The sequence below is a fragment of the Terriglobia bacterium genome (assembly GCA_020073495.1).
GTDB lineage: Bacteria > Acidobacteriota > Terriglobia > Terriglobales > Acidobacteriaceae > JAIQFD01.
Window position 1 is genome coordinate 57,672 of sequence record JAIQFD010000004.1, and the last position, 112,329, is coordinate 170,000.

Sequence of the window (112,329 nt, forward strand, 5' to 3'; positions counted from 1 at the left end):
GCCATGGCCGACTACCTGACCATCGAAGAGGTCAAGGGGAGGATCGCCGGGCTGAAGGTCGCGTATATCGGGGACGGCAACAACGTGGCGCACTCGCTGATGTTCGCGGGAGCGCAACTGGGCGCGCACGTGTGGATCGCGACGCCGCCGGGGTACGAGCCCAGCGCCGACGCAGTGAAGTGGGCGCTGGTGCGCGGGGTGCAGACTGGAGCCACGTGCGCGCTCACGCACGACCCCGCCGAAGCGGCACAAAACGCCGACGTCATCTACACCGACGTGTGGACCAGCATGGGCCAGGAGTCGGAAACGGAGATCCGGCGCTACGTTTTCTCGGGGTATCGCGTGGATGCGGCCCTGTTCGCGCGCGCCAAGCACGACGCCATCTTCATGCACTGCCTGCCTGCCCACCGCGGCGACGAGGTGACCGACGACGTCATCGACTCACTGCACTCGGTGGTCTTCCAGCAGGCGGAGAACCGCCTGCACGCGCAGAAGGCGATCCTGTTCGAGCTGATGAAGGACATTTCTGTGGAATCGCCGCGAGAAGCGCAGAAAACGCCGGCCTTGGAGCTGGTGAAGTGACGAGGACGAACCCGTGCCCAAGACAATGCTGATCGCGGTCGGCGGCAACTCCCTGATCCGTGCCGGGGAAAAGGGGACCGACGGCGAGCAGTTGGCGAACACGCGGCGGACCGCGGCGGCCATCCTCGGACTCATCCGCGACGGCTACCACCTGGTGATCACGCACGGCAACGGCCCGCAGGTCGGGGCCGACTTGCTGCGGTCGGAGCGCGCCTCCGACCAGGTACCGAGCCACACCCTCGACGTCTGCGGGGCGGCCACGCAGGGCGAGATCGGCTACCTGTTGTGCCAGTCGCTCGACGATGAACTGGCGGCGGCGGGCCTGCACGTGCCGGTGGTGAGCGTGGTGACGCAAACGGTGGTCTCGCGAGACGATCCCGCCATGCAGCACCCCAGCAAACCCATCGGGCCTTTCTACTCGCGCTCCGACGCCGAGGAGAAAAAGCGGCAGTTCGGCTGGGCCATCGTGGAGGACGCGGCGCGCGGCTACCGCCGCGTGGTGCCATCGCCGGAGCCCATCGAGATCGTCGAGCAGGAGGTCATCCGCGGCCTGGTGAACGCCGGCGTGCTGGTGGTGGCCTGCGGCGGCGGCGGCATCCCCGTGGTGCGGGAGAACGGCAAGCTGCTGGGGGTGGAGGCGGTGATCGACAAAGACCGCGCCTCGGCGCTGCTGGCCTCGGAACTGGGCGTGGACATCTTCGCCATCTCCACCGACACCGATTTCGTCTATCTCGACTACAAGAAGCCAACCCAGCGGCCGATCACGGTCGCTACGGCGGCCGAGATGGAGGCCCACCACAAGGAAGGCCATTTTCCGCCCGGCAACATGGGCCCCAAGATCGAGTCGGTACTGCGCTTCCTGCGCGACGGGGGCAAGGAAGCGGTCATCACCTCGTACGAACATCTCTACGAGGCGGTGGCCGGACGCACCGGCACCCGCATCGTCCCCGGAACCCGAGCCGTTACCCGAGAAGAACGGGAGCACGAGATCTCAACGATCGGCAGGTGAGCCATGCAGACTGACACCATCCCGCGGAGCACGACAAACGGAGGCAGCGGACAGGACACGACGCGGCTGAAGCACGTCGTCGAGTCGCAGCAGTTCACCGTGCCGCTGCTGATGGAGCTGTTCGACCGCTCGCGCGGCATGGAGCATGTGGTGGAGCGCGGGGGCACGCTGGACTACCAGAACAGGATCATGGCCACCCTGTTCTATGAGCCCTCGACGCGCACCCGCTTCTCCTTCGAGGCGGCCATGCACCGGCTGGGCGGGCGCGTGCTCTCCACGGAGCACGCGCGCGCGTTCTCGTCGGAGATGGAGGGAGAGCAGGTCGAGGACTCGATCCGCATCATCGGCGGATACTCCGACGTGATCGTCATCCGGCATCACACGGAAGGCGGGGCAAAGCGGGCTTCGGAGGTCTCGCCGGTGCCGGTGATCAACGCCGGCGACGGCGAGGGCGGGCAGCATCCCACGCAGGCGCTGCTCGACCTGTACACCATCTACCGCGAGCGCCCGCTGGACGGGCTCAGCGTGGCCTTCATCGGTGAGCTCGACAAGGGACGGACCGCGCGTTCGCTGGCGTACTTGCTGGCAAAGTTCGAGCGGGTGAAGATCTATTTCGTCGCTCCCGCGGAATTACAGATGAAACAGGACATCCTGGAGTACCTCGACCGCCACGGTGTCCGATACGAGCTGGCGTCTCAAATCGACGGCATCGTGGGCGAAGTGGATGTCGTGTACCAGACGCGCATCCGTCCCGAGCGCGTGGCCGATGTGCAGGCACTGCGCCGCTTCGCCATCGATTCCAGCGTCCTGCCAAGAATGAAGCGGAACGCGATGATCCTGCACCCCCTGCCCCGCACCGTCGAGCTCGACAAGACCGTCGATAGCGACCCGCGCGCACTCTATTTCCGCCAGGCAACGAATGGGCTATACGTGCGCATGGCGCTGCTGACCATGCTGTTGGACAGGTAACCGTAGTCATAAGGGAGAACATGCCGCCCACGATCGAAAGTACCCGCACCCAGGAACTCATCGAACTGGAAAACACCTACGGCGCCCACAACTACCACCCGCTGGACGTGGTGATCGAGCGGGCCGAGGGCGTCTGGGTCTATGACGTCGAAGGCAAGCGCTACCTGGATTGCCTGGCATCGTACTCGGCGGTCAACCAGGGACACTGCCATCCCAAGATCCTGCAGACGCTGGTGGAACAGGCGCGGAAGGTCACGTTGACCTCGCGCGCCTTCCGCAACGACCAGTTGCCAATGCTCTACAAGGAGCTGCACGAGCTGACCGGCTACGACATGGCGCTGCCCATGAACTCGGGCGCCGAGGCGGTCGAAACCGCGATCAAGACGGCGCGCAAGTGGGGCTACAAGGTGAAAGGCATCCCCGACGGCAAGGCGGAGGTCGTGGTCTGCGCCAACAACTTCCACGGCCGCACCATCACCGCGGTCAGCTTCTCGACGGACGCGCAGTACCGCGACGGCTTCGGGCCGTTCACACCGGGCTTCAAGGTCATCCCCTTCGGCGACAGCAAGGCGCTGCGCGACGCCATCACGCCCCACACCTGCGCCTTCCTGGTGGAGCCCATCCAGGGCGAGGCCGGGATCCTCATTCCGCCGGCCGGCTTCCTGCGCGAGGCCGAGGCCATCTGCCGCGTGAACCGCGTGCTGCTGATGTGCGACGAGATCCAGTCGGGCCTGGGACGCACCGGCAAATTGTTCGCCTACATGCACGAGGGGATCAAACCCGACATCCTCATCGTCGGCAAGGCGCTGGCGGGCGGGTTCTATCCGGTCTCGGCGGTGCTGGCGTCGAAGGAGGTTCTGGGGGTGTACAAGCCGGGCGACCACGGCTCGACCTTCGGCGGCAACCCGCTGGGCTGCGCTGTCGCGCGCACCGCGCTGCGCGTGCTCGTCGAAGAGGAGATGGTGGAACGCTCGGCGCAACTGGGCGCGTACTTTCTCGACCGGCTGAAGTCGCTGCGCAGCCCCGAACTGAAGGAGGTGCGCGGCCGCGGGCTCTGGATCGGCATCGAGATGACAGGCAAGGCCCGGCCGTACTGCGAGGCCCTGAAGGAAGAAGGCATCCTGTGCAAGGAGACGCATGACCACGTCATCCGCATCGCGCCGCCGCTGGTCATCACCCGCGAGGAGATCGACTGGGCGTTCGAGCGGATCCGCAAGGTCATCGAGAAACATTGATGTGTGAGCGGCGACACTGCGGCTCCGGCCAGTTTGTGAAATAGTTGGCGGTGGGGATGGGCTGTGCGCCCTTCCTCTTGCCGACCGAGGAGGTCCCCCATGCTCGCTACCAAGCCCTTGAGCGAAATTCCGGCTACTGACATCCGGCTGGTGCGCGACTCCCTGGCCGCACTGGAATGTCCCAACCACGGCGACAGTGTGTGGGGGGCCCCATTCGACCAGTTGACCGGCGCAGGCTACGCGCTGCTGGCCGCCGAGCGCCACGGCTACTCCCATCGCGACCAGCGCCGCTTCCAGTTCCAGCCGCACATCCGGCAGCAGATCGCCTCCTGGATCGCGGGCTACTCCTTCCCGCAGCACGTCTCCGACCACGAAGCCAACGACGAGCTGATCTCCGGCTTCTACTTCAATTCCGCCGTGCAGAGGCTGGTGTGGACGTCGGAGCGTCTGATCGCGCTGTTCGCCGCCCTCCCTTGCCCCTGCGGGCGCAAGCCGGAGACGGTGGCGGAGGGCTCGAAGCCCATGTTCCACGACTTCTGGAAGGGCGCGTCGAAGCGGGTGGACCATATCGCATTCGAACATCGCCACGACCTGCAGCAGTTCGGGTTGGTAGTGCTGCAGATGGCGCCAGACCGCCACCAGCGCGAGATTGACTTCAATCCCGAGATGGTGCTGTCCATGCTCCGCTTCGCGGTGAAACACCGCAAACCCACGCTGCACGTCTGCGAGCGCCGGCCGGACAACCACGAGCGCCTGACGTGGTCCGCTGCCGCACCGGGATTGCAGATGAAGTCCGCGTGCGAAGCCTTCGCCCTGCTGTGCCTCGCCTACAACGAACTGGTGCAGTGGCATCCGGACGCGCGGCAGGGCACGCTGGTGGGGCTGGGCGAGGCAGCGTAACCGCGAGCACTCACCCATCAAACCTCACCTCCTGACCTTTCGCGGGTGAGCGCTGAATGCTGAGGGGTGCTGCGGCAGTCCTGGCTTTCCACGGAAATTCTTGCGTCCTTGCACCGTGCCCGTGCATCCTGTATATTAACTAACTAGATAGTTAATTACATATGCCGACGCAACAACGCAGGAACGGGAAGAGCCGCGACGCCGGGCAGACGCGCGAGGCGATCCTGAAGGCCGCGACCGCCGAGTTCTCACGCGAGGGCGTGGCCGGCGCGCGCACGGACGAGATCGCCCGCGCGGCCGGCGTCAACAAGGCACTCCTCTATTACTACTTCCACGACAAGGAGTCGCTGTACGGGGCGGTGCTCGACCACGCATTCGGCACCATCTATCCGCGGCTGGCGGGCATCCTCGATTCCGATCTGTCCTGCCGGGAAAAAATCCTGGGATATGCCGGGACGCATTTTGACGCCTTGGCGCAAAACCCCGCGTTCTGCCGCCTGGTGCACAACGAAATGGTGCGCACCGGGCGAGGCGGCTCTCCCCATGTGGCAAGAATGGGCAAGCGTTACCTGGCGCGGCTGGCGACGCGATTGCAGGAAGTATTGCGCAAAGGCGCGGCGGACGGGGCCTTCCGCTCCGTCGACCCCCTCCAATTCTCGGTGTCCATCGCGGCCCTCAATGTTTTCTATTTCGTGGCCGCACCCATGTTCCGCGCCATCACGGGCGTGGAGCCGTTCACGCCGGAGCGCATCGCCGCCCGGCGGGCCGCCGTTCTCGACCAGATCGCGCACGCGCTGTTCGTCCCCGTCAAAGGGAGTACCAGGACGCGGCCCCGTGGCCAGAGGAAAGTGAAGAGTGTATGAACCAACGCAACCGGATCTTCGCGCTGCTGGGCGTCCTGCTGGTGATCGCCGCGCTCTACTACTGGTTCTCGGCGCCGCACTCCAACGACATCGTGCTCATCGGGACGGTGGACGCCAACCAGGTAGCTGTGAGCTCCAAGATCCTGGGCCGGATCGAGAAGCTGAACGTGGACGAAGGCAGCCAGGTGCAGGCCGGCGACGTGATTGCCGTGCTCGACACGGCCGAACTCGAAGCACAGCAGCGAGCCGCCAAGGAGGCGGTCTCGAGCATGGAGTCGAAGGTGGCGGAGACGCGCCACAGCGAAGTGCAGACGCAGGGTGAATCGCGCAGCGGCCTGGCGAACGTGCAGGCGCGGCTTCAGGCCGCGCGAGCGTCCTTGCGCCAGGCGGAAGCGCAACTGGTGAAGGTCGAGACGGACAATCGGCGTACCGTCGCCCTGGCCGAACAGGGCGTCGCCTCGAAGCAGGACCTCGACCGGTCGAACGCCGACCTGACCGCGCAACGAGCGGCGGTCGCGTCGCTGCGGGACCAGGTGCGCGCGGCGCAGGCCGATGTGGCTACCGCGCAGGCGCGCCTGCACCTGATCGAAGTGGCGCGGAGCACCGTGGTCTCCACCGAGGCGCAGACCAAGCAGGCCCAGGCGCAACTCAACGAAGCGGAGACGCGGCTGGGATACACCAGCGTGCTCGCTCCGATCTCCGGCACGGTTTCCGTGCGGGTAGCACGCCAGGGAGAAGTGGTGAACCCCGGCGAGCCCATCGTCACCATCGTGGACCTGAGCGACACCTGGGTGCGCGCCTACATGCCCGAGACCGAGGCGACCAACATCGGCATCGGCGAGATGGTGCGCGTGAAGCTTCCTTCCGGCGACATCGTGAAGGGCAAGGTGATCCTGAAAGGCGCGGAAGCGGATTTCGCCACCCAGCGCGACGTCGGCCGCAGCAAGCGCGACATCAAGACGGTCGGGCTCAAGATCAGCGTGCCCAACCCGAACCGATCACTGGTGCCCGGAATGACGGCGGATGTGCTCATCTCCCCCGATCAATTGAAGGCCCACACGCGCACGGAAGCGGAGGCGCAGTCGAAATGAGCAGCGCTCCCAGGGGACCGATCCAGGCCAGGCCGCTCAACGGCGACCAGCCGGCCATCGAGGTCGAGCACATCGTGAAGAAGTTCGGCGACTTCACGGCGGTGGACGACGTCTCGTTCCAGGTCGGCGAGGGAGAAGTATTCGGCCTGCTGGGCCCGAACGGAGCCGGCAAGAGCACGCTGATCCGCATGATGACCACGCTCATCCCCATCACCTCGGGGCGAGCCTGCGTCGGCGGGCACGACGCGGCCCGCGATCCGGACGGCGTGCGGCATTCGATCGGCGTCATCCCCCAGGCCATGACCAGCGACCTGGACCTGAGCGTGTACGAGAACCTGTCCATCTTCGCCAAGCTCTACGGCGTGCCCGCGGAGCAGCGGGCAAGCGTAATCGATGATCTGCTCGCCATGGTGGACCTCACCAAGTGGCGCGACGCCGACGTGAAGACGCTCAGCGGCGGCATGCGGCGGCGGGCGGAGATCGCGCGCGGGCTGGTGCACAGCCCCAGCATCTTCGTCCTCGACGAGCCCACGACCGGCCTGGATCCCGTGTCGCGCGTGGCGGTGTGGGAGATGATCACCAATCTCCGGAAAAAGCGGAACCTCACCATGCTGATCACGACGCATTACATGGATGAAGCCGACCGGCTGTGCGACCGCATCGCCATCGTGGATCACGGGAAACTGGTGGCGCTGGACACGCCCATGGCCCTGAAGCAGTCGGTGCCGGGAAGCACCGTGATCGAAGCCCAATTCACGAACGCGCCGCAGGACTGGCCGCAGCAGCTTCAGCGCCTGCCCGGCGTGCGCGCCGTCCAGCCCGAGGCGGCCGACATGTACCGCGTGCTCACCGACGACGGCTCGAAGACCACCACGGCGATGGTGGAGAGCGCCGTGCGCGAGAGCGTCGAGGTGAAGTCGCTCTCCGTGCAGGGCACCACGCTGGACGACGTATTCGTGCACTACACCGGGCGAGCGCTGCGCGACGAGACGAAGCGCGCCTTCGCCTACATCCCGCCGCCGCTGCAGCGATAGGAGATCGTCATGAACCGCATGCTGGCCATCGTGGAGCGCGAACTGCGGAAATTCTTCCGCTCGCCCGCGCTCATGCTTGTCGCCATGGTCTTTCCCCTGGTGCAGCTGGTGATCCTGGGCAACGCCTTCGGGGGCAAGGTGCGCAACACCACGCTGGCGGTGGTGGACCAGGACCACGGCCCGCAGGCGCTGCGCGTCATCGAGATGCTGCGCGCCGTCCACGCCAACGCCAACACTTTCACGCCCGTGATCTACGACAACCAGCAGCACGCCGTGGAGGACGTGCGCAACGCCAAGGTCGAGGGAGCGATCGTGATCCCCCCGGAGTTCTCCCGCAGGGTGTACGAGAAGACCCGCCCCCAGATCGGCCTGGTGGTGGACAACACCGACGCCTTCATCAGCTCGGCCTACGTCGAGAAGCTGCAGGGGCTGGTCCAGGCGCTGAACACGCCCGACGTGCAGCCCGTGATGGTGCAGCAGGTGGCCCTCAGCGTGGTCGAGCTGTACCCTTACATCGAGTACATGAAGTACCTGCTGCCCGGTTCCATCACGCTGGCCATGTTCGTGGCGGTGATGATCGGCGGCGGAATCGTGTACATCGACGACAAGGCGCGCGGTGTGCACGAAGGGTACCTGGTAACGCCCATCACCAAACTGGAGTTGGTGATGGGGCTGAACCTGGCCGGAGCGTTGAAGGCGATCGGCTCCGGCATCGTCATCACCGTGATCGGGTCTCTGCTCTCCGGCATGGGGACGACCTTCCATCCCGTGCGGCTGCTGTGGCTGCTGCTGATGATCGTGCTCACCTCCACCGCCTTCATCTGCATGATGTCCATGATCATGGCGCGGGTGGACGACCCGCTGGTGCCGCGCGCCATCTTCGGCATCCTGAACACGCTGCTGTTCTTCCCCAGCGGCGCCATCTACCCGGTGGCGGCGTTTCCGGCATGGCTGCGCGCCATTGCTACCATCGATCCCTTCACCTACGCAGTGCACGGGTTCAAGGCGCTGCTGCTGAAGGAGGCCGGGCTGGCAGCGATCTGGCCGGACCTGCTGTATCTGTCGGTGTTCACCGCCGTGACCCTGGGGGCAACGACGGCGCTGTTCAAGCGGACGCTGTAAAGATTGGCATGGATGCCGAACCGGGAACTTGTCCCGGATAGGCACATCCACGCTGCCTCCTTTCCCGCAACTCTCGTGTTTGCAACGGGTACGCTGCCCACCGGCTGGTATTCCGCGTGCTTTTCCAGGGCTGGCGGTACGTCCGCGAGGAGGCAGCCATGAACCTCGACGGCTTGCAATCGGCGCGCACCGAACAACTGCACGGCCAGATCAAGAAGCTGGCGGGGCGCGACATCCAGCTTTGGTCGGTGGGCATGGTGATCATGCTGATCTTCGCCGCCGGGTTCCTGGTGGTGACGTTGCCTCACCTGGTCTGGACGCCGGGCGAGCACACCTTCGAGCCGGCGCAGCTGGTACAGCTGGTGATCGGGCTGTTCATGCTGGTGCTGATCTTCTCCGCCTACGTCTTCGATCAGAAGCGCACGCAGCACCGCACGCACGAGGAGCTGATCCGGGAGATCGTGTTCAACGAGAGGCTGGAAAGTTTTTCGCTGGTGGACCCGCTGACCCAGAGCTTCAATCGCCGCTACCTGGACCAGATCCTGCCCAAGGAGATCAACCGCGCGAACCGGCGGGGCACCAGCCTGACCTTCCTGCTGCTGGAGGTGGATGGCTGGTCGCTCATCGGGCGCAAGTTCGGGGAGCTGGTCGCAGACCAGTTGCTGATCGACGTCGCGCAGGTGCTGAAGTCCACCTTCCGCGGTTCCGACACCGTGCTCCGCTACGACGCCGCCAAGTTCCTGGTGTTACTGCCCGAGACCAACGAGCCGCAGGCCAACTTCGCCCTCACCCGCCTGCTCAACCGCGTGGACACATGGAACGTGGAGACGCAGGCCCCGTACGAGATGGCGTTCAACGGCGGGATGGCCTCCTACGCCAGCGGCACAGACGTGCCCGCCCTGCTACAGAAGCTGGAGCGCAATGTGCAGTTCCACAGCCAGGACGAGCCGATGAAAGCCGCGTCCTGAACAGCGCAAAACGCGCAGCGAACGGCGTGTGACGCATGCCGAACGGCGAGTGCGTCACGACACATCCTCTTGTGATTACGGTCACAGCACGCCCCTGCCCCACCGTCTAACGTGGATGCCCTCGCATGGGCATCAATATTGGCTTGGACATCGGCGCAGTAAGTCTGAAGCTTGCGGCCATCGGCGCAGCTTCAGATGCGCCTCTGCTGGGGCCCCTCGGCGGTAACGCCGAGGGGTTTTTCCCAGCTTTGTTCCCCGGCGACGACCCTCTGTCGGGCCGGCCGGTGGTGCTGTCCCGGTACCGCCGCATCCAGGGCAGTCCCATCCAGTCCACCTTCGACCTGCTCAAGGAGTTCTACGAGCACGTGCCGGAGCAGAACGTGGAGGGCATCCGCGTCACCGGTTCGGGCAGCCAGCTCATCGCCAAGATCCTCGGCATCTATTTCGAGAACGAGTTCCGCGCGGTGGCCAAGGGCGTGCGCGTCTTCTACCCGCAGGTGCGCACCGTTTTCGAGATGGGCGGCGAGACCTCGAAGTACATCCGGCTGGAGCCCGCGGCGAAGTCGAAGTATCTCGGCATCGTGGATTACTCCTCGAGCGGCGACTGCGCCGCCGGGACCGGTTCGTTCATCGACCAGCAGGCGTCGAGGTTGCTGTACTCGGTGGAAGAAGTCGGCGAGGCGGCATGCCAGGCGAGCTGCGCGGCGCGCATCGCCGGACGCTGCTCGGTCTTCGCCAAGTCGGACATGATCCACGCCCAGCAGAAGGGATATTCGACCGACCAGATCCTGCGCGGGCTTTGCGACGCGGTGGCGCGGAATTTCAAGTCGGCGATCGTGAAGGGCCGTGAAGTGGCGCCTCCGGTCGCGTTCATCGGCGCGGTGGGCCTGAACGCCGGCGTGCGCAACGCTCTGCGCGACGCCTTCAAGCTCAACGACGAGCAGTTCTTCGTCCCCGAGCTGCATGCATGGCTGGGCGCGCTGGGGGCCGCTCTATTCGAGAGCGAGGAACTACGCAAGCGTTCCTTCAAGCGCATCCACCAGCTCAAGCAGCACGCGGCCGTGAAGCAGCAGTTCGCCTGCACCGATCCCCTCTCCATGGAACGGGTCGCGCTCCTGCGCCACCGCGTGAGGGACGTGGAACTGCCGGCGCCGGGGCAAAAGGTCGAAGCCTACCTCGGTATCGACATCGGCTCGGTCAGCACCAATCTGGTGGTCACCGACGCCAACGGAAACTTGCTGAAAGAGATCTACCTGCGCACCCAGGGCCGCCCCATCGAGGTGGTGAACGCCGGCATGCGCGAGATCGAAGCCGAGCTGGGAGACCGTCTCGACATCCGCGGCGTGGGCACCACGGGATCCGGCCGCGAGCTGATCGGCGAACTGGTCGGCGCCGATACCGTCAACGACGAGATCACCGCCCACAAGACCGGAGCGGTCCACGTCGCCAAGACGCTGGGCACGAAGATGGTGGACACGATCTTCGAGATCGGCGGCCAGGACTCCAAGTTCATCCGCATCAACAATGGCATCGTCGTGGATTTCACGATGAACGAGGCTTGCGCGGCGGGCACAGGCTCGTTCCTGGAAGAGCAGGCGGAGAAGCTAGGCATCTGCATCAAGGACGAGTTCGCGCGGCTGGCGCTCGAGTCAGAGAGCCCGGCGCGCCTGGGCGAGCGCTGCACCGTTTTCATGGAGCGCGATGTCACCGGGCTGCTGCTGAAAGGCGCTGAGGTCGGTGACCTATGCGCAGGCCTGGCGTACTCGGTCGCGCTCAACTACCTGAACCGCGTGGTGCGCGAGCGCAAGATCGGGGACGTCATCTTCTTCCAGGGCGGGACGGCCTACAACGACTCGGTCGCGGCCGCCTTCTCCCAGATCCTGGGCAAAGAGATCATCGTGCCGCCGCACAACGGCGTGATCGGCGCTATCGGCATGGCGCTGATCGCACAGGAAGTGATGCGCGTGCGCGGCGGCGCCAGCAAGTTCCGCGGCTACAGCCTGCACAAGGTGGATTTCACCAGCCGCGAGTTCGTCTGCCAGGCCTGCTCCAACCTGTGCGACATGAAGGAATTCACCATCGAGGGGCAGCGCACCTACTGGGGCGACAAGTGCTCCGACAAGTTCCGCAAGCGAGCCAAGACCGACCGTGTCCCTGTCCTCGAGGACCTGCTGGAGTACCGCGACAAGCTGCTGGAAGAGACGCTTCGTCCGCCCCTGGGACGCGGCAAGAAGATCGGCATCCCGCGCACCATGTTTTATTACGATCGCTTCCCCTTCTGGAGCACCTACCTCCAGGAGTTGGGATTCGATGTCTTGCTCTCGCCGCCGACCGACAGCCAGATCACGCGCATTGGCGACGAGCTCTCCATCGCGCAACCCTGCTTCCCCATCAAGGTGGCGCACGGACACGTCCGGGAGCTGCTCGAGAACGGTGTGGACTACGTGTTGGTCCCCAACGTGGTGAACGCGGAAACGCCGACCTCGGAAGAATCGCACCTGTGCCCGTGGAACCAGACGCTGCCTTTCGTGGTCCGCGTCGTGCCGCAACTGGAGCAGCACCGCGACAAGCTGCTCGCCCCCACCGTGCACTTCCGCTACGGCCGCAAGCACGCGGGAAAAGAGATCTCCGCCTACTTCAGCGAGCGCCTGGGGGTCTCGCGGCGGGCCAGCGACCGCGCCGTGACCGCCGCCTTCGCCGCGCAGGGCGCGTTCGACCAAGCGGTGCAGGAGGCCGGTGCGCAGGCCATCGCGCGTTTGCGCCAGACCGGCGAGCCCGCGCTGGTTCTGCTGGGACGCCCCTACAACATCTACGACCGCAGCGTGAACTGCGACATCCCGCGCAAGCTGCGTGCGCTCTATGGCGTGAACGTGCTGCCTATGGATTTCCTGCCCGTGGATACGGAAGACATCACCGAAGTGAACCCGAACATGTACTGGAACTCGGGGCGGCGCATCCTGGCGGCAGCGAGCATCACGCGGCGGCTGCCGAACCTGCACCTGGTTTACATCTCGAATTTCAAGTGCGGCCCCGATTCGTACATCAAGTCGTTCCTCGACAGCGCAGCCGGGAAGCCCTCCCTCGTACTCCAGTTCGACGGGCACTCCAACGACGCCGGCTTCATCACCCGCTGCGAAGCCTATCTCGACAGCAAAGGATTCCTGCGATGCTAGGCCACCGCCATGTGACCGTGAAGATCAAGCCTGACCACCCGCTGGCGGGCAAGACTGTGTACGTCCCGGCCATGGCGCAGGGGAGCGTCGACGCATTCTGTGCCGTATTCCGCTGGCTGGGCATCGATGCGCATCCGACTCCGCCCTCGGATGAGCGCACCCGCGAACTGGGCGGCAAGTACACGAATGGCGACGAGTGCTACCCCGCCAAGGTGACGATGGGAGACTTCGTGCGCATCATGGAGAAGCCGGCTTTTGACTCGTCGAAGACGGTGTTTTTCATGGCCACCGCCACGGGCCCCTGCCGCTTCGGCCAGTACGCGCCCTACCTGCGCAAGATGCTGCGAGACGGCGGACTGGGCGAGATCCAGATCTTCTCTCCCACCAGCGAGAACGGCTACGCGGGCATCGGGGAGGTGGCGGGAAAGTTCGTGCGTGGAGCATGGCGGGCACTGGTCGCTGGCGACATCCTGCGCAAGCTGCTGCTCAAGACCCGGCCCTACGAACTCGTACCCGGCGCCGCCGATGCGGCGTTTGAGGAATCGTTGCAGGACGTCTGCAAGACCATCGAGATAAGCTGCGCCGATCCCGCCTGCCAATTGGAGCAACTGGTGGCGGCCATGGCGCGAACTCGGGATTGCTTTCGACGTGTCGCAGTGCACCCGGATCCCGACATCCCGCTGATCGGCGTGGTGGGCGAGATCTTCTGCCGCCTGAACAACTTCAGCAACGACGACCTGGTGCGCAAGATGGAAGGCTACGGCGCGCAGGCCTGGCTGAGCGATATCGCCGAATGGATCGGCTACACCAACTGGGAGGTCGAGCGGAAGCTGAGGCTCCGCGGCAAGGGCTTTTCCAGAGGCATGCTGGCCTCGAAGATCCGCAAGCACTTTCAGCATGCCGACGAGGAAGCTCTGCTGCATCCGTTCAAGGAAGATTTCGCCGGGTTGGAGGAGCCCAGCACCGATGAGGTGCTGGCGCTCGCCGAGCCGTACCTGCCGCCCCACGGGGTGCTGGGCGAGATGGTGCTGAGCGTGGGCAAGGCCGCATGGCTGGCGAAAAACGGCGCCGACGGGATCGTCGACATCAGCCCGTTCACCTGCATGAACGGCATCGTCAGCGAATCCATCTATCCCAAGCTGAGCAAGGACCACGGCGGGATCCCCATCCGCAACTTCTACTTCGACGGCACGCAGTCGGACCTCGACCGCGATCTGGGGATCTACATGGAGCTAGTGCGCTCCTACCGCGAGAAGAAGCCGTGGGCGAGGCCGAAGGCCCTGCAATTCGCGCAGGCCGTCACCGCCTGAAGCCCGCCTAAGCCTGAGCGACCAGCAGCGTGCGCCGCAGCCGAGTGGCGATCGCGCCCAGCAGCACCGCGATCACCGCGCCCTGGGTCGCGACCCCGGTCATCATCCCGGCCGCCGCCGCCGCCCGTTCCTTGTCCTCGAACAGGAACAATGGCGTGAGCACCCGCGCCGCGAACATGCCTTCTTTCTGTGAGACGCTGAATGCGACCGTCAACACGATGGCCGCTGCGAAATAATAGAGCATCAGCAGCAGCACGCCTTTGGTGACCGGGCTCTTCATGCGCGTCAGCTTGCACCACTGGAGGAAGAGCACGTCGCGCATGGCGAAGGCGAGAAGCAGCAGCGCGCCGACCGCGGCATGCGGCAGATCGAACCCCGAGGCGGATCCTGCGCCTCCGACGGCCACCGCCTGCACCACCAGCATGGCGAATCCCATGGCGGCTGTGACCACCATCCAGGGCCAGGGCAGACCGTCTTCCGAGAGGTAGCCTTCCGTTCCGGCCACACGTTGCCGCTCCCAGATCTTCAGCCGCTCCGGCGGCGAGAGCGTCGCCAGCCCGACCAGCGCGGTCGTGGACCCGGTGAGCAGCAGTCCCATGACCGTGATCATGGACGCCCCGTCGCTTTGGCGCAGCACCTGGTGAAGATCGAGGAAGGCGTAGAAGAGGATGTTGATGTAGAACGCGAAGCCGATCGCCTGCCAGCGCGAAAGCAGGCGGATCTCTTCGATGTCCCTTTTGAAGTTGCGGACGATCATCAGGACGAACCAGGCGCCCAGAGAAAAATAAAGCGCGAGCGTCACGATGGCATAGGGTAACTGCACACCGAAGACCGGCACAGCGCCGGTACGAGTGAACGACGTTCGCTCACCAAGGGCCCAGAGGATCGCGGGGAACGGACTCAAGCAAGCGAAACCGGGAAAAGCGCCTCCGTTGTCATAAACCATGCCCATCACTACGAATGGGTAGAGGATGAACAGCAGGAGCACGCCGGCGCCGCGGTTCATCTTTTCCACCAGCATGGAGAGCCAGATGCCGAAGAGTCCGACCAGCAACGCCAGGCAGACGACCAGCAGGGTGGTCAACAGGAGACCTTCCATTGAAAATCCAGCCGCCACACCGACTGGAATGATCACGACCAGCGCGCAGGCGTAGATGACATAAGCGAGTACCGGCGAGCCCAGGAGCTTGCCGACGAGCAATTCACCCGCGCTCAGGCGGGTGGTCCGCAGGAAATCGAAGGTCTTCAGCTCGCGCTCTCCGGCGACCGCCTGGCTTCCGACGGAGAGGCACCAGAGCACAAGCAGCCCTGAGGCGATCGAGACGATGAAGCCGAAGAACCCGCGATACAGCTCGCGTGCGGGATCGCTCCGGTTGAAGATCCCCATGCCGATGAGGGCGATGACGATGTAGGTGATGACGACAGCCGAAAGCACGCGGGCCGGGCGCAGCTCCGCGCGCACATGGCGGATGAACTCCGGATTTTGCCAGAAGCGCAGCATCACATCACCTCGTTGTGCGAGAGCTTCACGTACAGGTCCTCGACCGTCTGCTTGACCTCACCGAAAGAGGTCACGCGCACTCCGGCGCCGACCAGGGCCGCCAGCACGTCCGAGAGTTCTTCCTCCGCACCGGAATACTTGAAGACGCCGTCGTACTCGCGCACCAGAACGTCGGAGACGTTGGGCAGCGACCGGAGCTTCGCTTCAGCGTTCGAGCGGCCGTCGCGCGCCCAGGCCAGCCGCACCACGCGCACCGGGCTGGCGGCGGCGACGATCTCGTCGATGCGCCCGCTGCGCACCATGTTCCCTTTCTCCATCAGGCCGATGGAGGTGCAGAAGCCCTCGAGCTCGGTCAGGATGTGCGACGAGATGAGGATCGTGGCGCCGGCGTCGCGCAGCGAAAGCAGCACGTTCCGCAGGTCGAGGCGCGCCTTGGGGTCGAGACCGGAGGCGGGCTCGTCCAGCAAGAGGACCTTCGGCCGGTGGATGATGGCGCGCCCGATGCCCAGGCGTTGTTTCATGCCGCGCGACAGGCCCTTGATGAACGTGTCGCGTTTCACTTCCAGGCCGACCTGCGCGATCACTTCGTCGATTCGTCCGGGGATCACCTCGGCCGGCAGCTTGTAGGCGTGCGCGAAATAGTCGAGGTACTCCCAGACCTTCAAGTCCTCGTACACGGAGAAGAAATCCGAGAGGTAGCCGATGAAGGCCTGCGCTTGCTCGGGCGCGCTGTGCACGTCGATGCCGTTGACGAACACCTTGCCGCTGGTGGGAGAAAGCAGCCCGCAGGCCATGCGGATGGTGGTGGTCTTGCCCGCGCCGTTGGGCCCGATCAGGCCGTAGACCTCGCCCTCCGGGATCTCGACCTCGAGATCGTGCACGGCGACCAGCGTGTCGTACTCCTTGCGGAGTTTCGCAAAACGGATCATGCGTCCGCTCTCCTGGTGTGCAAAGCCCGGATGTATCGTGAATAGATACGCAAGTAAAGGGAAATCAGTTCCCACTCACCGTAAGCTCAAGGCCGCCTTCCTCTCGCGATGATAGTCGGCGAGCTTCTGGTTGGCGCTGGCGATGGTCTGGAGTTCGTCGGCGACCCGCTCCAGGTGTTTCCCAGGGATGGCCAGGTATAGCTCGTCCTCACCGAGATCGGTGTACACGCGGTTGCCGATGCAGGCCGAGCTGACCACCGCTCCCTGCGCCAGCGCAGCGGGCAGCGAGGCGCACGTGGGTCGGCCCAGCATTGACGTGCCCGTGCCCACGCCGGCGCGCAGGGCCGCTTCCTGCAGCAGCATCAGCCGCCCGGGCCGTCCGACGAAGAGTACGACGTCGGGCGCGACCGGAGCGTCTCCCAGTGGCGCGTAGATCACCGCGCCCGGCGCCTGCGCCAGGCGCTGGATACCGGCAACCTCCTCCGGCTTGATGTAGCCGATGGAGGCCATCAGGTTGATGGTGTCGGGCAGTTCCTGCGCGCGCTCCGGCGGCAGCGGGATGCTGTGCGTGTGGCAGCCGACGGCGCAGTTGTAGTGGTGCGCGTGCTCGGTGTAGAAGGTGCGTCCCTCGGCGGCGAACTTCCAAAAGGTGCAGCCCGACGGGGCCATGGCCTCGTAGCGCGGCACGCCTGCCGGCGGCTTCGCGGCGAAGGTGATCGCCACCGGCCGCTTTTCAAGTTGGACAACACTCGTGATCCGGCTCTCGATCGTGCGGTAATCCATGGGGCTCATCCTCGGAAGTGATGATACGGAGATGCATCGCGGTGCAGCAAATCTACAGCTTCAGGACTGCCGCGCCTCTGACCCGGCTGTGTTTCATGGCGGCAATGGCCTGGTTGGCGTCATCCAGGGGGAAGAGCTCGATCTCCGTGCGCACGGGGACTTCAGCGGCGAGCGTGAGGAACTCGCGGGCGTCCTGGCGGGTGCTGTTGGCGACGGAGCGCAGGACGCGCTCGTGGTAAAGGTCGGCGTAATCGATTTGCGGGATTGCCGACATGGTGATGCCGGCGCAGGCTACGGTCCCGCCCTTGCGCACCGCGCGCAGCGCCAGCGGCACAATCGGTCCTGCGGGCGCGAAGACGATGGCACAGTCGAGCTTCACCGGCGGCTGCTCTTCGGCGCTGCCCGTCCACGCCGCGCCCAACCGTTTCGCCAACTCGGCGTGTGCCGGCGTTCGCGTGAAGACGTAGCACTCGTTGCCCAGGTGCCGCGCGAATTGGAGCACGATGTGCGCCGAGGCCCCGAAACCATATAGCCCGAGCCGCTCGCCCCTTTTCGCATCGCTCAAGCGGTAGGAGCGGTATCCGATGATCCCGGCGCAGAGCAGCGGCGCAGCGTGCTCATCGGAGAACGAGGCCGGGAGCGGGTACGCGTAATCCTCGGGCGCTACCACGTATTCCGCGTAGCCGCCGTCCACGTCCCATCCCGTGAACTTGGCGCGCTCGCATAGATTCTCGTGATTCCGGCGGCAATAGCCGCACTCCCCGCAGGTCCAGTGCAGCCAGGGGATACCGACGCGTTCGCCCGCCTTGAACGTCTTCGCGCCCTGCCCCAGCGCGTCCACTACGCCTACGATCTGATGTCCAGGGATTACGGGCTGTTTGTGCAGCGGCAGGTCGCCTTCGACGATGTGCAGGTCCGTGTGACAGACGGCGCAGACTGACACACGGACGCGGACCTCCCCACGCCCAGGCGTGGGGACGGGAACGTCGCGCAGCGAGAGCGGCCCCTGCTCCGGCTCCCCCTGCCGCTCCAGCACCATTGCGCGCATGTCAGCTATTTAAGCCCTGACAACCGCTGACCGACAACTGATAACTCACACAAGAGTGGCCCTGGCGCGTGGAAGCGGGCCTCCTCCGCCGCTTCCAACCTTTCGGGCTCTTTCGCCAGGGCCAAGCTTGTGCGGGACAGCCGAGGCGGCTGTCCCATTCAGTTTTCGTTACACTCCGACCGCCGCCTTGATGCCGAATTGCTCCGGCACCTTGCGCAGGTCGTTTCCCAGGTAGAGCTGCCGCGGACGCGCGATCTTCTGCTCCTTGTCGGTCAGCATCTCCTGCCAGTGGGCGAGCCAGCCCGAGACGCGCGGGATGGCGAACAGCACGGTGAACATCTCCGGCTTGAAGCCCATGGCTTCGTAGATGATGCCCGAATAGAAGTCCACGTTCGGGTACAGCTTGCGCTTGATGAAGTACTCGTCCTCAAGGGCGATCTTCTCCAGCTCGAGCGCGATCTCCAGCTTCGGGTTCTTGCCGGTGACCTCGAAGACCTGCTCGGCGATCTGCTTGATGATGCGGGCGCGCGGATCGTAGTTCTTGTAGACCCTGTGCCCGAAGCCCATCAGCAGGCCGTGGCCTTCCTTCACCTTCTTGATGTAATCGGGGATGTTGGCCTTGGTGCCGATCACGTCCAGCATCTTAAGGACTTCCTCGTTGGCGCCGCCGTGGAGCGGGCCGGCGAGAGCGGCGGCGGCGCCGGCGGTCGCAAGGTAAGGATCAGGATGCGAGCTGCCGACGGCGCGCATGGCGTTGGCAGAACAGTTCTGCTCGTGGTCCGCGTGCAGGATGAACAGGATGTCCAGCGCCCTTGCCAGCACCGGGTTGGCAACGTACTTCGGCTCCACCATCTTCCACAACATGTTCATGAAGTTCTCGGTGTAGCTGAGGTCGTTGTCCGGGTAGACGTAGGGAAAGCCGAGACTGTGGCGGTACGCGTAGGCCGCCATGGTTGGGACCTTGGCGATCAGGCGGACGATCTGATGGCGCCGGATCTCGGGATCGGCGATGTTCTTGGCCTCGGGATAAACGGTCGAGAGCGCCGCCAGGGTGCTGACCAGGATCTCCATGGGATGGGCGTCGTGGCGGAACCGGCCCATGAACTCCTTGGTGGTCTCGTGGACCATGGTGTGGTGCTTGATCTCGTCCACCCAGGCGCGCTTCTGCTGTTCGGTGGGCAGTTCGCCGTGGATCAGCAGGTAGGCGACCTCCAGGAAAGTGCAGTGCTCCGCCAGTTGCTCGATGGGATACCCGCGGTAGCGCAGGATGCCCTTGTCCCCGTCGATGAAGGTGATGGAGCTCTTGCAGGAGGCGGTGTTCATGAAAGCGGGGTCATAACTCATCAGCCCGAAGTCGTCCGGACTGGTCTTGATCTGGCGCAGATCCATGGCTTTGATCGCGCCGTGCTCGACCGGGACCTTGTAGGTCTGGTTGGTCCGGTTATCAACAATGGTGAGGGTGTTCTCTGGCATAGGTGATTCCTCCGGGAGGGCGGCGCCTCCGTCGCAAAATAGAAAGGCAGAAGGACCCGTAAGAAAGAAGACGTCCGGCTCAAGCGCCGGTAGAAGACGACCGGAATGCCGGGACCGCCCGCAGAGGCGGCCTCGGCCATGCTGCCCGCAAAGGAGGCGCCGGCGCACAGGACGCCGGTGGGGCAGCAAAGGGCCATACTGCTTAGCGGGCGCATCGTACGGCGGCAAGGGGAACGAGTCGGTGAGCCCGGTCACAGCACCATGTGCGCTGCCCGCCCGAGGGTGTATGGTGGGGCGAATCATTTTCGGCCCCCGCCACATCCAACAGGACTTCTAGCGAGAACGATGGCGCACCTCTTCGAAGCTCTTCGCATCCGCGACGTGCAATTCCGCAACCGAATATTCGTGTCTCCCATGTGCGAGTACTCCAGCCAGGACGGCTTCGCCAACGATTGGCACTTTGTCCACCTGGGCAGCCGGGCCGTCGGTGGCGCCGCCCTGGTCATGACTGAGGCTTCGGCGGTCACGCCAGAGGGACGCATCAGCCCCGCGGACCTCGGGATCTGGAAGGATGCACACGTCGATTTCCTGGCCCGCATCTTCCGCTTCATCGCGCAGCAGGGGGCCGTGCCGGGCATGCAACTGGCCCACGCCGGCTGGAAAGCCTCGACCGCCGAGCCCTGGAAGGGCGGGGGGACGGTTTCCCCGGCCGAAGGAGGATGGAGGCCGATCTTCAGCGCCAGCGCGGTGCCGTTCACCGAGGGCTACCAGGTGCCGGTCGCACTTGACGAAAGCGGCATCGCCCGCATCGCCCGTGCATTCGGCGACGCCGCGCGCCGCGCACTGGCTGCGGGGGCACGGGTGCTGGAGATCCACTCCGCCCACGGATATCTGCTGCACAGCTTCCTCTCCCCCATCTCCAACCGCCGGAATGACGGCTACGGCGGCTCGTTCGAAAACCGCATCCGATTCCTGCTCGAAACTGTTACGTGTGTCCGTGAAGCCTGGCCGGAGAAGTACCCGCTGTTCGTGCGCATCTCCGCCAGCGACTGGTCGGAGCGCGGCTGGACCATCGACGAATCCGTTGCCCTCGCCCGCCGCCTCAAAGGACTGGCCGTGGACCTGATCGACTGCTCCAGCGGCGGAGTGCTGGCCAAAGCCGCGATCCCGGTGGGCGCCGGATACCAGGTGCCATTCGCCGAGCGTATCCGCCGCGATGCGGGCATCATGACCGGTGCGGTAGGCATGATCACCACGGCGCAGCAGGCGGACGCGATCGTCCGCGGCGGCCAGGCTGACGCCGTCTTCCTCGCGCGCGAACTGCTGCGCGATCCCTATTTCCCGTTGCGCGCCGCAGCCGAACTGCACCAGGACATCACCTGGCCCAACCAGTATTTGCGTGCCAAACGCACCCATTAAGGAGGTCTATTCATGCTTCCAGCCAGCTTCAAACTTCCACGCCGCGCTCTGGGGAAAACGGGCGCAACGGTCTCTGCCCTCGGCCTCGGATGCATGGGGATGTCGGAGTTCTACGGCGCCCGCAACGACGAGGAGTCCGTCGCCACCATCCACCGCGCGCTCGACCTGGGCATGGACTTCCTCGACACCGCCGACGTCTACGGCATGGGCCACAACGAGGAGCTGGTCGGCCGCGCCCTCAAGGGCCGCCGCGAGAGGGCAATCCTCGCCACCAAGTTTGGCAATGTCCGCAGCGCGGACGGCGGCTGGGTCGGGGTGGATGGCAGCCCCGAGTACGTCAAGAAGCAATGCGACTCGTCGCTGAAGCGGCTGCAGGTGGAAGTCATCGACCTTTATTACCAGCACCGGGTAGACGACAAGGTCCCCATCGAGGAGACGGTAGGAGCGATGGCCGACCTGGTAAACGCCGGCAAGGTGCGCTTCCTCGGCCTCTCCGAGGCTGCCGCCGGCACCGTCCGCCGTGCCCACAAGGTCCATCCCATCGCCGCGCTCCAGACCGAATACTCGCTGTGGACGCGCGATCCCGAGGGCGAGATCCTCGACACTTGCCGCGAGCTGGGCATCACCTTCGTCGCCTATAGTCCCCTGGGCCGGGGCTTTCTTACGGCCAAGTTCAAGGCGCAGTCGGACCTGCCGGAAAATGATTACCGCCGCAACGCTCCCCGCTTCCAGGACGAGAACTTGCGCCGCAACGTGGAATTGGCGAACCGGGTGGAAGAGATCGCCCGCGAAGCCCGCTGCACGCCGGCGCAACTTGCTCTGGCGTGGCTGCACTCTCGCGGCGACGATATTGTGCCCATCCCGGGCACCAAGCGACGCGAGCGTCTGGAAGAAAACGCCGCCGCTGTGAACATCACGCTGGATAGGAAGTTGATGGTCCGTCTGGAACAGGCATTCCCGCGGGGTGCTGCCGCGGGCGAACGCTATCCGGAGCCGGCTATGAGGCGGGTGAATCTGTAAGCGGAACGCTCACTTTTGTGCTTTCAGGGTCGCCAGCACTTCCGGGTGGCCGTTTTCCGTTGCTAGATCGGCGGCAAGCTTGCCGTTTTCGGCCTTCTTCGTGATGTCGGCGCCTCTGCTCACCAGGTACTCGACCAGATCGCGGTTGCCCTGTCTCGCCGCTTCGTGCAGGGCGGTCCAGCCGCCCTGCTGGGAGGCATTGACGTCGGCGCCGTACTCCACCAGCCACTCGACGGTGCGCTGCTTGCGCGCTGCGACCGCGCTGTGCAGCGGCATCACCGACATGGCGTTGCGCGAGCGCGCGTTCGCATCGGCGCCATACCGCAGCAGCATTTCCGCGATGTTCGGGTGCCCGAAGAAACAGGCCAGGTGCAGCGCCGTGAACCCGTCTACGGAGTAGGCCTTGGCTTGCTCCGGATCCACAGACACCAGCTCTGCCACCCGGTTGCGCTTATTCAGCGCCGCAGCCTCGAAGATGTCGAGTTGCGGGTTCAGCTTCAGCAACTCGTCCACCATCTCCTGGCGGTTGCAGTAGCGTGCGAACAGCAGTGCCGAGCCGCACGGTTCGCTGCGCGCACGGACCAGCCCCGGCTCCTCGCGCAGCAGCGCAAGAAATCGTTGCCCATCGCCCTTCTGGATGGCCTCGAAGAATTCCCCGGTCTTCATGGTCGCCTCTCGGCGACCCGATTGTACCAATCCGGCGGCCATATGCATCGCCTACGATTCCCAGAGTGTTCTATCCCGCAATCGTCCGATCTGTCTTAAATCCCACTTTTTCAATCACTTACTGGCAGCCTGGCGAGCTGTGATGCCCACGTCTCACACGCGCCCGTGATTGCGGTCACCGCTTCAACGGACGCGGTCGCCCATAATCGCGATGGTAAATGCGTGCACTCTCGCGGTGTGCCTCGCTTCCGTGAGGAGCTGCCCGTCTGGAGGTGGCCGATGTTCGAGGACGAGATCAAGATGGAAGAGAGGTCTTCCAACGTTGTCCCTCTGCTGATGGCCCTGGGGCTGATCGTGGCCATTGTCGGCGGGATCGGGTACTACATCATGGAGAGCAAGCGCACCCTGAGTCAGGAACAGGCGACGCAGGTCGTCTCCGGCATACTCAAGACCCAGGGGCCGGCCAAGGTGCACTTCCACGTCGGGGCCAGGATCGAGCCCAGCATGGATGAGAGGCCCTTCGACCCCCACTATCGCCTCCTGGAAAAGGTCGGCGTGGTCAAACTGGGCAAGCCCACCTACAAAGGCCTGGAGGTCAAGATCACGCCTGAGGGCCTGGCCGAACTGAAGCAATGCGGCGCGATCGAAGAAAAGAACGCCGACGGCACTGACGCCTATACCGTGCCTCTGGCTAACCGCAAGCTGATTGCGGTGAACAAGATCGACATGCCGCGCCCCGGCTTCGCCAAGGTCGAGTACACATGGAACTGGGAGACAACGAAGCTCGGCCAGGACTTCGACGCCAACAGCCCAGCCATGGCTTCCCTGACGGTCTGGGACCGCACCGTGCTGATTCAGAAGTACGGCGCAGACTTCTACAATAACGCAGAGCCCAAGAAAGTCGCCATCACTCTGAGCTGGGACAACAAGACCAAGGCCTGGAAGCCCTACACCGAGTACTGATCGAGAGGAGCGCAGCACGGCATCGCTCGATACCTGTGCTGCGCTTTTATTGTGTACCGAGAAAGGCGGCCTAGCGCTGCGCCACCGCCGGGTGAGAAACCCGTCCCCGGCTCTCCGGAGAAGGACTGGCGACCTCGACGCGGTTCCGCCCCGCCGCCTTGGCCGCGTAGAGCGCTTGGTCGGCTGATTCCATCACCTTGTGCAGCTCGCCGTCTTTAGCGCCTTCGGCCACGCCGATGCTGATCGTCACCCACGCCTCCTGCGCGCGCACGCTCGCGTGCCCGCGGTCATCGGCGGTGCGCTTGCGCCGGTCGTGGCCGCGGATGAGGAAGCTAGAGGCTTCCACCAGCTCACGCAGCAGCTCCAGATGCTCCAGCGCGTCACCTCCGGTCTTGCCAGGGAAGAGGATGACGAACTCTTCCCCGCCCCAGCGGAAGGCTTTGCCGCCGCCGGTGACGCGCGCCATCCGCGCCGCCACCATCCGCAACACCTGGTCGCCGGTTTCGTGCCCGAAGGTGTCGTTGAACTTCTTGAAGTGGTCCACGTCGGCCATGGCGACGACGTATCTCTCCGGCAGCATCGCCGCCAGGCGGTAGAACGCACGCCGCGCCGGAAGTCCGGTGAGCTGGTCGTGGAAGGCCATCAGGTACGAGTTCTCGACCACCGCCACTGCCAGCACCAGCCCTGCCGTCATCAGGTACACACCTGGCTTGGCGGATGAGAACGCGGCGAAGCATGTCAGCAGCGCCCAGAAGAATCCGCTCTCCACCGGGTTGCGCAGCAGCACGAAGCGGGTCAGCAAGAACATCGCGCCGGCAGCGAAGATCAGCACCGCAACCTGTGGCGCGGCGGCCCACCTCATCGCCTCCGTCGGCAGGAAGCTTAGCTCCAGCATGCTCGCCGCTTGCATCTCCGGACGGCAGAGCAGCGTCGCTACCGCCACCTGCGCCGCCAGCGCGCCGGCGGCGATCGCCGTATTGAGCGACAGGATGCCGCGCTCTTCCATGAAGGCCACCGCGATCAGGTTCGCCGGCAGCAGGATGGCCGCCAGGTCCCTCACCACCGCCGCAGTGGTGGGATCCCCCGCGCTGTAGCGCAGTCCGGCGTCGGCGATGGCCAGCGCCGCCGCTCCGAACAGGATGCGCGTCGAATGGAAGCGCCACGCCAGCAACGCCGTGGCCGCGTAGATCAGGATGGCGAAGCCGTGCAGCGCGAGCAGCAAGGGCGCCGCCTCGGAGTGCAGCACGAGTGCCGCTGCCGCGGCGATCACCCCGGCGGGGAAGAAAAACGAAACGATGGTCCTGCTGAGCGGCACCGCCGGATGCTCCAGCCTTCATTATCGGCGGGCCGCCGTCCACGTGGGATTGGCGTGCGAGGTTCTCTTACTGAACGCTGCTGCGCGCGTACTCCGGCTCGTTGCCCTGCTTCCATTTGATGTTGCAGCCGATGCTGGGCTTCTGCTCCTGCGGCACCGGACGCCCCTGGAGCAGCGCGTCCATGGCGGCCTTCAGGTCGGCGCCGGTCACCGGGATGCCGTTCTCGGGGCGGCTCGAGTCCATCTGTCCCCGGTACACCATGCGGCGGTCCTTGTCGAAGAGAAAGAAGTCGGGCGTGCACGCTGCGCCGTAGGCCTTGGCGACCTCCTGCGATTCGTCGAAGAGATAGGGGAAGTCGTAGCCGTAGGTGCGGGCCTCTTCCGCCATCTTCTCCGGCGAATCGTCGGGGAACTGGCTGACGTCGTTCGAGCTGACGCCCACCACCGCCACGCCGAGCTTCTGGTAGCGGCGCGCCAGCTCGGCGAACTCGGTGCGGATGTGCTTCACGAAGGGACAATGATTGCAGATGAATGCCACCAGCAGCGCAGGCGCGTTCTTGAGGTCGTCGATCGAGTGCCATTTGCCCGACGGATCGGGCAGGCGGAAGAACGGCGCCTTGGAGCCCAGCGGCGCCATGGTGGAAGGAGTAGCCGGCATCGTAGCCTCCTCGGGATGAGTGCTTCTCAATCTTAAATGGTGAGCAGTGATTTTGGGCCGCAGGATGTACCGCAGTGGTCCGGGCTACAGCGCCGGCGCCCGGAACTCGCCCGGCGTCTTGCCGACCATTCTCTTGAAGACCGAGGTGAAGTGGCTCTGGTCGCAGAAGCCACAGCGCTGGGCGACCTCCGCCAGGCTCAGTTTGCTCTCCAGGAGAAGGCTGCATGCATGCTCCACGCGCAGGCAGCGCAGGTGCTCGCCGATCGTGCGCCCCTCCTGCTTGCGGAATTCCCGGCACAGATGGACGGGATGGACGCCTGCTGCTTCCGCGATCCGCTCGATGGTCAGCCGGGTCGCAAATTGGTCGCGCAGCAATTCCTTGGCGGTGCGCATCCAGGCGGGGCCGCTGCTCCGGACGCCGCGTTCCGCGCGCGCCGCTTCCACCAGGATCTCATAGACGATCGCCTCGATGGCCAGTTCCGCGCAGGGATCGCTGATCTTGAATTCACGGTACAGCCTCGTTCCGAGTAGTGGTACCGCCGGGCTACTGATCTCACCCGGCCGGTCGATGACCACCGCATGCTGCCGTGCCCGCTCCAGGATGCGCAGATCGATCCGGGCCACGAGGCAGGCGGCGCGCTCGGGGAATTCGTCGCTGTGGGGTTCGTCGGCCGGCAGGTAACGGACCGTGCGGGCCCGGCATTCCTCCACCCGGCCGGAGAGGCGCTCCCGATACCCACCTTCCAGTACGACGGTCAGGACCGACTCGCCATGGGTGTGCCTGGGAAAATGCGCTCCGCCCGAGTATACGTGCTCCGTCAGCGTAACCCCGCCGGCATGCTTGCTGGCGATGATGGTCCCTGCTACGTCTTTCCGCGGTGCATCCGAGCGCATGGCTCTGCCTTGGGTATTGGATGTCTCCATCCCCTGTTCTGGATTAGCGGGGCGCTTTCCGGGTTACAACCCGATCGAGAAAAATATCCTGGGAAGGAGCGCAGTATAATCCCGCGACTCGGATCGAGGAGGGCCCCCGATGGAGTCCCGTTACAGCTTTCTCCTGGATACCTACGAGACGGAGATCCTGAAGATCGTCACTGTCTGGAGCGCATTTCCGGAGTCGAAGATGGACTTCCGCCCCGCGCCCAAGTCGCGCAGCGTGGTCGAGCAGTTCGAGCACCAGGTGCAATCGGAAGGGCGTTGGATGAAGATGATGCTTGGCCTCGACACCGGCGATCCCAACCCGGCCCACCGCACGAAACAGGCGTTCCTCGAGAAGTACCGGGGGGACGCGCAGAAACGGCTGGCGATGATGCGAGAAAAGCCCGAATCCTGGTGGCAGGAGACGACCGCCTTCTTCGATGTCACGCGCTCGCGCGCCTGGGTGATGACTCGCCGCATGACGCACTCCTCGCACCACCGCGGTCAGCTCATCGTGTACCTGCGGCTGCTCGACATCCAAGTGCCTTCCGTCTATGGACCCACCGCGGACACCGACGGCAAGGTCATCTACTCTTTTTGAAGCCACAAAGAAAGGGGCAGGCCGAAGCCTGCCCCTTGGTGTTCCGATCCGATCTAGGGTTTGTCGCGGTCGCGCAGATCGAGGATGCGCTCGCGCTCCCGCTCGCGTTTGACTGCCTCTTCGTATGCAGCCTGCGCCTCGCGCCCGGTCACTTCCTTGTACCACTTCGGATGGTGCGTCCAGGCCCAGCGCTCGGTGACCGTGCCGCGGGTCATGGACTGCACCGTGCCCGGCTGGCCGACCGTGCTCAGGTACACGTGGAAGAAGATCCCGAAGAGCATGATCAGCGCCGAAATATCGTGCAGCGGGTAGCTGATGGCCACTGCGGTCCGCCCGAAGATCTCGGGGAACCACATCATCAGGCCGGTGATCAGGTACACGACGCAGCCGCCCGTGATCTCCCAGAACTGGAGCTTCTGGCCGCCGTTGTAGAAACCGGTCTCGGGCTCCTCAAGCGGCCTTTCATTGCCGATGTACTGCCGGATGTTCTTCAGCCACCGGCTGTCGGCGTCGGTCCAGCGCATAGGCTCCAGCCAGTTGAAGAACTGGAGCGCGAAGAAAACGACGAAGCCGAGGCCGAACCAGGGATGGAGCATCCGGGTCAGGGCCCCGCCGCCGAATAGCGGCGTGAACCAGCGGAAGATCCACGGCATGTAGATGCCGAACCCCGACAACAGCGCCAGGAAGAAGAAGACCCCGATCGCCCAGTGCAGGAACCGCGAATAGACGCGGTGGCGCAGCATCTCGCCCTCGTAGACGACGGTGTGACCGAGCTGGTCTATGGCATTCGGCGGACGTTGGTCAAAGCGTTCCACGGAAGTCGCCATGCTATGCCCCCTTCCTTGCCGGCGGTTCCATGCGCTTGACCGGCGGTTGCGGCTGTGGACGATGCGGTCCCTCGAACACGTAGTGGAACAGCGCGCCCAGGAAGCCGGTCATGGCCAGCAACAGCCCGACCGGTTTGAAGAATTCCTTCCAAATGGTGAAGCTCGCGGGGATTTGCGGGTCCCTGGGAAGGTTGCCGTAAGCCTCCGGATTACTGGCATCGTGCAGCACGTAGATCACGTGCGTGCCGCCGATGCTCGCCGGATCGTACACGCCGGCGTTGGCGAACCCAGAGTTGTCCTTGAGCTGCTTGGCGCGCTTGTTGGCCAGGAAGCTCATGTCCTCCTTTGTGCCGAAGTGCAGGCACCCCGTCGGACACGCCTTGATGCAGGCCGGTTCCAGTCCTTGCCCCACCCGGTCGGAGCACAGCGTGCACTTGTAGACCTTCTTGGTCTCCTGGTTGAACTTGGGGATGTTGAACGGACATCCGGAGATGCAGAACTGGCAGCCGATGCAGTTCTCCTGCTGGAAGTCGACGATGCCATTGGCGTACTGCACGATGGCTCCGTCGGCCGGGCAGGCGCGCAAACAGCCTGGATCGGCGCAGTGCATGCACTGGTCCTTGCGCATCAGCCACATCAGGGTGCCGTCTTCGCGCTGGTGCTCGTTGAACTTGATCAAGTTCCAGAAGTTCCAGCCCGTCTCCGGCATGGTCTGGTACGTGTTGTCGAAGGTCGTCGTCTGGAACGGCATGTCGTTCCATTCGACGCACGCCACCTCGCAGGCCTTGCAGCCGATGCAGGTGGTGGTGTCCACCAGCTTGCAGAGCTGATCGGTCCGCTGGGTCCCGGCGCCGGGCACCGGTCCGGGGTGGCCCGAGATCTGCTGGATCTGAAGTGTTCTACGATCGCTCATCTTCGTGCCCCCCTTTCTAGGCTCTCTCGATTTTCACGAGAAAGGCTTTGAATTCCGGCGTGAACGCGCTGACATCAACGGCCGCAGGCGACAGCTGATTGACGGGGGTCAGGCCGGTCCTGCCCTCGTCCTCAGAGATCCCGCGGTAGCCCCAGTGGATGGGTATCCCGATCTGATAGGTCTTCTTGCCGTCGATGGTCATCGGCTTGATCCGCTTGGTGACCATCGCCTTGCCGATGTAGAAGCTGCGAGCGCTCGAAACCTTGAGCTTTTCGCCTCCCCTCAGACCCATCTCGTTGGCCAGCTCGGCCGGGATCTCGACGAACGGCTCCGGCACGAGTTGGACGTTCATTGGATTGTTCTTGGTCCAGTAGTGGTAGTGCTCCGTCAGCCGATAGGTGGTCGCCACCACGTTGAAGCCGTCCTTGACCGTGCCGTACTTGTCCATATCGGACTTGAAGCGCTTGGCTACCGGGTTGCTGGACTGCTGCGGATGCAGCGGATTGGCTACTGGGCTCTCCACCGGCTCGTAGTGCTCGGGGAAAGGACCGTCCCCCAGCCACACGAACAGCCGGCTTACACCCTCCTGGTTCATGATGAAAGGACCCATGTGGTCCTTGGGATCGGAGTCGGGCTTGAAGTCGGGGACATCGTTGCCCACCCACTTCCCGGCAGCCGCGTTCCACCACACCTGCTTGCGGGTTGGATCCCACGGCTTGCCTTCCAGGTTGCAGGAGGCCCGGTTGTACATCACGCGCCGGTTCATGGGCCACGACCAGCCCCAGTTGGGATAGATGCCCAGTCCCGACGGGTCTTCCGTGCCGCGGCGCTGCATCAGAGGCCCGGCCTCGGTCCACGAGCCGCAGTACAGCCAATTGCCGGACGAGGTGCTGCCGTCGTCGCGCAGGAACGCAAATCCGGGCAGTTGCTGGCCGGCCTTGATGGTGGTCTGTGTTTTTTCGTCGGTGACGTCCGCGATCGCCTTGCCGTTGATCTCCTTCGCACACTCGGCCAGCGAAGGATTCTTCGGATTGGTGTACGCCCACGAGAGATCGCGGATCGGATCGGGGAACTTGCCCCCTTCCTTCGCGTAGAGCTCGCGGATCTTGAGGTAGATCTGCGCCAGGATATCCTGATCGAGGCGACAGTCCCCCGGCGGGGGCAAGGCGACATTCTTCCATTGCAGCCAGCGCGCCGAGTTGACGAAGGTACCGTCTTTCTCGGCGAATCCGGCCCCAGGCAGCCGATAGACGGTCGTGTTGATCTTCTTCATTTCCTCGTTGCTGATGCCGGGCGCGCGCCAGAACTCGCTGGTCTCGTCCGGATAGATCTCGCATACCACCAGCCAGTCCGCCTTCTTCAGCGCCTCGATGTTCTTTCTCGTGTTCGGGCCGATCATCACGCCGTTCATGCCGAAGGCGAAAAGGCCTTTGACCTTTCCGGCGTACATCCCGTCCCAGATCTCGGCCCAGCCATAGTTGCGATCGATCTTGGGCAGATAGTGGAACGCCCAATCGTTCTCCTTCTTGGCCGCGTCCCCATACATGGCCTTCAGCAACGAAACCATGAAGCGAGGGGTATTCGACCAATAGTTGAACGAATCCCAGCCCGCGGGCTTGACGGTCTTCGGAGTCGTGCGCTCCAGGAACGCCTTCAGGTCGGCGTCGGTCGGGGCCGGCACCTTCAGGTACCCGGGAAGGATGTCGAAGATCCCCGCCATATCCGTGGCGCCCTGGATGTTGGAGTGGCCGCGCAGCGCGTTCATGCCGCCGCCGGCGCGTCCGATGTTGCCCATGAGCAGCTGGATCATCGCCGCGGTGCGGATGTTCTGGGTGCCTACTGTGTGCTGCGTCCAGCCCAGCGCATAGATGACGGTCGCGACCTTCTTCGTGTCCCCGCCCTTGCGGATGGAGGTGAACAGGTCGTAGGCCTTCAGCTGTTGCTCCTTGGAGATGCCGGTGATGCGCTCGACCATTTCCGGCGTGTAGCGCGAGTACTGTTGCTTGAGGAGCTGGTAGACGCAGCGCGGATGCTGCATGGTGAGGTCGTAAGCGACCTTTTCGGGCATCACGGGCACCAGAACCGGCGCGGGAGTCGGCGTCCCCACAGCCTGATACCCGGGACTCAGCTTGGTGGTGGCCGGACCGCCCTTGTGTGACGCAGGAACGGCGGTGGCTCCGGTCTTGCCCGCCATGTCGCCACCTTCGTCGTAGTTCCAGGTGGTCTTGTCGTAGATGCGCTTGTCCGCGATGTAGCCGGAATACAGGCCATCTTCGGGCAGCTTGAACCCCTCTTTGATCAGCAGAGGGGCGTTGGTGTAGTTAGCCAGGTATTCCTGGTTCACCCGGCCGTTGGAGAGCATGTAGTTGATCATCCCGCCGAGGAACGCGATGTCAGTGCCGGGGCGGATCTGGACAAACATGTCCGACACAGCGGCGGTACGGGTGAACCGCGGGTCCACCACGAGCAGCTTGGCATTGCGATTGCGCTTTGCCTCGATGGCCCACTTGAAGCCGCAGGGATGGTTCTCAGCAGGATTGCCGCCCATGACCAGGATCATGTCGGCATTCTTGATATCAACCCAGCCATTGGTCATGGCCCCGCGTCCGAACGTTGGTCCCAAACTTGAGACCGTGGGGCCGTGTCAAACTCTGGCCTGGTTTTCCATGTAGACGACGCCCATACTTCGCATCGTCTTCACCACGAGCCAATTGAACTCGTTGGTGTCGGTGCAGCCGCCAGTGAAGGCGAAGCCTTCGCAGCGGTTCACGGTCTTGCCGTTGGCGTCGGTTTCGACGAAGGTGGCATCGCGGGTCTTCTTGACCAGGTGCGCGATCTCGTCGATGGCCTGGTCCCACCCGATGTCTTCCCACTTGTCGGAGCCAGGACGCCGCACCTGCGGCTTCAGCAACCGCCGCTCGTTGACGATGTCCTGTTGCAGGGAAGATCCCTTCGGGCACAGGGTGCCGCGGTTGATGGGATGGTCGGGATCGCCTTCGACGTGTACCACTTGCGGGGTCACGTTCTTGGCGCCGTCGCCGATGGTGTGGATGATCACTCCGCAGCTCACCGCGCAGTACGGGCACGTGCTCCGCGTTTCCTTGGTGCGAGAGATCTTCAGAGACTGGATCTGGGCGTGCAGCGGGGTGGCGTCGAAGCCAAGCATGGTGACGCCCACGCCGCCGATGACCCCTGTCTTGAGGAACGTCCGCCGGGAAGATTCCATTTGCGTCCTCCGCTACGGTCTGTGGCCTGCAGGGGATGGAATGACACGTCTATCGCGGAGGCCCGGGAGACAAGCCAAGAGACGAAGACGTGCCGCTATCTTTCGAACTCTGCCCTGGTCGAGCATCGCTACCCCCTTTTGCGATGGATCCAAACGGGCTGCCAGAAAAGCGCAAAAAAGTTACTCCCAGACGCCGCCGAAGTCAACGGTTTCTCGAGAGTTATCAGCTCATAACCCCAGCAGGTTGGGAGCAATCTTCTGGTAACCCTTCTCTCCCGCCCAAAGATCCAGCGGTGCGGCCGCAATCTCGTCCACCAAGGGAACCGCAAACCCGTTTCGTGACATGTCCACGCTGAGCAGGTAATGGCGACAACTGTCGCAGCTCTCCACGCGGATGTGCGGCAGCCCCTCGGTCGTGTACACGGGCAGGTTGCGCTCACTCTCCTCGCCGCAGGCCGGGCAGAGGAGGCGCCGGAAGTCCCACTCCGTCAGGCAAAACGAGCACACCAGGCTGCGCCGCGCCCCTTCCCCCTCGGGCCGGAGCACTCCCAACATCGGCTTGCCGGTGCACACCGGGCAGGTCCCGGCGGTCTGGCTATGCCGGGTAGCGATCTGTGAGCCCAGGTGCTCGGCATAGGGCTCGACGCAGGCGCGGGCGAAGAACTCATCCATTCCGCTCGCCGGTTCCAGGCCGGCAATGTGGTCCATCAGCTTCTCCCGCCACTTGCTCTCGCCGGCGGTGCGCAACGCCCGCGCGGATTCGACAAGTTGTGCCGGGCCATGCTCCTCCACCAGGCGCAGCAGTTCGGGAAAAAATGGCGCCAGCAGCTCCTGGTTGAGCTGCCCCCGCAAAGGACGCTGCACATCAGCCTTGGCCTGTTGCAAGACCTGCTCATAGACGGTGCGCTGGAACCCCGCCACGTTGCGGTAAAAGAGCAGCAATTGCGCGGCGGCGGGATAGTGTTCGATCAGCTCTGTCGCCCGCGAAATCCGGGCATCCCAGTCGACGCGCGCGCTCGTGATCGGCTGCATGGTATTTCTCTCCTGACTCGAACCGTCCTTCTCCCTGGCGCGACCCTAGCGAGCAACGGAAAGCGGCGGCGCTGGATAATGCGGCAACTTGTCCTTGGTAGAGCTGGTGCGCTTCACCACCAGTTCGTCCATCAAAACGGACGGGCTTGCGACTGCGTGGGGTACGGGCTCGAGGGAATTCCTCACACGGACATCATCGCCTAGGTCCAGGATGCCGTGGCGGATGGCGCGGATATCGAGTTCGCTGAATTCGGCGCCGCGGACGATCTCCTCGTGACCATCGTTTGCCCAGACCCGGTAAATGAGCTGCGGTGTGGAACCGGGCCCGAAACTCTCGACGTAGTAGCCGTAACGCAGCTCACGCTTTCGGCACAAGTCCAGCAGTTCCTGCTTTAGAAACTCCGGCGGGTGGGTCTTCGCCGAGCTGACGATCAGATTGCCGACCCGTGGCCCGGCGGGTTGCGCCGCTGCTCCCCGCCCGTGCCCGTTGGATTTCGGGAAATCCCGGATCGGCTGCCGGCCGACTAGGTAATTGGCGAGGATACCGGCGTCCACGACTGGCACCGCCTGCGGCACGACTCCTTCATCATCGATCGAGTAACTGCCCAGCAGGCGCCGCCCTTGGATCTCCTTGCGTGTCGGATCATCGACGATGGAAACGAAATCGGGCAGGACGAGGGCCTTGTAGCTGTTGGCGTATGCGCCGGTGGTGCGCGACGGCACCCCCGGACGGGGACGACGACCCAGCGCATTCTCCCCGACGAGGTTGTAGAAGGCGGTGGCAGCCGCGTCCGGCCCCAGCAATACCGGTCCTCGATATTCGTCATCGACCAGGGGAGCGCCGCGAAGGGCCTTCACGGTGGCCAGCAGATCGAGTGCATCCGCTCGGATCTGATCGTCCGACGGGAGGTCGGTCACGCGGTCTGCGGTATACACGCGGGAGCGCCAAACCCTCATTCCGTCCGGCGCCTGACCCGAGCCGGAGATCCGCAACTGGTAGGTCGACTGGCCGGTCCGCGCGATCGTCCCTTCGCTATTCACCATGTACCGGTTCACGTGGGCGAATTTCAGCTCGGCCTCAAAGGACTGCGTCTCCGGATCCTGGCGGTAAAGACCCGAGACCATGTTCAGCACCTCCGGCCATTTGCGGGCGCCCAGTTCCAGGCCGGACAACAGCTCGAGCACGTCAGTGGGAGCTTCGTGGGAAAAATCGTCCAGTTGCTTCTGTTGCTGATCGACCTCGAACTGCTTCAGGGCCGCCTGCTTTGCGGAGAGAGCCTCCACCGCACTCTTGTAAGCTTTGTCGGTCGCCCCCCAGAGCTGGTGGCGTAACGCAATCGTATCGTTCTCGATGGGCAGCAACTGGACTGTCCCTTCGCCCTCCCCGAAATAACTGTCCTGCTTGTAATCCCCGACCCGGACCACCACGCGCACCATGCGGACGCGCACACGTTGCTCGTTGCGAAGAATCCCGAAGGCCGACTCCGCGCCATAGCCGTCGATGTCGGTCACGTTGTACTGGATGAAATAAGGCGGCTGCACTCCGTCCAGCTTCAGCTCCTTGGAACGCCGGAGTTCTGCGTCCATTGCCGTGAGAACGATGTCGCTTTCCCACCCTGCTTTGGCCTGTTGTGCAGCCGCGCCGCCCACAAGAGATACCGCGGCCAGAAGGACTGCAGCCAGGCGCGCCGCCCGAGTCCTCATTTGTCACCTGCGGTCTTGGTGGTCGGTTCCTTGCCCTCATCGAACGCGGGCGGGGCAAGAATGGGCGGCCGGTTCTTCGACTTGGGCCGCTTCTGCACTTCCAACTCCGAAAGCAGCATGGCCGGGGCGGCTGCTGACACGGGCACGGAACCCGACTCAGCTCCACATACGCCATTGAACACGCTCATGCTCGAACCCGTCACCGCGATGCGGGTGAGAGCTGCGAGGGGCGTTCCCACGATATCGACGCCGCGGACCAGTTCGTCGGGACGCCCATCGGCGTACACGCGCCACACCTTGACGGGCAGCACCTGGAAGGCTTGTGGCAGGCTGCGCTGGGTAAAAGTGAAGCCGCCCTCGATATCCTCGAAGTACAAGCCGTAAGGCTTGCCCTGTTTTTTCGCCTCCTCGACCAGGCGGGTCCGCAACTCGGCATCCGGGATTTGGAGCGAGGAAGTCACGATCAGGTTTCCCTGCCGGCCGACCGGCATGTGGCCCTCTTCGGCGCGGCCGTGCCCGTTCGATTCTGCGAAATTCTTCACCGGCATTCGCGACATCAGGAAACTCTTCAGAATTCCGCCGTGGATGACCTCGACGCGCTGTGCCGGCACCCCTTCGTCGTCGTACTGGTAGGCGCCGGAAAGCTCGGTGCCGCCCAATTGCCGCTGAAGCGGGTCATCCACCACGTCGAGGAATCCCGGTAGCACCGCCTGGTTGATCTTCTTGGTGAAGGTCTGGCCTTCCTTCTCGCCGCGCTGTCGCTGCCCCTCCAGGCGATGTCCCAGGACTTCGTGGAAGAAGACGGCAGCCGCGCGGCCCGACAGCAGCGCCGGACCGTCAAAGGGTTCCGCAGGGGCCGCGGCGCGCAATTGCTTCAGATCCTGAATGATTTTCTGCGCCGCCGCGACCATTTCCGCCTCGCCCGGCAGTTTGTCGAACGACGAGCTCTGGAATGTCTGCACCGACAGCAGGTCCATACCGTCTTCGGTGCGCGTGTCGCCTTGCAGCATCGCCCGCCAGAGCCGTTCACGGGTGACCACTTGAGTGCCTTCGCTCGAAACCAGGTAGTGCGTTGTGTCCTGGACGATCAGGACCACCAGGCTGTTGTACACGTCGCGCTGCTTGCGGAATTCGGCGGAAACGGCGCGCAGGCGCGATTCCAGGGCGGCACGATCGATCTGCGAGGGCGGCAGAGGCGGCGCGATGTAGGTGTGCGCGGCTTGCTTGGAAAAGTCCGGCGAGTCGTCCTCTTCCTTGGCATGCACGGCGCTGCCGGTTTTGACCTTCAGGTAAGCCTGCGCCGCCTTCTTGTATTCGCCGTCGGTCGTCAGCCAGAGGACCCGGCGCATTGCGTCCGGGTCGTCCACCAGGGGCAGGACGGCCGTCGAAAGCGCGGACGCGCGGCTCTCCTCATGGGTGTTGTCCAAGGCCGGGCTGCCCAGGCGCATGCCCACGTCAAGGCTGCGGCGGTGGCCGTCCAGCGAGGTCAGTATGGCCCCTTCGGAGGCCATCACGATCATCGTCTTCTTGTCGGTGACGGAGTAGCTGAGAAAATACGGCGCCGGGTCTGCTTTCGACAACCCCGCCATGGACCTGTCGAGCTCCGCTTGGAGGATCGCCACGACCGCGTCGGTGCGCGCAGGATGCCGCGCCTCGCCTGCCAATACGGGCATGACGAGCAACACCGCTACGAGAACCGAGCGGGAACCGCAACCGGCTACGGTGGGCATTGGGGAACTGAGAATCTACCCTAAGTAGGGCGCCCCGTCACTGGGAAACGTGGCGGTGCAGGTTCGTCATCGGGCCCTCAGTTCGCCCGGTGAAGGGTGGGACGATCGTCGTCCTGGCTGCCGGAGTCGGACGGCTTGCGCTCCGTCTGTTGCGTGCGCCGGAGTTCGGGCTTCTCGTGGGTTTCGTCTTTCGGAACGCGCTTGTTCTCGATGGCGGCCAAGCGCCCCTTGATCTGCTGGAACTCCGAAGTGTCCACCACATATTCCGGCTTGGGAGGGAGGATGGTCGCGATCTCGCGCTGCGTCCGTTCGACCCGCTCCGGGGTCTGCGGATGCGAGGCAAATGTCTTGGCTAGAAAACCGTGCTTCTTTTTCTCCATCGCCTCGATCTTTTCGAAGAAGGTGATGAGTCCGTTTGGGTCGTAGCCGCTCTTGTAGAGGTATTCCACCCCCAGGTAGTCGGCCTCGGACTCAAAGTTGCGTGAGAACTTCATGAAAGTGACAGGCAGCGCCAGGCTGGCGGCCTGCTGGATGCCGTATCCGGCCCAACCCCCGATGAAGATAAGCGGGAGAGAGGCCAGATTCGCCAGCTCCGAGCGCGTCATCTCGCGGGCGGCGTGGCAGGCGGAGACATGGGCGATCTCGTGCGCCATGACCCCGGCCAGCTCGGATTCGCTGTCGGCGGCCTGGATGACGCCCGAGTTGACATAGAAGAAGCCGCCCGGCAAGGCGAAGGCGTTGGCCGAGTCGTCGTCCACGACTTTGATGGTGAACGGGACCTTGGAGTCGGAGTTGCGCACCAGGTTCTGCCCCAGCCGATTGACGTACTCCGTGATGACCGGGTCGGTGACGAGCTTGGCAGATTTCTCGACCTGGGCCGCGTACTGCCTGCCCATGGCGGTCTGCTTTTCCAGCGAGATCCAGTTGCCCAGGCCGCGGTCGCATCCCACGTTGCGGCTTCCGATCGCCTCCAGGTTATTCAGCGTGGACACGGGAACGGTCGGCTTGTCTTCCTTCTCTTCGGTCGGCTTGTCAGCAGCCCAGCCGCTTACCGCGAAGGTAATGAAGAGAACAGAGCAGCACAGTCCTTGAACGGCTTTCACGCGAGCCACCGACAGCCTCCCTGATTTCACTTAGATGTAAGATGCTAGTTCTCACGCTACGGTTACCAAAATCTCTGCAACAGGGGTACCTCCCGGGCAAAGGCGGGAAGAGCGGATGGTTCACTACCTAAGCTGTCTTGTGCTGGCACTGATCGCCGCGCAGCCTGCCTTCGGCTGGGGCTGCACGGGACATCAGACGGTCGCACTGATCGCACGCGCCCAGCTCAATCCCCAAGCGCGCCAGATGGTGGACAGCTTGCTCTCCGGGACCCCGATCGACCCCGGCCTGCATCGCTTCTGTGCTCCGACGCAACTCGACGTGATGGCCGATGTTGCGACCTGGGCCGACGACGAGCGCGAGATGAACCCCAGGACCGCGGCCTGGCATTTCCTCGACATGCCCCTCGGCGCCACTCGCGCTCAACTCGACCGATTCTGCGAGCCGGGCGCCGGGTGCGTGACCCAGGCCATCCAGAAGCAGCTCGATGTCCTCAAGTCCACCAGCGCCGCCCGAGCCGATAAAGTACAGGCGCTGATGTTCCTTATCCATTTTGTCGGCGACTTGCACCAGCCGCTCCACATCGCCACCAACAACGACCGCGGCGCCAATTGCCTGCCCGTCGCCTTTCTCGGCAGGCAAACGCACTTGGCCGACGCGGCCAGGGGAATTTACAAGCCGGAGCTGCACGGCGTTTGGGATACCGAGCTGCCGGAACACGCCGGCAACATCCGCCACTCCAGCCACGATGCGGACGTGAAGGCATTCACCAAGGCTCTGGGGCGGGAGTTTTCGAGCCAGATGGCGATGTGGCGGCGCGAGCCCGTGGACTTGCACGCCTGGGCGTGGGAAAGCCACCAGCGCGCAGTGAGCGACGCCTACGGGCGCCTGGCGACACGCGTCGCCGTCGAGATGCCGGTCGCGGTCCGGGAATGCTCCGATGACGACCGCGTTTCCGACCGGCTGGCGAAACTGCACGAGAGCATCCAGGCACCCTACATCACGGCGGTCACGCCTGTGGTCCGGGAGCAGTTGGCGAAGGCCGGCACGCGCCTGGCGATCCTTCTGAATCAGCTCTGGAAATAGAAGACGCCCGAGAACACGGGCGCGGAAAGAACCAGCAAGGGCACGAGGGAACATCGGCCCTCATGCCCCCGGGTTCGCTCTGCTGTGATGGCATTGCGCTCCCAGATCGTGAGGACTTTCCGAGATCATTCTTCGAGTGCTTCTTCCAACTCCTCGGTGACCAGATGGTTGAATTCCTTCACCGGCATGTGCTGGACCGTGAATTCGGTCTGGCACGCGATGCAGCGCACCCCGGTCTCAAAGATCTCCCAGGTCTGGTTCCCGCAATTGCAGGTGTAAAGATTGGCCATAGATGCCTCCCTTGGCACAGTGCCGCCCATTCGGGCCGCTACCTTCGAGTGGAGGATGAGTGCCGGCCAGTGACGGCGCGGACGATGCGCTGGACCACCGCGCCCGGCACGTAGCTGGCGAAGCTCGACGCATGATGCGCCCTACAGGATTGGCAGGCCTCTCGAACAGCAGCGTCTCTTGGCTGCTGCACTACAGGCGAGGCAGTATCTTTTCGCTGCTCTGCTCGCTCCACTATTCCGCACATCTGGGCTCCTGGCAGTGACGCCAATCACCCCTTGGAGTGAGGCCGCGTTGCCGCGACCTCCGTTCATTCGGCCCTTCCCAAAACGGGTCACCGGCCTAACGGAAGAGGGCGATTCGGCCGCAGCGCCGGCCCGATTGCGATTGTTTCATCCAGCCTTGATGGGCTATGCTGCGACAACTTTTCCGGGCGCTGCGCAGGGGTGACAGCGCCGGATGGAGGCTCTGGTCTTTGGCTACCAACGCCGCTGCTCCCACTTCCCGCACCAAGTTCTTTCAAGGCAAACATGTTCTGTTCGTCGTCTTCGGTCTGATGACGCTCTTCGTCTTCATCACCCGGGACCGAATGCTGCTCGATGCTGGTTCGTTCCTGCGGCAGCGCTACGCCCAAATCCCCTGGCTGATGGTCTTCCATGGAGTGCCCGGCGCCATCGCGCTGTTCCTGGGCGTGTTCCAGTTCTCCACCCGGCTGCGCCAGCGACATCTGCAGGTGCATCGCATCATGGGCCGGATCTATGTCGCGAGCGTGATCATTTCCGCGCCCGTGGCGGTCAAGGTCGCCAGCATTCTTGTCATACCGACGCTGTTCATGGCTTCGGTCATCCAAGCTTTGGGATGGGTTGTTACCACTTTCACCGCCCTGTACTGCGTCCGTACGGGAAAGATCCAGCAGCACCGCGAATGGATGATGCGCAGCTATCCGTTTGCCATGGTCTTTGTCGTGGTTCGCGCCATCCTTCCCATCCCGGCGATCGCTCGCATGGGAGAACTGGGCGTCGCCGAGGTGGTCTGGAGCGTGATCGCCACGGCGTGCTTTCTGCCTTCCTTCTTGATCGCCTGGAAGGGCCTGTCCACGACCAAGGCTTCAGTCAAGGTAAGCACGGCGGCGGCGGATTGAAAGCCGCGCACCCACCCTTTCGAGGGCGGGAGAGACAGTCTTGCATAAGCGGCTGAGCGCTAATGGCTGATCGCTGACAGCTGGAAATGGTCGGCCCTAGAGGACGATTTTAGAACTTTCTTCGGTGCGGCAGCCTAATCCCGTCCCCAGACGAGCAAAAGCGGCTCGTCTGGGCCACCCGATTCACCTAGGCCACCCCCCCTGCTTACCTGGGCCACCCGCCCGAGCCCGAGACCTTTTTCACCCGCCAGTTGTGGGCGTCGAAGCTGTATGTGGTAGCGCCGTTGCCGAAATCCACAGCCGGTTCTCGGCGTCGTATTTGTACTGGAAGGTGGCCGAGCGCCCGGTTTCGCGGATTTTTTTCAATATACCATCTCAAAAATTAGTCGACTTATATTTCTCCATCGTGCGTTGATCGATGTGATGCGCTCGACGCAGAATCTTCTGGATTCCGGCAAGTTCCCGTGAAGCAACCATCTCCAAAGTCACGGCATTCCAGACATCAGCTGTATGTTTGTTGACCGCAAAGTGTCCAATGGTTGCGTTAGCGGCATTCGGCCGTTTGGCGTTGTACAAAAAGAAATAGTAGAAATCTTTTCGATTGTCTTTCGGAGAGCTGTCTTCTTCCCACCCAATGTCCATCCCTTCGGCTCTCACCTGCATCGCCTGTGGCACGAAATATACCAGTATCTCCGCTTCTGTCAGAGTGACAAGACTTGGCGCAGTTTCTGCAGCAGTCGAGGATCTTGGAATACTAGCGCTCGCCACAAGAAGAATTAACAAGGCCCACATTGTCATCGGACGCATAGGGGACCTCACTTTCAGAAGCAAGGCAGCAAACGGATGACCAGATTGATTGCATTCACCAGATTCTGCGCGTAGCCCGGCTCGCTGTTGAACGGCTGCACTTCATTGCGAGGTCGAGGCTGGGTAAGTCCTCTTGCATAATCCGTAGGTGTCTGTGTATTCGCCACTCGCTGGCCGTGAATGCTGCCCGCCAGGGAGCGGCCTGAAGCTCCAATGCCGGGACGACCCCGGTAGGTGCCAAACACCCGGCCATCCCTTGTTGTGTAACGTCCAGTGGCGCCGCCAAATTGACGTCCCGCACCAAGCCCAAAATAGTTGTTGCGGGTTCTAGCAATGTTACTTTGACCGTACCGACTCTCTAACGCCGCGTGGCGGGTGGCCCAGACGACGCCAGAATGTTACACCTCTCCATGATGGGGGTGCCCCACCCAACGCGGTTTTCGTTGGGTGGGCGTGATTCTGCCTCTGCGCATCGGCGGTTGATTTCTAAAGAAATAAGTGGTCGGGGCGACAGGATTTGAACTCGAGGCGCTTAGCGGGCGTGAGCGAAGCGGGAGCCCGCTGCCGAGATCCTGAGGAGCGCAGCGACGAAGGACCTCAGAAAACAGTGGTCGGCCCTAGCGGACGATTTTAGAACTCTCGATTGGGCTGCAGCCTAGGCTTACCCACCCTTTGTGGCCAAAAACCGGGCCGCAAAGGATGGGGCACCCTCAGAATTGTCCTAGAAACGAGCAGGTGTGCTCGATGCGAACTGTGGGCCACCCGCCCCGGTCTCCCCGTCACTTGGCCACCTTGATACCATACTGCGAAAGTAGTTGGCCCTCGTCGAGTTCACCCACCACTTTCTTGCTCCGTACGTCAATCATGTATCCGAGGTACCAGTCCCTGACCCGCAAGTCTTGAATCTTCTGATCGAGGGGGGTAGCCAGGGATGTTCTCGCGTTCAGCCCTACCAATAGCTGGTCGTCCCCCACCCACTGGAGAGCCTTGACGTAGATCAAGTCGATTTCATAAGCATTAGCCACATAGAACTTCTGTGCGCGTGTCTCGAAGTTCTTCCGGATCACGGGGGTAACATCGGTGATCGGGATACCCAAACCCTCGCCGTTCTCTCCCATGTGGAACTGAGTCCCGAACACGAGAGCATAGGAGGCGTTAGCGTATCGGTTATCCGTCAATGCGAATGCCTCGCTATCTGACCTCCAGAGCACGGCGCAGTTCCTCTGGATGGGCCACACTTGAATGGCTCCATTGGGGAAGTCCGAAGGGTCAATCGTTACCCAAGCTCCGTACGATTCCTTCGGGCCGGTCACGGTGACTGCGAGCTTTCCGTCAGGCGACTTCACGACTGGCCGACTATCGAAGGCGTCCATGTACGTGGGCTGGATTGCGCCAGGCTCAAACAGAAACGGGCCCGCAGGCAGGAAGTCCGCGTCTGTGGGTTGGGTTCCCGGCTTCTGTGCACCAGGAGTCAGGATTGCGAAAACCAATAAGATTGCTATCAATACAGCTGGATAACGCATGTGCCTCCACAGTTCTCAGGAAATGCCCTGAGGGGGGAGTACGGGATCCGCAATTGGCCCCCCGCAAGTAATGGGAAGTGATGACGGGTACGTGACGGTTACCTGTACGTTTCTTGACGCCGCATTAGCGGCCGCGTCGCTGGGAAACCTATAAATGTCGAAGGCGTAACGGCCGTTGTATTTGGGACCGCCAACTCGCGATACCGGGGTGAGGATGTCCCCCAATATGTACGTGGTGGGAAGTCCTGGTGGGAGCTTCGGCGTCGGGCTAAAGCTAAACGTGATCTGTGACGCGTATGGGCCCAGCAGAGCGTTTGTCTTGCCACCGGGGAATAGGCCCAGGGCCATGGGATCAATCGCCAAGCTGCCCAGAGGAGGGGGGTAGCCAAAAGCACCCTTGCCCGTCGCTTGATGCGGCCCGACCCCGGTTGTTCTCCCGTACCTCACCGTGCAGGTTGAGGTTGTTCCGTTGTTTGCGGGATTGTTGTCCCCGCCGCTGGTTTTCTCGGGATCCTTCGGCGGCTCGGTTGGGGGTCCGCAGTAGGAGTGCATACATATGATGAACTGGAGGAATGCCAGCGGGATTCCAGCGGGCCCGCCATCGCTGCAACCGCCGTCCTTTACAGGCTCGCCGTTGGGACAAGTTCCTGGGGCGAAGAACAGGCCCAGAGGGTCTATGAAGCTAAGAGGATTGTTGGCGACGTAGGCGTAGCGATTGAGCGATTGCGGCGTCCCGATGTTGGCCGCGCTCAATCCCGCTGGGTCGGGGGAAATCCATCTTCCGTAGAGGGCGTACTCGCGGTAGAGGAAATCGTAGAGGCCGGCCGCGTTGCCGGGAACGGTGTCTTGGTTCTGACCGGTGAAGGATGGATCGATGGCCGTGGCGGACGGGTACGGTTCTCCGAACGGGGCGTAGGAGGCGTCGGAGTACATCGTTCTGCCCGTGGTTGAAGTGAAGCGGGCACTGCCCAGCCAATCCGGATGGCGATAGTAGGTCAGGGTCGTGCCCACGTACACTGCCTGCGCCCCTCCCGGCAGCGGCACAAACGCTTTCGACACCGTCTGCCCGTTCATCAAGGCGAATTTCTGTCCGGTTGGTGAGTAGACGATCTGGGTGGTCGCGCTCTGCTCCACCATGCGACCCAGCGCGTCGTAGGTTGCCGTGACCGAGCCGACCGTCGTGGCGTGCCCTTCCGCGTCCCACGCGTAGGTGCGGAAGGTGTCGTTCAGGGTGTTGCCATTCGCGTCGTAACTGAATGACTGCCCTCCGACCGTGGTCACCCGATTGGTGGTGGTGTTGTACGTCGGCTGGAAAGACACGCTGCCGCTCTTGCTCAGGTTGCCGAAGGGATCGTAGCCGAAAGTCTGAGACCAAACGCTTCCGCAGGTGACGCTGCCGACGCGCACGAGATCGTCGTAGCCATAGGTGCAGGTTTGGGTATTGGCGGAGTTGAGCTGATCGGTGATGGCGAGCTGGCCCAGCGTGCCGTTGGCATTCCAGGTCAATGCGCCGGTCACGGTCTGCGGCGTCGTCCCGATGCTGTACTGGTACTGCGACATGCGCCCGGTGTTGGAGTCGAAGGTAAAGCCGTCGGAATCGCCCGAGCCGAAGGTCAGCCCGGTCACCTGCCCGAAGACATTGTAGGACACCGGGGTGCCGCTGGGAATCGGACTGGTGCCGCTGCTGGCGGTGACCGCGTTCGCACGGCCCTCTCCGTCCACGCCATAGGTGAACGTGGGCAGCCCCAGCCCGGCCAGCGTGTACACCGCTCCGTTGGCCCAATAGCTGGCGGTGAGGTGATAGTAGCCGCCGGAATTGGGCGTGGACTGGTAGGCGTCGGTGACTTCGCCACGAGCCGAGTAGCTGAAGACCAGGTCGGTGATCTTGTTGTTGCTCGGCCCGGTGTAGGCCTCGGCCAGCCGCCCCTTGGTGTTGGACAGGCTGAAGCCGCTGGCCGTGCTCACGTCGTACACAAAGGTCTTAGTGGGCGTGTTGCTGGCGTAGGGACCGGAGTACGTGATGCTGGTCACCCGGTGCAGCGCGTCGTAGGCGTAGCAGGTGGTGTTGCCCACGGCATCCACCCGCTTGACCAGGTCGCCGGGCTTGAATTTGGTGACAGCGGAGCCGACCTTGGTCACGCGGCCGACAATCTCATGGCCCGGAACAATCGGGTACACAGTGGGCATGAATTCGCTCCACTCATTGCGCACCGAGTGAAGATCAGAGTGGCAAATGCCGCAGAACAGGATTTCGATCTGTACGTCGTGTTCGGTTGGTTCGCGCCTCGGGATCGTGGTAAAGGAAAGCAGCGATGTCGCGCTGGCAGCGGAGTAAGCTTTGGCGTTTTGCATGTATTTAATTTAGATGTTTGCCGAGTCTTACGATATGCAAAACATGCCATTGTGCATGCAAAATACGCCAGCAATCTGCGCGACGCATCAGTGGATTACTGGCGGATTACGGGCCATCCGGAAACTACCCGCCGACCGCCTTCACGGGTTCCCATCCCTCGAGAGTCTAAGCACCCGACCCGAATGACCGGCCTTCGCGCTCCTGGTGCAACACCAGGGGGCTGGCCTGCTGAGCGCACCGCAAGGGCTGTGCTTTGCAACGACTTGCGATCGCCACGTTTGATTCTTGAGCGGGACTGTAGATGGAATTGAGCTCGAAGGATCCTCAGGATTCCACAGGGCGGCGCCTCTCGGATCTCCTAAGTGCTTGATTTGACGGATCTTTCACGGGCGACCCAGGTGGTCGAGCACCTGGTCCCGAACCAGATTCCAAGACCTATTGAAATCTATTGAAACTTGTGGAACGCAACTGGTTTTGATTGAACCTGTTGCGGGCTGCTTGTTGACCGCTGTTGAAGTCTGTTGTTTCTGGATGCTTTCACCGACACAAAATCGACTACATCGGCGGCGCATACCGTTGGTTAGTCGCCGTCAGCCAATGGAGAGGGCGGCAGCGCGCCCAGTCTGCGTCAGGTACCGCGAAACGGCAATTTCCAGATTAAAATGCATTCCTTCACGTTGCAGCATCTGCCCCAACGGTGATCGTTGTACGATCGCCAGAACTCCGGGATTCATGCCGACCAGCCACAGTTGAACGCCATGCTGACTTTGGCTCTTCGCGATCTGTGCGAACATCTTCAGGGCGGTGTACTCCAGGTCCAGGACTCCGCTTGCGTCCACCGCGACTACCTTTGGTTGCGCTTCCCTGATCAGCGGCTCGATCTTGTGTGCGATCTGTGCCGCATTTGCAAAGAAAATCGGGCCTTCCGGCCTCAGCAGCAAAAGCCCGGGAAAACTCTCATCCTCGGGATGTTCCGGCGATTGCGGGCGGAATACGTTGCTCCCGGGCTTGCGCCGCAGCACATACACTGGAGGATCGGCTACCTGGTAAGCCAGTGTGACCAGCGAGACGACAATGGCGACGATGATTCCCTTCAGGGTGCCGACGAGTACGACACCTGCGAACGCCACGATCGCCCAGGAGAATTCGGTCCTGCGGATCCTAAGGACGTCATGAAACTCGATCGGCTTAATAAGTCCGAAAGAATAAACGATCACCATCGCTGCCAATGCAGATTGCGGCAACATCGCGACCAGAGGTGCGAGGAACAACATGGTCACCAGTGCCATGGCCGCAGTGACCATCTCCGCCAATTGGGTGCGGGCTCCCGCGCGGAAATTGACCGCCGTCTGGGATGTCCCGCCGCCGCCCGGCATCGCACCGAGCAGCCCGCCTCCGACATTGGCGAGTCCTGTCGCAAGCAGCTCTCTGTCTGCTCGCGGCGGCGGCTCGTCCTCTCGCGCGAAGGCTCGGCCCGCCGCAAGCGTCTCCGTGAAGCTCATCAACGCGATTCCCAGTGCTCCGGGCCACAGCACGCTTACCAGTGAAAGGTCTGGCATCGCTAGCGAAGGCAGTCCTTGCGGTATGTGGCCCACCAGTTCGACACCGCGATCTCGCAGATTCAAGAAGTACACGCCGGCCGTCGCAGCAGCTGCCGCCAGCAGCGGCGCTGGTGCTTTGGGTATGAACCGCCGCATGCCCAGCAGAAACACGATCGCGGTGAGTCCAACGGCCAGGGTTGCTGATGACGTTCTTGGAAGGTTGTGAACCGTTGAGAGGACGTTCTGAACGAATGTTCCTCTTGGGAAGTGGATGCCAAGGATTTTCGGGACTTGGTCCACCACAATAACCAGCCCGATACCGGCTCTAAAACCAACAAGTACCGGCTCGGAGATAAAGTTTGCCACGAAACCCAGGCGCAGGAGGCAGGCCAGCCCAAGTGCCGCCCCAACCAGCAACGTCAAAGTCGCTGAGGCTCTCAACAGGGCTGCGGGGTCGCCATTGGGCACGACTTGGCCCAACTGAGCGGCGGTCAGGATAGCCAAAGTCGTAGTCGTGCTGACGCTGAGTACGCGCGAGGTCCCGAGCACCGCGTAGATGACCATCGGCACTAAGGCGGTGCAGAGCCCTACCTGCACCGGCAGCCCGGCCATCATGGCATACGCCATCGCCTTGGGAATGATGACTGCGCCAGTGGTCAGCCCCGCGACGATGTCGGCCCGCAGCCAATCCCCACGGTACGAGACAAGCCACTCTGGTAACAGACGTAATCTCCGATGCTTCGACATGTGCAGGCCTACCAGAGCTGCGGGATCGTTCGGTGCTGTTGCTTCGGCTCTTTGTTGTTGACGCCGGACCGTTGAGTGGTGCTGTCCAGCCTTGATTCTTGTTTCTCTTGTTTCTTCGATTTTCGCGCCATAGTTCTTTTCTGACTTTCTGCGAGCAAGCCCGCATGGCTAGAGGCCCGCTCGTCTCCGCGGGAATGGTTCGAAATGCCCGCTAGTCCGTCTTCACTGGCACTGGACACGGTTGCACCTTCCAGATCTCGGCTGCGTATTCGGCGATGGTTCGGTCGCTGGAAAACTTTCCCGCCCCCGCTACATTCAGCACAGCCTTGCGCGCCCATTCGTCGGGGTCCGCATACAAGGCGCGCAGCCGCTCGTCGGCGGCCATATAAGACTTCAAGTCAGCGAGGTGCATATAGTGATCGCCCTGCGCCAGCAGCATGTCGCGCAGTGGGTCGAAGACGCCCGGTTCGTTGCGGCTGAAGAAGTCCGAGAACATCAGGTCCAGGGCCTCGCGGGTTTCGGGCTCGTTTTCGTAGTGCCAGTGCGGGTCGTACCACACGCGACTGCCGGACACCTGCTCCGCCGTCAGGCCGAAGAGGAAGAAGTTCTCCTCGCCCGCCTCCTCAGCCATCTCGATGGTTGCGCCGTCGCGTGTGCCGATCGTCAAGGCGCCGTTCATCATGAATTTCATGTTGCTTGTGCCGCTGGCTTCGTAGCCTGCGGTCGAAATCTGGTTGGAGACGTCACTGGCGGGGATCAAGTGCTCTGCAACCGAGACGCAGTAGTCGGGCAGGAACACCACCTTAAGCCGCCCGCGTAGTGCGGGATCACCGTCGATGGTGCCCGCCAGATTGTTGATGAACTTGATGATCAGCTTGGCGAGCCGGTATGCAGGGGCAGCCTTGCCGGCAAAGAAAAACGTCCGCGGATGCATCTCTAGACTCGGGCTATTCCGAAGGCGGTTGTAAAGCACAACGATCCGCAGTGCATTCAATAGCTGGCGTTTGTACTCGTGGATACGTTTGACCTGGCAGTCGAAGATCGCATCCGGATCAAGGACCTGCCCTGTTGACCACTTGAACCAATCGCAGAATTGTTGCTTGGCGTTACGCTTTGCCTTCCGGAAGTCGTTCCGGAAGCCGCTATCCGACGTGAATCTTTTCAGGTCCCTTAACTGGCTGAGGTCGCAAATCCAGCCGTCTCCAATCGCATCAGTGATCAGTCGCGAAAGCTCAGGATTGGACAGTAGCAACCACCGCCGAGGCGTTACTCCGTTCGTCTTGTTGTTGAAGCGGTCAGGAAAGATCTCTGCCAGGTCTCGGAGGGTCGTGTCGCGCAGCAGGTTGGAGTGGATCGCAGCCACTCCATTTGTGCTGTGGGAACCTAAGACCGCTAGATTCGCCATGCGGACCTTCTTGCCGGACCCCTCCTCGATAAGGCTCACGCGCTGAACACGGCCATCATCTCCCGGAAACTGGCGGCGAAAATCGCCCAGAAAACGGCGATTGATCTCGTAGATGATCTCAAGCTGCCTGGGAAGCATCTCTTCGAACCACTTCACCGGCCACTTCTCGAGCGCTTCGGACAACAACGTATGATTCGTGTAGGCGAGCGTCCTCTGCGTGATGTCCCACGCTTCGTCCCATCCAAGGTGCACCTGGTCAACGAAGATTCGCATGAGCTCCGGGACCGCCAGGGCCGGATGCGTATCGTTCATCTGCACTGCGACTTTGTCCGGGAACAAGCGCCAATCCGAGTTACCGCGCTGGAAGCGGCGCACCGCATCCGCCAGTGAGCAGGCAACCAGAAAGTATTCCTGAATAAGTCGTAGCCCCTGTCCCTGGAATTTCGAATCATTCGGGTAAAGGACCCGGGTCAGGGTTTCCGCCGCCAGGGTCTGCGTAAAAGCCTCTACGAAATCGCCTTGCGAGAACTCTTCAAAATTGAAGTAGTCGGGAGCGGCGGCGGCCCAGAGACGGAGTGTGTTGATCGTGGAACCGCCGTACCCGATCACAGGCCGGTCAAATGGGATGCCGATCAGAGTGGACGGACGGCCAGGTACGGGACGCAAGCTGCCTTCGCTAAGTTCGAACGAGCAACCTAGGCTGACCTCCACCTTCTCGTTAGGGCGAGCAATCTCCCACGGATCGGGAGAACGGAGCCAGTTGTCGGGCATCTCCTCTTGCCATCCGTTCCGGATAGATTGCTTGAAGATGCCGTACTCATATCGAAGTCCGTACCCCATCGCCGGCAGCTGCATGGTCGCGGCGGACTCCATGAAGCACGCTGCCAAACGCCCGAGCCCGCCGTTTCCCAAGCCGGCGTCGGGCTCCTGCTCGAACATTTCGACGAGGTCGAGTTTCTTCTCCTCGATCACCTGCTTCGCTATATCGGAGAGCAGAAGATTCATGACGTTGTTCGCGAGCGAGCGCCCGATGAGGAACTCCATCGAGAGGTAGTAGAGCCGCTTAGGATTCCTTTTTTCGTACGTCTTCTCTGTTAAGAGCCACCGCTGGGACAAGACGTCGCGCACTGACCGCGCCAGCGCCTCGAACCGGTCGCGCGCCGTCGCGGCCGCCAGGTCGACGCCACTGTCAAATAACAGGTGGCGTTCATAAAGTGCTTCGTCCGTCCCGGCGAACTGCACTGGACCGCACCCGTACTGCTTAACGAGCCTGGCAACATCCGGCCCATTCAGGCCAGGTGCATCGCCTTGTCCAGTCTTGATCGCCACTCTTCGTCCTGTGGTTTTCATCGCTATTGCCTCTTCTCGTGCCCGGCTGAACTCCGATCAGCCGTTTCTTCACGTTCTTGGCCCAGGTACTTGAGCGTGACCTCCTTACGGACATCTCCCTCCTTCCGCGAGATCCCGTACAAGCCAGTCACACGCTGAAAGCCATGCGAATCGACGATTCCCACCAGGTAATTCTTTCCGTCTCGTTCGACGAAAACGAGTTTGGAGCTCTTGTCGTCAACCGGGAATCCTGGATCCGGGATCGTGAAGATCTCGGCGGCTACACGCTCTTTTTCGTTGCGGATGAGGAGGTGGGTGGGACCGACGGTAGCGACAGAGTAATGCCCCGCGGGACATCTGGTATCGAGAGTGAGGAACTCAAAAGGGATCTCGGCTGTCGCTCTCGTATCCTGTATGGCTCTTTCTGACTGGGCGCGGACGGGAGCGGGTAGAGCACATGCCGTGAGCAGGATGGCGACCATAGCAATCGCGATCTTCGCAGGCGTGGTCAGAAACCATCTGCCGCCGCTAACCAGGTGCAGAACAGCTCTTCCTTGCCCTACCGGCTCACGACGGGTCTTGAGAGACATCGTCTGCAGCGAGTAGTCGAGCTCTGCGCCGCAGTCCATGCATACCTTGTATGTTCTGGTGCGGATCGTGAAAACGCGGCTGAGATTGTGGTGATGGCATCCGAAGAGAAACTCGAATGCGGCTGTGAAAATCTGCATAAGAACCTCCGGTGCTTCTACAACCTGTCCTAGTGCAGGTTTGTTGCCGAATATGGGCGTCGCTAAGCTGCTGGTAATGAACGGGTTGACTCTGCCGCCGCACATAGCGAAACGCCCACATATGGGCAGCGCCAGCACCAGGTCACTGTATTCACGTGTCTTTGGCCGCCCTTCGTCATCGAGGGTCTACTGATTCGCTACAAGCGGTTCCACAAAGACTCGAGCTCACGACGACAAATGCTGCTGAAGTCGCGGAGCGGATCGGGGCGCTCGCTAACCAGGGCGTGAAACTCCTCGGGCGTCAGGTTGGGCTTCGAGTACGTGGCGATGATGGTGTCCAGGACCCGTTGTGCGCTTTCGACCACGTTCATCGAGGAACTCAAACGCATACGACTCAGAAGTGCATAACTCCCTATGAGCCTGCCGGGGTCGTGGAAAGTGTGCTGGACGGCATCGGCGTACGCGCGCGCGGTTTCGCTGATGAAATCTGAATAAAGCTGCTCGCGGTGGAAGACTTTCTTAGCAATAAGGTCCCGCTGATTCTGATGTCGCTGGGCGATCCAGGCGCTGACACTCGACCCCAGTGCGCCCACGATCGAACCACAGAGCGCCGCCAATGCTGAAACGGAGGCTGGACTCCAAGACTGCGTGATCAAGCTCATTATCCTTCACCTCCGTTTAACGGCATCGACTCATTGGTTCCTCGCCGGTGTCTAGCTTGCCTGAGCACGGTCGGCCAAGCCGGACCCCGCTGCGGCCCCGGCCTGCGGCTCTGCATCTTCTTCTTTCAACTCCCACTTGATCAGCTTCAGATCCAGCACGAAGATCGAATACAGCACCGGCACGAGCAGCAGCGTGATGAACGTGGCGATGGTCAGCCCACCGATCTGGGCATAGCAGAGTGGCTCCCACAGCGGTCCGCCGTGCATGGCCAGCGGTACAAGGCCCAGAACGGTTGCGCCGACCGTGATCATCACCGGACGCAGACGCACGATGCCGGCATCGAGCAGCGCTTCGCGCAACGGCTTGCCCTCGTGGTGCGCTTCTTCAATGAAGTCGAAGAGCACAATGACGTGACTGACGATCACACCTACCAGGCTTGCGACTCCGAGGAACGCCATGAATCCGAAGGGTTGACCCATGATGACCAAGCCGGCCAGAGCTCCCGTCATCCCATACGGGATGGCCGCGAACACCAGAAATGGCTTGATCGCGTTCCTGAACTGCAGAACGAGGGCTATGTAGATCAGCAGGACGGAGATGGCCATCACTACGCTGAGTTCCTTGAAGCCTTTCACCTGCTCGTCGTATTCGCCCCCGATCTCGAGGAAATATCCGGGCGGAAGGTTCTTCTGGAACTCCTTGATCTTCGGTAGCAGCGGCGTAAGCACCTCGGAAGGCAGGACGCCGGGGATGGGGAAGGCCGACACGGTGACCGTGCGGAACTGGTTGCGGCGCTTGAACTTCGGTATTGCCATTTCAGTCGACACGGTCGAGACCTGCCGTAGAGGGACGCGCTGAGTGCTGGTCTGGGAATATACGTACGTGTTTTGCACGTCGGAGAGGCCGGCGCGCTCCTCCATGCGCAAGCGAGCGGCTATGGGGATCTGTTTGTCGCGCTCCCTGTAGATCGACACAGGCAATCCGGTCATCGCCGCCGCCGATGAAAGCGCTACATCCAGGTTGGTGACACCTGAAAGATTGGCGCGGTCCGGGTCCACCTTCAGGCGGACCGTCATGGCAGGCTCTCCCCAGTCATCGCGCACTCGAGCGGAGTTGGGTTGCGCGCGCATGATCGCTTGCAACTGGCTGGAAAGTTGGTGCAGAACGCCGATGTCCGCGCCTGAGATACGGATTGAGACGGGGATACCGACCGGTTTGCCGGTCTCCAGTTGCCGGACATCGATCCGGGCCCCCGGCACGTCGCGGCTCAGCGCCGTCTGCAATGGCCCGACGAACTCGTTCGTAAAGTGCTTGTCGGTGACCTCGACGAGGATCTGCGCATAGTTGAGCTGTTGCCGCTCAGGATCCACCGAGAACCAGAACCTGGGACCGCCACCACCGACGAAGCTGGTAAGCGATTTCAGGATGCCCTTGTGGTGATGTTCGTTTCCAAACCGCTCAGCCTCTTCCCGAATGACAGCTTCGGCTTTTTGAGTGACCGCATCGGTCGCGCCAAGCGGAGCATCCGGCGGGAGCCAAACGTCCACGTACGAGAGGTACGATAGGTCCTTTGGGAAGAATTGCGGCTTCAGCCTGGTGAACAACACGCCGCCTAAGACGAGAATCACGAGCGAGCCGGCGAACACGCCCCAACGGTGCCCGAGCGCGAAGTCACCGATCTTGTAGTACACGCCAGCGAAACCATGGGTCCGCCGCGTCGACATTGGTTCCTCGGCCTGCTTGGGCGGCTTGATCAGGTAATAGGCGATCAACGGCATGAACGTGAAGGAAACAATGACCGACGCCACCAGCGTGCAGGTCATCACGACCGGAAGACTGTAGAGGAAAAAGCCGGTGTCGCCGGTCAGCATGAGGAACGGCAGGTAGGCAACGATATTGGTGATGGTCGCGAAGATGATCGCCTTCGCCAGTTTCGTCGGGCCCATCCAAGATGCCAGATCCTTCGGTGAACCGGACGCCAACTCGCGTTTGATCGCGTCGCCCGCCACCACGGGCATGTCCACGAGCAACCCGAGAGCGATGATCAAGGTCGCGATGGAGACCTGCTGAATGTCGATGTTAAGGACGTGGACGATACCGAAGGTCATCGCTAACGTAAGGGGGATCGACGCGGCCATCAGCGCAGCCGCTCGCCAATCCCAGAACCCGATGAGGGCGACGATGACGACGAGGACGATGGCCTCATACAAGCTCGACATCAACAAGCTGACAAGTTCGTGCACCTGCCGCGGCTGGTCTGACGTGCGGGCAACGATCAGGTCCGCAGGCAGGGTCGGCCGGACGGTAGCAAGCGCTTTGTCCACTTGCTCGCCGAACTTTCCGATCTGCTCGCCCGAGCGCATCTGCACGGCGAGGGTGATCGCACGGTTCCGATGCCACTCCCCGTTGGCCTCGCGAGAGACCATGTAGTTCAAGTACCGTCTCGGAGACTCGTACGCGCGCGATGTTTCTACCAAGTCGCGCAGATACACCGGCACTCCTGTCGGTGACGCTCCGACCAGCACGTTGCCGATCTCTCCCGTGCTCTTGAACTCGGCGGTCGCATCGATCAGTACATTGCGCGATGGGCTCTGGACGATGCCGCCGGGGGCGGTCACATTGCGTGCGCTCAGGATGTCCTTGATCTTGGTCGGCTGCAGATTGTAGGCGGCGAGCCGGTCGGTCGAGTATTCCAGATAGAACTCTTCCGGCAGAACGCCCACCCGCTGGACTTTCGCTACTTCGGGTACGCGTTGCAGCGTGCGCTGGACCAGATCGGTGAAGTCGTCAAGCTGCCGATAGGAATACCGGTCGCTGGCGACTTCCGCGATGCGTTCCTTGGTAGATTGCGCGTCGCGAATGATGATCGGACCCCACGCGTCGGGATGGAAATCGTATTCCTGGAGCCGCTTCTCCACGAACTGCCGGCCATAGGCGCGGAGCTCGGCATCTGACTTTGTAGTTGCAAAATCGACGCCGGAGCAGCTTCCCACGGACACCGGCCGAACATCGCGCGCCATGCCGTCGTGCTGTGCCTGTCCAGCCAGGATGGCAAATGAGCGCTCGAATGCCGCAGGTGCGACGGATGCTGGGTAGCAATAAAGAACGGTTGCTCGTCCCGTCGCGTCTCCTCGCGCTTTTTCGATTGCCTCACGTACACCGCGGGCACGCAGCCCGATCTCGATGTCGGGAACGGGCGGGCTGGCCACCGTCAACATCAGCGCTGCGGTGTCGCCGAAGTCGCTGATCCAGGTGATCGGCCCGGCACCCTGAGGCAGGTCCGTAATCTGGTTCAGCCTCTGGCCGATGTCCTGGAATTCCTGTTGCGTGTTCGCAATGCTGTCGAGCAATCTGACTTGCACGACCGAGATGTTGTCCATGGTCGTTGATTCCACGCGGTCCACCTTGCTGTTGCCGGTGGCTGCTTGCTCGACCTTTCGGGTTACCAGTTGCTCGACCTTTTCGGCCGAAATACCGGGCCAGGGGGTGATCGCCAGGGCGATGCGCACGGGAATATCAGGGTCCTTGCGCTTGGGCATGTTCATGTACCCGAAGATCCCCCAGGCCATCGTTGCCAGCAAAGCGACCCACGCGATCTGACGGTTATGCGTAAAGAACCGCGCGACATTGTTGCTGCTTTTCTGCTCGTCGGCTTTCACTGGATCACCTCCACCCGCTGCCCATCCTTGAGCAGGTTTGCGCCCGTGGTGATGACTTCGTCGCCAGTGGCAAGGCCACGGGTAACACCTATGTCGGACCCGATCACGCGTCCGACCTCGATGGGGCGCAGCATGGCAACTTGTCCACCGTTCGAGGCGGAGACCACGAACACGCCATACTTTCCCTCCTTCCCCTGGACGATAGCGGAGAGGGGGACCTGCAATGCAGACCGCTGTGTCTCGCCTTCGGCCGCAGGTAGCTGCAAGGAGCCGATCATCCCGACCTTCAGCAGGTGGTCGCGATTGGGGATAGCGACCTCGACCTCAAAGTTGCGGGTGGTCGCGTCGGCTGCCGATGCCATGCGGCTGATCCGCGCCTGGAAAGTACGCGTGGGGAATGCGTCCACAGCCACTTCGACCGGCTGGCCGAGCTTGATCAATCGCAGCGACGTGTCCGGCACGCCGATGACGATTTTCACGACATCGGTCTTGGCCATGGCGAACACGGGAATTCCGGGGCCGACGAACGAGCCAAGTTCCACCGCCTTCTTCACGATGTCGCCGTCGAAGGGAGCTACCACCGAGGTATCACGAAGGGCGACCTCGGCCTCGCTGGTTGCTGCCCGAGCGGCCCGCACTTCGCTCTGCGTGGCGTCATATTGCGCGCGCGCCGCGTCGAAGTCGGGCTTCGTGATGCTCTGGGTGTCGAACAGGCGAGTAGCGCGATCGAAATCAAGCTTCGCCTTCTGCGCGATCGCTTCGGCGGCCGCGGCCTGCGAGGACGCCTGGCGCACCTTGTCCTGGTATTCCGACGCCCTGATCTGGACGAGGGCGGCGCCCTTGCCGACGCGGTCGCCTTCGGCGAGGTCGCGCATCCTGCCGTCCTGGCCCCGGACCTGCTTCAATGAAACGACATATCCGGGGATCCGGAAGGACAGCGGAACCTGCGCATCGGGGGTTACCACGGCGGAGAAGCGCAGCCCGCCGGTGGTGGGGGTTCCATCGGACTGCAGCCGTTGTGTTTGGACTGCCTGCGGTGCTTGCTGGAGCGGCTTCTTTGAGCCACAGCCGGCCAACACCAATGCGAGCAACAGAACTGTGTATGTCTTAAGCGTCTTCATCTCATTCCTCTCCCATTGCCCGACGCAATTCAGCCAGGGCACCCCAATACGACGACAGCGCCTGTTGGTAATGGAATTCCGTCTCGGTGCTTCGAGCCTGCGCCTGGAGTAAGTCTTTTATGAGGGCGGCCTGTTCCTTGTACTTGTTGCCGGTGACCCGGAATTGCTCCGCGGCCGCTTCGTGTCCGGTGCGCGCGGCCTTGAGAAGCAGGGCCGCCTCTTGCCACTTGCGGTACTTGGCTCCGACTTCGACCACGATCTTTGTTTCTGTCTCTTGTATGCCGTTGCGGGCCTGCTCGACCGTCTTGGCTTTTTCCGCCACATTGTTGCGGCGACGTCCCCAGTCGAACGGCTCCCAGCTCAGGAAAAAGCCCGCCGTGCCAACGTTCGTCGGAAGCACTTTGATGTTGTTGAGCCCCTGGTATCTCACCGACAGGCTCAGGTCCGGGATGTAGTCGGCTTTGGCGATGCGCCGGTCGTATTCCGCCTGTTTTTCCTTGAGCCGCGCTTGCTGGATTTCCGGACGGTTTTGCGACGCTCTCGCGCGCGCGGTATCGAGCGGCAGATCGCTTGCGTCGGCTTCGAGCATCGGATCGACGCGAAACCGCACGCCCAGATCGCGGCCCAGTAGTTGATTCAAGTTCTCGCGCTGGGTGGCGAGCCCGTCCTGTGCGACCGACAGGTCATACCGCGCCTGCGCGAGACGCGCATCGACCTCCAGTGAATCTCCGCGGAGCACGGTCTTCTCGGCGACGTATCGCAGCGTGAGGCGCTGCGCCTCTTCGAGCGTGGTGACCACCTGGCGGGCGGCTTCTACACCAGCCTGGGTCGCAACCAGGTTGAAATATGCGTTTCGGACCTCGGCGGCGATCTTCTGGCGCTCGGCACGCACGTCTTCCTTGGCGATCTGCCGGCCAAGTTCGGTCGCGCGGATCGCCAGGCCGATCCTGTACTGTTGCGTGAGCGGTTGGTCGAAAGCACCCGTCACATAGGTGGTGAATCGCGCAGGTTGGCGAATCTTCGTTTGGGTTCCTGGTATCGGCCCGACGCCGGGATACGTGCCGAACGCGCCCTGGTCGAATGTGAAGTCGAACGAGTGCATCAACTCGCCGCCCAGCACATTGAACTGGAACTGAGGCAGCCGCCTGGTCTGGGCCGTGCTTAGCCGGAAGTCAAACTTCTGCGCCTCGAGCGCCGAGTTCTTCACCAGCCGGTTGTTGCTGAGCGCGATCGATACCGCGTCTTCCAGCGTGAGCAGTGGCGCCTCGGCCGCGGCCGGCGACGCTGGCTGCTGGGCCAGCAACAGGACGGGGCATGCAAGCACGAACATGAAGAGAATCGATAAAAGATGCTTTCTTGTCATCGTGGAACCTCAGCGTTGATCAACCCGATGATCTGTCGTCAGCCACTAGTGCAGACCGCATGCCAAAGCAGGGCAGCACCTAAGTTGTTGAAAATGACGGACGACCGCGAGCACTGAGGATCCGCAGGCTGCCCGCATTCGGGCAGTGCCCACGGCGACACATGCCCCCGAGGTCTTCTTTCTTTGGTCAACGTGCTTTGCCGACCGCTGTGGTCACCGGAGCGGCAGCTGTCGTTTACGGGATGTCACACGGCGTCCTCCGTGCTCAAGTGACAGGTGCGCAGGGTCTTATGGGTAGTTGGGGTCACGGACAAAGCTTCGGGGCGAGCAACAGGCTAGCCATGCCGATGTGCCGATTCTGATGGCACGCACTGCTTCATTGCCCCTATTTCGGCAGCGTCTCCTACCGCCCGTCGGCACTCGCGGTAAGGCCCTCAGTGTTTTCAGCAACTTGCAAGTTCGCCAGTTTGGCATCGATGTTGCCTACACGCAGGTCGAGGTGCGGAGATGGCAGCTATAACGATCAGCCGAAGCATTGCAGCCAGTTCAGAGATCGCAAGTGCGGCAGAGATCCGCGCGGCTTTCGCCGAGCACAAGCAGGAACTGACGTGGCTGGCCGAATTCCTGAGCGACGATGAGCTCATGGCATCCGCGTGTGTCACCGACGCTCGCGACCTGATGGAGAACAATAATGATGAGATCTGTCAGGAATGCCTCCAGATGTGGACGCGGGAAGCCACCATCCGTTCCGTCCTCGACTTCAAGCGCATGCGGATCGCCGAGCTTTCTTCGATGTACGAGCACGACGATTTAGTCGGCCAGGAGCACCCGCCGATGTCCCTTCAAACGATGGAGTTCGTGGTGAGGGAATCCGACAATGTCCGGTCTCGGCTTGACTGTCTCTGCCGGTTTGTCCTTGTCTTGTGCGGATTTGCACAGCACTCCGCGAACCAAGCTGCCCTGCTGCTGGGTATCAGCACGCATGCTGTCGAAGCCGCATACAGCAGTGCGCTTGAATCATTGGAAATCATCTACTGCCAGGTGCTTGTCGAGGCGGCCGGCTGTGCTGCCGCATAGGACCGAAGTCGGCGGAGACAAATTGAGGGAGAAATGGGATTGTAACCGTCGTCCCAAGGGGTTATACCAGTGCAATCAAAATCGCCGGGGCTGAGGATCCAGATACTGCATTCCTCTGCGGGAATGGCCAGGGTCGCCATGACGAGCGCCGAAGATCGATATCGAACTTTGCTGGACGCGTCCAGCGCCGTGGCGGATCAGCCCACGATAAAAGCCATCCTGCAGAGCCTGCGTGGCATTCTGTCCGGCACTTGCAGCTTCAATGGAGCCGAACTCTATGTCCTCGCCGATGACGGAGACAGTCTGCACGTCTTCGACTTCGATCGAGCCGCGGACGCGCCGCCGATCAAGGTTGGGGCCAAGATCTTGCGCATTGGCGCCGCCGCGCAGGTGCTCGAGGAACAGAAACCAGTTTTCCTCCCGGACGCATCGCAGGAAATGTTGAAGCATCCTGAACTGGCTCCGTTTGCACCCGCGTCTGTCGGACATAGCACCTATTTGTTTCCCGTGTCTACGTCTCAGAAACGGTATGGGTGTCTTGCAGTGACAAAGTTGCCGGGGCAGGGATTTCTCCCCGACGACGTCGAGCTGCTCCGTTCCCTGGCGTCGCACGTTGCGGTCGCGCTCGAGTCCGCGCTGGCAAGGGATCGTGCAGAGCTTTACCAGCGACAGGTGGCCAAAGAGCGGGATCGTCTCAGGGTCCTGCTCGAGATCAACAACCACGTCGTCACCAAGCTGGACATCGTGGAATTGTTCCGCTCGGCGTCGACTTCCCTCCGCAGCTATTTCGACAACGATTTCACTGGATTCTGGCTGATCGGCAAAGAGTCGAACCAGCTCGAGCTTGCGGTCCTGGATTTCCCAGGCAGTAAAGGCTTCCTGACCGATGTCGCAGTTCATGATCTCAGCCCCACTGAGCACGAGAAGCTGCATGCACACAAGCCTGAATTGTGGTCGGTCACCGAAATTGAGAAGATCACAGGCCCGATTGGCGCGAATTTGAAAGCTGAGTCAATCGCGTCCGTGGCGCTGGCGCCACTCACAACCGCAACTGGCACATTGGGAGTCCTGACACTGGGCAGCCGCCAGCCGAACAGCTTTAGCCAAGAGGACTTGGATGTCCTATCGCAGATCAGCACTCAGATAGCGCTGGCGGTCGACAACGCGATTGCTTATGGCCGTGTCACGGCAGCGAGGGATCGCCTCGAAGACGAGCGCCTGTATCTCGAATCCGAGATCCGTTCGGAATACAGCTTCGAGGACATCGTCGGGAACAGCTCGGCACTGCGGGCGGTCCTGGAACAGGTCTCCATCGTCGCCCCGACCGGTTCGACCGTGCTGCTGCATGGGGAAACGGGCACTGGCAAAGAGTTGATCGCCCGCGCCATCCACAGCAATAGCCCCCGGCGGGAGCGCACATTCGTGAAAGTGAATTGCGCCGCAATACCCTCCGGCCTTCTCGAGAGTGAGCTTTTCGGACACGAGAGAGGCGCGTTCACCGGGGCGTTGATGCAGAAGAAGGGCCGCTTCGAACTGGCCGATCACGGGACATTGTTCTTGGACGAGATCGGAGACATCAGTCTCGAGCTGCAACCGAAGTTGCTTCGGGCCCTTCAGGAACAGGAGTTCGAGCGTCTGGGCAGCACGAAGACCACGCACGTGGACGTCCGCCTTATCGCCGCCACACATCGCGATATCGCCACAATGATCGGTAACGGACAGTTTCGCGAGGACCTGTTCTACCGGCTGAACGTCTTCCCGATCGAAATTCCCCCACTCCGCGAGCGATCAGGCGACATCCCGCTTCTGGTTCATTATTTTGTTTCGCGCCTGGCCCGGCGGATGCAAAAGCAGATCAAAACCATCCCGAAGAGCGCGATGGACGCTCTGGTGAACGCGTCATGGCCCGGCAACATCCGCGAACTGGAGAACCTCATCGAGCGCGCCGTCATCCTGACCCAGGGCACTGAATTGAATGTGCCGCTCTCGGAACTTAAGAAGTCGAGCAGTCGGGCGGCGGCGGTCGGCTCCAAGTTCCATGATGTGGAACGGAACGCGATCATCGATGCGCTCAAGGCGGCTTCGGGAAAGATTGCCGGACCAGGCGGCGCCGCAGAGCGTCTAGGCCTGAAGCGTACGACTCTTCAGAACAAGATGCGGCGACTTCGGATCTCAAAGCCCGACTACACGTCCGGCCCCCGTTCCTGACGCGATTTGGTCACCGCTGCCTTCTGATGGGCGGCCCATTCGTTTCTCCCCTTCTACCGATTCCCGAAGTCCCAAGTCCCGCAATGACTTAGCGCAATCAGCGTTTGGCCAGACGCGTGCCTTCCTCCTTTTGTAGTCACTTTAGGAGGTAGTCCAACGATGAAACGAATACTGCTCTTTTTCAGCGTGGTTGCGCTGGCAGCGACGTCTTGCTGGGCACAGGAAGAGGCACGGCACGAAATCACGGTCCAGGGAAGCGGCTTCTTCGGCAAAACGACAACCGGATCCGGAGTCCAAAACGAACCGACGAACTCCGGCGGATTGATGGCTGGATACCGCTTCAACATCAACAAGTGGCTCGCTGTCGAAGGAGATTACGACTTCTTCAGCAATTCGCAGAAGTATGTGACCTCAGCCGGAAACTTCGGGACGCAAACGTATGTCCACGGGGTCACCGGAACGGGTGTCGTTAAGCTGCCGGCGCTTCGTAACCTGAAGCCATTCGTCCTTGCTGGTGGCGGGGCGCTCGTGTTCGATCCGCGCAACACCACGTCGATCGAACGACAGACCCGCGGAACCTTCGTGTACGGCGGCGGCGCTGATGTGCGGGTGATAAAGCATGTCGGCGTGCGGGTGCAGTATCGCGGGTTTGTTTACAAGACACCCGACTTCAGTCTCACGCAGCTCAAAACGGACAAGTTCACACACGCCGCAGTTCCGTCGGCGGGCCTGGTGTTGACGTTCTGAGGCGCAATCGCAAGGAGTACAGGCGACCTGTTCCAGGTCGCCTCGACCTCCTGGCGAAGGCGGCAAGATTTTCGGGAGGAGTTATGAAGCATACGGTCGTGAAAACCCCGGAGACGATCGTTCCGGACAGCGTGGTGAGAAGGGCTATCGATTGCCTGGATTCGTCCACGGATTATCGTGAATGTCTGCCGGACCAGCACCGGACGCAAACGATACCGCGTCGCGGACGTCACAAGCGCACAAATGATGTCGAAGACTTCCTGCTGGTGTTCATGCCCATTCTCCTCGTCGGCATCGCGATTCTGGCGATCGTCTACAACTGAGGGTCCGTCATGCAGAAGAAGAGCTCAAAGACTCGCTTTTGGTTGATCCTCGTGATTCTCAATATCCTCGCCTTCATCTATCCGGCCGGGGTTCTGCTCGGCAGCGAGGACGACGCTAGCCGGCTGTTCGCCATCGTTGTCCTGATGGGCGGTTTCATCTTCGTCGCGGTCGCCGACGCGGTGAGCATCGTACTCGCCTACTGGGTGTAGAGCTCCCGAATCCCTCCCGCCACACGCCCTCCCAGACCCCATGTCGGCAGTGCCCAAATCCGGGCAAACAGCTCCACAGCTCGAGTTCCTGATGTCATTGCGAATGAAGCACTTAGCCGCAGTCAGGTTCGGTACAACGCGTGCACTTTCTCGTAGTGCGAGCGGTAAACCGCATGAACACGGTCTTCCAATTCGTTCTGAAGCATGGCTACTCAATCCTGTTCGCCGCGTTATTCGCGCACCAGGTTGGCCTGCCGCTGCCGGGGCCCCTGTTTCTCCTTGCGGCTGGGGCATTGGCCGCCGGCGGGAAGTTGGGCCTCGTCACGTCGTTCGGTCTGGCGGTCATTGCCTGTGTCCTGGCTGATTGGGTGTGGTACGAGGCGGGTCGGCGCCGGGGAGACAAGGTCCTGCACTTCATTCACCGGCTCACACCAGACCCTGACTTCCACGATCGCCGGGCGAAAGAAACCTTTGCTCGGTACGGCCTGGCGCTGCTCGTCGTGGCCAAGTTCATTCCAGGGCTGGACGCGGTAACGCCTCCTCTGGCGGGCACATCCCGCACTGGCCGGCTCCGTTTCTTCGCGTTTGATGCACTTGGCGCCAGCCTCTATTCAGGCGTGTATTCCGCACTCGGCTTTGTCTTCAGCCATGACCTGGACCGTGCCGTTGCCTACGCCGGCAGAGTGGGAGCGGTGTTAGCGGGCGTGACCATCGCTGCGCTGTTCATCTACGTCGTTCGCAAGTTGGTTCTGCGCCACCGCTTGGCGAGCGACCTGCGGCGCGGCCGGGCCCTCCTGCAGGCAGGGATCGCGACCGTGAAGCGGCAAGTCGCGTCGACGATGACGGGGGACTGGCCGTCGCTGGCTTATTTCCCAGTCCCGTGGCCGGCGATGCACATGACCTGCGCTAGACACGGAACGAGAACTAATCGTTGGGGAGATTGACGATGCTGCGTGTTGAATTCGATCACGATGGGAATGGCTCGTTGACCGTGCGGCTGCAGGGTCGGCTGGTCGGTCCTTACGCCGAGGACGCAAGGGTCACGTTGGCCCGCTACCAAGCTCCAGCTTCGATCATGGTGGATCTGGCGGAAGTGACGTTCGTCGATCCGTTCGGCGAACGAGTGTTGTTGTGGCTCGGACGGGTTGGCGCGAAGTTTGTCGCGGTGAATATGTATACGCGCTCCATCTGCGAGCGCCTCCATTTGGAAGTGTCCGAGCAACGGTCCGGCTCTGCGTCGGGACCAGATACGCAAGTGCTTTCATGAAACCACACGACAGAGTGGCCCCGCCTATAACAAGGGGTGCGGTTGCTGGGACCGAGGTTCAGCCGCACCCCTCCCGCCCTTATGTGGCTTCTTCGCGGGACCACATCGTTGCAGGCTTCTCTTTGACGACGGCGCATCTCTTAAAGGAGTTGAGGCAATGATTCACAAATCTGTGCTGCTCACGATCGCATTCGCACTAGTCACCCTGCCAGGTGTCTGTCGCGCCCAAACTCAGGAGGCCAGCATTGGCTCAACTATCGAGTTGGTTAGGGCCGACATGCAGGCGGACAGGGCCAAGATCATCACCGCCGCCATGAACTTCAGCGAGAAGGACGGCGCGGCGTTCTGGCCGATCTACCGAAAATACGAGTACGAGCGGTCCACGCTGGACGACCGCCGCGTCGCCGTCATCAAGGAGTACGCCGCCAAGCACTCGACGCTGACCGATGCCGACGCCAAAGCCATGGCGGAGCGGATGTTCGATTGCGACGCTGCCCTGGCAGCGTTGAAGAAGAAATATTTCAAGAAGTTCAACGCCGTGCTCCCGGCGCTCACCGTCACGAAGTTCTTTCAGTTGGAGCATCGGATCGACTTGCTGATGGACATGAAAGTGGAGTCTTCTCTGCCTCCGCTCTTCGGCCCTCCACAGTCGAATCCGCAGGCGGATCCGCAGGTGAACTAGCCGGGCGAGATAGAGGAGGCAACAGATGGCTAACGTAACAAAGCGCAACGTGGTCCTTCTTGGGGTGCTGCTGATGATGGTGGTCGCGGCGCCGGCGCAAACACGGCGCGAGCGAGAAGTCCTGTCGATCGAGGGCTATCCCGGAGAAGCGACCGTCATTCAATTCCAGGGCCACGCGTATGTAGACGTGCAGGAGCTGGCCCGCATTACCAACGGCTCGCTCCGCTTCGAAAGGGGGCGAATCATCCTGACACTGGCGTGTTGTGACGCTTCGGCACTGGCCGGCGAGAAACCCGGCTTTTCTCGTTCCTTCAGGAGCGCGGCGATCGAAGCGATGGCGTCGATACGGGAGTGGGGCGGAATGCTGATGATCACCGTCCAGAATGGCTATCCCGTTGGAAATAACATGGCAGGAAACACCATCACAGCGTTTCAGGGACGGGCTGCCGACAGCGTCGCAATAGCCGCGGCGGCGGCCTCGACGGACTCAGACTACCGCGGACTCGAGTTGCTGAGGAACGAGTTCAACAACGTGAAGGCCTGGTCTGACAGATTCGTCCAAGCCCGGAGCTCGCTAAGTGCGGCAAACCTGACCATCACCGAAAACGCGCTCCAAAATGATGAGGACGCTCAGAAGGTACTCCGTTGCGGTCAGTTCCTGGCGCAGATGTTCGCCAGCGGTACCTTCCAGGATGATGCCTCCTGCCATTAAATCAAACGAATTCTGCAGTCGGTGTGATCGTGGAGCAGCAGTCAAAGCACGTATCCGGATCGAGCCTATGCAGAAACCCTGTGTACCTGTTCGCCTGCCACCTGGAATGGTGCAGCAAGGGAAGGTTAGACGCGTATGAGGAACTGGTTGCGGCGCTCGATGATCCCGACGCAGAAATCCGCAGTGTTGCAGAAAACCTGCTACATCGCTCGTCGCCGCGTCGTCAACTCAGAAGCGTGGCCCGTTCCGGTGAATGGTAGGAGATCGTTGATGTGAGATCGAGGCGGAACAGCGCCTCCGGCCATGGGTCTTCCCCCGCGGGGTACGCCCGATACAGGAGGTAGTACCCCGGCCCGTGGCCGCTTCGGCTTCGATCCATTCGCAATTTCCACACGCTCGCATTCAGTCCTCCTTCCCCGAAATTCAACTAGCTGCCCTAATGCAGCGCTGTCATCCGTCGCGGCAGTGCCCGCATGTGGGCAGTGTCGACTCGGCAGCGGCCCGCGGTCGACCGTGAATAGTCGAATGAACTCAGTAACTTGCCGGAGATTGATTTTGGCATCGCACTTGCTCTCCCACAGGTGTTCGGAAGGAGCGATATAGCGATGAAATGGACTCACCTCTTGCAGGGCCACCGCTACGCGACCGTGGAAGACGTCCGCAAGATCTTCGCCGATTACCATGACGCGCTGCACTGGCTGGCTGGTTTCCTGATCGATGAGAAGCGCGCCCCGGCATGCGTCATTGACGCTTGCAACATTGCCGAGCGCCAAGGCCCGGTATTCCATGAATGGCTCGCGCACTGGGCGGCGCGGGCCACGCTTCGGTGCGCGCTCCTGACACAGCGGGCAGAGATCGCCGAGCTTGCTCCCGCATACCAGAGATTCGAACGCGTTCACGCGGCGCGATCGCCACTTTCGCCTGAAGATCTTCAGCTCCTGGTCGAAGAATCCGACGTTCTGCCGGCTCGATTGGACGTCCTTTGCCGGTTCGTCCTCGTCATGCACGGCATTGCCAAGGAGTCCTACGAAGATGTTGCCGCGCAGCTCGGGGTCAGCCGGAAGGCTGTCGAGCGAGCCTATTGCGTTGCCTTCGACACGCTCCATCTCGTCTGTAACGAGATGCGCTGCAGCGCGGAGAATCCGGCCTGCGTGTCGGTTTGAGCAACCATCACGAGGTGATCCGGTTGCAGAAAGGTACGGTTCGGGTGAAGGTCCATGAGAAGCATGTGTTCTTACATAACGATTCCATTCTTGGTCCTGCTATTGAGTGCACTGGGCCAAGCACAAACGCCCAACGAGCCCTATAAGTTCTTCCGTGCGTTTGCAGGGCTGAGCGAAGATCAGATCGCTGCGATCCGCTCGGGGAAGGCGGTGGCCAGGGTAGTTGACTCGCACACGCCGGACGAAGTCTTCGTCTTCGGGGCTGTGTATGTGGAGGCCGCTCCCGAGAGCTACGTCGAGCTGGCGTCTGACCTTGAAGCTCTTCGCAAGCTGCCCAGCTATCTGGCGATCCAGAGCTTCAGCGATCCTCCGCAACTGTCCGATCTTGACGCCTTCACTCTGACCCAGCAGGACATAAATGAGTTAAAGAGCTGCAAGGCGGGACACTGCCAATTCCAACTGCCGTCTGAGGCTATTGAAGACTTTCAGCGCACCATCGACTGGTCCGCTCCTGATGTTGCCGATAGAGCGAACCGCCTGGCCCAGCGGATGGCGCTGCAGGCCCTGCTGGACTACAGGCAGGGAGGCAATAGGGCCTTGGGCGCCTACCGTGACAAGAATCATCCCGCTGCGGTAGCGGAGACTTTCGCTTCACTCATAGGAGGATGGAGCGCCCTTCCGGTCTACCTCCCAGAACTAAACGAGTATCTGCTCGAGTACCCGAAGGCGAAATCGGACAATGTGCAGACCGCCTTCTACTGGGAGAAGGTGAACTTCGGCCTGAAGCCGACCTTCAGGATCGTCCAGAAGATCATCTATCGCCAGACAGATCCCATCGACCCGGTCTACGCTGTGGCTGAGAAACAAGTCTATGCCAGCCACTACTTTCAAACCGCGCTCGACCTGACCGTCTGCGTCAAGGACGCGCAACGGCCCGGCTTCTATCTCATCACCCTCAAAGGCTCGAAACAGGCCGGGCTCACAGGGTTGAAAGGCGGCATTGTACGAAAGGTCGCAGTCGATAAGACGCGTTCCTCATTGGAGCGTGTCCTGGTGACCATCAAGCAGAAACTGGAATCGCCGCAGTAGCGAGTGAGAGCAGATCATGGAGACCATGGAGACCAGAAGTTGGGCGACTCGAGGGCGGCTCCGGTTGTTAGCTGTCGTCGTGGGCGTCGCCCTGCTGGGTTACCTGATAGCCCGGGTAGGTGTAGGGACCGTCACTGACAACCTGAGGGCCGTCGGTTGGGGCATAGTCCTGATCCTCGCATTAGGAGGAATGTTCCATCTCGTGCGCGCGTATGCATGGCGACTCACGTTCCGCTCCGATGTTCGTGGTCTTTCCATCGCGCGTCTCTTCGGTCTCCGGCTGATCTCGGAGGCTACAGGCACTTTTGGACTTGCCGGCCAGATGATCGGCGACGGGATGAGAGTATCCCTGCTGGGGCCGACAATCCCGATGCCTGATCGCATCTCATCCGTCGCCCTTGACCGTGCAGCCTATATCGTGAGCTCCGGAGCCGTGGGCGTCACCGGCACTGTCGCTGCGGTCTTGCTGCTTTCCTTGAAAGGGCTCTGGCGAGTCTATGCCTTTGCGTTCGCGGGCACGCTTACGGTAGTGCTCGTGCTGGCGCTAGTCAGCTTCGCGAGAGGGTGGCACATCTGTTCGCATCTGATGCACCCGGTGCAGCGACTGCCTTGGGCCCGGAAGTGGCTGGCCGAAAGGGCTTCGGTCATCGAAGCCGCTGAAGAGAATCTTCTCAGTTTCCGTTCACGGGCTCCGAAGTCTTTCTGGACGGTGATAGCCCTGTACCTCACCTCGCAGATGCTGGCGATCACGGAGGTCTACCTTCTGTTGCGCTTCATGGGCATCGGCATCATGCCTCTCGGAGCTTTCGTCATCGAAGCCTTCACCAAGCTGGTGAATGTCGTCGGAGCGTTGAATCCGGGGAACATCGGGACGTATGAAGGCGGCAATCTGCTGGTCGCGCGACTCCTTGGTTTTCCAGCCGCCGCTGGTTTGACCCTGGCACTCTGCCGGCGGGCAAGGATCCTCTTCTGGGCGGCCATCGGTGCGTTGTACCTCGCGGCCTGGTCAGCCTGGAAAGGAGGAGAAGACAGTCCGGGCATGATTGTTGAAGAAGAAATCGTTTCTCCCGACAGTGTCGCGTACCATCGCCTTAACCTTGACCTAGCGGAAGCTTTCAAGCACCTGCACAAAAGGTTCTGGACCCGCTCTGTCCTCATCACTTTAGTGGCTGCACTCGTCACCTGCCTCGGGCCTCTTTCCTACGCTTTCCTTACGCACAGCAACAAAACAAAGATTTGGCTCGGCGACTTTGGAACCGCGGCGGTTGCCGCGTTCGCATCGGGCTGCGCCATACTTGGAATGTATCCGCTCCTGCGCAAAGGCGAGCAGTATCTTCGTGAAACAGCCTCGATCATCTCGCACGCAAACATCGAGCTGCTCTCATTACTAGGCACGCTTACAGAATTGCGAGGAGGCGATACTGCGGGACACACCCTACGTGTGACCGTCTACACGATGCTTTTTGCAGAGGGCTTACAGCTCCCGCGGGAGATGCTACTGCGGGCTGTCAAAGGGGCCCTGTTACACGACATCGGCAAGTTGGTGATTCCCGACCGTATCATCTGCAAGCCCGGGACTTTGACGCGAGAAGAACATGCAGAGATGGAACACCACGTTCTTCGTGGTTTAGAGATCGTCGAGCAATCGGAATTATTGAATGCCGCCGTCAATGTCGTTGAGTTCCATCATGAACGTTATGACGGTGGCGGTTATCCTCATCGCCTGCAAGGAGAGAAGATTCCTCTCGAAGCGCGGTTGTTCGCATTAGTTGATGTGTTCGATGCTCTCACGGCATCACGCGCATACAAACCGGCTCTCAGCGTTGCCGAAGCGCTACACGTAATGGCCGAAGAGCGCGGTTCACACTTTGATCCCTACTTGTTTGACCGTTTTGTCGAAATGGCACCGTATTTCGAGCGCAAAATGCCTCGAGAGGGGAGGGAGCTCAAGGCCATGTTGTTGGCAGGGTTGACCCCCTACCTTGACGTGTCGGAAATCAGCTACCTACGCCGCCGGCTGCTAGCGGTAGGGAAGGATCAGTGAGCGACGCTGTTGCCAGGTTTCACCAAGTTTCCACACAGGGATTTTCATTTTTCCGTGCGACTGTGGGCACATTCGTAGACGCCTGCCTGCATCAACCTTTACGAAGAACCAGTATTGACACGGCTTTGCCCCTAGACTACCTGGGACAACCCCAGGGGGCCAAGCGACACCGTCTGCAAGCACTTGAAAAGAATGGTCGGCCCTAGAGGACGATTTTAGAACTTTCTTTGGTGCGGCAGCTTAGACCCATTCCCAGACGAGCAGGAAACGGCTTGTCTGGGCCACCCTGATGTACCTGGGCCAACCGCCAGAGAAGTTTGTGCGAGCATTCCTGCTCCCACCCTTTGCAGCCAAAACCGGGCTGCAAAGGATGGGGCACCCGCAGAGTTAGATTGCTGAGCCGTGTTGTTTGCGGATCAAATAACTGCTGTAGGGCTTTGTCTGGCCGCATTTGTGCTTAATCCGCTTAGGTCGGCGGGCCCCTTCTAGTTAACGCCGAGCTACGCCTGAAGAGCCTCGTAAAGTGGTAAGCAAAGTTTGGCCACCACAGAAATGCCAAGCCAACGATGAGGGCGAGACCGGACAAAGGACGCTTCCCATGTCCCGGTATCGATACGATAGTCCAGCATATTAGGACTGTGCACCACCTCACCGCCCGCGCCGTCCGATCGAGTTTGTAGTCGGAATCGAGCTTCCGACGGAAGCCCCAGATTCCCAGCCAAATGCCGATTGCAGGAGTGGCTATCGTCATCGCATTCGATAGAAATTGGTGGAAGAAGTTAGGATCCATGACGACCGGCTTTTACCTCCCCACCGAGCAAACCACTGCCGAGAATGCGGCGACAGGGATGTCGATTGCGTACTTGTAAATAGGGCGGGTGGCCCAGGCAACGCCCGAATGGTACACCTCTCCATGATGGGGTGCCCCACCCAACGTGGTTTTCGTTGGGTGGGCGCGATTCTGCCTCTGCTCATCTACGGTTGATTGCGAGTAGGGCTCCCTCGCTGGCGCTCGGGACAAGCAAAAAAGGAATGGTCGGGGAGAGAGGATTCGAACCTCCGACCCCCTGGTCCCGAACTTGGGGGAGGAACAGCGATTTCATTGTTACTCAATCACTTGAGTGGTGCTTCAACCGTGTCATTCTTGCTCAATCACGCCATTCTGGGATGAATGTAAGTCCTCGAATGGCAGTCCCACTCGGCCCAGCTGCTACCGTGTCAACGCTCCCACGACAAGTAACTGATTGACATTCCAGGCGCCGGTGGCCACCAGAAGCGCCTGAGGGAATCACAAAACGCAATTATCAAACCCTTATCGAACCCTCGTTTCCCCATCCCTGGACCGAGAGGATGCGAGGTTGTAGCTGATCCACCCGAAAGCTGGTCTCTGTGATTACTTCCGAGTCGACCACTCGGGCACCGCGAGACTGAGTTGCCCTGGCGGCACGTTATGTCCAGAAATACCCTCTTGGCAAAGTTGAGCGATGGGGCTTTGCCCGTCGTGGACGCAAGCTGCAAATTCGAGGAGCACCTCTCTGATAGCACCGCGCAGTTCCGGAGTAAGTTGCTGGTTTTGCCGCTTCAAGTCCTCGAGGAGCGTAGGCGAAGCATACGTGCCAGGTAATGTCCCCATCCGTGCTCTTCTCATTCTTAGAACTCCGCAAGTATGAATTGGTATTGCTATGCAAAGCGGAGCGCGGACATAAGTGTCCGCGCTCCCAATCCCCTCTTTTCCCTTCTTTGCCGTCTCGGTAGCCTGTTTCCGAGCACTCAGACTTTCTGCCCTGAAAGCAGACTAGCGCGAGCGGTGATCGCGATGCTCTTCCACGGGGTGGCGCCCTTCACGCGCAGCCGTGCGCTCACGCTCGGTGCGCTCGTGCAGCACATGCCGCTCGGGAAGCCGCTCTTCCAACCTGTATCGCCGGACCTCGTAGGGATGAACGTATTCACGCCGGTTGATCCAGGTCCGCCGCCAGGGCGCGTTGTTGATGATCACCACGTGCGAGCCCCAATCAAAGCGGCAATATCCCCAGCCCCACGGGCGAAAGAAATCCCCGATGGTCACGAAGAACCCAAAGCGGATTGCGCCGTCGACCACGATCCCGGGCTGCGGCGGGAAGAAAACAATCGCCGGGTCATAGTACAGCACCGGGATGTAGGCGGGATGCACGGGCACAATCGTGATGTACGGCCCATCGCTGACGATGATCTGTGCGTTGCTGCGCAGATATCCGTAATCCTTGGCCTTCCTGCGCTCTCTCTGCACCGCGTCCATCACGTCCTGTTGCTGCGAGAGGAACGCGTTGCCAAGATCGGTGGTCCAGCTCATATTGGAGGCCATCATATCGAGCACCGAGGGGAATGGCAGCAACGCCTGCACGCTGGGATCCCACGGAAGATGATCCGCCTGGATCGCGTCGGCCAGGGCTTGCCCGGTAAGGTAATGATGCTGATCGGCCCAGCGCGCCGCATCCGGAATCTGGTCGGAATACGTCGCGGCCGCAAGCACCTGCGCCAGGAGCGCATCCGGATACAGCGCAACGCGCGCTACCAGCTTGTCGAGCTGCTCCGGCGTGAACGACGGAGCAGGCGTGCCCTGCGCAAAACTGAGAACGGGAGCAACTGCTAAAACAATCAGAACTGCAAGGATGAGAATTGGTTTTCTAGTCTGCATACGATCCTCCTAAATCAAGTCAAACACTCTGACGAAAATTAGAAGACGAACCTCGATTCACTGATTGGCTACCAGCAGGTGATTCTCGACCGAGAACACCCCACCTACCTCGCGGGCGCGCATCTCGGCGATCTGCTTGTCCATCGCGCTATCCACAACTCCGTACAGCTTTACATTTCCGTTTTCAACCACAATGCGGATAGGAGCCTGTGGATCCAGCGAATATTTCTGGAGCGCGGGATCACGGTAGATCGCCATAGCCGTGCGTACGCGCAACTCATCGTCAAATTCAGAGAGTGGCAGGACGTTAATTTCGTCCTTCACGTCACGCACGCCAGGAGTGTCCTCGACAATGCTGAGGGCGGAAGCTTTGTCCGGGTAGCTCCGGGCCTCGCCGGCGATGGTTACGACGCCATCTTTCACAGCCACTTCGAAATTGTTGAATGTGATCCCGTAGCCAATGCGGTCATAGCGGAGCCGATTGGCAACGGTTTCACGTAGTTCCTGGTCGGAAACTGGGACAACCGGTTGCACCGCGATGAAATCGCGCACCCCCTCAATTCCATGGTGCTTGCGCGCTCGACGCTCGGCGTCCATTTTTTCGCGATAGGTCTCAACCGAGCCTTGCAGCAGTGCGACTCGATCGTCAACCGCGACGGTGACGTTGCGGAACTCCAGGCGGTTGCTGAAATCTTGCTGCAGTTGCTGAGTGAGAACGGCGTCCTTACTCGCCCCAGTTGTGGTTCCTACATCGCTCCCCAGCGCAGAGATAGAAATCCCCAGCAAGAGCGCGAGTAGGAAGGACCCGAGAAATCGGTTCAGGGTCTTCATATTCAAACCTCCAGGCTAAGAAATTCCTCTTCTTGAGTTTCCAGGCAGGGGACCCTGCCTGGTTTTTTCGATTTGAATAGACGCACGACAGCGGAAAAGGTTGCAATATCTTAGTTGTTTAATAGCAGATTTTCTTAGTGTCATAACATAATATCATAGGGTATTCATTATCTTTGTAAGCTATTGATAATACTATATATAATTCATTTTACCCCGTAACTACAGATCGATATTTCCTACACCCTCGAGTTGATTTCCACAGCGCATCGGAGCAAGGAGGAACACACGCGGCCGACTGGGCCGAGCGGTTGAGACCTGGCGTTATCTGGGCTAATCCATTGAAGCGGTTTGAGATCAGCGCTACTGTCTCTGTAAGCCCAAGAGAGAGATCTATCTGAATGTGACAAGGGCGAATGAGGTGTTGCAAACTGCTGTTCACTTGACGCTATGACGCCCTCCCGATGGTCGACCATTCTTCGTAGGGTCACAACCGAAGGCCCCTACATCAATGAACGGATGAGCGTTCTCGTTCTCACCATTGTGGTGGTGGCGGGGATCTCTGCGGTAGCCTTCGCGGACAAATCCGTGGCTTCGTTTTCCCTCGCTCCTCTGTATTTCCTGCCATTAGCTCTGAGCGCTCTAGTCCATCCGCTTCGCATCAGTCTTGCGTTTTCGATTGTCTGTCTGGTTCTGCATGATCTTGTTGGCCCTATGCCTGATCTTGGAACCCGACACTTAACCAGGGATGCGACTACCCTTCTTGGATATGTCTTCGTTGTCGTCGTTGTGAACCTCCTGGGAGCGCAGCGACGACGACTAGCGGAGTTTGCCGAGAGACAGCGCGACGAGCTGGCAAACGAAATTCAGTTGGCTGCAGAGGTGCAACAGGACATCCTGCCTCGTTCCATTCCACAGGTGCCGGGATTTGACTTCGCGGCGCGAATGTACCCAGCCAAGACAGTGGCGGGGGACTACTACGGATTCATTGAGCTTCCCGCAGGCGAGATCGCCGTGGTGATTGCCGATGTTTCCGGGAAAGGGGTCGCCGCTGGTCTGTTGATGCCTTCCATTGAGGTTGCTTTGCGCATGGACGCGGCACGATCGCCGAGCACGAGCGATCTTTTGCAAACGTTCAACAACGTCGTTTGTCAGATCACGAGCGGGCGCCGGTTTATTTCGATGTTTTATGGAAAGCTCTCCCCTCAGTCGCAGTCTTTGGAATATACGAATGCCGGACACAACCCGCCGCTAGTGATTCGTGCCGGCGCAGATCCAAGTCCACTCGGCAAAGGAGGCCCGGTGCTGGGTGTGCTTCCCGGTTCGCACTACGAGAGTGAGAAGATCAGTCTCCGCCACGGAGACGTTCTCGTTTTGTACACGGACGGTGTGGTTGAAGCTGAGAATCCAGCAGGAGAACAATATTCTCCACAGCGACTCGCAAGCATCGTGAGTTCTCATCGGCAACAGAGTCCCAGTGAACTAATCGAGACGATTTATGCGTCGGTCAGTGACTTTCGGGGAACAACCCTGCTCAGTGACGATATTACATTGGTGGTACTCAAGACGTTGTAGTGTCGAAAACGCGACAAATTGTTACTGGACCCTAGTTGGACGGAGATTTGCATGGTGACAAATTATCACTCTTGCTGCTCACGATCGACTCTCCTCCTGACCAACGCGAGGTTCTGATTCAGCAAGGGCGGGTGGCCCAGACAACGCCAGAATGTTACACCTCTCCATGATGGGGGTGCCCCACCCAACGCGGTTTTCGTTGGGTGGGCGTGATTCTGCCTCTGCGCATCAGCGGTTGATTTCTAAAGAAATGAATGGTCGGGGAGAGAGGATTTGAACCTCCGACCCCCTGGTCCCGAACCAGGTGCTCTACCAGGCTGAGCCACTCCCCGACGTGAATCTGAGGCGAGAACGAAACAGAAGCGAGGGACTTCCGCGGGATCTTCGTCCGCCATGATTATAGCAAACGGCGCCCTGGCCGCGCTGGCTGCGGCCGCGCTGCCCATTTTCACGGCGCAGGATGCTAAAATAGCGGCTCTTCGCCCCTGATCCCCAATTCCCACGGAAGCGGAGACCCTTGGCCCAGAACAGCATGAATGCCGGCACTATCACGTACGCCGACGCGGGCGTCGACATCCAACGCGCCAACCGCACCAAGCAGCGCATCAGGTACCTGGCCCACAAGACCTTCACCCGGAACGTGCTGAGCGATATCGGCGGTTTCGGCGGCTTGTTCGCCATCGACACCGCCAAGTACAAGAACCCGGTGCTGGTCTCGAGCGTGGACGGCGTAGGCACCAAGCTGAAGATCGCCTTCGAGATGGGCCTGCACCACACCGTGGGCGCCGACCTGGTGAACCACTGCGTGAACGACATCGCGGTGCAGGGCGCCGCACCTCTGTTCTTCATGGACTACTTCGCCACCGGCAAGCTGGAGGGCGAAGTGGCGGAGAAGGTGATCGGGGGCATCAGCGAGGCCTGCAAGCAGAATAGCTGCGCGCTGATCGGCGGCGAGACGGCGGAGATGCCCGGCTTTTATCCTGCGGGTGAGTACGACCTGGCCGGATTCATCGTGGGGATCGTGGAGCGCGAGCGCATCATCACCGGCAAGAAGGTCGAGGTAGGCGACGTGCTCATCGGCCTGCCCTCGCTCGGCCTGCACACCAACGGCTACTCCCTCGCTCGCAAGCTCTTCTTCGAGTTCGCGCACTACTCGCCCGACACCTACGTGAACGAGCTGAAGAACAAGGCCGGCGCCGAATTGATGAAAGGCCACAAGAGTTACTGGCCGGTGCTGAAGAAGCTGATCGATGCGGAGGCCGTATCGGCCATGGCGCACATCACCGGCGGCGGCATCACCGAGAACCTGCCCCGCGTGCTCCCCAAGGGGATGGCCGCGGTGGTGGACATGGGATCGTGGCCCGTACTGCCCGTCTTCGAGCACCTGCGCAAATTGGGCAACATCGAGCACGAAGAGATGATGCGCACCTTCAACATGGGAGTGGGCATGATCCTGGTGGTGCCGCCCAAGAAGTTCAAGAAGGTGCAGACGGTGCTCGACCGCGTCGGCGAGAAGGGATACACCATCGGGAAGATCGTGAAGGGCGAGCGCAGGGTCAGCTACGCATGACCGCACTCCTGATGTGAGCGCCCGAAGAAAAAACCCACGAAGATCGAAGAAGTCAGATTGCAGAAGTAATGGCTGACAAGACCGACTTGCGAGACAGGACGCGCGATTTTGCGCTCCGGATCATGCGGCTGTGCAACGCGCTGCCGCGAACTGCGGAAGGCGGAGTGATCAAGAAACAGTTGCTGCGCTCCGGAACTTCGATCGGAGCGAATTACAGTGCGGCGCGCCGCGGGCGCAGCCATGCAGATTTCGTCGCGAAGTTGGGAATCGCATTAGAGGAAGCCGACGAGACAGTGTACTGGCTCGAATTGATCGTGCATTCGGGCATGATGCCCGCCCCACGAATACAGCCAGTGTTGGATGAAGCGAATCAGCTGGTTGCCATCATTGTCGCTTCGCTTCGCACGGCAAAATCGGCGACTTCTTCAATCTGACTTCTGCAATCTGACTTGCTTTTGTCTTTGACCACATGCTCAAGGTGAAGCTGCTGCGGCCCGGCGCCAAAGCGCCGACCATCGCGCATCCGGCGGAAGACCTGGCGTACGACCTTTACGCCGCGGAAGCGATCACCATCCCGGCCCGCGGGCATGGTGTCGTGCTGAGCGGGATCGCCATTGAATTGACCTCAGATCAAGGCGAAGCGATGGGCGCGCTGCTGCGCGATCGCTCGTCCATGGCGGCGCGGAGACTTGCTCTCACCGCAGGCGTGATCGACGCCGGCTACCGCGGCGAGATCAAAGTCCTGATGGAGAACCTGGGCGACGCGCCCGCCGAGATCCACGCCGGCGACAAGATCGCCAACCTCATCCCTTATCTTGTTCTCACGACGGAAGTGCAGGTGGTCGAGGAACTCGCCGAATCCAAGCGCAACGCCGGGGGATTCGGTTCAACGGGAAGGAAGTAGCCGGTATGGCAGGGCCCTTCGACTGGCGCGGCCAGCGTCGCTGCGCTCGCTCAGCATGACACCGAGATTCGAGCTTCTGGCGCAGCCCTGGTGGGTGAATCTGCTGATCTTGATCCCGCTGACGGCAGCGTACACATGGCGGCGTCATGGGCCCGGGCTCAGCGCACGGCAGTTGGTAGCGGGCGCGCTGTTCGCCATCGGCTTCGGATTCGTTGAGGCGGCAGTCGTGGTGTACTTGCGCGGCGCGGTCGGGATGCTGGGCGGCGCGGGTGCGGGCATATCGGAGATGTCGCAGTTGAACGCCATGCTGTCGCAGCCGGCGCCGGAGATGCTGCGCCTGTTCAAGATCGAGGTCGCGCGCGAGGCCGCGACCATGCTGATGCTGGTGAGCGTTGCCGTGCTGGCCGCGAGCCGCGCCCGCGAGCGTTGGGCCCTGTTCCTGTGGTGCTTCGCCATCTGGGACCTGGTGTATTACGCAGGGCTGTGGGTGACCATCCGCTGGCCCGAGTCGCTGCTCACCCAGGACGTGCTGTTCCTCATCCCGGTGCCCTGGGTCTCTCAGGTGTGGTTCCCTTGCGTGGTGAGCGGGCTGACCGTCGCCGTGGTGCTGGTGACAAGCACGCGGGAACGACCGCGCCAGTCGTAAACCCTATCGGTCTGCGCCGGGACGCGCGGCCGCCTACTGTCGCGGACGCATGACCACTCGCCGTCCCACGATGTCGTAATTTCCCTGGAGCACGATGTTGATGGCCTCGCTGTAGGCGATGTGCTCCTGCGCCAGGATGCGATCTGCGAGTGTGTGCTCGTCGTCGGTGTCGAGCACGGGCACGGTCTTCTGCACCACGATGGGACCGTGGTCCAGGTGCTCGTCCACCAGGTGGACGGTGCAGCCGGAGACTTTCACGCCCCACTCGAACGCCTGCTTTTGTCCCTCCAGGCCGGGGAAAGCCGGCAGCAGCGCCGGGTGGATGTTCAGGATGCGGTTGGGAAACTGCTGACAGAACCACGGCGAGAGAAGGCGCATGTAGCCCGCGAGGCAGACCAGGTCGACATGCTTTTCTTTGAGCACCGCGACCACTTCTCGGTCGTGCTCCTCCCGCTGCTTGCCCTTCGAGGGGATCACGCGCGCGTCGAGGCCGCGCTGGCGTGCGGTCTCGATGCCGGGAGCGTCCGGCCGATTCGAGATCACGACCGCGATCTCGGCCGTCACCTTGCCGGCTTTCACGTTGTCGGCGATAGCGACGAAGTTCGACCCGCGGCCGGAAAGAAGTATGCCCAGCTTCTTCATGTGCTATCCAGAGACGACACAGAGGAACACCGAGGAGTTTATACGATTGTTGGAATCGAGGTAGAGACGCCCTTGCGAACGTCTCTACCGATAAACAGGCCTACTCCTTCGGCAGCGTGGCATCGATGAACGCCGTGAAATCTTTCTTCACCTTCGCCAGTTCCGCCTCCCGGACGTACATCATGTGGCCCGCGCCGTAAGTCGCAAAGGAGATGTTGTTGCGGTACTCCGGGCCGAGGTCGAGGTGATTCATGGTGTAGTCGGCGGCGGCGAAGGGCGTCGCCAGATCGTAATAGCCCTCCATGACGAGGATTTTCAGGTAGGGATTCTTGACCATGGCGGCGCGCAGCGGCGTCGCCGTGTCGGGGAAGCCCTCGATGGCCGAGCCCCACTCCCACTTGCGCCAGAAGCCTTCTTCCTGCGAGGTGCTGATCTGCCCGGCGGAAACGTAGTAGGGCAGGTCGGTCTTGTAGCCGAGCTCGCGGCGCACGTAGTCATTGAACCCCGAAGTGAACGGCGGCCCGGTGGCGGCACCGCTCGGATCGTAAAAGGGTGTGTCGAAGAACCCGTTGGGGTCCGGGCCGGTGTAGCGGCCGTCGAGGCGTCCCACGCGCAGCTTCTGGTCGGCCAGCAGCCAGTGCGTGAACTCGCGGACGTCCACGCGCAGGTTGGCCTGGTCGATGATGTCCTTCCTCAGCCCGGTGTAGCGCGCGATCTGCTCGATGATGTTGGCGCGCTCCTGGGGCGTGAGCGCGTCGCCCTTGGCCAGCGCGGCGGCGTAGTCGGTCGACGCCCAGTGGGTGACCTCGTCTCGCGTCTTTTGCATGTCCTGCATCAGCTCGGGCGCGAGCTTCTTGTGATACGCGGCGATCATGGAGTACGTAGGCAGGGTGAGCACGCAGGCCAGGTCGTTCTTTTTCGTGATCTCCAGAGTCTCGAAGTCGATCACCATGGAGAGCAGGACGATCCCGTTGAACGAGATGCCACGATTGTTGAGGAAGCCGGCGATACCGGCAGCGCGCGTGGTGCCGTAGCTCTCGCCCAGGATGTAGAGCGGCGACGTCCAACGCTCATACCGGCTGATGTACATGCGGATGAATTCGCTGAAGGCTTCGACGTCGCCCTTCACGCCCCAGAACTTCTTGCCCTTCTCCATATCGGCGGGACGGCTGTAGCCGGTGCCGATCGCGTCTACCAGTACGATATCTGTGCGGTCGAGCGGGGTCTCGGGGTTGTCCATCAGCCGGTACGGAGAGGCCGGCATCATGCCTTCTTTCGCGAGCACGACCTTGCGCGGCCCGAGCGCGCCCATGTGCAGCCAGATCGACGCCGAACCCGGTCCGCCGTTGAAGGCGAAGGTCAGCGGACGGCGGTTGGGCTCCGCTCCATCTAGCGTGTAGGCGACGAAGAACATCTCGGCCTCGATAGTGCCGGCGGGGTCCTTGATGGGCAGCCGCCCTGCGGTCGCGGTGTAGCGCAGCGTCTTGGCGCCGACCGTGATGCTGTGGTGGGTCACGACCGGAGGCACTTCTTTCATGTCCCACTTCAGCAAGCGCATCGCGTCCGCGGCGCCCGGCGATTCCGGCTGCATCGGCCGCGGCTGATCCTCGCGACGGGCCGGCTCCGCCTGCTTCTCTTCTGGCGCCGGAGGCGGGGGCGCGATCTTTTCTCCGGGCACGGCCTTCTTGGCGCGCTCCGCGGGCGGATTGGTTTGCTGTGCGGCCGAGATCATCAAGCTCAGCGACATCAGCAGCGCGGCGAGGGCTAAGGTCCTCATGTCAGCTCCTGTGGATCAGTCGTGGACAAAGAACGGGCATTGTAACTCTGCAGGCGCGGTCGGATTCACTGATTTGCAGACGCGTTCCGTATAATCGGGACTTCATGCCGAAATTCAAGCCAGTGGCGGAGCAGCTCGAATATCTCAAGAAAGGGGCGGTGGAGATCATCCGCGAGTCCGAGTTGCAGGAGAAGCTCGCAAACTCGCTGAAGACGGGCAAGCCGCTGCGGGTCAAGGCCGGCTTCGACCCGACCGCGCCCGACCTGCACCTGGGACACACCGTCCTGATCCGCAAGCTGAAACACTTCCAGGATTTGGGGCATACGGTCATCTTCATCATTGGCGACGGCACCGGCCTGATCGGCGATCCGACCGGACGCAACACCACGCGCCCACCGCTCTCGCGCGAGGAGATCGACCGCAACGCCGAGACCTACAAGCAGCAGGTCTTCAAGATCCTCGACCGCGGCAAGACCGAGATCCGCTACAACTCGGAGTGGCTGCACAAACTGGGATTCGAGGGGCTGATCCGGCTGGCGGCGAAATACACGGTGTCGCAACTGCTGGAGCGCGAGGACTTCCACAAGCGCTTCCAGGAAGAGAAGCCGATCTCGATCCACGAACTGCTTTACCCGCTGGCACAGGGATACGATTCGGTGATGATCGAAGCCGACATCGAGCTGGGCGGCACCGACCAGAAGTTCAACCTGCTGGTGGGGCGCGAGCTGCAACGCGCCTACGGGCAACCGTCACAGCAGGTGATCCTGACCACGCCGCTGCTGGAAGGCATCGACGGTGTGCAGAAGATGTCGAAGTCCTACGGCAACTACGTCGGCATCACCGAGCCGCCGGCGGAAATGTTCGGCAAGCTGATGTCGATCTCCGACCCGTTGATGTGGCGCTATTGGGAGCTGCTGACCGACACCTCCCTGCAGGGCGTCCAGGCGATGCAGCAGCAGGTCGCCTCGGGCAAGATGCACCCCATGAACACCAAGAAGGCTTTGGCGACGAAGATCGTGTCCGATTTCCATGGGGAGCAGGCAGCAAAGGATGCGGCGGAGAACTGGGAGAAGATCTTCCAGAAGCGCGAGGTGCCGGAGGACATCGAGACCGTGCGCGTGAGGTTTGCGGACGTGGCGGCGAAGTCTCCCGACGGCAGCGCCGTCAAGCTGGACAAGCTGGTGGCCAGGTGCGGCATGGCGGATTCGGTCAGCGACGCCCTCCGTAAGGTCCGCGCCAAGGCTGTCAAGGTGGACGGCGAGGTGAAGGACGATCCTATCCTGCCGCTGAAAGTGCCCGCCGAAGTCACGCTGCGCGTGGGGCGTTTGTTGAAGAAGGTATCTATTTCTTAGTCCCTCCCAATTTGTTTTTCTTGAAGGGCGTCCAGCAGTGCGCCTTCATGTCAATGCGCAGGCCGAAGAAGCGGACGCCCTCGGCCTGGAGCCGGAATCGTTGTTCCATCCCGCCGGTTCCCGGTAGCAAGATCTTCCCCCCGGCTCCGACCACGCGATGCCAGGGCAATCCCCGCGGCGACGAGTGAAGAGCCCAGGCAACTTGGCGCGCGGCGCCCGGATACCCGGCAATGTAGGCGACATCGCCGTAGGTGGCCACCTTGCCGCGCGGGATGCGCCCGACGGTGCGCAGGATCGCCAGGAACATCGGCTCCTTCTTTTTCGGCACGGGAGGAGCATAACCTCTTCGCAGCGGCGGCGACTATGGGGTAATCTGCGGCTGCTTGCGCGCCGTCGCCATCCTCGGGCCGAATGCCACCATCCAGGACGTGCGCCGCTTCGACCTGCCCGGCGTGCGGTTGGAGCCGCTCAGTCCCGGCAATCCGCTGGCGGGCGCCGACGCCGCGCTGGTATTCGGCGGAGACGGCACCGTACACGACCACCTGCCGGAATTCATCGTCAACCAGGTACCGGTGCTGCCCGTGCCCCTGGGCAGCGGGAACGACTTCCATCGCGCCGTCGGATTTGCGGACGTCGCCGCCGCACTCTCCGCGTGGAAGAGGTTCTGCTCCGGCGAAAGCTCGACGCGGCGCATCGACCTCGGCATGATCAGCCGGATCGTGCCCGGCGCGGAGACGCGGTTCGTTTCCTACTTCTGCTGCGTCGCGGGCGTGGGGCTTGACTCCGAGGCCAACCGCCGCGCCAACGCTATGGCGCGCTGGCTGCGCGCGAATGGCGGGTACGTCGCGGCGGTGGTCGGGGCGGTGGCCGCCTTCAGGCCACAGAGGATCAGGATCGAAGCCGAAGGACAGCCGGGGGCGACTGTCCCACACGTGCTCTCCGAGCCGGCGATGTTTGTGGCGTTCGGCAACGCCCAGTCGTACGGCGGCGGGATGCGCATCACGCCCCAGGCGAGACTCGATGACGGCAGGCTCGACGTCTGCTTTGTCCGTCGGGTGAACAAGGCGCGGCTGCTCCGCCTGTTCCCGACCGTTTTTTCCGGGAAACACCTGGCGATCAAGGAGGTCGAATACTTCCAGGCAGAGCGGGCGCGCGTGGAAACAGAAAGTCCGCTCGATGTCTATGCCGACGGGGAGTTCATCTGCCAGACACCGGTGGAAATGACGGTGGCGCCGAAGGCGATGCGGGTGCTTACGGCAGGCGGCTAGCCTATGTCGGCCAATAGCGGGTCAGATAGTCGCTCAGAGTCAGCACCAGCAGGATGCCCAACCAGAACAGCCCGGCGCCGACGGTGACCTTGGTGATGCGGCTCGAGTGCCGCAACTCCATGAAGAAGAGCGCGACCAGCAGAGCCTTGGTGCACGCGATCACCAGGGCCGCGACCGGGTTGAACCATCCCAGGTTGACGAACGCCACCCAGACGGTGGTGCCGGTCAGCACCAGCAGCGCCGCGAAGATGGCGGCAAATGTTTTGCGCGACGGGATGGTCTCGGTCGACATATTTCCTCAGTAGTGCCGGCTGATCAGGTACAGCAGCGGGAACAGGTAGATCCAGACGATGTCCACGAAGTGCCAGTACAGGCCCACGTTCTCCACCGGGTTGTGATACTCGGGGGTGTAGCGGCCGCGCGCGCCGGCGATCAACAGCCAGGTCAGCAGGCCCATGCCGATGACCATGTGCAGCGCGTGCATGCCCGTCATGGCGAAGTAAAAGCTAAAGAACAATTGCGCGTGGCGCTCGTCCACCACCATCGGCGAGTGGCCGGTCAGCGTCTCCTCGAAGTGGAAGCTCGGGCCGGGGATGTGGTGTTCCACGTACTTCGAGTGCCACTCGATGCCCTTGATGCCGAGGAAGACCGCTCCGAAGAACATGGTCAGCACCAGGAACAGCACCAGCAGCTTGCGGCTGCCGATCTTGGCGGCGTGGACGGCCAGCACCATGGTGAACGAGCTGGCGAGCAGCACGGCGGTATTCAGGGCGCCGAGCTTGATGTCCAGTGTCTGGCTGCCGGCGGCGAAGGCCCCGAAGTACTGCAGGCGGTAGACCAGGTAGGCGCAGAACAGCCCGCCGAAGAACATGATCTCGGTGATGAGGAAGACCCACATCCCGAAGTTGGCGGTTTCCTTCTGCTGCGCCATGTCGCCGAAGTGGCTGTGCAGTTCGGGGACCGGAAGCACCGAAGGTTCGCTATGCGACATATTCGGCCTCCGGCAGCGCCTCGTAGTCGTAGGCCTCCTGGGTCACGACCGGGGTCTCGTGGAAATTGTGGGTCGGCGGCGGCGAGGTGGTCTGCCACTCCAGCCCGGTAGCGCCCCACGGGTTCGACCCGGCGAGCGCGCCGTAGCGCAGAGACCACAGGAAGTACACCATCGGCAGAACGTAGCCCACGGCCAGGATCGACGCACCCGCGCTCGACATCACGTTGAGCACCTGGAACTCCGGCGGATAGGCGTGGTAGCGGCGTGGCATCCCCACATAGCCCAGCACGAACTGCGGGAAGAACGTCAGGTTGAAGCCCAGGAAGATGACCAGCGCCGAGAGCTTAGCCCAGCCTTCGGGATACATGCGGCCGGTCATCTTGGGCCACCAGTAGTGCATGCCTCCGAGGTACGCCATCACCGTCCCGCCGACCATGATGTAGTGGAAGTGCGCGACCACGAAATAGGTGTCGGTGACGTGCACGTCCACGCCGAGCGCGGCAAGAAAGAGACCCGTGAGGCCGCCCATGGTGAACAGCCCGATAAACCCGAATGCGTACAGCATCGGCGTGCGGTAGGAGATGGCGCCTTTGTAGAGGGTCGCCGTCCAGTTGAAGACCTTCACCGCCGAGGGGATCGCCACCAGGTAGCTGAGGATGGAGAAGACCATGGCCGCGTACACCGAGATTCCGGCAACGAACATGTGGTGCGCCCACACCAGGAAGCCGAAGACCGCGATGGCCACGCTGGCGAAGGCCACGAACTTGTATCCGAACACCGGCTTGCGCGAGAACGTGCTGATCAGTTCGCTGACCACACCCATCGCCGGCAGGACCATGATGTACACCGCGGGGTGCGAGTAAAACCAGAACATGTGCTGGAAGAGGACGGGATCGCCGCCCAGCGCGGGATCGAAGATGCCGATATGGAAGACCCTCTCCAGCGCCACCAGCACCAGGGTGATGGCCAGCACTGGCGTGCCCAGGATCATGATGATCGAGGTCGCGTAGTTCGACCACAGGAACAGGGGCAGGCGGAACCAGGTCATGCCCGGCGCCCGCATGCGGTGGATGGTGACGATGAAGTTCAGGCCGGTGAAGATGGACGAGAAGCCGGCGATCAGGATCCCCACCGCGGCGCCGATGACGTGCGTATTCGAGAACGTGGTGCTGAAGGGCGTGTAGAACGTCCACCCGGTATCCACCCCGCCCACAATCATCGCCCACAGGGCAATCCCGCCCCCGATGATGAACAGGTACCAGCTCAGCAGGTTGATCTTGGGGAAGGCCAGGTCCTTGGCGCCGATCATCAAGGGGACCAGGAAGTTTCCCAGCACCGCGGGCACCGCCGGCAGCAGGAAGAAGAACACCATCATGATGCCGTGCATGGTGAACATCTTGTTGTAGGTGTCGGAGGTGACCAGGTCGCCGGCGGGCGTGATCAGCTCCAGCCGGATGAGGGTCGCGAACGCGCCGCCGATGAAAAAGAAGAAGGTGATCGACATCAGGTACAGCAGCGCGATGCGCTTGTGGTCGGTGGTGAACAGCCACGAGCGGATGCCGTAATGGATATTCAGGTAATGCTCGCGCGGCTGGACAGCGGTTTGGGCAGCGGTGCTCATTTCTTTTCGACTTTCGCGGGTTCGCCCGGCGTGGGCTGGACCTCGGGATTGCGGCGGCGCATCTCGGCCGACGGGATATCCGCATTCGGGTTGACGTTCAGCGGCATCTGCTTCAGCGACGTGATGTAGGTCACCAGTTGCACCATCTCGTCTTCTGTCACCTGCCCCTGGAACGTAGGCATGATGGGCTGGAAGCCGGCGACGATCTTGGCCTTCGGTTCGACGATGGATTCACGGATGTAGTTCTCGTCCGCCAGCAGGGTGCGGCCATCGCTCAGAGAGACCTGCTTGCCGTAGAGGCCGGCGAGGTCGGGCCCACGCTGGCCGCTGTCCGCACGGTGACAGCTGATGCAGCCGTAGTGGCGGAACAGCTTCTCGCCCGACGAAGCCAGCGATCCTTCGCCGTGCTCCGTCAGCCACTTCTCGTAGTCGGCCGGCTCCATCACCACCACATGCCCGATCATCCCGGAGTGCTGTGTGCCGCAGTACTCGGCGCAGAAGAGGTGGAAGGTCCCGGTCTGCGTGGCCTGGAACCAGGTCGTGCGATAGCGGTTGGGGAGCACGTCCATCTTCACCCGGAAGGCCGGCACGAAGAAGCTGTGGATGACGTCCTGGGAGATCAGCGTGACCGCCACCGGCCGTCCGATGGGCACGTGCAGCTCGTTGATCTCGCGTTGCCCGTCGGCGTGCTGGAACTTCCACATCCACTGCTTGCCCACGCCGTACACCTGGAGCGCGTTCTTAGGCACGCTGGCGTAGCTGAAATACACCGCCGCGCCCCACACGAAAATCACCATCGCGATCACCAGGGGGATGAACGACCAGACCCCCTCCAGCGTGTTGTTGCCCTCGATCGGGACGGCGACGGGATGTTTCGAGCGCCGGTAGCGGATGGCGAACACCAGGATCATCAGGAAGATGATGGCGGTGAAAAACGCGGTGACCGCGAGCAGGAAGAAGTACAGCGCGTCCGTCTTCGACGCCAGCGTCGAGGCCTGAGCCGGAAATAAGGGCAGGTTCTGCCACATAGGCTAGCTGGACCTCATGGCGTGGTTGTGGTGCGCGTCGCGCCGGAACATGACGATCATGAAGCCGCCCAGAAGCAGAACCGTGGCCGCGCCCCCCAGGCGCATGATGTTCATGGCGATGGCCCCGTAGCGGCCCTTGGTCGGGTCGTAGTGGTAGCAGTAGAGCAGCACCTGGTCCACGAGCGTGCCAAGCTTGTTCTGTGAGGCCTGGATCAGGCCCAGCCGCAGGTCGCGCGTCGAATACTCGATCCCGTAGTAGTACTGGGCGACCTTGCCTTCGGGCGTGATGACCATGATCCCGCTGGCGTGCGCGAACTGGTTCAACTGCGGGTCGAAGGCGTAGTGGAATCCCACCGCGCTGGTGAGCGCATCGATGGAAGCCTGGTCGCCGGTCAGGAAGTGCCATCCCTGGTAGGCCGGCGCCCGCCCGTAGCGCTTCAGGTAGGTCTCCTTCTTGGCGGCAGCCATCGGCGGCGTCTCGCGCACGTCGAAGCTGACGGTCACCACGTCGAATTCCTTGCCCACGTCGAAACTCAACGGCAGGAAGGAACTGACCATCCCGTTCAGTACCTGCGTGCACAGCATCGGGCACTGGTAGTACACCAGGCTCAAGATCACCGGCTTCCTGCCGAAGAACCGGCCCAGGGTGATGGTGTTGCCGTACTCGTCGCGGAACTTCAGGTCGAGCGGCAGCTGCGCGCCCAACTTTTGGTCGAACGAGACCTTCTGCAGGAGCGCGGGGCGCGTGTCCTTGTCCGGCGAGACCGTGCGCCGGTCGTCGGCGCGGACCGCTGGCGCGAGCAGCATCAGCGCCGCCGATATTGCGATCGTTCTCATGAATGCGTAACGCATGACTCCTACTTCTTTCGGGCCGCAGCCGCAGGGCTGACCACTGCCCCCGGCGTTGCGACGCCCATGTTCAACTGCTCTCGGAACTGCGAAGCCGGCTGCGGCGGGCGCGCCGGGAGCCCGCGCTGTGCGACCAGCTCGATGGCACGGTCGATGGGGATGTGCGCCGTGCCCGCTTGCTGGTCCACCCAGCCGTAGCTATTCAGGCGCTGTTCCTGGGTCTCGCTCAGTTCGTTGTTCTCGGCGACGGGATCCGGCTGCAGCCGCGGTTCCGGCGGAGCCGGCGGCCTGGAATACACCGATCCGAACGTCTGCCGCTCGTAGAGCGAGACGCCCGGCCCGGCAAAGTGCTTGTACAGCCCCGCCAGCAGCAGTTGGATGAACAAGCCGGCGATGGCCAGAATCACCAGGAACCAGATCACGGGACGCACGCTGGCGTCGCTGCGCTCGTAGTCCACACCCGGGTTGCGCAGGCCGGAGAGGTCGGGTCCGTGCCGTTGGTCACTCATGCCGGTGTCCTTTGGCCATCATGGTCTCGAAGAGCGGGTCGCGCACCGCGACCAGCGGGCGCGCCTGCAGTTGCCAGAAGAAGGCCGCCAGCCAGATGCCCCCGATGCCCAGCGGGGCGGCGATGTCCATCCAGGAGAATCCGATGCCGTTCTGCGTCCCCGGCAGCGGGTTGGGCGCGATCAGCCAGAACAGGTCCAGGTAGCGCATCACGATGAGCAGCGACGCGATCATCGCCAGCTTGCGCGCGTTCCTTTTCAGATCGCGTGAGAGCAGCAAGGCGAACGGCAGCGCGAAGTGAAAGACGATTATGGCGAGCGCGACCGCGCGGTAGGCGCCGTGCGTCCGCCCCAGGTACCAGGGGATCTCGTCCGGCAGGTTACCCGCCCAGATGATCAGGAACTGCGAGTACGAGAAGTACGCCCACAGCATCACGAAGGCGAGCAACAGCTTGCCCAAATCGTGGAAGTGGACCGGCGCGATGATCCTGGAGAACGGTGGATATTTGCCGAGGATCACCAGCAGCACGATCATCAGGGCCAGCGCCGACAGTCCTTCCCCTGCCATGAACAACATGCCGTAGATGGTCGAGGCCCAGTGCGGATCCAGCGACATCACCCAGTCCACGGACATGAAGGTCACGGTCAGCGCCCAGATCACCAGCCCCGGTCCGCTGAGCGCCTGGAGACGACTGCGGAGGCTCCGGCTCTCGTCGCTGTCGACGCTGGCGCTGTCCTGCGCCAGTGACCAGCGGTTCAGCAGCGACGCCAGCACGATCCAGATGAAGAAGTAAATGAACACGCGGGTGATGAACCAGGGCGGGCGAAGCCACATGACCTTGTGGCGCAGCACCGGGTCGGAGGCGAGTTCCGCGGCGTGCGACCAGTGATAGAGATGCCCCAGCCCGAAGAACAACGGGACGAATAGCACCAGCATCAGCAGGAGATTGCGCGTGGCCGCCTCGCACGGCCGGCGGATCACGAATCCCCATTGCCCGCCGCTCAGATGTTGCAGCATGAGCAGCGCCAGACAGCCCAGCGTCACCCCGATCCAAAGCATGTATCCCAGCAGGTAGGAGCGGAAGAACTGTGCCGGGTCGAGGAAGGCGCCGGCCAGCAGCGCGACCGCGCCGATCACCCCCGCGATCAGCGAACGTCTCCCGATGCGCCGCGTGACTTCCGGCGGCGCCATCAGTTCCATGTTCGCGTTGGTGAATGCGTTCACTTCTTCTCGCCTCTCTGTGGCTGGTTCAGCAGCGGACGATCTTTCTCCGGCACATCGCTCACCGGGGCGGCCTGGCTGAGCTGCAGGGCGCGGATATAGGCGACGATGGCCCAGCGGTCGGCGGGCGAGATCTGCTGCGCATAATCCGGCATGGCGCCCGAACCGTAGGTCATGACGCGGTAGAAGTGCCCCAGCGGCGCGTTGCGCAGCCGGTCGTCGTGGAACGACGGCGGCCGCAGGTAGCCGCGCCGCGCCACCATGCCGAAGCCGTCGCCCAGTGCCGAATGGCAGGGAGCGCAGTAGATGTCGAAGCGCTCCCGCCCACGCTTGAGGAGATCCTTCGTGACCGGCGTGGGGAATGCGTCCACCAGCTTGTCGCCCACCAGGCCGGTGTAGTACGGCGTGTCCTCGCGAAGCTCCCCGCGCGGCACCGTACCGGGGACCAGCGGCCGTTCGGAGCGCCCATCGGCGAAGAATCCGCTCTCGCGCAGAGGGATGTATTTCGGCTGGTTGTGCATGTCCTGGCGGCAGCCTGCGAGTACAAAAACACTTACAAGCGCGGATGCAACGAGCCATGCGGCTCGCACCGCAGCCTGGCGCTGCACGATCGTCACTGGCGCCATCGGATTAATGCGGCACCTCCGTGACCTCGCGCGGGTTCAGCGAGCGCAGGAAATCCTCGGTCCCCTTGCGGTCGAACTTGGGGTCGCGCGCCTCGATGCACAGGAAGAAGCGGTCCTTGCTGGCGAAGGCGAAGCGCTCCACGTTGAAGACGGGGTGATAGGGCATGGGCAGCCCGTTCAGCGCCAGCATCCCCAGCACCGCAAAACTGGCCGCGCCCAGGATGGTCATCTCGAAGGTCACCACGATGAACGACGGCCAGGAATTCAGCGGACGCCCGCCGATGTTCAGCGGGTAGTCCACCGCCGAGATCCAGTACTGCATCAGGTAGCCGATCAGTCCTCCCAGCACCCCGCCGACCAGCACCACGAACGGCACGTGGGTGTTGTGGAAGCCGATGGCGTCGCTCAGTTCCTCGATGGGAAAGGGGCTGTAGGCGTCCATACGGCGGTAGCCGGCCTCGTGCGCCCGGTGCGCCGCATGCACCAGCGCGGTGGGGTCATCGAACTCGGCCAGCAATCCGTGGATCGACGGACGCTTCAATCTCCACTCTCCACCTCTGCTTCAGGCAGCAGAGCGCGCATTTCGAAGATCGAGATCATGGGCAGGAACCGGATGAACAGGAACATGCACATGACGAAGAAGCCGATGGTGCCGAGGTAGGTCGCCCAGTCCCAGATCGTTGGGTAGTACATGCCCCACGACGAGGGCAGGTAGTCGCGGTGCAGGCTGGTGATGACGATCACAAATCGCTCCAGCCACATCCCCACCAGCACGTCGAGCGAGAGCAGGAAGAGCCAGAACGTGCTCTTGCGGATCTTGCGCACCCACAGCAACTGCGGGATGGCCACATTGAACAGGATGAGCGCCCAGTACAGGATCGCGTACGGCCCTCTCATGCGATTGAACATCATGTACTGCTCGTAATGGCTGCCGCCGAACCACGCCATGAACACTTCCATGAAGTAGCCGTAGGCGACGATCAGGCCGGTGGCGAGCATGACCTTGGACGAGTTCTCGAGATGCCGCTCCGTGATCATGTCCTCCAGGCCGTAGACGGCCCGGATGGGGATGGCCAGCACCACCACCATGGCGAACCCGGAGTAGATGGCGCCGGCGACGAAGTACGGCGGGAAGATGGTGGTGTGCCAGCCCGGCACGATGGAGATGGCGAAGTCGAAGCTGACCACCGTGTGCACCGAGAGCACCAGGGGCGTGGCCAGGCCCGCGAGCAGCAGGTAGGCGGACTCGTAGCGCTTCCAGTGGCGCGCCGAGCCGCGCCATCCCATCGCCAGGAAACCGTAGGCGGCGCGGGCGAAGCGGTTGGTGGCGCGGTCGCGCAGCGTCGCGAGATCGGGAAGAAGGCCGATGAACCAGAACAGCAGCGACACCGTGAAGTAGGTCGAGACCGCGAACACGTCCCACACCAGGGGGCTGCGGAACTGCGGCCACACGCTCATGGTGTTGGGATAGGGGAACAGCCAGTACGCCAGCCACGGACGCCCCAGGTGCAGGATGGGGAACATGCCGGCGCAGGACACGGCGAACAGCGTCATGGCCTCGGCGAAGCGGTTGATGGAATTGCGCCACTCCTGCTTGAGCAGCAGCAGGATGGCCGAGATCAGCGTGCCCGCGTGCCCGATGCCGATCCACCACACGAAGTTGACGATGGCAAAGCCCCACGCCACCGGCATGTCGATGCCCCAGATGCCTACGCCCTTGAGAAACAGGTAGCCCACGGCCGTGAGCAGGATCAGGCTGATCCCGATCCCCACCCCGAAGCCGGCCAGCCAGCCGATCGAGGTGCGGCGCGTCAGGACGATGGCGCTGATCTTGTCCGTGATGGTGCCGAAGGTGTGCCCCGGCCCCAGGACGGGCGACTTGCCGGGCGACGGATTGGTCGGAGTCTCCGCCATCTACCTTTTCTCCTCCCGCATCGCCGGGTTGGGGCTCTCACTCGGCTTCCCTGGGCCGGACACGGGCAGCTCGGGGTTGGGATTGCGGACCTCCGCCAGGTACGTGGTGCGCGGGCGCGTGTTCAGCTCGGCCAGCAGACCGTAGTTGCGCGAGTCAGCCTTACAGCGCGAGACCGCGCTTTTCTTGTCGTTGATGTCGCCGAAGACGATGGCCTGGGTCGGGCACGACTGCTGGCACGCCGTCTGGATCTCGCCATCGCGCACCTTGCGGTCCTGCGTCTCCGCCTCGATGCGGGCCGCGTTGATGCGCTGCACGCAGTAGGTGCACTTCTCCATCACGCCGCGGCTGCGCACGCTCACGTCCGGATTGCGCATCAGCTTCAGGCTCTCCGCTTCCCAATCCTGGAACAGGTAGAAGTTGAAGCGCCGCACCTTGTAGGGACAGTTGTTCGAGCAATACCGCGTCCCCACGCAGCGGTTGTAGACCATGTCGTTCAGGCCCTCGGAGCTGTGGGTGGTGGCGCCGACAGGGCAGACCACCTCGCAGGGCGCGTTCTCGCACTGCTGGCAGGGAACGGGCTGGAAATGGAGCCGGGGGTTGTCGAGGTCGCCTTCGTAGTAGGCGTCCACGCGCAACCAGTGCATCTCCCGCGACTTGATGACCTGCTCGCGCCCCACCACCGGGATGTTGTTCTCCGCCTGGCAGGCCACCACGCACGAGTTGCAGCCGATGCAGGAATTCAGGTCGATGGCCATGCCCCACGCGTAGCCCTCGTAAGGCACCGGCGAGTACATCGTCATCGCCGCGCCCGGCTCGCCTTCCCTTGCGAAGTCCGGGTTCTTGCGAAATTCTTCGAGCGGCGCGGAACGGATGGCGCCACGCTCGGCGGCCTCTTCGCCGATCTCGCGAACGTCCAGCACGTGATGGTTGCGCACCGTCGAAAGCGTCTCGCGCTCGCCGGTCTTGCGCAGGGTGATGCCGCCGCTGAACCACGGCGCGCTGCTGGCGCGCAGCGGGTACACGTTGAATCCCTTGCCGTTGCCGACCGTGCCGGCGCGGGTGCGGCCGTAGCCAAAGTGCACGGTCACCGATTCGTCGGGGTGGCCGGGCAGGATGTACACCGGCCCCCGCATTTTCTGCCCGCGGTATTCGATCTCGACCACGTCGCCGTATTGCAGCCCTTCGCGCTGCGCCATGCGCGAGCCCACCATCACAGCGTTCTCCCAGGTCAGCGTGCTGAGAGTCTTCTGCAGCTCCTGGAGCCAGCCGTTGGCGGCGAAGCGGCCGTCGTGAATGGTGGGATCCGGGCGGAAGATGAGTTCGGTGCCCTGCACCGCCAGTTTCGTATCCAGCGGCAATTCGATGTTGCGTGGCGCAACCGATTTCGCCGGCAGCGCGCTGTTGGCGATCGATCCGTCGTGCAGCCAGCGCCGCCAGTCGTTCTCGAAATTGGACCCCTTGTGCTGCGACATCCAGTAAGCCCGGACGATCTCGTAGCCGGACTGCTCCGTTTTCTCGCCGAACGTCGCCAGCAGTTCGTGGGCGCTGCGTCCGCCATACAGCGGTGCAATCAGCGGCTGCACGATGGAGATGGCGCCGTCGAAGCTCCGCACGTCGCTCCACTGCTCCAGGTAGTGCGCCTCGGGGACGTGCCACTGGCAGGCAGCCGCGGTCTCATCGGCGTACAGCCCCAGATGAATCTTCAGCCCGACCTTTTTGAGTGCCTCGCCGAAGCCGAGGTCGGCGTGTGCGTCATACACCGGGTTCGCGCTCAGGATGAGCAGCATGCTGACCTGCCCGGCGTTCATGTCGTGAACCAGGTCGCGCAGCGACTCGGTGTTGTCCACCCACTTCGCCAGCGCCGGATCGCTGTAATAGACCGTATGCCCGACGTTGCTTAGCGCGGCGTTCATCAGGTGCGCCAGCGCATGCACTTCCGGTGTCTGCTGTTCGCCCGCGATGACCACCGAGCGGCCGCGCGCCGATTGCAGGTCCTTCACCAGCGCGTCCATCCACTTCTCGCGGATGGCATCTGCCGCGGGGCTGGCGGAGGCGACCCCCAGCTTGCCGGCGATGGCGCGCGCCAGCGCCTGCACCTCGGAGGCGCGGAGGCCGAGACGATGGTCCGCCTTGCCCCCTGTATTGGTGGGCGAACTCTCCAGCGCGTACAGGCGGCTCATGCCCTGCTTGGGATTGCGGCGCCGCCCGATGAAGTCCCGCGACAGCCGCTGGAAGTCCGGATGGCCCGCCGCCGACATGAAGTCGGCGTCCAACGTCAGCACCACGTCGGCTTTTTCGAGCTGGTAGTGGGTTTCGACCGGCGCGCCGAAGACCATCTTCGTGCCCCGGTACGCGGAGTCGCGGTGGTTCGCCTCCCACTGGTGCCACTTGGCGTTGGGATAGAGCTGGAGGATCTGCGCGATCTGCGCCGCCAGCGTCGGAGACGAAACCGCGCCGGTCAGGATGCGCAGCCCGGCGCCCGTCGAAGCCTGCTGCGCCGCAAGCCCCTTCTTGATCGCGCCGACCAGGTTCCCCCAGGGCCGCACTTCGCCCATATAGAGGATGGTCTGCGAGCGCTCGGGATCGTACATCGAGAGGATCGAGGCCTGCGCGAACAGGTCCGACGCGCCGCGGCTCGCGGGATGGTCGGGATTGCCCTCGATCTTGGTCGGACGTCCCTCGTGGCTTTCCACCAGCAACGGCTTGCCATAGCCGGAGAGGGTCATCGCCGTGGCGAAGAACAGCGGCTTGCCCAGCACCAACTCTTCCGGCTGCCTCACGTAGGGGACGATGGGCTCGAGCGGCTGCTTGGTGCAGCCCATCAGACCCGCGAACGCGAGCGAGGCGCCAGAGAGCTTCAGGAAATCGCGGCGGGAGAATCCCTGTTCGCCCTCGCGCCATTCCGAGGCGTGGCGCGGGAATTCGCGGTGCAGCATCTCCTCGAACTGGGGCGTTGCCGCCAGTTCTTCCAGACTGCGCCAGTATTGCGGCCCGGTCGCTTGCGCCAGCTTCTCGCGCACTGCCGCCAGGTCCAGACGCTCCTCCGCAGCCCTGATCTGGATCAGTTTTTCGTCGTGACAGCCCGGTTTCTTGCCGTCTTGCATCAGATCGATGAGTCCTAACGGTGGCAGGTCGAGCAACTGGTGAGGTCGCCCGGACTGCGGATGCCGTACAGCTTGATGAGCGCGCGCCCTAGCGCGCGCTGATCGGAGAAGTTCCGCCCGGCCACCGCCACGGGTTTCTCCTCCGACGGCGCCTCGTAGCGCATGTTGAACACCTGGTCTTTCGGCCGCAGGTACTTGTCGGGCGCCCGATGGCAGTCCAGGCACCACTCCATCTGTAAGGAATTGGCGGCGAAGGTCAGCGGCATGCGGTCCACCGGCCCGTGGCAGGTGGCGCAGCCGACGCCCTTGTTCACGTGGATCTGGTGGTTGAAAAAGACGTAGTCGGGCAGGTCATGCACCCGCGTCCAGCGCAGCGAAGTGTCGGTGCGGTAACTGTCGCGCACCGGCTCCAGCAGGGGAGTGTCCGTCCACAACTGCGAATGGCAGTTCATGCAGGTCTTGGTCGGCGGCAGGCCGGCGAAGCTGGAGTCCTCCACCGAGGTGTGACAGTAGCGGCAATCGATGCCCAGGCCGCCCACGTGGTGCTGGTGGCTGAAGGGGACCGGCTGCTCCTGCGCCTCGCCCTGACGCGTGATCCACGGCGAGCGCTGCAGCTCCGCCGTCCCCCAGCCTAGCGCGGCCAGGACGAAGACGAACCCGTAGATGGTCGCCCGCGAGATCGTGTTGGTGCTGCGATGAAAGATCTGCGACATCGAACGCTGTGTTCTCTGGTTGCAGGGACGCGGCGAAGCTCCGCGTCGGTTCGTTCAGCCCTGAGCCTGGGCGCGGACCGTCGGAGTGTGACGATGGATACAGGCCTATGTGATTCTCGTCACGAAAACTTCGCATTATAACAGGCGCGGCAGTTTCGCCAACCGCCGCGCTCCCGCGTTGGATGCCGCGGCACGACCGCGGCTGCGCAAACTTCATTTTTTCTCTGTGATTTTTCCCGGAGCGGGAACTCCGGCAATAGGGTGCGGCCAAAGCCGCGCCTTTCTTGCATCGGGATCTACTTCAAGCCGATGGGCTGGTTGACCACCAGCAGCTTGGGCTCGGTCATCTCCTCGATGGCGTACTTCAGGCCTTCGCGGCCGATGCCCGACTGCTTGGTGCCGCCGTAGGGCATGGAGTCCACCCGCCACGTAGGCACGTCGCCGGCGATCACCCCGCCGACCTCCAACTGGTCATAGGCGTAGAACAGCAGCCTCGCATCGCGCGTGAACACGCCCGCCTGGAGCCCGTACGGAGAATCGTTGACGGTCTGGACCGCCTCTTCAAAGGTGTCGTAGGGCTCGACCGTGACCACCGGCGCGAAGACCTCCTGGCAGTTGACCTTCATCGTGCGCTTGGTCGAGGTCAGCACTGTCGGCTCCAGCAGGGACCGGTGGCGCTTGCCGCCGCAGAGCAGCTTGGCCCCGCCCTCCAGCGCTTCCGTGATCCAGTCGGCGGCGCGGTGGGCGTCGGCTTCCCGGATCATCGGGCCCACGTCCGTTGCCGGATCGAGCGGGTCGCCGGTGCGCAGCGCCCTCACCTTGGGGACGAAGATCTCGAGGAACTTCTGACACACGCTGCGCTGCACCAGGATGCGCTGCACCGAGATGCAGCTCTGGCCCGCGTAAGCGAACCCGCCGGTCACGCATCGCTCTGCTGCCGCCTCCACGTCCGCGTCGCTGTGGATGATGACGCCGGCGTTCCCGCCCAGCTCGAGCACGACCCGTTTTCTCCCCGCTTTTTGCTTCAGCGCCCATCCCGCGGCCGTGCTGCCGGTAAAGGTGAGCAGGCGCAGGCGCTCGTCGGAGATCAGAGGCGCCGCCGCCTCATTGGTGAGCGGCAGAACGCTGAGCGCTCCCGCCGGCCAGCCTGCCTCGTGCACGATCTCGGCCACGATCAGCGGCGTGAGCGGCGTCTGCGGCGGTGGCTTCAGCACCATGGTGCAGCCGGCGGCGATGGCCGGCGCGATCTTGTGCGCCGTAAGCAGCGACGGAAAGTTGAACGGGATGATGGCCGCCACCGGGCCCACCGGGAACCGTCGCAGGATGCCCCAGCGGTTCTTTGTGGACTCCAGCACGTCGAGAGGCAGCCACTCGCCGTGGATCCGGGTGGCCTCTTCGGCGCCCACGGAGAAGGTGAAGATCGCGCGTTCCACCTCCGCCTTTGACTGCCGGATGGGCTTGCCTGCCTCCTGCGCGATCAGGCGGGCGATCTCGTCTGCGCGATCGCGTAACTTCGCCGCGATCCGGTTCAGGATGTCGCGTCTCTGGAACGACGGCATCTGGCGCGTCGTCTGGAAGGCGCGCACCGCGGCCTGGATGGCGCGCTCCAAATCCTCTGGCGCGGCGTTAAAGGTACGGCCCACCACGGCGCCGTCGTACGGCGCATGCACTTCGACCGGCTCGCCGTGCGCCACGAACTGGCCATCGAGCAAGTAGCTGTATTCGCGGACTTGGGGGAGTGTGCCTTGAGCCATGGGCCAATTCTAGTCCTTAGGCCGGGCTCCGGAGTGGCAGGCCGTGTGTCTCTAGTTCACCGAGCTCACCGTGTCCGGCGGGATCATAGTGAAAGTGCACTCCTTCTGCCCGGCGGGACACGACATGGTGCCGCGGCGGACGATCTTGGTCGGTGTCTCATCCGGGAGCAGGACGTCGTACTTGACGAGGCGCAGAGCCTCGGCCAGTGCTTGGAGCTTATTGTCGCCCTTCACGAACTTGACCTGCTCGGCCTTGGTGCCCGACAGCAGCACCAGGAAATCCGCCTGGGCTGCCTCTTTCCCGATCGCCGGCACGCGCACCGAGCGCAGCCCTTCCAGTTCGGGACCGATTTTCGCGATCTCGGCGTCAATCTTCTTGTCGTCGCCCAGCAGGGCGGCCAGCCGCGGGCGCGTCTCCGCCAGCGGGCGATACGCCCCCAGCGCCAGCACGTACATGTGGATCGCCTCTTGCTTGCGGCCGCGCTTTTCGTAGATCTGCGCCAGGTGGTCGCCCACCTCGCCGTGCTGCATGAGGTGCCACGCCGCTTGAACGTACTTCTCCGCCGTGTCGAGGTCGCCTTTCTTGAAATGCACCCAGCCGAGCGTGTCCCAGTAGGCGCCGAGGCCGGAGACCAGGAACGTCTCCTGGATACGCAACCGGTCCAGCGTGACGTTGCGCAGCGAGGCGGCGATCGCCGCCACCGCCGATTCGGCGTACTGCTGCGCCCGGTCCAGGTGCGCCCCCTTCTCCGCCAGCTGGTAGGCGACGTTGTTCCAGATGGTGGGGTTAGGAGCGATCTCCACGGCTTTGTCGAAGGCCGCGATCGCCTTCTCCGGCTGCTCCAGGTTCAGGTACGCCTGCCCCAGGCTGACCCGCAGGTTCGGGTTGTCCGGCTTGAGCGAGATGGCTTTCTCCAGCTCCGGCACCGCCTCGGCGTACTTACCCCATTCGCAGTACATGGAGCCCAGGTTGCCGTGGGCGAATTCGTCCAGCGGGTTCACCTCGAGCTGTTTCTGGAAGGCATTGGCCGCCGGCTCGTACCTCTGCTGCCGCCAGTAGACCAGCCCCAGGTTGTTGTAAGCGTACTGGTGGAAGGGCTCCGCCTCGACCTGCTTCTGCAGCGCCTGGATGGCGTCGTCCATCCGATTCATCGCGATGTACGCCTGCCCCAGATCGTTCCATGCGTTTTTGTGCTTCGGTTCCAGCTCCACGACGCGCCGCAGCAATTGCGCCGCCATCTCGAAATTCTGGTTGCGATAGGCGGCGATGGCCGCGTCGTAGATCTCGTCCGCCTTGGCGTCCTTGAGTGCGCCGGGCGTTCCCGCCACCTGGGATTCGACGGTGAGTTTCTGCTCCTCGTCGCTGCGAACGTTCTTGCGGAAGTTGATGTAATCGCGCGCGCGGCTGGACGGCAGCTCGCGCATGGCGATTTTCAGGGCACGCTCTGCGCTGAACGTATGGTCCTGCACCGTGTACCGGGCCGCGTATTCCGCGTAGTCGCGCTTCACGCTGAAGGGCACCGGCGGCCGCACCGTGAATGCCAGCGGCCACTCCAGCTTCAGCTTGACCGAGATCTCCGCCGGCGACCCGATGCGGATGGGATCGGGCGAATCCTGCGCATCCTCATTCACGTCGGGGGTGCCGATCACGGGCAGGTACACGTAGGTCTGCGATTCCTTGCTCGACCAGTCCACGTAATTGGGCACCGCGATCTTGTATTTGAGCTCGAAGGGCTCCTTGGTGTTCGCCGGGTCGCTGGCTTTCACCTCGCTGACCTCGCCTTGCAGCCCGAACCACGCGGTGAGCTGCTGCGCCAGTTCCTCCCACTTGTGCTCCGGGGTGCGGCGGAAGAGGTAGCGGAGCAGGATCTCCTGGTCGCCGCGGAGGCGCTGCTGCACCGTCGCTTCCAGCTTGCCGAGCTCGTTCACCTTTCCGGTAATGGTCGCCTCGCTGCGGTTGAGGAAGGGCGGATCGCCGGGGGTCTCGACCAGGCGCGCGCTGCCGTCGTCCGCGATCGCCACCGCCTGCTTCTTGCGCAGGTTCGTCACCAGCATCCGGAAGGGCGCGATTTCAGTGGTGGTGTCGAGCCAGAGGTAGCCGTCGCCCCACGGGATGGCGGTGATCATGTGGTCGAACTGCGAGGGCGCCGGCACGTCCGGGTCCAGCTTGCGCTCCGAGTGGATGAGCACCGCGTCGGCGGGGATCCCGGCCGCCGCCAGCAGCGAGGCCAGCAGCGTGTGCTTGTCCTTGCAGTCGCCGTACTGGTTGGCCAGGATCGCCGCCGCCGGGTGTGGCTGCAGGCGCCCGAGCCCGAACGACAGGCTTACGTAGCGGAAATTCGTCGCCACGTAGTCGTACAGCGCTTCGATCTTCTCCAGGTCGGTCTTCTTGCCGCGCGTGAGTTCTTCGGCCTTGGCTCGGATCTCCGGAGTGGGCGCCACCCGGTCACGCTCCAACTCGGCGTACCATTTGCCCAGTTCCTGCCAGCTCGAGAAGGTGGTCATCTGCACCGCGGGAGGCCGGTCAGCGCCCTCCGCCTTTTTCTTCGCCGAGCTCTTGGGGTCCTCTTTCTTCTCCCGCTCCAGGTGCGAGCTGGTCCAGCGATAGATCCGCCTGACCCCCTCGTCCTCCATCTTCGGATCGAAGCCCGGCTGCGTCTTCAGTTTGATGTTGCGGTCCCGCGGGACGTTCACTTCCAGCTGCTCGTCGAGCACGATGGTGCGTTTTTCGAAATCGTGCGACAGCCAGAACTGCCCCGGCACTAGCGGCGTATGCGTCGTGGTGACGATGTCGTACTCCAGCGTCTCGCCGGGACGCAGGCCGGGGACCGTGACGTGCTTCTCGCGGAAGTCCGTGTACACGGGCGCGTCGCGCTCGATGGGAGAGGGCAGATCCTGGGCCGCATCGGGCGGCGCCGTCACCACCGTGCCGTCCGCCTTTTGCACCTTTACGTACTTCACCTCCATGCGCTCGTTGGCCGAGTTGTAGCCGAACACCAGCTGCCCCAGCGCCTGCACCCCCGCGTCGCTCTGCACCCGGATGCGCGCAAACTGCTCCCGGGTGCCGGTCCCGTCGTTCTCGAACCGCCAGACCACGTTGTACCGGTCAAAGACGAACGGTTCCTGCGAATAATCGGTGGGCTTCGGCTGCTCGACGCTGGAGGGCTTGAGCGGCTTGGTGGCGGAGGACTTTTTCGACGCCTGCTTGCGCCGGCTGGCGGCGGACGATCCCTCGTCGGCGGCGGCCAGGGACAGCAGCAGGATCAGGGCGAGAACCACGCGTAGGCTGGACATACGGAGTCTCTTCTGTTTACTCCAGCCCTGCTCCCCGCGCAAGGGCCGGGTCACACGACCCAGAAACCCCGGGGTCGCGGCTGCGGCCCGCCCGTGCCAGGTCCCGAAGTCCTTGGGGGTGAGGCTTTGTTTGTGTTACTTTACGGCTCTCCCAGAAGTTCCCGTCCGGCCTGCCGCCGCGGGCTGGGACGGGCCGCCGGCGACCGTCTTGTGGCCCACCCCCTTGCCCCCGACGCGCGCTGTGCGAGTGGGAGCAGAGGCCTGGAGTCCTACCCTTATGGCGCTCGGTTTCGGGTTCAACAAAACGAAGGTTATGGCGTCGGCGGAGAAGTATGTCCAGCAGGGCAAGCTTCCGAACGCCATCACGGAATACGAAAAGGTCGTCAAGGAAGATCCCAAGGACCTGACGGTGCTGAACACCATCGGGGACCTCTACGCACGCGTCGGCAACTCCGACCATGCCGTGCTGTACTTCAAGCGCGTGGGCGATGCCTATGCCGGCGAAGGCTTCACCGTCAAAGCCATCGCCATGTACAAGAAGCTCACCAAGCTCACTCCCAGCAACACCGAGTGCATCCTCAAGCTCGCCGAGCTGTACACCCAGCAAGGTCTCTATAACGACGCGCGCTCCCAGTACGTGCTGATCGCCGACCACCACATGAAGTCGGGCCAGACCGAGCAGGCCGCCAAGATCTTTCAGAAGATGCTCGAACTCGACCCCGAGAACGCCGCCATGCAGTCCAAGCTGGCTGACCTCTACGTCAAGCTCGGGCGCAAGGACGAGGCGCGCAACATCTTTTTCACCGCAGCCGAGTCGCTGTTCGCGCGCGGCGCGCTCGACCAGTCCGATGAGGCCTTGGGCAAGGTCCTCACCCTCGATCCCCAGAACGCCAACGCTCTCATGCTGCGCGGCCAGATCGCCGTCGATTCCGGCGACGCCGCCAGCGCTGTCACCTACCTGGAGAAGATCCCAGACCTCGACTCCCGTCCGGAGGCCCTGCGCTCCCTGCTCAAGTCGCACCTCCTGCTGGCACGCACCCAGGATGCCGAGCCCATCGCCGCTAAGCTGCTCACCGTGCACAACGACCTCAGCGGCATGACCGGATTCGCCGAGGCCCTCCTGGCCAAGGGCGAGTTCGAAGCCGCGTTGCGCGTCTATGACACTCATGCCGACAAGCTGCTCGCCTCAAACCAGCAGGGCCTGCTGGAAGCTCTGCATGCCACCATCGGACGCGTCAAGGACAGCGCTCCCGCTCTGAACGCGCTTCGTTCGCTGTATCTCAAGGCCGGCGACACCTCGCATCTGACCGAGGTCACCGAGCTGCTGGCCCACGCGCTGGTCGCCTCCAATGAGTTGGCCAAGGGCCGCGATCTCTATAAGGAACTGGCGGAGACGGAGCCGGAGAACCCGCTCCACATGCAGAACTACCGCCAGATCGTCGCCCGCCTGGGCGAGGATGCCGCCGTGCGTCCCCTCACTCCGGAAGAGGGCGCACAGGCCTTCATGGTCGACGAGATCGAGATCTCGGCGCCCCCAGTGGCGCAGCAATACACCGCTGAGGTTTCCGAAGCCATCCAGGCGGCCCTCACCGAGTCCGAACTCCTCGACACTTACAACATGCCGGCCAAGGCTCTGGCTCCGCTCGAGGCCGTGCTGCCCCAGGCACCCAGCGACGTAACGCTCAACCAGCGCTTGGCTTCGCTTTACGCCCGCGCCGATCGCTTCCAGGAAGCCGCCCGTTGTTGTGAGGTGCTCCAGCAGATCTACTCCGTCGCTGGCCACGCACCGGAAGCCAAGCAGTACTCGGAGATGGCGGAGAAGTATCGCCAGCAGGCCCCGGCGGCTCCGCCTCCGGCCGCCGCCCCCGTGTTCGAGAGGGCAGCAGCCGCGCCCCTCGTGGTCGAGCCTGGAGAAGCTCCCGCCGCCCCGGTCTCGGAGTTCTCCATCGACGTGCAGCCGCCGGTCATGGAGCCGGTCGCCGAGGCGCCCGCTGAAGCTAAGCCCGTGGCACATGAGATCGACCTCTCTGGCGAGTGGGAGAGCATGACCACCACAGAAGCGCCTGCCCCTCCGCCCCCCGAGGCCGCTGCTCCCCCCGAGGCCGCTGCTCCTGCCGGACCTTCCCTCGCCGACCTCATGGAAGAGGTCAAGTTTTATCTTTCGCAATCCATGTTCGACGAGGCTCGCAGTGGGCTAGGTAAGTGCGAAGCCATGTCTCAGGGAGCACCGGGGCTCGCTGAGCTGCGCGCTCTGCTCGAAGCTGGCATTGCCGCCGCCGACACCCAGAAGATCGAGCAAGTCGCGGAAGCTCCCGTGGAAGCACCCCCCGAAGCGCCCGCGCCGCAGGCCGTCGAGCCCTCTGTGCAGGCGCTGGTCTTTGACGAAGCCTCCCTGGGCGGGGCTGCCGTGGCCGAACCTCCGGCGGAGCTTCCGGTCGTCGAAGAAGTCGCGCCGCCGCCGGTCATCGAACCCGCTCCGCCGCCTCCTCCCCCGCCACCGCAAGCTGTACCTGCGGCCGCTGCCCCCCCGCCTTCCGTCGGCGTGCTGAGCGATTTCGTGCTCGACCTCGAAGAGTCTCTCGGCGAGGACTTTGCCGTAGGCGGCGCAAGAGCTCCCGCCAAGCCCGCTGCGCCTCCGACTCCGCCTCCGCCGCCGCCTCCGCCGCCCGCCGCCGCCGAACCGGTTGCTCCGCCGCCGCCGCCACCGCCTCCACTGGCGCCTGTGCCGGCCGCGGCTCCCGCCATGGCGGCCGCGCCGGCTCCCATCGCGGCCGCGGCTCCTGCCGCCCCAGCCGTCACCCTCGAGCACCAGGAGGCCAGGTCCGCCCTCGCCGATATCTTCGACGAGTTCAAAGAGGACGTGGAGGAGACTCAGGGAGAGCCCGAGGATCCCGACACCCACTACAACCTCGGCGTCGCCTTCAAGGAGATGGGCTTGATGGACGAAGCCATCGGCGAGCTCCAGAAAGTCTGCCAGGCCATCGACCACGGCCACCCCTTCGCCCAGGTCATGCAGGCCTACACTTGGCTGGCCCACTGCTTCGTCGAAAAGGGCGTGCCCCAGGCCGCGGTCAAGTGGTACGAAAGAGCGCTGAAGGTGCCCGGCGCCGACGAGGAGAGCAAGCTCGCCGTTTACTACGAACTCGGGAACGCCCAGGAAGCTGCCGGCAACAAGAAAGCCGCGCTCGACAGCTTCCTGGAGGTGTACGGTTCCAACATCGACTATCGCGACGTCGCCGAGCGCATTAAAGCGTTGAAGTCGTAGAATCCTGTCAGATGGATTTTGCCCCATATCCGGAGCGGCGAGGGGACGTCCCGGCCCAGAACAACCCGCAGCAGGAGCCCTCCATCGAACCCACGGAACGCGGACCCGCACCCTTGAATACGGGTTCTCCGAACTTCGCGGTCATCGGCAGCCCGCCGCCCGCCACCCCGGCTCGGGGCACCCATCCCCTGCCTCTGTGGCTGCGGCGCGTCATGCTCTTCATCTTTGTCGCCTTCGCTGTCGAGGTCGGGATGTTCCTCGTGGTCGCTCCCTGGTACGACGGTGGCCGCTTGTGGTCGGAGAACAGCCTGTTGCTGCGTTACCCCACGCTGCGTGCCTTCCTCATCCAGGATTTCATCCGCGGCGTCGTCTCCGGCATCGGCTTCATCGACATCTGGGTCGGCATCTGGGAGGCGGCTCATTACAAGGAAGCGATCCATCCCTGACCACGAGCCACCGGCTCCTGACATAGGCATCGCACTACACAACGGCAAGGGCCCCTTCCCGTACTAGAATCGTTCGCGATGACAGACACCAAGAAGCCCGAAACGGCCATCGCTCCCCTGGCCTACGAGAACAAGGGGTTCCTGAACGGTCCCGAGGGCCGCGGCATCCGCATCATGTCCGAGTACTACGAGCCCCTCGCCCGCTTCCGCAAGGAGCGTATCCAGGACACCATCGTCTTCTTCGGTTCGGCGCGCTTCCACAGCCGCTCCGAGGCGCAGGACGCGCTGACCGTGCTGGACAAGCCGGGCTCGCGCACACCCGCCCCGCCGCACGAGCAAAAAATGGTCAAGCAGGCCAAAGCCGCCGTCGAGATGGCGCGCTACTACGAGGACGCGCGCAAGCTCTCCTACATGCTGACCAAGTGGTCCATGACCATTCCCGGCAAGCGCCACCGCTTCGTCATCACCTCCGGCGGCGGACCCGGCATTATGGAGGCGGCCAACCTCGGCGCCTACGAAGCCGGCGGCAAGACCATCGGCCTGAACATCCGTCTGCCTTACGAGCAGATGCCCAACCGCTACGTCACTCCCTCGCTCAACTTCGAGTTCCACTACTTTTTCATGCGCAAGTACTGGTTCGCCTACCTCTCCAAGGCGCTGGTCATCTTCCCCGGCGGCTTCGGCACCATGGACGAACTCTTCGAGATCCTCACCCTCGCCCAGACCCAGAAGCTGGCCAAGAAGATCCTGGTGGTCATCTACGGCCGCAATTACTGGAAGCGCGTCATCAATCTCAACGCCCTCATCGAGGCTGGCACCATCGCCCCCGGGGACAAGGACCTGTTCCGCATGGCCGACACTCCCGAGGAAGCGTTCACCACCCTCAAGAACGGTCTCACCAAGTTCCACCTCCAGGCCCCGCCACCCGCCAAGGAGAAGGAACCAGAGATCGCCGAAACCCGGGGGTGATATGTGGTTTGCGATTTCTGATTTGTGATTGCTCGCGGCGTAGCATCGGATCCTCACAAATCACAAGTCCTACGCCGCCCATTTCTCGTTCGTTTGCCGTGATGGCTGATGGCTGAATGCTCCTCTACTACATCACCGACCGCTCGCAGTTCCCCGGCACTGACGCCCAGCGCCGCGCCCGCCTGCTGGAGAAGATCGCCCAGGCTGCCCGAGCCGGCGTCGACTTCATCCAACTCCGCGAAAAAGACCTGTCGGCCCGTGACCTGGAATCCCTTGCCCGCAACGCAGCTGCAGTTTTGCGAAGCGACTCGAAACTTGAAACTCGAAACTCGAAACTCCTGATCAACCATCGCACGGACATCGCCCTCGCCGCCGGCGCCGACGGCGTCCACCTCCGCTCCGACGACATCTCCGCCGCCGACGCGCGTTCGCTTCTCTCCAGAAACGAGAAACTAGAAACTAGAAACTGGGTTATCGCCGTGTCCTGCCACACCCTGGAACAAGTTTCCCTCGCCGCGGCCGACGGCGCCGACTTCGCCGTGTTTGCTCCCGTCTTCGAGAAGGCAGGCCGTGCCGGCTCGGGACTGGAGGCGCTGCGCCAGGCCTGTGGCCACAAGCTCCCCGTCCTCGCCCTGGGCGGTGTCACCGTCGAGAACGCCCGCGCCTGTCTCGAAGCCGGCGCCGCCGGTGTCGCCGGCATTCGCCTCTTCCAGGAATACGACATCGCAGATGTTGTGAGGGAGTTGTCGAGGATGCGCTGATCGGAGAAAGCTACGGCTCCCGCTTCGGTACCAGTGCGCGCAGCACCATGTTGACCAGCGCCAGCACGACGGCTCCGACGAACGCGGCCAGGAACCCGCGCACCTCGAAGCCGCTCACCAGCCGCGACGCCAGCATCAGCATCAACGCATTGATCACGAACCAGAAGATCCCCAGCGTCACGATGGTCAGGGGCAGCGTGATGAGCTTCAGGAAAGCCCCCAGCGTGGCGTTGATGAATCCGATGACCAGCGCCGCGATCAGTGCTGCCTTGATCCCGCTCACGTAGAACCCGGGCACGATGTGAGCCACGATGACCAGCGCCAGCGCGCTCAGCAGCCAATGAACGATCAATCGGAGCATTCGCTTCGCTCTCCGGCATACCAGCCTACACCATTACAATGACCGTATGGACGAACCGCTCGCCCGCTTTGCCGGCCACGACTATCTGAATCTGGAGACATTCCGCAAGAATGGCGCGGGCGTGCGCACGCCCGTGTGGTTCGCGGAGAAAGATAGCGAGCTATTGCTCTACACCCTCGCCGATTCCGGCAAGGTGAAGCGCATCCGCAACAACCCGCGCGTGCGCATCGCTCCCAGCGAGCTGCGCGGCAACCTCCGCGGCGACTGGATCGACGCCCAAGCCCGCCTGCTCGACGGCGAAGAGGCCCGCACGGCCAACCGCCTGCTCAATCAGAAATATTTCCTCAAGCGCTTCTTCGACTGGACCAGCAAGCTGCGCCGCACCCCGCGCGTGTACTTGGCGGTACGTCCCCGCTAGGCTTTACCGCGCATCTTGGCGAACCACCACCTCAGCCCCACGAACAGGAATCGCGGGTCTTTGAAGAACTCGGGCGGCTTTTTCTCGTAGGCATGCCCGACGAACTGCAGGACCCATCCCACCACGAACAGCGCGACCGGCAGCGGCCACAGCGGGCGCACGAAGTACGCCGCCACGAATAACGCCAGCGAGACGGCGATCATCGGGATCCCGAAGCTGTGGCACAGCCGGTTCACCGGATGCTGATGCGCCTGCGAATACTCCCCGATCCAATCGCGCTCGGCACTCATTTCTTGCGCACCAGGTTGAACGTCTCGGTGATTTCCTTGCCGTCCGCCGCGCGGAAGGTCCACTGCTGGGACATGTGATCGTCATCCGGCAGTATCAGCACCAGGCCCCGCATGCTTCCCGGCTGGCCCTCGGCAAGGTTGGTGACATCCAGAAAATTGAACTTGATGGTCTTCCCGTCCGTCATTGCGTCGGCCACCATGCGCGGCTGGTTCTTGGTCGCGCAGTAGTGCGTCAGCAGTACCCGGTTGCCGTCGGGATGGATCATCGTCACCATCGAGCCGTACCCCTCGTCCGGCTGCATGATCATCAGCGCCGATCCCGCCGACACCGACGTGACTTCGAGCTGCGACGTCTTCCCATCCGGCCTTTTCGCCTCCCAAGTGCCCACCAGCTTCTGCAATCTCGCGAAGGTCGGGCTCGGCTCCGCGGCGTACGAGAGCAGGCTAGCCACCATCACCAGTCCGGCCACACTCATCCAGCGTTTCATAAGCACCCCCTGCTTGCGGTGCAGCATTGTATCCCTTCTCCGCACCCTCGCGTACAATCGCGCGATCTTCCGGAGGGTTCCAATGCGTTCGTCTCGCATCCTGCGCGCCATCATCATTCTCTTCCTTCTGTGTTCCGCCGCGTTCGCGCAGCAGAAGCCCAAGGTCCGCGCCATCACAGCCTTCGTGAAGATGGACCCCGCGAAGATGCAAACCATCGTTGCCGACGCTCTCCGCATGCTCCGCCAAGTCAGATCCAATCTGCAGAAGGCGGGATACGAAGTTGAGACCCTGCGCATAGCCACCCAACCCTTCCCCGACTACACGCGCGGCATGACCCGCGACCAGGCCCTCGCCTTTTTCCGCGACTTCGACCAGCTCGGCGCCAAGGAGGACTTCCTTCCCAATGTCGGCCCCGCCATGCTGGACGATTCCGACGACCCCGCCGCAGCCGACCTGCTGGCTACGGCGATGGAGCACGCCACCGTGCTGCACGGCACCGTCGTGGTCGCGGCGGAAGATGGCGTGCAGTGGAAATCCATCCGCGCTGCCGCCCACGTCATCAAGCGCCTGGGCGAGAGCGGCCCGGCTAACGCCGGCAACTTCAACTTTGCCGCCATCGCCATGGTCCTGCCCTCCACGCCTTTCTATCCGGCGGCCTACAGCTGGGGCGCGGGCCACAGGTTCGCCATCGCCACCGAATCGGCCAACATCGTGATGGAAGCTTTTGCCGGAACCGGCGCCGATCCAAAGATCGCGGCCCAGCGCCTCCGCGCCGCGCTCGAGCCCCACTTGAAGGCGATCGAGACAGTCGCGCTGAACGCGGAAAAGACCACCCGCTGGACCTACGCCGGAATGGACGTCTCGCCCGCGCCCCTGCGCGAGGTCTCCATCGGAACCGCCATCGAGAACTTCACTGGCGCGCCCTTTGGCTCCAGCGGCACGCTTACCGCAGCCGCCGTCGTCACCGGCGTGCTGAAGAATCTCAACATCCTGCTCACCGGCTATTCCGGCCTGATGATCCCCATCCTGGAAGACGCGACTCTGTCCAAGCGCTGGGGCGAAGGCCGCCTTACCATCGACGATCTGCTCGCCTACTCATCCGTTTGCGGCACCGGCCTTGACACCATCCCACTCCCCGGCGACGTCACCGAAGAACAACTGGCGAAGATCATCGGGGACATGGCCACGCTCGCCTTTCGCCTGCACAAGCCGCTCTCCGCCCGCCTGATGCCCATCAAGGGCAAGAAGGCAGGCGAGAAAGCCGTGTTCAACGATCCGTACCTGGTGAACACCACCATCCAGCCGCTGCCGTAGGCGCTGCCGCACAACCGCACTCGCACCAAGCGACACGGGATGTTGATTGCCGCGACGGCACAGCGCCATCGGCGCGGCGGATGTGTGGCCCGCACGAATCCGCCCGGGAACGCGCGACTGTAACTGGCTGCATCGCACAGCGCCGTCGGCGCGGCGAATGTGTAGCCCAGGACGGAAGTCCTGGGTAACCGGCCAAATATGATCCCGAGTCCCATAGGGACGACGGATCAATCGCGGGACGGAAGTCCCGCGCTAAAAGATCACTCCCACGCGCCCGCCGAAATCATTTTGCCCGTCGCGAGGTAATGATTGAGCGCGGCCTCGAATTTCTTCATCTTGGCGGCAAACCACTCTTCCGTGTACCGCTCCACTTCCTTATTCCCCTCCTCCGACAATCCGGTGTACTCGTAGCGCGCGTGCAGATGCGTTTTCCCACCGGCGGGCTGGAGTTCGAACCGCAACCGCGCCGCCACCATCTTCGGCCACACCCAAACGAATCCGATGCGCCGCGCCGGCTCGTACTCGATGGTCATCCAGGTCGCCTCCGACCCGTCTTCGTTGGGCGTGGTGAACACGCATCCCAGCTCGGCCACGCCGGAGTTCGAGTGGATCAGCCGACACTCCCACCCCGGCACCCACTCCGCCTCACGCACCGGACACAGCAGCAGGAACACCCGCTCCGGCGCCGCATTGTTGGTTTGGACGTACTCCCGAATCACTCGCTTGCCTTGAAAATCCGCCACGTCGTCCTCTTCCCAATCGCAAATCACCAATCGCAAATCACAAATGACCCGAGCGCTTCTCCGCGTACTCCGCCGCCGCTTCGACCGCTTTCGCCAACCGGCGCGCCCGCGACTGGATATTCCGGTAGTAAAAGATGCCCATCAACTGACCGCGCCGCATCGCCGGCGTCATTTGGTCCCATCCGCGCCGCGCCTCCGGATTCTGCGCCAGGGCTCGCTCGATCATCGGCGGCAACTCCCGTTCTCCTTCCATCGTCTCCAGAAACAACTCCGCGATCTGCTCCGCCTTGCGGGCGCGCGTGGCGTTGGCTTTGCCGGCGGCGACCTGGTCCGCCATCCAGCGCCGCATCGAATAATTGAACGACTCGTAATACTTCTGAAGCCGCTTCGATTGCCCCAGCACCTTCGACAACTCCGCCGGCACTTGCACCACGCGCTCCGCCGTGTCCGGCTCCAGCCGGAAATGCGCCTTTGTGCCTGCCACGACGCCCGCGCCACGCTGCATCTTCTTGTTCACCAGCAGCGCGTGGCCTCCCTTGCCATCGGGGAACAGCGAGGTGCGGAACTCAAAGCCGTTGCTGTCGCCCTTCACTCTGAGCTGCCCCCGCGCGCCCCAGACCTTCGCCACGTCGAACGGTATGCGGACGATGGTCCACCCCAGCCGCCCCGGCTTGCGCTCCAGCACCGCGTCAAAACTCTTGGCCGCTGCCATGGGCGTGACTATACAATGCCGCCAGTTGCTCCATGTACTTTCGCATTATCGGCGAGATCGAAGGCGTTGCAACGATCGCTACCGGGCGGAAGATTCGCGAACTGCGCCGCTTGACCAAGGTCTATGGCAAGGCACGCTGGCGCAAACGCAAGGGGATGGCGCGCATCGAACTTAATGATGGTACGATTGCACAAGCGGAGCTCCACTGGTACGAAGCGCACGGCGTGGGGCGCAAAGAATTCAAGATCAAGCGATTCATCCAAGATGCCGAATAAGCAGAGATTCGTGATCTGCATCAAGAACCAGGGCTACAGCGCCTCGCTGGAGATCCGCAAGTTGTACGCAACCATGCCCGACGCGCAGCTCGAGAAGCGCGGGTTTCTGCGCGTGGTGGATGAATCGGGCGAGGATTACATCTATCCCGCCTCGTTATTCATCGCCGCCGAACTGCCGCAGCGCGTTAAGCGCGCGGTCGCAGCTGCCTCGTAGCCGACAACTTGAGGCGCTTTGCGGGCGTGAGCGAGGCGGAGCCGAGCGGGAGCCCGCAGGCGAAATCCTGAGCGCGCTTCGCGCGAAGGATCTCTCCGCGCGGCAAAAGGAACAGGCCACCTGGATTGCTCCAGATGGCCTGTATTTAGCCGGCAACGACCTACTCTCCCACACAGTTTCCCGTGCAGTACAATCGGCCCTGCGGGGCTTAACTTCCGTGTTCGGGATGGGAACGGGTGTGACCCCCGCGGTAAGATCACCGACATTCGACTGCAGCTCCTAGCTACTAGCCTCTGGCTACTAGCTCGATCCGCCCGGCGCGATCCAAATCGCCTGCCTGATACGAATCTTCGCTGCAAACTTGAAAAGAACGTGAGGACGGTGCCTCACAACTGAATAGCATCGGAACTCTCTACTGCGCCGAGTAAATTTTATGGTCAAGCCGAACGGGCGATTAGTACTGGTAAGCTACACGCCTCACAGCGCTTCCACTTCCAGCCTATCAAACACGTAGTCTTCGTGTGCCCTTCTTATCCCTTATGGGTTGGGAGATCTCATCTTGGGGAGTGCTTCCCGCTTATATGCATTCAGCGGTTATCACCTCCGAACTTCGCTACCCAGCCATGCCGTTGGCACGACAGCTGGAACACAAGAGGTTCGTCCATCCCGGTCCTCTCGTACTAAGGACAGGTCCCCTCAAATCTCCTACGCCCGCACCAGATAGGGACCGAACTGTCTCGCGACGTTCTGAACCCAGCTCACGTACCGCTTTAATAGGCGAACAGCCTAACCCTTGGAACCTTCTACAGCTCCAGGATGCGATGAGCCGACATCGAGGTGCCAAACCGGAGCGTCGATATGAACTCTTGGCTCCGATCAGCCTGTTATCCCCGGCGTACCTTTTATCCGTTGAGCGATGGCCATTCCATGCAGAACCACCGGATCACTAAAGCCTACTTTCGTACCTGCTCGTCTTGTTGGACTCGCAGTCAACCACGCTTATGCTTTTGCACTCGACGGCTGATTTCCAAACAGCCTGAGCGTAGCTTCGCACGCCTCCGTTACAATTTAGGAGGCGACCGCCCCAGTCAAACTACCCGCCTCACTATGTCCCTTTCCCGGATCACGGGAAGAGGTTAGAACGACAGCACTCACAGGGTGGTATCTCACCGTTGGCTCCCCCAAGCCCGAAAGCCTGGGTTCAAAGCCTCCCACCTATCCTGCGCAGCAAGAGCCATCATTCATAGTGAAGGTATAGTAAAGGTGCACGGGGTCTTTCCGTCTAGGTGTGGGAAACCGGCATCTTCACCGGTACTACAAGTTCGCCGAGTAACTCCTTAAGACAGTCGTACGATCGTTACGCCATTCGTGCAGGTCGGAACTTACCCGACAAGGAATTTCGCTACCTTAGGACCGTTATAGTTACGGCCGCCGTTCACCGGGGCTTCAGTTCGAAGCTTCACCTTGCGGTTAACCTCTCCCTTTAACCTTCCGGCACCGGGCAGGCGTCAGCCCCTATACGTCGTTTTCGACTTTGCAGAGACCTGTGTTTTTGTTAAACAGTCGCCGTACGCGATTCACTGCGGCCCCCTCGGGCTATGAACCCTACCGGGGCACCCCTTCTCCCGAAGTTACGGGGTTAATTTGCCGAGTTCCTGAAGGAGTCTTCTCTCGAGCGCCTTTGGATATTCTCCTCGTCTACCTGTGTCGGTTTGAGGTACGGTTCCCTTCCATTCTCCTTAGAGGTTTTTCTTGGCAGCGTGAAATCAACGAGTTCGCACCATACTGGTGCTCCTTTGCGTCTCACCGATAGCTCCCCGGCGGATTTGCCTGCCGGAGACGGCTTGCACGCAT

The 112,329-nt window shown here is 62.5% G+C and carries 97 protein-coding genes, 1 tRNA gene, 2 rRNA genes and 1 pseudogene (2 of these 101 running past the window's edge); 45 read left to right on the forward strand and 56 right to left on the reverse strand.

The annotated features are described in order from the left end of the window. The 12 genes from argF to LAN37_10635 all read left to right on the forward strand — a co-directional run. Window positions 1-582, forward strand: the 3' portion of a protein-coding gene (gene argF / locus LAN37_10580) for an ornithine carbamoyltransferase (GenBank protein ID MBZ5647656.1). It extends 393 nt beyond the left edge of the window; 582 of the gene's 975 nt are visible here — the last part of the coding sequence; the start codon falls outside the window, past its left edge; the stop codon is at window positions 580-582. A gap of 13 nt (window positions 583-595) precedes the next feature. After that, window positions 596-1,591: a carbamate kinase gene (gene arcC, locus LAN37_10585; protein ID MBZ5647657.1), complete on the forward strand. Its 996-nt coding sequence runs from the start codon at window positions 596-598 to the stop codon at window positions 1,589-1,591. Window positions 1,592-1,594: 3 nt separating this feature from the next. Further along, window positions 1,595-2,560: an aspartate carbamoyltransferase gene (gene pyrB / locus LAN37_10590; GenBank protein MBZ5647658.1), complete on the forward strand. Its 966-nt coding sequence runs from the start codon at window positions 1,595-1,597 to the stop codon at window positions 2,558-2,560. A gap of 20 nt (window positions 2,561-2,580) precedes the next feature. Continuing rightward, window positions 2,581-3,795 (forward strand): ornithine--oxo-acid transaminase, encoded by a 1,215-nt coding sequence (gene rocD / locus LAN37_10595; protein ID MBZ5647659.1) that lies wholly within the window; start codon window positions 2,581-2,583, stop codon window positions 3,793-3,795. Between the two features lie 99 nt (window positions 3,796-3,894). After that, on the forward strand, window positions 3,895-4,695 hold the full coding sequence (locus tag LAN37_10600; GenBank protein MBZ5647660.1) for a hypothetical protein: 801 nt from the start codon (window positions 3,895-3,897) through the stop codon (window positions 4,693-4,695). Between the two features lie 161 nt (window positions 4,696-4,856). Beyond that, window positions 4,857-5,558, forward strand: a complete 702-nt coding sequence (locus LAN37_10605; protein MBZ5647661.1) for a TetR/AcrR family transcriptional regulator — start codon at window positions 4,857-4,859, stop codon at window positions 5,556-5,558. After that, entirely contained in the window at window positions 5,555-6,649 is a 1,095-nt protein-coding gene (locus LAN37_10610; GenBank protein MBZ5647662.1) for an efflux RND transporter periplasmic adaptor subunit, read from the forward strand. Before LAN37_10605 ends, LAN37_10610 begins: the two co-directional genes overlap by 4 nt. Next, window positions 6,646-7,683, forward strand: coding sequence for an ATP-binding cassette domain-containing protein (locus LAN37_10615; protein MBZ5647663.1), 1,038 nt, complete (start codon window positions 6,646-6,648; stop codon window positions 7,681-7,683). The genes LAN37_10610 and LAN37_10615 overlap by 4 nt, the downstream gene beginning before the upstream one ends. A gap of 9 nt (window positions 7,684-7,692) precedes the next feature. Beyond that, window positions 7,693-8,805 carry an ABC transporter permease gene (locus LAN37_10620; protein MBZ5647664.1) on the forward strand — a complete coding sequence of 371 codons (1,113 nt, stop codon included), beginning with the start codon at window positions 7,693-7,695 and terminating at the stop codon, window positions 8,803-8,805. Between the two features lie 158 nt (window positions 8,806-8,963). Further along, window positions 8,964-9,773 carry a GGDEF domain-containing protein gene (locus tag LAN37_10625; protein ID MBZ5647665.1) on the forward strand — a complete coding sequence of 270 codons (810 nt, stop codon included), beginning with the start codon at window positions 8,964-8,966 and terminating at the stop codon, window positions 9,771-9,773. 125 nt (window positions 9,774-9,898) lie between these two features. Further along, the gene (locus LAN37_10630) at window positions 9,899-12,946 is read left to right on the forward strand and encodes an acyl-CoA dehydratase activase (GenBank protein ID MBZ5647666.1); all 3,048 of its coding nucleotides are present in this window, start codon (window positions 9,899-9,901) and stop codon (window positions 12,944-12,946) included. Next, window positions 12,940-14,256 (forward strand): hypothetical protein, encoded by a 1,317-nt coding sequence (locus tag LAN37_10635; protein ID MBZ5647667.1) that lies wholly within the window; start codon window positions 12,940-12,942, stop codon window positions 14,254-14,256. Before LAN37_10630 ends, LAN37_10635 begins: the two co-directional genes overlap by 7 nt. Window positions 14,257-14,263: 7 nt before the next feature. On the opposite strand, the gene LAN37_10640 is transcribed toward LAN37_10635, so the two are convergent. From LAN37_10640 to LAN37_10660, 5 genes are all read right to left on the reverse strand, one after another. Then, on the reverse strand, window positions 14,264-15,757 hold the full coding sequence (locus LAN37_10640) for an ABC transporter permease (GenBank protein MBZ5647668.1): 1,494 nt from the start codon (window positions 15,755-15,757) through the stop codon (window positions 14,264-14,266). Beyond that, window positions 15,757-16,686, reverse strand: a complete 930-nt coding sequence (locus LAN37_10645; protein ID MBZ5647669.1) for an ABC transporter ATP-binding protein — start codon at window positions 16,684-16,686, stop codon at window positions 15,757-15,759. Before LAN37_10645 ends, LAN37_10640 begins: the two co-directional genes overlap by 1 nt. Window positions 16,687-16,761: 75 nt before the next feature. Then, the gene (locus LAN37_10650; protein MBZ5647670.1) at window positions 16,762-17,469 is read right to left on the reverse strand and encodes a DUF169 domain-containing protein; all 708 of its coding nucleotides are present in this window, start codon (window positions 17,467-17,469) and stop codon (window positions 16,762-16,764) included. A gap of 52 nt (window positions 17,470-17,521) precedes the next feature. Beyond that, window positions 17,522-18,517, reverse strand: coding sequence for a zinc-dependent alcohol dehydrogenase family protein (locus tag LAN37_10655; GenBank protein MBZ5647671.1), 996 nt, complete (start codon window positions 18,515-18,517; stop codon window positions 17,522-17,524). Between the two features lie 168 nt (window positions 18,518-18,685). Then, window positions 18,686-19,990: a citrate synthase gene (locus tag LAN37_10660; protein MBZ5647672.1), complete on the reverse strand. Its 1,305-nt coding sequence runs from the start codon at window positions 19,988-19,990 to the stop codon at window positions 18,686-18,688. Window positions 19,991-20,335: 345 nt separating this feature from the next. On the opposite strand from LAN37_10660, the gene LAN37_10665 reads away from it, so the two are divergent. Next, entirely contained in the window at window positions 20,336-21,409 is a 1,074-nt protein-coding gene (locus tag LAN37_10665; GenBank protein MBZ5647673.1) for an NADH:flavin oxidoreductase/NADH oxidase, read from the forward strand. Window positions 21,410-21,421: 12 nt separating this feature from the next. Continuing rightward, window positions 21,422-22,429 carry an aldo/keto reductase gene (locus LAN37_10670; GenBank protein ID MBZ5647674.1) on the forward strand — a complete coding sequence of 336 codons (1,008 nt, stop codon included), beginning with the start codon at window positions 21,422-21,424 and terminating at the stop codon, window positions 22,427-22,429. A 9-nt stretch (window positions 22,430-22,438) separates the two neighbouring features. Here the strand turns inward: LAN37_10670 and LAN37_10675 are convergent, their stop codons facing one another. Beyond that, window positions 22,439-23,095, reverse strand: coding sequence for an ankyrin repeat domain-containing protein (locus LAN37_10675; GenBank protein MBZ5647675.1), 657 nt, complete (start codon window positions 23,093-23,095; stop codon window positions 22,439-22,441). Between the two features lie 279 nt (window positions 23,096-23,374). Between LAN37_10675 and LAN37_10680 the strand changes: the two genes are divergently transcribed. Continuing rightward, entirely contained in the window at window positions 23,375-24,058 is a 684-nt protein-coding gene (locus LAN37_10680; GenBank protein MBZ5647676.1) for a hypothetical protein, read from the forward strand. 70 nt (window positions 24,059-24,128) lie between these two features. Here LAN37_10680 and LAN37_10685 read toward each other — a convergent pair whose 3' ends face one another. From LAN37_10685 to LAN37_10695, 3 genes are all read right to left on the reverse strand, one after another. After that, window positions 24,129-25,373, reverse strand: a complete 1,245-nt coding sequence (locus LAN37_10685; protein ID MBZ5647677.1) for a GGDEF domain-containing protein — start codon at window positions 25,371-25,373, stop codon at window positions 24,129-24,131. A gap of 67 nt (window positions 25,374-25,440) precedes the next feature. Continuing rightward, on the reverse strand, window positions 25,441-26,031 hold the full coding sequence (locus LAN37_10690) for a thioredoxin family protein (GenBank protein MBZ5647678.1): 591 nt from the start codon (window positions 26,029-26,031) through the stop codon (window positions 25,441-25,443). Window positions 26,032-26,115: 84 nt separating this feature from the next. Further along, a complete protein-coding gene (locus LAN37_10695; GenBank protein MBZ5647679.1) occupies window positions 26,116-26,925 on the reverse strand; it encodes an AraC family transcriptional regulator in 810 nt (269 codons plus the stop codon). Window positions 26,926-27,064: 139 nt separating this feature from the next. Between LAN37_10695 and LAN37_10700 the strand changes: the two genes are divergently transcribed. Next, entirely contained in the window at window positions 27,065-27,550 is a 486-nt protein-coding gene (locus LAN37_10700) for a DinB family protein (protein MBZ5647680.1), read from the forward strand. Between the two features lie 53 nt (window positions 27,551-27,603). Here the strand turns inward: LAN37_10700 and LAN37_10705 are convergent, their stop codons facing one another. The 8 genes from LAN37_10705 to LAN37_10740 all read right to left on the reverse strand — a co-directional run bounded on the left by LAN37_10705 (window position 27,604) and on the right by LAN37_10740 (window position 37,878). Next, the gene (locus LAN37_10705) at window positions 27,604-28,377 is read right to left on the reverse strand and encodes a formate dehydrogenase subunit gamma (protein MBZ5647681.1); all 774 of its coding nucleotides are present in this window, start codon (window positions 28,375-28,377) and stop codon (window positions 27,604-27,606) included. A gap of 1 nt (window position 28,378) precedes the next feature. Continuing rightward, window positions 28,379-29,290 carry a formate dehydrogenase subunit beta gene (fdxH, locus tag LAN37_10710; protein ID MBZ5647682.1) on the reverse strand — a complete coding sequence of 304 codons (912 nt, stop codon included), beginning with the start codon at window positions 29,288-29,290 and terminating at the stop codon, window positions 28,379-28,381. Between the two features lie 16 nt (window positions 29,291-29,306). Then, the gene (fdnG, locus tag LAN37_10715) at window positions 29,307-31,886 is read right to left on the reverse strand and encodes a formate dehydrogenase-N subunit alpha (GenBank protein ID MBZ5647683.1); all 2,580 of its coding nucleotides are present in this window, start codon (window positions 31,884-31,886) and stop codon (window positions 29,307-29,309) included. A 48-nt stretch (window positions 31,887-31,934) separates the two neighbouring features. Then, window positions 31,935-32,516 (reverse strand): hypothetical protein, encoded by a 582-nt coding sequence (locus LAN37_10720; GenBank protein MBZ5647684.1) that lies wholly within the window; start codon window positions 32,514-32,516, stop codon window positions 31,935-31,937. Between the two features lie 228 nt (window positions 32,517-32,744). Continuing rightward, window positions 32,745-33,548 carry a formate dehydrogenase accessory protein FdhE gene (locus tag LAN37_10725; GenBank protein MBZ5647685.1) on the reverse strand — a complete coding sequence of 268 codons (804 nt, stop codon included), beginning with the start codon at window positions 33,546-33,548 and terminating at the stop codon, window positions 32,745-32,747. Between the two features lie 45 nt (window positions 33,549-33,593). Beyond that, window positions 33,594-35,252 (reverse strand): peptidase U62, encoded by a 1,659-nt coding sequence (locus LAN37_10730; GenBank protein ID MBZ5647686.1) that lies wholly within the window; start codon window positions 35,250-35,252, stop codon window positions 33,594-33,596. Continuing rightward, window positions 35,249-36,925 (reverse strand): peptidase U62, encoded by a 1,677-nt coding sequence (locus tag LAN37_10735; protein ID MBZ5647687.1) that lies wholly within the window; start codon window positions 36,923-36,925, stop codon window positions 35,249-35,251. The genes LAN37_10730 and LAN37_10735 overlap by 4 nt, the downstream gene beginning before the upstream one ends. A gap of 134 nt (window positions 36,926-37,059) precedes the next feature. Then, on the reverse strand, window positions 37,060-37,878 hold the full coding sequence (locus LAN37_10740; protein MBZ5647688.1) for a M48 family metalloprotease: 819 nt from the start codon (window positions 37,876-37,878) through the stop codon (window positions 37,060-37,062). A gap of 346 nt (window positions 37,879-38,224) precedes the next feature. Here LAN37_10740 and LAN37_10745 point away from each other — a divergent pair, with 346 nt between their 5' ends. Beyond that, on the forward strand, window positions 38,225-39,169 hold the full coding sequence (locus LAN37_10745) for a S1/P1 nuclease (protein ID MBZ5647689.1): 945 nt from the start codon (window positions 38,225-38,227) through the stop codon (window positions 39,167-39,169). A gap of 125 nt (window positions 39,170-39,294) precedes the next feature. Here LAN37_10745 and LAN37_10750 read toward each other — a convergent pair whose 3' ends face one another. Beyond that, window positions 39,295-39,459 carry a hypothetical protein gene (locus LAN37_10750; GenBank protein ID MBZ5647690.1) on the reverse strand — a complete coding sequence of 55 codons (165 nt, stop codon included), beginning with the start codon at window positions 39,457-39,459 and terminating at the stop codon, window positions 39,295-39,297. A 410-nt stretch (window positions 39,460-39,869) separates the two neighbouring features. On the opposite strand from LAN37_10750, the gene LAN37_10755 reads away from it, so the two are divergent. After that, window positions 39,870-40,598 carry a DUF2306 domain-containing protein gene (locus LAN37_10755; GenBank protein ID MBZ5647691.1) on the forward strand — a complete coding sequence of 243 codons (729 nt, stop codon included), beginning with the start codon at window positions 39,870-39,872 and terminating at the stop codon, window positions 40,596-40,598. Between the two features lie 375 nt (window positions 40,599-40,973). On the opposite strand, the gene LAN37_10760 is transcribed toward LAN37_10755, so the two are convergent. The 11 genes and pseudogenes from LAN37_10760 to LAN37_10810 all read right to left on the reverse strand — a co-directional run bounded on the left by LAN37_10760 (window position 40,974) and on the right by LAN37_10810 (window position 57,837). After that, complete coding sequence (locus tag LAN37_10760; GenBank protein ID MBZ5647692.1) at window positions 40,974-41,405, reverse strand: hypothetical protein; 432 nt, start codon at window positions 41,403-41,405, stop codon at window positions 40,974-40,976. A gap of 14 nt (window positions 41,406-41,419) precedes the next feature. Continuing rightward, window positions 41,420-41,740: a hypothetical protein gene (locus tag LAN37_10765; protein ID MBZ5647693.1), complete on the reverse strand. Its 321-nt coding sequence runs from the start codon at window positions 41,738-41,740 to the stop codon at window positions 41,420-41,422. Between the two features lie 444 nt (window positions 41,741-42,184). Continuing rightward, window positions 42,185-42,928, reverse strand: a complete 744-nt coding sequence (locus LAN37_10770) for a hypothetical protein (protein MBZ5647694.1) — start codon at window positions 42,926-42,928, stop codon at window positions 42,185-42,187. A gap of 15 nt (window positions 42,929-42,943) precedes the next feature. Then, complete coding sequence (locus tag LAN37_10775) at window positions 42,944-45,280, reverse strand: alcohol dehydrogenase catalytic domain-containing protein (GenBank protein ID MBZ5647695.1); 2,337 nt, start codon at window positions 45,278-45,280, stop codon at window positions 42,944-42,946. Window positions 45,281-45,871: 591 nt separating this feature from the next. Beyond that, window positions 45,872-47,569, reverse strand: coding sequence for a SulP family inorganic anion transporter (locus LAN37_10780; protein MBZ5647696.1), 1,698 nt, complete (start codon window positions 47,567-47,569; stop codon window positions 45,872-45,874). Window positions 47,570-47,780: 211 nt separating this feature from the next. Next, on the reverse strand, window positions 47,781-50,324 hold the full coding sequence (locus LAN37_10785) for a glycogen/starch/alpha-glucan phosphorylase (GenBank protein ID MBZ5647697.1): 2,544 nt from the start codon (window positions 50,322-50,324) through the stop codon (window positions 47,781-47,783). 2 nt (window positions 50,325-50,326) lie between these two features. Further along, entirely contained in the window at window positions 50,327-51,169 is an 843-nt protein-coding gene (locus LAN37_10790; protein MBZ5647698.1) for a hypothetical protein, read from the reverse strand. Window positions 51,170-51,228: 59 nt separating this feature from the next. Then, window positions 51,229-51,693 (reverse strand): hypothetical protein, encoded by a 465-nt coding sequence (locus tag LAN37_10795; protein MBZ5647699.1) that lies wholly within the window; start codon window positions 51,691-51,693, stop codon window positions 51,229-51,231. 51 nt (window positions 51,694-51,744) lie between these two features. Further along, window positions 51,745-55,344, reverse strand: a pseudogene (locus tag LAN37_10800) (efflux RND transporter permease subunit). Between the two features lie 5 nt (window positions 55,345-55,349). Next, on the reverse strand, window positions 55,350-56,474 hold the full coding sequence (locus LAN37_10805) for an efflux RND transporter periplasmic adaptor subunit (protein MBZ5647700.1): 1,125 nt from the start codon (window positions 56,472-56,474) through the stop codon (window positions 55,350-55,352). Between the two features lies 1 nt (window position 56,475). After that, window positions 56,476-57,837, reverse strand: a complete 1,362-nt coding sequence (locus LAN37_10810) for a TolC family protein (protein MBZ5647701.1) — start codon at window positions 57,835-57,837, stop codon at window positions 56,476-56,478. A 507-nt stretch (window positions 57,838-58,344) separates the two neighbouring features. Here LAN37_10810 and LAN37_10815 point away from each other — a divergent pair. From LAN37_10815 to LAN37_10870, 12 genes are all read left to right on the forward strand, one after another. Then, complete coding sequence (locus LAN37_10815) at window positions 58,345-58,914, forward strand: hypothetical protein (GenBank protein MBZ5647702.1); 570 nt, start codon at window positions 58,345-58,347, stop codon at window positions 58,912-58,914. A gap of 138 nt (window positions 58,915-59,052) precedes the next feature. Continuing rightward, a complete protein-coding gene (locus tag LAN37_10820) occupies window positions 59,053-61,122 on the forward strand; it encodes a sigma 54-interacting transcriptional regulator (protein MBZ5647703.1) in 2,070 nt (689 codons plus the stop codon). Between the two features lie 159 nt (window positions 61,123-61,281). Beyond that, window positions 61,282-61,869, forward strand: a complete 588-nt coding sequence (locus tag LAN37_10825; GenBank protein MBZ5647704.1) for a porin family protein — start codon at window positions 61,282-61,284, stop codon at window positions 61,867-61,869. 83 nt (window positions 61,870-61,952) lie between these two features. Then, window positions 61,953-62,192 (forward strand): hypothetical protein, encoded by a 240-nt coding sequence (locus tag LAN37_10830; protein ID MBZ5647705.1) that lies wholly within the window; start codon window positions 61,953-61,955, stop codon window positions 62,190-62,192. 42 nt (window positions 62,193-62,234) lie between these two features. Beyond that, complete coding sequence (locus LAN37_10835; GenBank protein ID MBZ5647706.1) at window positions 62,235-62,402, forward strand: hypothetical protein; 168 nt, start codon at window positions 62,235-62,237, stop codon at window positions 62,400-62,402. Window positions 62,403-62,575: 173 nt separating this feature from the next. Continuing rightward, window positions 62,576-63,346 carry a DedA family protein gene (locus LAN37_10840; protein MBZ5647707.1) on the forward strand — a complete coding sequence of 257 codons (771 nt, stop codon included), beginning with the start codon at window positions 62,576-62,578 and terminating at the stop codon, window positions 63,344-63,346. Window positions 63,347-63,348: 2 nt separating this feature from the next. Next, window positions 63,349-63,669, forward strand: a complete 321-nt coding sequence (locus LAN37_10845; GenBank protein ID MBZ5647708.1) for a hypothetical protein — start codon at window positions 63,349-63,351, stop codon at window positions 63,667-63,669. 277 nt (window positions 63,670-63,946) lie between these two features. Then, window positions 63,947-64,351 (forward strand): hypothetical protein, encoded by a 405-nt coding sequence (locus LAN37_10850; GenBank protein ID MBZ5647709.1) that lies wholly within the window; start codon window positions 63,947-63,949, stop codon window positions 64,349-64,351. 49 nt (window positions 64,352-64,400) lie between these two features. Next, on the forward strand, window positions 64,401-65,063 hold the full coding sequence (locus LAN37_10855; protein MBZ5647710.1) for a hypothetical protein: 663 nt from the start codon (window positions 64,401-64,403) through the stop codon (window positions 65,061-65,063). A 539-nt stretch (window positions 65,064-65,602) separates the two neighbouring features. Next, window positions 65,603-66,226 carry a hypothetical protein gene (locus LAN37_10860; GenBank protein ID MBZ5647711.1) on the forward strand — a complete coding sequence of 208 codons (624 nt, stop codon included), beginning with the start codon at window positions 65,603-65,605 and terminating at the stop codon, window positions 66,224-66,226. A 90-nt stretch (window positions 66,227-66,316) separates the two neighbouring features. Continuing rightward, window positions 66,317-67,315 (forward strand): hypothetical protein, encoded by a 999-nt coding sequence (locus tag LAN37_10865; protein ID MBZ5647712.1) that lies wholly within the window; start codon window positions 66,317-66,319, stop codon window positions 67,313-67,315. Window positions 67,316-67,394: 79 nt separating this feature from the next. Further along, window positions 67,395-69,359: an HD domain-containing protein gene (locus tag LAN37_10870; GenBank protein MBZ5647713.1), complete on the forward strand. Its 1,965-nt coding sequence runs from the start codon at window positions 67,395-67,397 to the stop codon at window positions 69,357-69,359. A 1,795-nt stretch (window positions 69,360-71,154) separates the two neighbouring features. Here the strand turns inward: LAN37_10870 and LAN37_10875 are convergent. Then, window positions 71,155-72,033 carry a DUF3300 domain-containing protein gene (locus tag LAN37_10875; GenBank protein MBZ5647714.1) on the reverse strand — a complete coding sequence of 293 codons (879 nt, stop codon included), beginning with the start codon at window positions 72,031-72,033 and terminating at the stop codon, window positions 71,155-71,157. A 57-nt stretch (window positions 72,034-72,090) separates the two neighbouring features. Then, window positions 72,091-72,864, reverse strand: coding sequence for a BON domain-containing protein (locus LAN37_10880; GenBank protein ID MBZ5647715.1), 774 nt, complete (start codon window positions 72,862-72,864; stop codon window positions 72,091-72,093). Window positions 72,865-73,380: 516 nt separating this feature from the next. On the opposite strand from LAN37_10880, the gene LAN37_10885 reads away from it, so the two are divergent. Continuing rightward, complete coding sequence (locus LAN37_10885; GenBank protein ID MBZ5647716.1) at window positions 73,381-74,436, forward strand: PP2C family protein-serine/threonine phosphatase; 1,056 nt, start codon at window positions 73,381-73,383, stop codon at window positions 74,434-74,436. A gap of 255 nt (window positions 74,437-74,691) precedes the next feature. Here LAN37_10885 and LAN37_10890 read toward each other — a convergent pair. After that, a tRNA-Pro gene (locus LAN37_10890) sits at window positions 74,692-74,768 on the reverse strand. A 200-nt stretch (window positions 74,769-74,968) separates the two neighbouring features. Between LAN37_10890 and purM the strand changes: the two genes are divergently transcribed. From purM to LAN37_10910, 4 genes are all read left to right on the forward strand, one after another. After that, window positions 74,969-76,006, forward strand: a complete 1,038-nt coding sequence (purM, locus tag LAN37_10895) for a phosphoribosylformylglycinamidine cyclo-ligase (GenBank protein ID MBZ5647717.1) — start codon at window positions 74,969-74,971, stop codon at window positions 76,004-76,006. 68 nt (window positions 76,007-76,074) lie between these two features. After that, window positions 76,075-76,440: a four helix bundle protein gene (locus tag LAN37_10900; GenBank protein MBZ5647718.1), complete on the forward strand. Its 366-nt coding sequence runs from the start codon at window positions 76,075-76,077 to the stop codon at window positions 76,438-76,440. Between the two features lie 35 nt (window positions 76,441-76,475). Continuing rightward, window positions 76,476-76,910: a dUTP diphosphatase gene (gene dut, locus LAN37_10905; GenBank protein MBZ5647719.1), complete on the forward strand. Its 435-nt coding sequence runs from the start codon at window positions 76,476-76,478 to the stop codon at window positions 76,908-76,910. A 55-nt stretch (window positions 76,911-76,965) separates the two neighbouring features. Continuing rightward, the gene (locus LAN37_10910) at window positions 76,966-77,556 is read left to right on the forward strand and encodes a hypothetical protein (protein ID MBZ5647720.1); all 591 of its coding nucleotides are present in this window, start codon (window positions 76,966-76,968) and stop codon (window positions 77,554-77,556) included. 33 nt (window positions 77,557-77,589) lie between these two features. Here LAN37_10910 and purN read toward each other — a convergent pair whose 3' ends face one another. Together purN and LAN37_10920 are read right to left on the reverse strand one after the other, a co-directional pair. After that, window positions 77,590-78,198 (reverse strand): phosphoribosylglycinamide formyltransferase, encoded by a 609-nt coding sequence (gene purN, locus LAN37_10915; protein ID MBZ5647721.1) that lies wholly within the window; start codon window positions 78,196-78,198, stop codon window positions 77,590-77,592. A gap of 100 nt (window positions 78,199-78,298) precedes the next feature. Further along, entirely contained in the window at window positions 78,299-79,975 is a 1,677-nt protein-coding gene (locus LAN37_10920) for a peptidase S10 (GenBank protein ID MBZ5647722.1), read from the reverse strand. Between the two features lie 104 nt (window positions 79,976-80,079). Between LAN37_10920 and tyrS the strand changes: the two genes are divergently transcribed. Next, window positions 80,080-81,327: a tyrosine--tRNA ligase gene (tyrS, locus tag LAN37_10925; GenBank protein ID MBZ5647723.1), complete on the forward strand. Its 1,248-nt coding sequence runs from the start codon at window positions 80,080-80,082 to the stop codon at window positions 81,325-81,327. Here the strand turns inward: tyrS and LAN37_10930 are convergent. Continuing rightward, complete coding sequence (locus tag LAN37_10930; protein ID MBZ5647724.1) at window positions 81,317-81,634, reverse strand: MGMT family protein; 318 nt, start codon at window positions 81,632-81,634, stop codon at window positions 81,317-81,319. The genes tyrS and LAN37_10930 overlap by 11 nt on opposite strands. Before the next feature lie 76 nt (window positions 81,635-81,710). Here LAN37_10930 and LAN37_10935 point away from each other — a divergent pair, with 76 nt between their 5' ends. After that, window positions 81,711-82,595: a hypothetical protein gene (locus LAN37_10935; GenBank protein ID MBZ5647725.1), complete on the forward strand. Its 885-nt coding sequence runs from the start codon at window positions 81,711-81,713 to the stop codon at window positions 82,593-82,595. 1 nt (window position 82,596) lies between these two features. On the opposite strand, the gene LAN37_10940 is transcribed toward LAN37_10935, so the two are convergent. From LAN37_10940 to LAN37_11005, 14 genes are all read right to left on the reverse strand, one after another. Further along, window positions 82,597-82,887: a cytochrome C oxidase subunit IV family protein gene (locus LAN37_10940; GenBank protein MBZ5647726.1), complete on the reverse strand. Its 291-nt coding sequence runs from the start codon at window positions 82,885-82,887 to the stop codon at window positions 82,597-82,599. A 6-nt stretch (window positions 82,888-82,893) separates the two neighbouring features. Then, a complete protein-coding gene (locus LAN37_10945; protein MBZ5647727.1) occupies window positions 82,894-83,586 on the reverse strand; it encodes a cytochrome c oxidase subunit 3 family protein in 693 nt (230 codons plus the stop codon). After that, a complete protein-coding gene (gene ctaD, locus LAN37_10950) occupies window positions 83,576-85,207 on the reverse strand; it encodes a cytochrome c oxidase subunit I (protein MBZ5647728.1) in 1,632 nt (543 codons plus the stop codon). Before ctaD ends, LAN37_10945 begins: the two co-directional genes overlap by 11 nt. Then, window positions 85,204-86,235, reverse strand: a complete 1,032-nt coding sequence (coxB, locus tag LAN37_10955; GenBank protein MBZ5647729.1) for a cytochrome c oxidase subunit II — start codon at window positions 86,233-86,235, stop codon at window positions 85,204-85,206. Before coxB ends, ctaD begins: the two co-directional genes overlap by 4 nt. 3 nt (window positions 86,236-86,238) lie before the next feature. After that, a complete protein-coding gene (locus LAN37_10960) occupies window positions 86,239-87,087 on the reverse strand; it encodes an SCO family protein (GenBank protein ID MBZ5647730.1) in 849 nt (282 codons plus the stop codon). A gap of 5 nt (window positions 87,088-87,092) precedes the next feature. Continuing rightward, entirely contained in the window at window positions 87,093-87,593 is a 501-nt protein-coding gene (locus LAN37_10965) for a hypothetical protein (GenBank protein ID MBZ5647731.1), read from the reverse strand. Next, on the reverse strand, window positions 87,586-88,815 hold the full coding sequence (locus LAN37_10970; protein MBZ5647732.1) for a hypothetical protein: 1,230 nt from the start codon (window positions 88,813-88,815) through the stop codon (window positions 87,586-87,588). The genes LAN37_10965 and LAN37_10970 overlap by 8 nt, the downstream gene beginning before the upstream one ends. After that, window positions 88,812-89,438, reverse strand: a complete 627-nt coding sequence (locus tag LAN37_10975; protein MBZ5647733.1) for a cytochrome c — start codon at window positions 89,436-89,438, stop codon at window positions 88,812-88,814. The genes LAN37_10970 and LAN37_10975 overlap by 4 nt, the downstream gene beginning before the upstream one ends. Before the next feature lie 4 nt (window positions 89,439-89,442). Beyond that, window positions 89,443-89,952, reverse strand: coding sequence for a DUF3341 domain-containing protein (locus tag LAN37_10980; GenBank protein MBZ5647734.1), 510 nt, complete (start codon window positions 89,950-89,952; stop codon window positions 89,443-89,445). A gap of 23 nt (window positions 89,953-89,975) precedes the next feature. Continuing rightward, window positions 89,976-91,352, reverse strand: a complete 1,377-nt coding sequence (nrfD, locus tag LAN37_10985) for a polysulfide reductase NrfD (GenBank protein ID MBZ5647735.1) — start codon at window positions 91,350-91,352, stop codon at window positions 89,976-89,978. After that, window positions 91,353-94,457 carry a TAT-variant-translocated molybdopterin oxidoreductase gene (locus tag LAN37_10990; protein MBZ5647736.1) on the reverse strand — a complete coding sequence of 1,035 codons (3,105 nt, stop codon included), beginning with the start codon at window positions 94,455-94,457 and terminating at the stop codon, window positions 91,353-91,355. Between the two features lie 14 nt (window positions 94,458-94,471). Then, window positions 94,472-95,170, reverse strand: a complete 699-nt coding sequence (locus LAN37_10995; protein MBZ5647737.1) for a cytochrome c family protein — start codon at window positions 95,168-95,170, stop codon at window positions 94,472-94,474. A gap of 296 nt (window positions 95,171-95,466) precedes the next feature. Then, the gene (locus LAN37_11000; protein MBZ5647738.1) at window positions 95,467-96,924 is read right to left on the reverse strand and encodes an aldehyde dehydrogenase family protein; all 1,458 of its coding nucleotides are present in this window, start codon (window positions 96,922-96,924) and stop codon (window positions 95,467-95,469) included. A 51-nt stretch (window positions 96,925-96,975) separates the two neighbouring features. Further along, the gene (locus tag LAN37_11005; protein ID MBZ5647739.1) at window positions 96,976-100,218 is read right to left on the reverse strand and encodes a DUF3857 domain-containing protein; all 3,243 of its coding nucleotides are present in this window, start codon (window positions 100,216-100,218) and stop codon (window positions 96,976-96,978) included. A 277-nt stretch (window positions 100,219-100,495) separates the two neighbouring features. Between LAN37_11005 and LAN37_11010 the strand changes: the two genes are divergently transcribed. The 4 genes from LAN37_11010 (at window position 100,496) to LAN37_11025 (ending at window position 105,659) form a co-directional block, all read left to right on the forward strand. Then, window positions 100,496-103,483 carry a tetratricopeptide repeat protein gene (locus LAN37_11010; protein MBZ5647740.1) on the forward strand — a complete coding sequence of 996 codons (2,988 nt, stop codon included), beginning with the start codon at window positions 100,496-100,498 and terminating at the stop codon, window positions 103,481-103,483. Between the two features lie 11 nt (window positions 103,484-103,494). Further along, window positions 103,495-103,929: a hypothetical protein gene (locus tag LAN37_11015; protein MBZ5647741.1), complete on the forward strand. Its 435-nt coding sequence runs from the start codon at window positions 103,495-103,497 to the stop codon at window positions 103,927-103,929. Window positions 103,930-104,007: 78 nt separating this feature from the next. Continuing rightward, entirely contained in the window at window positions 104,008-104,898 is an 891-nt protein-coding gene (locus LAN37_11020; protein MBZ5647742.1) for a TIGR00730 family Rossman fold protein, read from the forward strand. 116 nt (window positions 104,899-105,014) lie between these two features. Further along, window positions 105,015-105,659, forward strand: a complete 645-nt coding sequence (locus tag LAN37_11025; GenBank protein MBZ5647743.1) for a thiamine phosphate synthase — start codon at window positions 105,015-105,017, stop codon at window positions 105,657-105,659. A 10-nt stretch (window positions 105,660-105,669) separates the two neighbouring features. Here LAN37_11025 and LAN37_11030 read toward each other — a convergent pair whose 3' ends face one another. Continuing rightward, window positions 105,670-106,020 carry a phage holin family protein gene (locus tag LAN37_11030; protein MBZ5647744.1) on the reverse strand — a complete coding sequence of 117 codons (351 nt, stop codon included), beginning with the start codon at window positions 106,018-106,020 and terminating at the stop codon, window positions 105,670-105,672. A 46-nt stretch (window positions 106,021-106,066) separates the two neighbouring features. Here LAN37_11030 and LAN37_11035 point away from each other — a divergent pair, with 46 nt between their 5' ends. Beyond that, complete coding sequence (locus LAN37_11035; protein ID MBZ5647745.1) at window positions 106,067-106,438, forward strand: PPOX class F420-dependent oxidoreductase; 372 nt, start codon at window positions 106,067-106,069, stop codon at window positions 106,436-106,438. Here the strand turns inward: LAN37_11035 and LAN37_11040 are convergent. Beyond that, window positions 106,435-106,728 (reverse strand): DUF962 domain-containing protein, encoded by a 294-nt coding sequence (locus tag LAN37_11040; GenBank protein MBZ5647746.1) that lies wholly within the window; start codon window positions 106,726-106,728, stop codon window positions 106,435-106,437. The genes LAN37_11035 and LAN37_11040 overlap by 4 nt on opposite strands. Next, window positions 106,725-107,243 (reverse strand): hypothetical protein, encoded by a 519-nt coding sequence (locus tag LAN37_11045; protein MBZ5647747.1) that lies wholly within the window; start codon window positions 107,241-107,243, stop codon window positions 106,725-106,727. The genes LAN37_11040 and LAN37_11045 overlap by 4 nt, the downstream gene beginning before the upstream one ends. Before the next feature lie 55 nt (window positions 107,244-107,298). Here LAN37_11045 and LAN37_11050 point away from each other — a divergent pair, with 55 nt between their 5' ends. Continuing rightward, window positions 107,299-108,531, forward strand: coding sequence for a DUF711 family protein (locus LAN37_11050; protein MBZ5647748.1), 1,233 nt, complete (start codon window positions 107,299-107,301; stop codon window positions 108,529-108,531). Between the two features lie 260 nt (window positions 108,532-108,791). On the opposite strand, the gene LAN37_11055 is transcribed toward LAN37_11050, so the two are convergent. Together LAN37_11055 and LAN37_11060 are read right to left on the reverse strand one after the other, a co-directional pair. After that, window positions 108,792-109,274 carry an SRPBCC domain-containing protein gene (locus tag LAN37_11055; protein MBZ5647749.1) on the reverse strand — a complete coding sequence of 161 codons (483 nt, stop codon included), beginning with the start codon at window positions 109,272-109,274 and terminating at the stop codon, window positions 108,792-108,794. A gap of 37 nt (window positions 109,275-109,311) precedes the next feature. After that, the gene (locus tag LAN37_11060) at window positions 109,312-109,986 is read right to left on the reverse strand and encodes a YdeI/OmpD-associated family protein (protein MBZ5647750.1); all 675 of its coding nucleotides are present in this window, start codon (window positions 109,984-109,986) and stop codon (window positions 109,312-109,314) included. Between the two features lie 32 nt (window positions 109,987-110,018). Here LAN37_11060 and LAN37_11065 point away from each other — a divergent pair, with 32 nt between their 5' ends. Beyond that, window positions 110,019-110,261, forward strand: coding sequence for a hypothetical protein (locus tag LAN37_11065; protein ID MBZ5647751.1), 243 nt, complete (start codon window positions 110,019-110,021; stop codon window positions 110,259-110,261). Next, window positions 110,251-110,475, forward strand: a complete 225-nt coding sequence (locus LAN37_11070; GenBank protein ID MBZ5647752.1) for a hypothetical protein — start codon at window positions 110,251-110,253, stop codon at window positions 110,473-110,475. Before LAN37_11065 ends, LAN37_11070 begins: the two co-directional genes overlap by 11 nt. Before the next feature lie 147 nt (window positions 110,476-110,622). On the opposite strand, the gene rrf is transcribed toward LAN37_11070, so the two are convergent. Together rrf and LAN37_11080 are read right to left on the reverse strand one after the other, a co-directional pair. Next, window positions 110,623-110,739 (reverse strand): 5S ribosomal RNA (gene rrf, locus LAN37_11075). Between the two features lie 169 nt (window positions 110,740-110,908). Continuing rightward, window positions 110,909-112,329 (reverse strand): 23S ribosomal RNA (locus tag LAN37_11080); it runs 1,632 nt beyond the window's last position.

What these genes read in the sequence shown, in the direction of transcription:
- pyrB (MBZ5647658.1), top strand. Translation starts at nt 1,595, where the DNA reads ATGCAGACTGACACCATCCCGCGGAGCACGACAAACGGAGGCAGCGGA.
- rocD (MBZ5647659.1), top strand. Translation starts at nt 2,581, where the DNA reads ATGCCGCCCACGATCGAAAGTACCCGCACCCAGGAACTCATCGAACTG.
- LAN37_10600 (MBZ5647660.1), top strand. Translation starts at nt 3,895, where the DNA reads ATGCTCGCTACCAAGCCCTTGAGCGAAATTCCGGCTACTGACATCCGG.
- LAN37_10605 (MBZ5647661.1), top strand. Translation starts at nt 4,857, where the DNA reads ATGCCGACGCAACAACGCAGGAACGGGAAGAGCCGCGACGCCGGGCAG.
- LAN37_10610 (MBZ5647662.1), top strand. Translation starts at nt 5,555, where the DNA reads ATGAACCAACGCAACCGGATCTTCGCGCTGCTGGGCGTCCTGCTGGTG.
- LAN37_10615 (MBZ5647663.1), top strand. Translation starts at nt 6,646, where the DNA reads ATGAGCAGCGCTCCCAGGGGACCGATCCAGGCCAGGCCGCTCAACGGC.
- LAN37_10620 (MBZ5647664.1), top strand. Translation starts at nt 7,693, where the DNA reads ATGAACCGCATGCTGGCCATCGTGGAGCGCGAACTGCGGAAATTCTTC.
- LAN37_10625 (MBZ5647665.1), top strand. Translation starts at nt 8,964, where the DNA reads ATGAACCTCGACGGCTTGCAATCGGCGCGCACCGAACAACTGCACGGC.
- LAN37_10630 (MBZ5647666.1), top strand. Translation starts at nt 9,899, where the DNA reads ATGGGCATCAATATTGGCTTGGACATCGGCGCAGTAAGTCTGAAGCTT.
- LAN37_10635 (MBZ5647667.1), top strand. Translation starts at nt 12,940, where the DNA reads ATGCTAGGCCACCGCCATGTGACCGTGAAGATCAAGCCTGACCACCCG.
- LAN37_10640 (MBZ5647668.1), bottom strand. Translation starts at nt 15,757, where the DNA reads ATGCTGCGCTTCTGGCAAAATCCGGAGTTCATCCGCCATGTGCGCGCG.
- LAN37_10645 (MBZ5647669.1), bottom strand. Translation starts at nt 16,686, where the DNA reads ATGATCCGTTTTGCGAAACTCCGCAAGGAGTACGACACGCTGGTCGCC.
- LAN37_10650 (MBZ5647670.1), bottom strand. Translation starts at nt 17,469, where the DNA reads ATGGATTACCGCACGATCGAGAGCCGGATCACGAGTGTTGTCCAACTT.
- LAN37_10655 (MBZ5647671.1), bottom strand. Translation starts at nt 18,517, where the DNA reads ATGCGCGCAATGGTGCTGGAGCGGCAGGGGGAGCCGGAGCAGGGGCCG.
- LAN37_10660 (MBZ5647672.1), bottom strand. Translation starts at nt 19,990, where the DNA reads ATGCCAGAGAACACCCTCACCATTGTTGATAACCGGACCAACCAGACC.
- LAN37_10665 (MBZ5647673.1), top strand. Translation starts at nt 20,336, where the DNA reads ATGGCGCACCTCTTCGAAGCTCTTCGCATCCGCGACGTGCAATTCCGC.
- LAN37_10670 (MBZ5647674.1), top strand. Translation starts at nt 21,422, where the DNA reads ATGCTTCCAGCCAGCTTCAAACTTCCACGCCGCGCTCTGGGGAAAACG.
- LAN37_10675 (MBZ5647675.1), bottom strand. Translation starts at nt 23,095, where the DNA reads ATGAAGACCGGGGAATTCTTCGAGGCCATCCAGAAGGGCGATGGGCAA.
- LAN37_10680 (MBZ5647676.1), top strand. Translation starts at nt 23,375, where the DNA reads ATGTTCGAGGACGAGATCAAGATGGAAGAGAGGTCTTCCAACGTTGTC.
- LAN37_10690 (MBZ5647678.1), bottom strand. Translation starts at nt 26,031, where the DNA reads ATGCCGGCTACTCCTTCCACCATGGCGCCGCTGGGCTCCAAGGCGCCG.
- LAN37_10695 (MBZ5647679.1), bottom strand. Translation starts at nt 26,925, where the DNA reads ATGCGCTCGGATGCACCGCGGAAAGACGTAGCAGGGACCATCATCGCC.
- LAN37_10700 (MBZ5647680.1), top strand. Translation starts at nt 27,065, where the DNA reads ATGGAGTCCCGTTACAGCTTTCTCCTGGATACCTACGAGACGGAGATC.
- LAN37_10705 (MBZ5647681.1), bottom strand. Translation starts at nt 28,377, where the DNA reads ATGGCGACTTCCGTGGAACGCTTTGACCAACGTCCGCCGAATGCCATA.
- fdxH (MBZ5647682.1), bottom strand. Translation starts at nt 29,290, where the DNA reads ATGAGCGATCGTAGAACACTTCAGATCCAGCAGATCTCGGGCCACCCC.
- fdnG (MBZ5647683.1), bottom strand. Translation starts at nt 31,886, where the DNA reads ATGACCAATGGCTGGGTTGATATCAAGAATGCCGACATGATCCTGGTC.
- LAN37_10720 (MBZ5647684.1), bottom strand. Translation starts at nt 32,516, where the DNA reads ATGGAATCTTCCCGGCGGACGTTCCTCAAGACAGGGGTCATCGGCGGC.
- LAN37_10725 (MBZ5647685.1), bottom strand. Translation starts at nt 33,548, where the DNA reads ATGCAGCCGATCACGAGCGCGCGCGTCGACTGGGATGCCCGGATTTCG.
- LAN37_10730 (MBZ5647686.1), bottom strand. Translation starts at nt 35,252, where the DNA reads ATGAGGACTCGGGCGGCGCGCCTGGCTGCAGTCCTTCTGGCCGCGGTA.
- LAN37_10735 (MBZ5647687.1), bottom strand. Translation starts at nt 36,925, where the DNA reads ATGCCCGTATTGGCAGGCGAGGCGCGGCATCCTGCGCGCACCGACGCG.
- LAN37_10740 (MBZ5647688.1), bottom strand. Translation starts at nt 37,878, where the DNA reads ATGGGCAGGCAGTACGCGGCCCAGGTCGAGAAATCTGCCAAGCTCGTC.
- LAN37_10750 (MBZ5647690.1), bottom strand. Translation starts at nt 39,459, where the DNA reads ATGGCCAATCTTTACACCTGCAATTGCGGGAACCAGACCTGGGAGATC.
- LAN37_10755 (MBZ5647691.1), top strand. Translation starts at nt 39,870, where the DNA reads ATGCTGCGACAACTTTTCCGGGCGCTGCGCAGGGGTGACAGCGCCGGA.
- LAN37_10760 (MBZ5647692.1), bottom strand. Translation starts at nt 41,405, where the DNA reads ATGCGTCCGATGACAATGTGGGCCTTGTTAATTCTTCTTGTGGCGAGC.
- LAN37_10770 (MBZ5647694.1), bottom strand. Translation starts at nt 42,928, where the DNA reads ATGCGTTATCCAGCTGTATTGATAGCAATCTTATTGGTTTTCGCAATC.
- LAN37_10775 (MBZ5647695.1), bottom strand. Translation starts at nt 45,280, where the DNA reads ATGCAAAACGCCAAAGCTTACTCCGCTGCCAGCGCGACATCGCTGCTT.
- LAN37_10780 (MBZ5647696.1), bottom strand. Translation starts at nt 47,569, where the DNA reads ATGTCGAAGCATCGGAGATTACGTCTGTTACCAGAGTGGCTTGTCTCG.
- LAN37_10785 (MBZ5647697.1), bottom strand. Translation starts at nt 50,324, where the DNA reads ATGAAAACCACAGGACGAAGAGTGGCGATCAAGACTGGACAAGGCGAT.
- LAN37_10795 (MBZ5647699.1), bottom strand. Translation starts at nt 51,693, where the DNA reads ATGAGCTTGATCACGCAGTCTTGGAGTCCAGCCTCCGTTTCAGCATTG.
- LAN37_10805 (MBZ5647700.1), bottom strand. Translation starts at nt 56,474, where the DNA reads ATGAAGACGCTTAAGACATACACAGTTCTGTTGCTCGCATTGGTGTTG.
- LAN37_10810 (MBZ5647701.1), bottom strand. Translation starts at nt 57,837, where the DNA reads ATGACAAGAAAGCATCTTTTATCGATTCTCTTCATGTTCGTGCTTGCA.
- LAN37_10815 (MBZ5647702.1), top strand. Translation starts at nt 58,345, where the DNA reads ATGGCAGCTATAACGATCAGCCGAAGCATTGCAGCCAGTTCAGAGATC.
- LAN37_10820 (MBZ5647703.1), top strand. Translation starts at nt 59,053, where the DNA reads ATGACGAGCGCCGAAGATCGATATCGAACTTTGCTGGACGCGTCCAGC.
- LAN37_10825 (MBZ5647704.1), top strand. Translation starts at nt 61,282, where the DNA reads ATGAAACGAATACTGCTCTTTTTCAGCGTGGTTGCGCTGGCAGCGACG.
- LAN37_10830 (MBZ5647705.1), top strand. Translation starts at nt 61,953, where the DNA reads ATGAAGCATACGGTCGTGAAAACCCCGGAGACGATCGTTCCGGACAGC.
- LAN37_10840 (MBZ5647707.1), top strand. Translation starts at nt 62,576, where the DNA reads ATGAACACGGTCTTCCAATTCGTTCTGAAGCATGGCTACTCAATCCTG.
- LAN37_10845 (MBZ5647708.1), top strand. Translation starts at nt 63,349, where the DNA reads ATGCTGCGTGTTGAATTCGATCACGATGGGAATGGCTCGTTGACCGTG.
- LAN37_10850 (MBZ5647709.1), top strand. Translation starts at nt 63,947, where the DNA reads ATGCAGGCGGACAGGGCCAAGATCATCACCGCCGCCATGAACTTCAGC.
- LAN37_10875 (MBZ5647714.1), bottom strand. Translation starts at nt 72,033, where the DNA reads ATGCAGACTAGAAAACCAATTCTCATCCTTGCAGTTCTGATTGTTTTA.
- LAN37_10880 (MBZ5647715.1), bottom strand. Translation starts at nt 72,864, where the DNA reads ATGAAGACCCTGAACCGATTTCTCGGGTCCTTCCTACTCGCGCTCTTG.
- LAN37_10885 (MBZ5647716.1), top strand. Translation starts at nt 73,381, where the DNA reads ATGAGCGTTCTCGTTCTCACCATTGTGGTGGTGGCGGGGATCTCTGCG.
- purM (MBZ5647717.1), top strand. Translation starts at nt 74,969, where the DNA reads ATGAATGCCGGCACTATCACGTACGCCGACGCGGGCGTCGACATCCAA.
- LAN37_10900 (MBZ5647718.1), top strand. Translation starts at nt 76,075, where the DNA reads ATGGCTGACAAGACCGACTTGCGAGACAGGACGCGCGATTTTGCGCTC.
- dut (MBZ5647719.1), top strand. Translation starts at nt 76,476, where the DNA reads ATGCTCAAGGTGAAGCTGCTGCGGCCCGGCGCCAAAGCGCCGACCATC.
- LAN37_10910 (MBZ5647720.1), top strand. Translation starts at nt 76,966, where the DNA reads ATGACACCGAGATTCGAGCTTCTGGCGCAGCCCTGGTGGGTGAATCTG.
- purN (MBZ5647721.1), bottom strand. Translation starts at nt 78,198, where the DNA reads ATGAAGAAGCTGGGCATACTTCTTTCCGGCCGCGGGTCGAACTTCGTC.
- LAN37_10920 (MBZ5647722.1), bottom strand. Translation starts at nt 79,975, where the DNA reads ATGAGGACCTTAGCCCTCGCCGCGCTGCTGATGTCGCTGAGCTTGATG.
- tyrS (MBZ5647723.1), top strand. Translation starts at nt 80,080, where the DNA reads ATGCCGAAATTCAAGCCAGTGGCGGAGCAGCTCGAATATCTCAAGAAA.
- LAN37_10930 (MBZ5647724.1), bottom strand. Translation starts at nt 81,634, where the DNA reads ATGTTCCTGGCGATCCTGCGCACCGTCGGGCGCATCCCGCGCGGCAAG.
- LAN37_10940 (MBZ5647726.1), bottom strand. Translation starts at nt 82,887, where the DNA reads ATGTCGACCGAGACCATCCCGTCGCGCAAAACATTTGCCGCCATCTTC.
- LAN37_10945 (MBZ5647727.1), bottom strand. Translation starts at nt 83,586, where the DNA reads ATGTCGCATAGCGAACCTTCGGTGCTTCCGGTCCCCGAACTGCACAGC.
- ctaD (MBZ5647728.1), bottom strand. Translation starts at nt 85,207, where the DNA reads ATGAGCACCGCTGCCCAAACCGCTGTCCAGCCGCGCGAGCATTACCTG.
- coxB (MBZ5647729.1), bottom strand. Translation starts at nt 86,235, where the DNA reads ATGTGGCAGAACCTGCCCTTATTTCCGGCTCAGGCCTCGACGCTGGCG.
- LAN37_10960 (MBZ5647730.1), bottom strand. Translation starts at nt 87,087, where the DNA reads ATGCGTTACGCATTCATGAGAACGATCGCAATATCGGCGGCGCTGATG.
- LAN37_10965 (MBZ5647731.1), bottom strand. Translation starts at nt 87,593, where the DNA reads ATGAGTGACCAACGGCACGGACCCGACCTCTCCGGCCTGCGCAACCCG.
- LAN37_10975 (MBZ5647733.1), bottom strand. Translation starts at nt 89,438, where the DNA reads ATGGCGCCAGTGACGATCGTGCAGCGCCAGGCTGCGGTGCGAGCCGCA.
- nrfD (MBZ5647735.1), bottom strand. Translation starts at nt 91,352, where the DNA reads ATGGCGGAGACTCCGACCAATCCGTCGCCCGGCAAGTCGCCCGTCCTG.
- LAN37_10990 (MBZ5647736.1), bottom strand. Translation starts at nt 94,457, where the DNA reads ATGCAAGACGGCAAGAAACCGGGCTGTCACGACGAAAAACTGATCCAG.
- LAN37_10995 (MBZ5647737.1), bottom strand. Translation starts at nt 95,170, where the DNA reads ATGTCGCAGATCTTTCATCGCAGCACCAACACGATCTCGCGGGCGACC.
- LAN37_11000 (MBZ5647738.1), bottom strand. Translation starts at nt 96,924, where the DNA reads ATGGCTCAAGGCACACTCCCCCAAGTCCGCGAATACAGCTACTTGCTC.
- LAN37_11005 (MBZ5647739.1), bottom strand. Translation starts at nt 100,218, where the DNA reads ATGTCCAGCCTACGCGTGGTTCTCGCCCTGATCCTGCTGCTGTCCCTG.
- LAN37_11010 (MBZ5647740.1), top strand. Translation starts at nt 100,496, where the DNA reads ATGGCGCTCGGTTTCGGGTTCAACAAAACGAAGGTTATGGCGTCGGCG.
- LAN37_11015 (MBZ5647741.1), top strand. Translation starts at nt 103,495, where the DNA reads ATGGATTTTGCCCCATATCCGGAGCGGCGAGGGGACGTCCCGGCCCAG.
- LAN37_11020 (MBZ5647742.1), top strand. Translation starts at nt 104,008, where the DNA reads ATGACAGACACCAAGAAGCCCGAAACGGCCATCGCTCCCCTGGCCTAC.
- LAN37_11025 (MBZ5647743.1), top strand. Translation starts at nt 105,015, where the DNA reads ATGCTCCTCTACTACATCACCGACCGCTCGCAGTTCCCCGGCACTGAC.
- LAN37_11030 (MBZ5647744.1), bottom strand. Translation starts at nt 106,020, where the DNA reads ATGCTCCGATTGATCGTTCATTGGCTGCTGAGCGCGCTGGCGCTGGTC.
- LAN37_11035 (MBZ5647745.1), top strand. Translation starts at nt 106,067, where the DNA reads ATGGACGAACCGCTCGCCCGCTTTGCCGGCCACGACTATCTGAATCTG.
- LAN37_11040 (MBZ5647746.1), bottom strand. Translation starts at nt 106,728, where the DNA reads ATGAGTGCCGAGCGCGATTGGATCGGGGAGTATTCGCAGGCGCATCAG.
- LAN37_11045 (MBZ5647747.1), bottom strand. Translation starts at nt 107,243, where the DNA reads ATGCTGCACCGCAAGCAGGGGGTGCTTATGAAACGCTGGATGAGTGTG.
- LAN37_11050 (MBZ5647748.1), top strand. Translation starts at nt 107,299, where the DNA reads ATGCGTTCGTCTCGCATCCTGCGCGCCATCATCATTCTCTTCCTTCTG.
- LAN37_11060 (MBZ5647750.1), bottom strand. Translation starts at nt 109,986, where the DNA reads ATGGCAGCGGCCAAGAGTTTTGACGCGGTGCTGGAGCGCAAGCCGGGG.
- LAN37_11065 (MBZ5647751.1), top strand. Translation starts at nt 110,019, where the DNA reads ATGTACTTTCGCATTATCGGCGAGATCGAAGGCGTTGCAACGATCGCT.
- LAN37_11070 (MBZ5647752.1), top strand. Translation starts at nt 110,251, where the DNA reads ATGCCGAATAAGCAGAGATTCGTGATCTGCATCAAGAACCAGGGCTAC.